Genomic DNA, 114,524 nt, shown 5'->3' on the forward strand with positions numbered 1-114,524 from the left:
CCACCGCCACACCCAAGGACTCCCCGCCACCAGCCTCGCCTGGGGACTCTGGACCGACACCAGCACCATGACCAACACCCTCACCGAAACCGACCACCAACGCCTCAACACCACCGGACTCACCCCCCTCACCACCCCCACCGCCCTCACCCTCTTCGACACCACCCTCCACACCCCCCACCCCCACCTCCTCCTCACCCCCACCGACCGAAACGCCCTACGCCGCCACGCACGCAACGGCACGCTGCCGCCGCTCTTCGACCGGCTGGTCCCCGCCCCGGCCCGGCAGGCGGCGGCATCCGCCGGCAGCGCGGCGCTGGCCGAACGCCTCAGCGGCCTGGACGAGAACAAGCGGGGACAGGTCCTGCTCGACCTGGTGCGCACGCACGTCGCGACGGTACTGGGCCACGAATCGGCCGCCGCCATCGTGCCGGGCCAGGCACTCAAGGACCTCGGCTTCGACTCGCTCACCGCCGTGAGCCTGCGCAACCAGTTGTCCGCCGCGACGGGCCTCCGGCTGCCGACCACGCTGGTCTTCGACCACCCCAGCGCGGCGGCCATCGCGAGCCATCTCGGCGAGCAGTTCGACAACGGCGGTGCGGGTCGGCAGGCGCCGGTCCAGGCGGAACTGGAGCGTCTCGAAGCAGCCGTGGCCGCCACGGACCTGGACGACGCGGGCCGGGACCGACTCGGCGCCCGGCTGCAGGCCCTGCTGCTACGGGTCACCGAGACGCGGGGGGCGGCAACGGCCGCCGCGGACGGCGACGATCTCGCGTCGGTGACCGACAACGAACTCTTCGACGTCCTCGACCAGGAGCTCGGGCTGGCAGGGCTGGAGGACCGATGACCGGAGGACCTGCCCAGATGGACGCGGTGAAGGAACAGAAGGTCGTCGACTACCTCAGGTGGACGACCGCGGAGCTGCAGGACACCCGGCGGCGGCTCGCCGAGGTCGAGGCCGCCCAGCGCGAACCGATCGCCATCGTGGCGATGGGCTGCCGCTACCCCGGCGGAGTGCGGTCGCCCGAGGACCTGTGGCAGCTGGTGGCGGACGGCGTCGACGCGGTCTCGTCCTTCCCGCGCGACCGCGGCTGGGACCTCGACGCCCTCTACGACCCGGACCCGGAGAAGGCCGGCACCTGCTACACCCAGGAGGGCGGGTTCCTCTACGACGCCGCCGACTTCGACCCCGAGTTCTTCGGAATCAGCCCCCGCGAGGCGATGGCCGTCGACCCGCAACAGCGCCTCCTCCTCGAAACCGCCTGGGAGACCCTGGAGAACGCCGGGATCGACCCCGCCACCCTGCGCGGCAGCCGGACCGGTGTCTTCGCCGGCGTCCTGTACGACGACTACGCCGCCCGCCTGATGGAGCGGACGCCGGAGGGCTTCGAGGGCTTCCTCGGGACCGGGAGCGCGAGCAGCGTGGCGTCCGGGCGGATCGCGTACACCCTCGGTCTGGAGGGCCCGGCCGTCACGGTGGACACGGCGTGCTCCTCCTCCCTGGTCGCCCTGCACCTGGCGGCCCGGGCGCTGCGCGCCGGGGACTGCGAGCTGGCGCTGGCGGGCGGGGTGACCGTGATGGCGACGCCCGGCGTCTTCGTGGACTTCAGCCGCCAGCGCGGCCTGTCACCGGACGGGCGCTGCAAGTCGTTCGCGGCCGGTGCCGACGGCACGGGCTGGGGCGAGGGCGTCGGGCTGCTGCTGCTGGAGCGCCTCTCCGACGCCCGCCGCAACGGGCACCCGGTCCTCGCCGTGGTGCGCGGCTCCGCCGTCAACCAGGACGGCGCCTCCAACGGGCTCACCGCGCCCAACGGCCCCGCCCAGCAGCGGGTGATCCGCCAGGCCCTCGCCGACGCGCGGCTGGGCCCGTCGGACGTGGACGTGGTGGAGGGGCACGGCACCGGCACCGTCCTGGGCGACCCGATCGAGGCGCAGGCCCTGCTGGCCACCTACGGGCAGGACCGGCCCGCCGAACGGCCGCTCTGGCTCGGCTCGGTGAAGTCCAACATCGGCCACACCCAGGGCGCCGCCGGCGTCGCCGGGGTGATCAAGATGGTGCAGGCCATCCGGCACGGGGTGCTGCCCAGGACCCTGCACGCCGCCGAGCCGAGCCCGCACGTGGACTGGACGGCCGGCAGCGTCGCGCTGCTGGCCGAGGCCCGCCCCTGGCCGCACGAGCACCGGCCGCACCGCGCCGCCGTCTCCTCCTTCGGGGTCAGCGGCACCAACGCGCACGTCATCGTGGAGGAGGCGCCCGGCCCCGCCGACGTGACGCCGGAGGGCGCCTCGGCGAACGGCACTTCGGCGAACGCCGCCTCGTCGAACGGCACTCCGCTGGACGGCACTTCGCCGAACGGCACTCCGGTGCACGGCACTTCGCCGAACGGCACTCCGGTGCACGGCACTTCGATGCAGGGCACGGCACCGGACGACGCCGCGGCCCGGCCGGTCCCGCTGGTGCTGTCGGCCCGGAACGAACCGGCGCTGCGCGATGCCGCCCGCGAGCTGGCCGCCCGACTCGCCGCCGACCCGGCGCCGCGCCCCGTGGACGTGGCGTTCTCGCTCGCCACCACCCGCACCGCCATGGCGCAGCGCGCGGTGGTCGTCGGCACGGACCGGGCCGAACTGACCCGCGGCCTGGACGCGTTGGCCCGGGGCGACCTGCTGCCCGGCAACGTGGTGGTGGGCCGCGCCGAGCCCGGGCCGGGCGGGCTCGGCTACCTGTTCACCGGCCAGGGCAGCCAGCGCGCCGGGATGGGACGGGCCCTCGCCGCGGCCCACCCGGTGTTCGCCGACGCCCTGGACGAGGTGTGCGCCGAGCTGGACCGGCACCTCGACCGCCCGTTGCGCCCGCTGCTCTTCGGCGCCAAGGACCACCCGGACGCCGCGCTGCTGCACCGGACGCAGTACGCGCAGCCGGCGATCTTCGCCGTGGAGACGGCGCTGTTCCGGCTGCTCGGGCACTGGGGGCTGCGGCCCGACTTCCTGTTGGGCCACTCGGTCGGCGAGCTGGCCGCCGCGCACGTGGCCGGGGTCCTCGGCCTGTCCGACGCGGCCGGGCTGGTCGCCGCACGGGCGCGCGCCATGCAGCGGGCCCGGCCGGACGGCGCGATGGTCGCCGTCGAGGCGGCGGAGGAGGAGGTGCTCGCCACCCTGGTCGGCCGCGAGGCCCAGGTGTCGGTGGCGGCCGTCAACGGGCCGTCGGCGACGGTGGTCTCCGGGGACGAGGAGGCGGTCCTGGAGGTCGCCGCCCACTGGCGCGCCGAGGGCCGACGGGTCCGGCGGCTCGCTGTCAGCCACGCCTTCCACTCCCCGCACATGGACGGTGTCCTGGCCGAGTTCGGGGAGGCCCTGGCCAGGGTGGCGTTCGCCGAGCCGACCATCCCGCTCGTCTCCAACGTCACCGGCGGGCTCGCGGATCCGGCCGAACTACGCTCCACCGGCTACTGGTTGGGGCACGCCCGGCAGCCGGTCCGGTTCGCCGACGGCATCCGCACGCTGCGCGCGGCCGGGGTGACCTGCTTCGTCGAACTCGGGCCGGACGCGGTGCTGACCGCACTGGCGCGCGAGTGCCTGCGCGACCGGGGGGACGGCAGGCCGGCGGACACCGCCGGGACGAGCGGCGGGCCGACGGCCGGTGGGCAGTCGAGCGGCGGGCTTGCGGGCGGCGGCCGGACGCCCACGCTGGTGCCCGTGCTGAGCGCCCGCCGGCCCGAGCCGCAGACCGCGCTGACGGCGCTGGCCGCGGTCCACGTGACGGGCCGCCCGGTCGACTGGGCGACCCTTCTCGCCGGCACGGGAGCCGCGCGCGTCCCGCTACCGACCTACCCGTTCCAGCGCAGGAGCTACTGGCTCAATCCCGTCGCCGACCCGGCCGGGCCAGGCTCCGGGCCGGGGCAGCGATCCCTGGAGTCCCGGTTCTGGGCGGCCGTCGACGAGCAGGACGCCGAGTCGCTCGGCCGGTCCCTGCGGCTGTCGGATGCCCAACTCGCTTCACTGGCCGATGTCCTGCCCCTGCTGGCCGTCCATCGGCGGCGCGCCGGGTGGCATCACCGGACGCTCTGGCAGCCCGTCGCGGAGGGCCCGGCGGCGGCCGCCCGGCGGCTGCTCCTGCTGGTGCCCGACGGTCCGGACGACGACGGCCCGGCGGCCCGGCTGGCCGCCGTGCTCGGCGACGCCGCCGACCGCCTCGTGGTGCCCGCCACGTTCGGGAGCACCGGGGCTGCCGTGGACGCCGACGGCCTCACCGCACTGGTAGGCGCCGGACTCGCCGGACGCCCGGAGGGGACGCCCGGCGCGGTCGTGTCGCTGCTCGCCTTCGCACCGGAGCCCGGCCGGGGCCTGGCGCTGACCGCCGCCCTGCCGCAGGCGCTGGACCGGGCCGGGGTGGACGCTCCGCTGTGGGTGCTGACCACCGGCGCGGTCACGGTCGGCCGGCTCGACCCGCCGGTCTCACCGGACCACGCCGCGGTCCGGGGCCTCGGCGAGGCCCTCGTCGGCGCGCACCCGCACCGTACGATCGGCCTGCTCGACCTGGAGGTGCCGCCGGCACGACCCGAACCGCATGCCCCGGCCGCCCCGCACCGCCCGGACGAGGGAGGATCCGACCGGTCCGCACCGCCGCGGCTGGCCGGCCTGCTCTCCGCTCCTCCGGCCGACCCGCGCCTCGCACTGCGCGGCCCCGGGCTCTTCGCCCGGCGGCTGGCCCGGGTCGCCCCGCCCGAGGACGGCCGCGACCTCCCCCGGTGGCCGGAGGGACCGGTCCTGGTCACCGGAGCCGATCCGGTGCTCGGCGGCCACGCCGTCCGCTGGCTCGCCGAGCACGGCGCCACCCGGTTGGTCCTGGCCGGCCCGGCGGATCCTGCGGCCGGCGCCGCCGGGCCGGCCGATCTCATCGGGACGGCGGAGGCGTCGGGCGCCGAGGTGACGGTGGCGCACTGCCCGGCCGACGACCGCGAGGCGCTCGCCCGGGTGGTCGCGCAGTGGCCGCCCACGGCCGTGGTGCACCTCGCCCACGCCGGCGGCGCCTCCCCGTGGGCGGCGGTCGACGCCGCGCTCGCGGTCGACGACGCGACCGCGCACCTCGACCTGGCGGCGTTCGTGGTGTGCTCCTCGGGGCCGGGCGCGCTCGCCGCCCCCGGCGAGGACGGGCCGGCCCCCGTGCACGCCGCCCTGGCGGCGGTGGCCCGACGACGGCGGGAACGCGGGGGGCGCGCACTGTCCCTCGCGTTCGGACCGCTCGCCGCCGACGCCCCCGGCACCATCGACGCCCCCGATCCCTCCTCCCCGGCCGGCCTCCGGCCGCTGCCGGCGGCGCTCGCCGTCGAGGCGCTCGGCTACGCCGTGCGGCCCGGTGCCGGGGACGTGACGGTGGCCGACCTGGACCGGAGGGCCGAGCCCTGGCCCGGGTCCGACCCGCTCTTCGCCGGCCTGCCCGGCTTCGCCTCCGCCGCGGCCGCACCCGGCTCCGCCGTCGGCTCCCCGGCCCCGGCCGTGGATCCGGCGCTGTCGGCCCGGCTCGCCGCCGCGGACCCCGCCGAACGCGCCGCGATCGTGCTGGAGCTGGTCCGCGCCAAGGCGGCGGAGGTCCTGGGCATCGACGCCGCCGAGGGCGTCGGCCCGGACGCCGATCTGCCCACCCTGGGCCTGTCGTCCCTGGCCGCCCTCGACCTGAGTGCCCAGATGCGCGCCGCAGGACTGGACGTGACACCGCAACAGGTCTTCGACAACCCGACACCCGCCAAGCTCGCCGCGTCCGCGTACCCGGCCCGCTAGAAACCCCGGAGGACACCTCCATGCACCACGACATCGTCATCGCCGGCGCCGGACCGGTCGGGCTCATGCTCGCGTGCGAGCTGCGGCTGGCCGGCGCGGAGGTCGTCGTCCTCGACGGCCGTCCCGGTCCCGAGGCCCACTCGCCGGGCGTGGCCGTCAATCCCGGAGTCATCGAACTCCTGGAGATGCGCGGGCTGATGGAGGCCTGCCGCCCGGACGGCTTCGAGTTCCCGATGGCCCACTTCGCGCACATCTGGCTGGACCCGTCCGCGCTCGCCGACCGCTACCCGTACAACTTCTCGCTGCCGCACGGCAGGCTGGTCCACCACCTGGTGGAGCGGGCGCGGGCGCTGGGCGCGGACCTGCGGTTCGGGCACCGGGTGGTCGGCGTCGAGCAGGACGAGCACCTGGTCGAGACGCGGGTCGAGGGCCCGGCGGGCGGGCAGACCCTGCGCAGCCGCCACCTGGTCGGCTGCGACGGGGTGGACAGCGTGGTGCGCCGGGCGGCCGATATCGCGTTCCCGGGCGACGAAGAGCCCTTCCACGGCACGGTCTCCGACTTCTCGGTGACGTCGGACAGCATCCTGCTCCAGCACCTGGGCGCCCGCGAGTACCCGGCGGGACTGCTGGCGGTCAGCCCGCTGGGGCCGGACACGGTCCGGGTGCTGACGGCCGAGTTCGGCGTGCAGCCGCCCGGCGGGGACGACGCGCCGGGACTGACGGAGGTCCAGGGCGCGGTGAGCCGCCTCGCGGGCATCGCGTTCGCCGGTGAGCCGCCGCTCTGGTCGGCCCGCTGGTCCCATGCGACCCGGCTCGCCGAGCGGTACCGTGCCGGGCGGGTGTTCCTCGCGGGGGACGCCGCGCACCGGCACTTCCCACTCGGCGGGCAGGCGCTCAGTACCGGCCTGGACGACGCGGTGAACCTGGGCTGGAAGCTCGCGGCGGACCTCGCCGGCCGGGCGCCGGACGGCCTGCTCGACAGCTACCACGACGAACGGCACCCGGTGGGGGCCCGGGCCTGTCTGACGACCCGTGCGCAGGCGGCGCTGCTGCACCCGCTGACGCCGTTGCGGGAGGTCTTCGCCGAGCTCATCCGTTTCCCGGACGTCAACGAGTACCTGGTCACCATGGTCGGCGGCACCGACACCCGCTATCCGCTGGGGCAGGCCGGAGCGAACGCCGATCCGCTGCTCGGCCGCCGACTGCCGGGGGTGGCGGCGTCCGCGCGGGCGGTGCCGGGGCTGGCGGCGGCCTGGGAGGCCGGCCATGCGGTACTGCTCGACCTCCGCGACGGAAGCGACGGAAGCGACGGAAGCGGCGCCGCCAGCACCGGTACCGGCAGCGACCTGGCCGGTGAACTCGCGGGCCGGGAGGGCCTGGTGGACCTCGTCACGGCGAAGCCACTGCCCGGCGTGGACGCCGAGGCGGTACTGCTGCGGCCGGACGGCCGGGTCGCCTGGACGCTACGGGCGGAGGGGGACTCCACGGGCCTCGCCGCCGCCCTCACCGCCCTGTTCGGCGAGCCCGCCGCTTCCTAGTCCCGGTCCGGCCGGCCCAGGAAAGCACCACCGGAAGCACCACCGGGAACCAGCACCGAGAAGCACCACCGAAGAGCACCCGGACCGAGCCCCGGGCCGAGCCGCACCGGCGCCGGCCCGTCGGCCCTTAGGACCGATTAAGCGCCACGGCACAGCATGACGGTGGCAGGCGAAAGGACGAACATGGACGTGTACGTGCACTCCGCCGGGACGGTGCTGCCCGGCGCGCCGGTGGACATCCCGGCCCTGGCCCGACGGTTCAAACTGCCCCAGGTCTGGGAGCAGTGGGTCGACACCTTCATCGGCACCCCCCTCCGGCACTACTCGGTGGACCTGGACTCCGGCGAGGTCCGCTTCTCGCTGGCCGATCTCGCGGTGACCGCGGCGCAGCGCGCGCTGACGGCCGCCGGGATCACGGCGGCCGAGGTCGACCTGGTCGTGATGGGCACCTCCTCGCCGGACATGCTGATGCCGGCCACGGTCAACGTGGTCGCCGACCGGCTGGGCATCGACGGGGTGCCCGGCTACCAGCTCCAGTCGGGGTGCGCGGGCGCGGTGCAGGCCCTCGACGTGGCCCGGCACATGCTGGGTTCGGGGGCGTTCCGCACCGCGCTGGTGATCGGCGCCGACTCCTGCGCCAAGCACTTCGACCTGACGTTGGACGTCAGCGCGCTGCCGCCCGGCGAGCAGGTCAACGGTGTGCTGTTCGGGGACGGCGCCGGGGCGGCGGTGCTGAGCACGGAGCCGTCGGCGGAGCCGGTCGCGCTGCGCTGGACGCAGGTGCGGTGCGTGGGCCGGAACCGGCCGCCGGGGCAGACCCTGGACTGGTTCGGCGCGGCGGACCGGCACCTCGACCGGCCCGCGGCGGTCGAGGACTACCAGGCGGTCCGCGATTCCGTTCCCCCGCTGGCGGTGGCCACCCTCGACGAGGTGCTCTCGGAACTCGGCTGGGACCGGGACGAGTTGGACTACATCCTGCCGCCGCAGCTGTCCGGCCGGATGACCGCCGAGATCCATGCCCGGCTGGACGTGCCGGACGCCCGGGAGGTCAGCTGCATCCGCGAGACCGGCAACACCGGCAACGCGCTGCCGTTCTTCCAGCTGGAGCGGCTGCTGCCGCGCATGATCGCCGGTGACCGGGCGGTCGGGGTGGCGATCGAGTCGAGCAAGTGGATCAAGGCCGGGTACGCCCTGGAGAGGGTCGAGCGATGACCTCCGCCCCCGTCGCCCCCTCGGCCCGCGCGGTGGCCGAGCTGCACGCGGCCGGCCGGCTCGCCGACGACTACCCGCGGGTCCGCGGGCTGCTCGCGGACCTGCCGGACGCCGAACTGGCCAGGGCGGGCCAGGTGTTGGCCCGGCTCGACCCCGACGAGGTGCTGCGCGCGCACCCGTCCGCCCCGGTGGTCGGGGTCGCGGTCACCGGGCACCGCACGCTGGGCACCCTGGTCCCCCCGCTGACCGCGGAACTGGCCCGCCACGGCCTGCTGGCACGAACGCACCTGTCCGCTTTCGACGGATGGGTCTTCGACCTCGGCGACCCCGGCAGCGGCCTGTACGCGGCGCGGCCGGACGTCGTGCTGTGCGTGCTGGACCCGGAGGTGGTCTTCGACGAGGTGCCGCTGCCGTGGACGGCCGCGGACGTCGAACGGGTCCTGGACGAGAAGGTCGCGCTGGTGCGCGGCCTGGCGGCCGCGTTCGGCCGCCGGGGCGCCGGCACCCTGGTGCTCAACACGCTGCCGCTGCCGAGGCGCTTCACCGCACAGCTGGTCGACTACCGCTCCCGGGCCCGGTTGGGCGCCGCCTGGCGCACCGCCAACGCCCGGCTGCTGGCGCTGGGTGAGGAACTCCCCTCGGTGGTCACCCTGGACCTGGACCCGCTGCTCGCCGAGGGGATCCCCGCGGAGGACGCCCGGCTGGGCCGCTACGCCGGGGTCGGCCTGTCGCCGGCCCTGCTGGCCCGGTACGCCCGCGAGGTCGGGCACCTGGCGCGGCACCTCACCGGGCGGACCCGGAAGGCGCTGGTGTGCGACCTGGACGGGACGCTGTGGGGCGGGGTGCTCGGGGACGACGGCGCGGAGGGCGTGGAACTGGGCGAGACCCCCCGGGGGGAGGCGTTCGCCGCGTTCCAGCGGGTGGTCCGGCAGCTCGGCTCGCAGGGCGTCCTGCTGGCGGTGGCGAGCAAGAACGATCCGGAGCCGGTCGCCGCGGCGCTGCGCGACCACCCGGGCATGGTCCTGCGGCCGGACGACTTCGTCCGGGTCGCGGCGAACTGGCGGCCGAAGCCGGAGAACCTCGCCGAGCTGGCGAAGGCCCTCAACATCGGTGTGGACTCCTTCGTCTTCGTCGACGACAGCGCCTTCGAGTGCGGGATGGTCCGGCACGCGCTGCCCGACGTCGCGGTGGTCCGGCTGGACGAGGAGCCCGCCCGGCACGTCGAACGCCTGCTGTCCGACGGCTGGTTCGACACCCGCGAGCTGAACGCGGACGACCGCGCCCGGTCCGCACGCTACCGGGAGGAGCTGGACCGGCAGAGCTTCCTGGCCTCGTTCGACTCCGTCGCCGACTACCTGCGCGGGCTCGGGGTGCGGGTGCGGTTCGCGCCCGTGACGGAGGCCGAGGTGGCCCGGGCCTCGCAGCTCACGCTGCGGACCAACCAGTTCAACATGACGGGCCGGCGACTCCAGCCGCCCGAGGTGCGGGCCGCCGCGGACGGCGCCGGGAGCCGGGTGCTCGCCATCCGCTCCGCGGACCGGTTCGGCGACAACGGCATGGTCGGCGTGGTCCTCACCCGGGCCGAGGCCGGCGTCGTGCACATCGACAACTTCGTGCTCAGCTGCCGGGTGTTCTCCCGGGGCATCGAGACGGCCTGTCTGAGTGCCGTGCTGGCGGACGCGAAGGCCGCCGGGGCGCACGCGGTGGAGGCCGTGTTCCGACCGGGCCCGAAGAACGCCGGAGCGCGGGACTTCTACCCGGAGCACGGCTTCACCCGGGCCGGCGAGGCGGACGGCGGTGGCGTGGTCTACCGCCACGACCTGTCCGCCATCGCGGCGCCGCCCGCGCACATCGAGTTCACCGAGTCCCAGGAGGAGAGCAGTTGACGACCATCGAGGACTTCATGGTGCTGGTCCGCGACGAGATCGGGCTGCCGCTCGGGCCCGAGGACGCGGGCCTGCCGCTCGACCGGCTCCCGGGCTGGGACTCGGTGCACCTGCTGACCCTGCTGACCGCCCTGGAGCGGGAGACCGGGCGGCCGGTCTCGCTGCCGGACGTCCTGGCGGCGGGCAGCCTGCGGGAGATCCACCGCGTGGCGGTGGGCGCATGAGCGCCGGGTCGTCCGTGCCGGTCGGGCCGGTCGCCAGGGAGCGGCGCCCCACCCTGTACTTCCTCCGGGAGATCCGGTCGTTCGCGCCGGTGCACCTCGACACCGAGGTCGACATGACCCGGGTCGGGGCGCTCCGGGCGGCCGCGCTCGCCGAGGGCCGCCGCTCGTCGTGGCTGAGCTACGTGCTGTTCGCGGCGGGGCGCGCCCTCGCGGCCCACCCGGCGGCCAACGCCGCGATCGCCGGCCGGGTGCGGCCCAAGGTGGCCCGGTTCGCGTCGGTGAACGGCAAGTTCACGATGGACCACACCACGAACGGGCAGCGGGTGGTGCTGTCGGCGGTCGTCCCCGACCTGCAGACGGCGGGCCTGGAGGAGATCCAGCGGCAGGTCGACCACTACACGGGCGGCGACGCCGAACAGCTGCCGGAGTTCGCCGGCGCCCGACTGCTGCGCCGCCTCCCGTGGGTGCTCGGCGAGGCGGCGTACCGCTCGCGGGTCCGCCCGCTGCGCGGCCGGGCCGCCGCCGTCGGCACCGTCGCGGTGACCTCGCTGTCCCACCGCGCGGTGGACGGGTTCCACTCGGTCGGCGGGACCACGGTCACGATCGGCCTCGGGCGGATCACCGATCGGCCCGTGGTGCGCGACGGCGCGGTGACGGTGGCGCCCGTGATGCGGCTGAACCTCACCTTCGACCACCGGGTGATCGACGGCGCGGAGGCCGCCGACCTGCTGACCGACCTCAAGCGCCTGCTGGAGGAGTTCGAGGACGAGCCGCCCCGGGACGGCGGCACCAACGACGTCGGCGAGTTGAAGCAGTTCGTGCTGGCGCACACCCGGGGGCAGAAGGTCGCGGACCACGAGCAGGTGCTGGCCCGGATCCGCGACGACGCGGACGGCGAGGGCTCGTGGGCCGCCGAGTGGACCCGCTCGGCCAAGCGGCTGGAGCTCGAAGGCCGGCTGCTGGACGCGTGCCGCCACTACTCGATGGCCCGGTTCCCGTTCGTGGACGGGGCCGCACGCCGCCGGGCGCTGGACGAGACGGTGCGGACCTTCGACGAGTGGCGCCGGAAGGACCCGGACATCGAGCGGTTGGAGGTGGAACTGCCGAACGGGCGGGTCGCCGCCTGGGCGACCGGGATGTCCGACGGCGTCCGGCGGCCGCTGCTGATCGTCAGCGGCGGCATCGTCACCGTCAAGGAGCAGTGGGGGCCCACGCTGGCCGCGATCCGGCGCCTGGGCATGGCCGGCATCGTCACCGAGATGCCCGGCGTCGGCGAGAACACCCTGCCCTACGACCGGGACGCCTGGCGGATGCTGCCCGGGCTGCTCGACCACGTGGCCGACCGGGCCGACGTGGCCGACTCGTACGCGCTGGCCCTGAGCTTCAGCGGCCACCTGGCGCTGCGCGCCGCGATGGACGACCGCCGGATCAGGGCGGTGTTGACGGCCGGGGCGCCGGTCAACGGCTTCTTCACCGACCGGGACTGGCAGGCCACCCTGCCGCGGATCACCGTGGACACCCTGGCGCACCTGATGGACCGCAAGCCCGACGCCGCGCTCGACGAGTCGCGGGAGTGGGCGCTGCGGCCCGAGCAGCTCGCCGCGCTGGACATCCCGGTCCGCTACGTCGCCTGCGCGCGCGACGAGATCATCCCGGGCTCGGACGTGGCCCTGCTCCGCACCCACGTGCGGGACTTCCGCAGCCTGGTCCACGACGACGTGCACGGCGCGCCCGCGCACTCGGTGGAGACGCAGCTGTGGCTGATCCGGTCGCTGCTGGGGATCCGCGGCGGGAACGTCCCCGCGGCGCTGACCATCGGCCTGCTCTACCGGTTGGCCCGGCTGCGCGGCGGCGCGGCGCGCTGACGAATCCGGGCCGGGCCGCCGGGACCCCGGCTCGGGGTCCCGGCGGTCGGTGCCGCTATGCGGTGGGCGCGGGGAGCGCGGGGGCGATCCGTTCCAGGGTGGACCGGATCGCCTCCGACAGCGGGACGTTCTGCGGTTCGTCGACCCAGAACTCGATCGCGACCCGGACCGCGTTGACCACCATGGTGGCCAGCAGCCGCGGGTAGACGTCGGCGTGCGGGTCGACGCCGAGCCGCTCGGCGATCCCGGCGGCGAGGGCGGCCTCCCGGGCGGCGTGCGCCTTGAGGTACTCGCCGCCGAGCGGCGAGGTCGCGACGGCCAGCCGCACCTTGGTGACGAGGTCGCGGTCCACGTTGTCGCCGGCCAGGAAGGCGGCGAGCATGGCGTTGACGACCGCTTCGAGCAGCGGTTCGTCGGCCGGCCGGTCCCGCAGGTGCTCGCGGATCGCCGCCGACCGGTCGAGGTCGACCGCGTACAGGGCCTCGTTCTTGCTGCGGAAGTAGTTGCCGAACGAGCGGGTGGACATGCCGGCCCTGGCCGCGATGTCCTCGACCCGGACGTTCTCCCAGCCCCGTTCGACCGCCAGGCCGAGCGAGACCTCGCTGAGCGCGCGGCGGACGGCGGCCACCTTGCTGTCCCGAACCGTTGGCGTCACGGCCCCAGCGTCGCACGCGGGTTCCGGCCGGGCAAGTTCCGACACCGCAGGGAATTGCCGAGTCGGCAAGAAGTGCCGGGCCGGGCCCGGGCCGCCGGGGCCGCCTCCGAGCGCTTTCAGGGCCTCTTTAGGCGGGTCGGATGGACTGGGCCCGTCCGGCCGCACAGACCCCCGGGAGTCCATATGCGCGTCCTGTTCACCCCGCTCCCCGTCGGGAGCCACCTCTACCACCAGGTGTCGCTGGCGTGGGCTTTCCGCGCCGCCGGGCACGAGGTGCGGGTCGCCTCGCAGGCGTCCCTCACCACGACGACCCTCAGCACCGGACTGACCCCGGTCGAGGTGGGCGACGACTACGACTTCATGGCCAGCATGTCGGCCATGCCCGAGGCCCACCGGATCTCGGCGGCCGCCCTGATGGTGCTGTCCGAGGACGAGCGGCGCGCGATGGGACAGCGGCGGTCCGGCCCCCTGGTCGAGCTGAACAAGCGGCTGGCGCCGGACCTGCTGCGGTTCGCCGAGCAGTGGCGGCCCGACCTGCTGGTCACCGACCCGACGCTGTTCGCCTCGTCGCTGGCCAGCGCCGTCCTCGGCATCCCGGTCGTCCGGAACATCTGGGGCCCCGACATCCTCTACGGCCACCCGTTGCAGGGGCAGCCCAACACCGGCTCCGAGCGCGAGCAGTGGCACCCCGAGCTGGTCGAGCTGTTCGACCGGTTCGGGGCGGAGGTCCGCAACGACTACGTCACGCAGACCCTCGACCCCTGGCCGGCCAGCCTGCGCACCTTCGGGCCGGCCAAGCCGATGCCCCGCCGCTACGTGGCCTACAACGGCGCGGGCACGGCACCGGACTGGGTGCTCACGCGCACCGGCCGGCCGCGGGTCTGCGTCACCTGGGGGACGACCACCAGCGCGCTCGGCGGCCGCAGCACCGTCCTCCCGCGCGTCGTCGACGCGCTCGCCGGGCTCGACGTCGAACTCGTGGTCACGGTCAGCAGCATCGACCGGCAGAGCCTCGGGCACCTGCCGGACAACGTGCGGGTCGTCGAGAACCTGCCGCTCCACCTGCTGATGCCCAGCTGCGACGCCATCGTCAACCAGGGCGGCACCGGCTCGGTGCTCACGGCCGCCGCGGCCGGGGTCCCGCAGGTGCTCGTGCCGGAGAACTCCGAGACACCGACCAACTCCATCAGCTTCACCGCCAGTGGCGCGTCCGTCCTGCTGGAGCCGGCCGACCTCACCGCCGAGACCGTCACCGCCGCGGTGACGACCGTGCTGACCGACGAGGCGGTCCGGACCTCGGCCGACCGGATCCGCGAGGAGATCGCCGCCATGCCGTCGCCCGCCTCGGTGGTCTCCTCCATCGAGGCCCTGGTCGCCGCCTGACCGCGGGGCACCGGTGCGCGGTCCGCCTGGCAGCACCCCAACGGGCGGACCCCACCCGCTCCGCGCCGCCCCCCTCTCATCCGTGACACCAGTGACGCCCGCGACGCCCCAGGAGGGCACCTTGCGCATCCTCTTTCTGCCGGTCGCCGCGACGACCACACCGCTGTTCCACATGGTCCCGCTGGCCTGGGCGTTCCGGGCGGCCGGCCACGAGGTGCGGATCGCCGCCCTGCCGGACCTCACCCCGGCCGTCACCGGCGTCGGCCTGCCCGCCGTCGAGGTCGGGCACGGCTACGAGCTGATGGACGGCGTGATCCGTTCGCGCGGCGGCCACCGGGTGATCGAGGCCCCGGCGAAGGACTGGGACCGGACCGGGCTGGCCGCCCCGGGCGGCCCGCACGGCGGACCGCCCGCCCCCGGCGACCCGGAGGCCGCCCGGCTGGCCGCGCTCCGCAACGCCACCATGGCCCCGCTCGTCGAGGCCGCCGTCCGGATGGCACCCGACCTGCTGCGGTTCGCCGAGCGCTGGCGGCCGGACCTGGTGGTGGCCGACACGATGGTGTTCGCCGCGCCGCTGGTCGCCTCGGTCCTCGGGGTCCCGCTGGTCCGCCAGACCTGGGGGCCGGACGTCATGCGGGTGATCAGCCAGCCGCTGCAGGGCCTGCCCGGCGCGGGGGACGAAGTCCGCCCGTTCTGGCCCACCGGGCTCCCCGAACTGTTCGACCGGTACGGGGCGGAGGTCCGCAACGACTACCCGGTCCGCACCGTCGACCCGTGGCCCACCAGCCTCCAGCTGCCGGGCATCCCCGGGCGGCTGCCGATGCGGTTCGTCCCCTACAACGGCTCGGCGGCCGCACCGGACTGGGTGCTCGACCGCCCCGAGCGCCCCCGGATCTGCGTCACCTGGGGCACCTCCACCTCCGCGCTGGCCGGCGACGAGGCGTTCGTCCTGCCGCAGGTGGTGGCCGGGCTCGCCGACCTGGACGTGGAGGTCACGCTGGCGATCAGCGCCGGCGACCGGGCCAAGATCGGGCCGCTGCCCGGCAACGCCCGGATCGCCGAGAACGTGCCGCTCCACCTGTTCCTCCCGAGCTGCACCGCCATCGTCAACCAGGGTGGGACGAGTTCGCTGCTCACGGCGGCCCTGCACGGCCTGCCGCAGGTGATGATGCCGCAGACGGCCGACAACCCGTTCAACGCGGCCAACTTCGCCGCCGGCGGCGCGAGCATCACCCTGGACCCGACCGAGGCGGGCCCGGCGGAGATCGGGGCGGCCGTCGGCCGAGTGCTCACCGAGGACTCCTTCCGGGCGTCGGCACGGAAGGTGCGCGAGGAGATCATGAGCGCGCCGACGCCAGCCGAGATCGTCCACTCCCTCGTGGCGCTGGTCTGACCGCCGAACGCGCCGAACGCGAAACACCCGAGCACCCGAGCACCCGGTACGACCGAGGGGCCCGGCACCGAAGCCCCGGACGAGGGGCCCTGGTGCCGGGCCCCTCGTCCGGGGCGGGTGGCCGCCGGAGCGTCAGCAGCCGATGCTCTGCTCGAAGGAGAAGAACCCGTGCGGGTCGTAGGCGTTCTTCGCCGCCACCAGCCGCGGATAGTTCTCGGCGTAGTACGACTGGCGCCAGTCCGGCAGCGCGGGGTCGATGTAGTTCTGGTAGGTCTCGTGCGCGGAGTACCGGTCGGTGACGGCGAAGCCGTGGTCGATCCACGCCCGGGCGGCCGCCTGCTCCTCGTCGGTGGCCTTGTCGGGCGCCACCACGGTCGCCCAGTCCACCGAGAACCGGGCGTCGCGGTGGACGTAGGCGGTCGCGGTCCGGGAGATGTCGGCGGAGACCCCGCCCAGCGCGAAGACGTGCACCATCCGGGCGTGGCCGGCCCGGCGGTCGGCCTCGAAGGCCCCGAGCACATCGGTCACCCCGGTGACCGGCAGGTTGTCCCGGAACAGCCGTGACCGGCTCAGCTGGAACCCGGTGCGGGGCAGGTCCGCCTGCGGGTTGTTGCCGACCCGGTGGCACTGGGCGACCGAACTGGTCGAGCACTTGAACCAGGACATCATGCCGCCGCGGAAGCCCAGGTCCTGCACGTTCCGGTAGGGCGGCGTGTGGCCGATCGCCGCGGCCAGCGCGTTCAGGTGCGGCGTGAGCTCCTCGGGCGAGCCGAGGAAGGTTCCGTCGGTGAGCAGGAACGGCGCGGCGCCCGGGGAGGCGTCGAGCAGGCCGAGCAGGCAGCGGGCGCCGATCGCGTGGGGGGCCGAGTCGGCCAGCCAGCGCTGCCAGCCGTCCAGCACGTCCGCGGCGATGTCCCAGGGCCACGCGAGCGTGTAGTTGACCATCCGCGGGACGGTGGTGTGGCGCCGCTCGTAGCGGGTGACGATGCCGAAGTTGCCGCCCCCGCCTCCGCGCAGCGCCCAGAACAGGTCGGGCTGCTCCTCTTCGGAGGCGGTCACCACCTTCCCGTCGGCGAGCACGACCTGCGCCGACACCAGCGAGTCGGCCCCGAGGCCGAGTGCCCGGGTCTGCCAGCCGATGCCGCCGCCCTGGAGGTATCCGCCCATGGCCACGGTCGGACAGATCCCGCCCGCGAGTGCCACGCCGTTGGCGGAGGCCTGGTCGACGACGTCCACCAGCTGGGCGCCGGGGCCCAGGACGGCGTTCTGCGGGCCGACCAGGATGCCGTTGAGTTGCGACACGTCGATGATCAGGCCGGTGGTGGTCGAGTAGCCGCCGTAGCTGTGCCCGCCGCTGCGCGGGACGGCCGGTATGCCGTGGTGGTGGGCGAAGGACAGGCAGGTCCGGACGTCCTCGACGTCCGCGCAGTAGGCGATGCCGGCCGGGTTCACGGCGTCGAACGCCATGAAGTTCAGCTGCTTGGCGAGCGCGTAGCCGGGGTCCTGCGGCCGGACCAGGCGGCCCTTCAGCCGGTTCCCCAGCCGGCTCCAGTCGGTCGCCTCGGCCCGGCTGGCCGGGGCGGCGCCCATCGAGCCGAGGCCCGCCGCGGCCAGCGCCACCGCGCCGCCCTTCAGCAGTGATCTACGAGTGGGCACGCGTTCATCTCCTTGGTCGTCGTTCAGCTTGGTCGTCGTTCGGCTTCGTCATCGTTCGGCTTCCGTCGTTCGGCTTCCGTCGTTCAGCGCCGGGCCGTGTGCGCGGCCAGCCGCTCGGTCATCAGGTCCACGATCGGCTGCCGGTGCTCGGCCGGGAAGAAGTGGCCGCCGGGGTAGACGTGCAGGTCGAAGTCGGCCGTCGTGTGCCGTTCCCAGGCGCGGACGTCGTCCAGCGAGGTCTTGGGGTCGGCGTCGCCGGCGAGGGCGGTGATCGGGCAGCCCAACGCCACCTCGCCGACGGGCCGGTAGGACTCGGCGGCCTTGTAGTCGGCCCGGATCGCCGGCAGCGCCGCGCGCATCAGCTCGTCGTCGGCCAGGACGCGGCTGTCGGTGCCGCTGAGCCGGGCCACCTCGGCGAGGAGCCGGTCGTCGTCGAAGGTGTGCACCAGCTCGCCGCCCGCCCGGGAGGGCGCGCGGCGCCCGGAGGCGAACAGCCGCACCAGGGACGCCCCCGGGGCGGCTTCGATCCGGCGCGCCAGCTCGAACCCGAGGGTGGCGCCCATGCTGTGGCCGAACAGCGCCACCGGCCGGTCGAGGAACGGGCGCAGCGCGGCGAAGGCGGCGTCGGCGAGGGCCCCGATGTCGTCGATGCAGGGTTCCTGCCGGCGGTCCTGGCGGCCGGGGTACTGCGCCGCCAGGACGTCCGCACGCTCCCCGACCGCCTGGGCGAACGGGAAGAAGTAGCTGGCCGAGCCGCCCGCGTGCGGCAGGCAGACCAGCCGCACCGGCGCCTCCCGGGCCTCCGGGACGTACCGCCGGAACCAGCGGGCACCCTCGTCCGAGACCGTCGTCATCGGTTCCCCTCCTGTCTCTGCGGCCGTCTCCGCGGCCGTCCCGTCCACCGGCCCGCGGAGTGCCCGGCGCTCCCCTCCGCCATCACCGGAATGATCGTACGACCTTCCTACCAAAGCGAGTTGAGGCAGGCGAGCAGGGTCCGCGCCTGGACGTTGACGCAGTTGCGGTGCTGCACCCAGGTCAACAGTTGACGGACCGTCATCCAGCGGAAGTCGGGGTGGGGCTCCATGGCCTCCGGCAGGTCGTCGCAGTCGACGACCAGGTAGCGGCACTCGGCGTGGTAGAAGCGGCCGCCCTCCTCGGAGAGCACGACGTCGTAGCGGACGTTGTCGGTCGCGCCGACCACGTAGTCGTAGAAGCGGGGCCGCCGCTCCGGCGGAGCGTCCGCGTAACTGGCGGGGCTGCACTGGACGGTGGGGCCGAGCTCCACGACGTCCAGGAAGCCGGGTTCGACCGCGGCGCGCATCAGGACGTGCAGGACCCCGTCGATCCGGCGGGTCAGGAAGGCGACGACACCGACGTCGACGGGGGCCAGCAGGGGCTGGTGCCACGCGTCGACCTCGCGCTGGCCGCGCACCGAGACGCCGATGATGCGGAAGTGCTTGCCCTGCCGGTGCGCGATGTCACCGTCCGACACCCGCCAGTCCCGCAGCTCGGTCAGTTCGACCGGTCCGACCGCGAGATCGGTGTCGACCCGCACGTCGTTGAGCCAGCCGGAGATCTCGGCGTCGGTGTGGCGGCCGTCGGTGTCGGCGGCCCGCAGGGAGCGCCACAGGTCGGCGGCGAACTCCGGGTCGGGCGCGCCCGCCGACGGGCCGCCCGCCTGCTCGCCCACCCGGTCACCGGCCGGCCCGCCCGGACCGTCCGGCGGTCCGTACGGGGCGATCGGCAGGCAGGCGAGGACCGTCCGGGAGTCCATGTTGACCAGGTTCGGCACGGCCAGCAGCCGTCGGATCTGACCGTACGTCAGCCAGCGGAAGTTGTCCCTGACTTCGACCTCGTCGGTGGTCTCCACGACCATGTTGCGGTTGCGCTTGCCCAGGAACCAGGCACCCTGCTCGGACTGGAGCACATCGGCGAGCACCCGGCCCCGGCCGGCCCGCAGGAAGTGGTCCAGGTACGGGATGGCCGCTCCGCCGTGCACCTTGGTGTAGTTGCTCCGGGTGGCCTGCACGGTCGGCGACAACTGGAGCTGTCGGCGGTTTCCCGGCTCGATCTTGGCCTGCACCAGGAAGTGCAGGACGCCCCCGAACTCCTTGGCCAGCAAGCCGAGTATGCCGACCTCGGGCTGGTGGATGAGCGGCTGCTGCCAGGCCTGCCGGTCGGGCCCGGCCGACGTGACGTCCGCCCCCTGGATGCTGAAGAACTTCCCGCTGTCGTGGACGAGCGAGGCCTTGCCCTCGGTGAAGTGCCAGCCCTTGAGCTCGGCCAGTGGGACCCGCTCGACCGTCATCCGGTCGGTCCGCTCGCGCTCGCCGAGCCAGGCCGCGAACTCCTCGTTCGTCGTCAGCACACCCTCGGTGGCCAGCCCCGACCGCGTGACGCGCGGACCGTCGGGCAGGACCTCGGCCGACGCGGACGGCCGACTGAGAATTTCGCTCATTATTCACCCCTCTACAGAAGCGCCGGCACATATTGTCCCGCCCCGCTTTAAATTCACGCTAAAACCGGCCGAATTCCCACCGGATCCCGCCGTTCCGGCGCCCGGATTTAGCATCGACCAAGGCCCCCGTTAGCGTCCGGTGCGATTCTCGGCGGCAATTCCTATTGACCGATGCGAGGCGGGGAAAGCGGATGAATTCCGACTCGGCTGATCTGGGCCCGACGGCCAACGAGGCGAAGCTGCGCGACTATCTGAATCGGACGACCGCCGGTCTCCGCCAGGTGCGCCGACGCCTCGCGGAGGTCGAGGACCGGGAGCACGAGCCCATCGCGGTGGTGTCCATGGGCTGCCGCTTCCCCGGCGGGGTGGACTCGCCGGAGGCGCTCTGGGAGCTGCTGCTGTCCGAGCGGGACGCCGTCGCCCGCGTCCCCGGCGACCGCGGCTGGGACATCGACGACATCTACGACCCCGACCCCGACGCCCCGGGCAAGAGCTACACCCGGGACGGCTCGTTCCTGGAGGGCGCCGACCGGTTCGACGCCGACTTCTTCGGGATCAGCCCCCGCGAGGCCCTCGCGATGGACCCGCAACAGCGCCAGCTGCTGGAGGTCGCGTGGGAGACCTTCGAGCGGGCCGGGATCCCGCCCGCGACGCTGCGCGGGACCCGTACCGGGGTGTTCGTCGGCAGCATCGGCCAGACCTACGACCAGAGCCTGGCGCCGGCCGTCGAGCAGGTCGAGGGCTACGTCCTGACCGGCACCCAGAGCAGCATCATGTCCGGGCGGATCGCCTACGCGTACGGGCTGGAGGGCCCGGCGCTCACGGTGGACACCGCGTGCTCCTCCTCCGCGGCGGCCCTGCACCTGGCGATCCGGGCGCTGCGCGGCGGCGAGTGCGACCGGGCGCTGACCGGCGGGGTCACCGTCATGGCCACCTCCGCCTGGTACACCGAGTTCAGCCGCCAGCGCGGCCTGGCACCGGACGGGCGCTGCAAGCCGTTCGCCGCCGCCGCCGACGGCCTGGGCTGGGGCGAGGGCGTCGGCCTGCTGATGCTGCGGCGGCTGTCGGACGCCCACCGGGACGGCGACCGCGTGCTGGCCGTGCTGCGCGGCTCGGCGGTCAACTCGGACGGCGCCAGCAACGGCCTGACCTCGCCCAACGGGCCGTCCCAGCAGCGGGTGATCGAGCTGGCACTGGCCGATGCCCGGCTGACCGCCGGGGACGTCGACGCCGTCGAGGCGCACGGCACCGGCACCACGCTCGGCGACCCGATCGAGGCCCAGGCGCTGCTCGCCACGTACGGGCAGGACCGGCCCGGCGGCGAGCCGCTCTGGCTCGGCTCCGTGAAGTCCAACATCGGCCACCCGCAGGGCGCCGCCGGGGTGGCGGGCGTCATCAAGATGGTGCTGGCGCTGCAGCACGGGCTGCTCCCGAAGACCCTGCACGTCGACGCCCCGACGCCGCACGTGAACTGGGACGCGGGCAACGTCCGGCTGCTGACCTCCGCGCGGCCGTGGCCGGAGAGCGGGCGGCCGCGCCGCGCCGCCGTCTCCTCGTTCGGCGTCGGCGGGACCAACGCGCACATCGTCCTGGAGGCCGCACCGCCGCGCCCCGAGCGGGCCGCCGACCCAGGCCCGACCGCACCGGGGGCGGCCTCCCCCGGCTCCGCCCCCGACGCGCCCGCCGAGGCCGCCGCCCCGCCCCTGCTGGCCGAGGGCTCCCTCCCCTGGCTGGTGTCGGCCCGCAGCGAACGCTCCCTGCGCGGCCAGGCCCAGCGGCTGCTGGACTTCGCGACCGCCCGCCCCGAGCTCCCGTCCGCCGACGCCGCCCACGCGCTGGCCGTCGAGCGCGAGCACCACGAGCACCGCGCGGCGGTCGTCGCCGGCACCCGTGAGGAGCTGTTGGAGGGCCTGCGGGCGCTGGCCGACGGCAAGCCCGGCGCCCGTGTCGTACGCGGCCGGGGGACCGCCGCCCGAACGGTGTTCGTGTTCCCCGGGCAGGGTTCCCAGTGGGCGCGCATGGCGGTCGACCTGCTCGACGACTCCGCGGTCTTCCGCGAGCACCTGCACGCCTGCGCCGACGCCCTCGCCCCGTACACCGACTGGTCGCTCCTCGACGTGCTGCACGACGCGCCGGGCGCACCGACGCTGGACCGGGTCGACGTGGTGCAGCCAGCGCTGTTCGCCGTGATGGTCTCGCTGGCACGCGTGTGGCAGGCCGCCGGGGTCCGGCCGGACGCGGTGGTGGGCCACTCCCAGGGCGAGATCGCGGCCGCCCACATCGCCGGGGCGCTCTCGCTGGACGCCGCCGCGCGGATCGTGGCGCTGCGCAGCCGCGCCCTGCTCGACCTGGCCGGTACCGGCGGCATGGCCTCCGTGCCGCTGCCGGCGGCGGAGACCGCGCGGCTGCTGGACCGCCCGGACCGGCGGAGCCTGAGTGTCGCCGCGGTCAACGCGCCGGGCACCACGGTGGTGGCGGGCGCGCCGGAGGAGCTGCGGGAGCTGGTCGACACCTGCCGGGCCGACCGGGTCCCGGCCCGGCTGATCCCGGTCGACTACGCCTCGCACACCCCGTTCGTGGAGGCCGTCCGGGAGCGGATCGAGCAGGCGCTGGCCGGGATCGTGCCGCAGCCGGCCGGCATCCCGTTCTACTCCACCGTCACCGCGGCACCGCTCGGCGCGGACGAGGCCCTCGACCCGGCGTACTGGTACCGCAACCTGCGGCAGCCGGTGCGGTTCGAGGAGACCACCCGGGCCCTGCTGGCCGACGGACACACGCTGTTCATCGAGGTGAGCGCGCACCCGGTACTCACCGCTGCGATCCAGGAGACGATCGAGGACGGCGGCGCCGAGGCGGTCGCGCAGGGCACGCTCCGGCGCGACCACGGCGGCCGGGCCCGGCTGCTGGAGTCCTTCGCCGAGGCGCACGTCAACGGCGCCAGCCCGGACTGGGCGCGGATCGCGCCGGGCCGGCCGGCGACGCCCGTCGACCTGCCGACCTACGCCTTCGCCGGGGAGCGCTACTGGCCGGAAGCGGCCGGGGCGGCCGGCGACGTCCGGTCGGCCGGGCTGGGCTCGGCGGACCACCCGCTGCTGGCGGCCGAGACCGTGCTGGCGGACGGCACCGGCCACCTGTTCTCCGGGCGGCTGTCGCTGCGCACCCATCCGTGGCTGGCCGACCACGCGGTGCACGGCTCGGTGATCGTGCCGGCCACCGCGTTCGCCGAACTCGCCCTGCACGCGGCGTTCCGGGTCGGCTGCGGCGAGCTGGCCGAGCTGACCCTGCACGCCCCGCTGGTCCTGCCCGGGCGGGACGCGGTCCGGATCCAGGTGATGGTCGGCGCGCCGGGGCCGGACGGCGAACGCGCCGTCGGCATCCACTCGCGGCCGGAGGACGACGGCCCGGACTCCGAGGACGTCCCGTGGACCCGCCACGCGACCGGGGTCCTGGCCCCGTCGGCACCGCCGGCGGAGCAGCCCGCCGAGGAGTGGCCGCCGCCGGGGGCGACCCGGTTGGAGACGGCGGAGGTGTATCCACGGCTCGGCGCCCTCGGCCTGGAGTACGGCCCGGTCTTCCGGGGGCTGCGGGCCGCCTGGCGGCTGGGTGACGACCTGTTCGCGGAGGTCGAGCTGCCCTCGGGCGCGGACGTCCGGGGGTTCGCCCTGCATCCGGCGCTGTTCGACGCCGCGCTGCACGTGACGGCGCTGAGCGGCGCCGAGCACGACGGCCGGACCAGGTTGCCGTTCGCCTGGCGCGGGGTGGCCGTGCACGCCGTCGGGGCGACGGCGGTGCGGGTGCGGCTCACCCTGTCCGGGCCGGACACCGTCGGGCTGTCGATCACGGACCGGAGCGGCGCTCCGGTGGCCTCGGTGGAGGCGCTGACCGTGCGGCCGCTCGCCGACGGGCAGGGCGCAGCGCCGGTCGTCCGCCGGGACGCGCTGTACCGCCTCTCCTGGCAGCCGGTGACGGCCACCGCCGAGCGGGAGGACCCGGCCGACTGGGCGGTGCTCGGCGCGTTCCCGCACCCCGTCGAGTGGCTCGGGGGGCGGCCGCGGGCGTCCGACGACCTCGCGGCGCTGCTGCGGGAGGCCGACGCGGGTGTGCCGCTCCCGGCGACGGTGGTCGTGTTCGCCGCGGCGGAGGACCGGGCCGGAGCCGGAGCCGGAGCCGGTCCGGACGCCGGCGCCGGGGGCCCGGTCGACGGCGCCCACGCCACCACCCATCGGATCCACCGCCTGGTCCGGCAGTGGCTCGCCGACGAGCGGCTGGAGGAGAGCCGACTGGTCGTGGTCACCGAGCACGCGGTCGCCGTCCGGGCCGGGGAGCACGTCACCGGCCTGGCCACCGCCCCCGCCTGGGGCTTCCTGCGGGTCGCCCAGCTGGAGCGGCCGGACCGGTTCGCCCTGGTGGACCTCGACGGCCGGGAGTCCTCCGTACGGCGGCTGCCCGAGGCCCTCGCCGCGCAGGAGCCACAGCTCGCCCTGCGTGACGGCTCCGCCTTCGCGGCCCGGCTGGTCCACGCCGACACCGAGGCGCTGCTGACCCCGCCCGCGGACGCCGCCGCCTGGCGGCTGTCGACCACCGCGGCGGGCACCGTCGACAATCTCGTCCTGGAGCCCTCCCCCGCCCTCGAACGGCCGCTGGCGGCCGGGGAGGTGCGGGTCGCCGTCCGGGCCGCCGGGGTGAACTTCCGCGACGTGCTCATCGCGCTCGGCCTGTACCCGGGCGAGGCGGCCATCGGCAGCGAGGCCGCCGGCGTGGTGCTGGAGATCGGCCCGGAGGTCACCGGCCTCACGCCCGGCGACGCCGTCATGGGGCTGTTCCCGGAGGGCGCGGTCGGCCCGGTGGCGGTGGCCGACCGGCGCGCGCTGACCCGGGTGCCGTCCGGCTGGACGTTCGTCCAGGCCGCCGCGGCGCCGGTCGCGTTCCTGACCGCCTACTACGCGCTGCACGACCTGGCGGGGCTGCGGCCCGGACAACGGCTGCTCGTGCACGCCGCCACCGGCGGGGTCGGCATGGCCGCCGTCCAGCTGGCCCGGCACTGGGGCGCGGAGGTCTTCGCGACCGCGAGCCGCCCCAAGTGGGACGCGCTCCGCGCGGAGGGCTTCGACGACGCGCACATCGCCGACTCCCGGACGCTCGGCTTCGAGGAGGAGTTCCGGGCCGCGACCGGCGGGGAGGGCGTCGACGTCGTCCTGGACTCGCTGGCCGGCGAGTTCGTGGACGCCTCGCTCCGCCTGCTGCCCCGCGGCGGGTCCTTCCTGGAGATGGGCAAGACCGACGTCCGCGACGCCGACGAGGTGGCGACCAGGCACCCGGGCGTCGCCTACCGGGCGTTCGAGACGGTCGAGGCGGGCCCGGACCACGTCCGGGGGATGCTCGCGGAGCTGGGCCGGCTGTTCGACGAGGGGGTCCTGCACCCCCTCCCGGTCAGTGCCTTCGACGTCCGCCAGGCACCCCAGGCGTTCCGGCTGATGAGCCAGGCCAAGCACACCGGCAAGCTCGTCCTCACCGTCCCCCGGCCGCTCGCCGCCGACGGCACCGTGCTGGTGACCGGCGGCACCGGCACGCTCGGCGCGGCGGTCGCCCGGCACCTGGTCGCCGAGCACGGCGTCCGGCACCTGCTGCTGGTGGGCCGGCGCGGCCCCGAGGCGGCCGGCGCCGCCGAACTCCGGGCCGAACTCGCCGGGGCGGGCGCCGAGGTGACCGTGCTGGCCTGCGACACGGCCGACCGGGAGGCCCTCCGCCGGGTGCTCGGCACGATCCCGCCGGAGCACCCGCTCACCGCCGTCGTGCACTCCGCGGGCGTCACCGACGACGCCGCCGTCACCGTCCTGGAGCCCGGTCAGCTCGACCCGGTGCTCCGCCCCAAGGTCGACGCCGCCTGGCACCTGCACGAGCTCACCCGCGACCTCGACCTCACCGCCTTCGTGCTGTTCTCCTCGCTCGCCGGCACCCTCGGCAACCCGGGGCAGGCCAACTACGCGGCGGGCAACACCTTCCTGGACGCGCTGGCCGCGCACCGGCACGCGCTGGGCCTGCCCGCGGTCTCGCTCGCCTGGGGCCTGTGGGAGAGCGCCAGCGGCATCACCGCCGACCTCTTCGCGGAGAAGCAGCACGCCGTCGCGCACAGCCTGCTCACCACCATGTCCGACGCCGAGGCGCTCGCGCTGTTCGACGCCGGGCTCGCCGGGGGCCGCGCCGACCTCGTCCCGGCCGGCATCAACCTGGCCGCGGTCCGGGCGGCCGCCGAGACCCGGGCGGCGCCCGCGGTGCTGCGCGGCTTCCTGCGCCCCGCCCGCCGCCGGGCCGGCGGCCGGACCGCCACGCAGGGCTCGCTGGCGCGGGAGCTCGCCGGCCGCTCCGAGGCCGAGCAGCGCGGTCTGCTGCTGGACCTGGTGCGCGGCAACGTCGGCGCCGTGCTCGGCCACCCCGCGCCGGAGACGATCGACCCCCGGCGCCCGTTCCAGGAGATCGGGTTCGACTCGCTGACCGCCGTCGAACTCCGCAACCGCCTGAACTCCGAGACCGGCCTGCGACTGCCCGCCACCCTGGTCTTCGACCACCCGAGCGCGGCCGCGCTCGCCGAGTACCTGCACGAACGGCTGGGCGGCCGGACCGAGGGCGCCGCCGTCCGCGTCCGGGCCGCGTCCGGCGGCGCCGACGACCCGGTCGTGATCGTCGCGATGGCCTGCCGCTACCCGGGCGGTGTCCGGTCCCCGGAGGAGCTGTGGGACGTCGTCGACACCGGCCGGGAGACGGTGGCGGGCTTCCCCGAGGACCGCGGCTGGGACCTGGACGGCCTCTTCGACCCCGACCCCGACCACCCCGGCACCTCGTACGTCGACCGGGGCGGCTTCCTGGAGGAGGCCGGGCACTTCGACGCCGAGTTCTTCGGCATGAGCCCGCGTGAGGCGCTGGGCACGGACCCGCAGCAGCGCGTCCTGCTGGAGACCGCCTGGGAGGCCCTGGAGCGGGCCGGCATCCCCGCCGGGACGCTGCGGCGCAGCCGTACCGGCGTCTTCGTCGGCATGACGTCCTACGGGTACCCGGCCAGCGCGTCCCGGGAGGCGGAGGCGGTCGAGGGCTACCTGCTGACCGGTGCGGCCAGCAGCGTCGCGTCCGGCCGGATCGCCTACGCCCTCGGCCTGGAGGGCCCGGCGATGACCGTCGACACGGCCTGCTCGTCGTCGCTGGTGGCGCTGCACCTGGCCGCGCAGTCGCTGCGCAACGGCGAATGCGACCTCGCGCTGGCCGGCGGCGTCACCGTGATGCCCTCGCCGAGCGTCTTCGTCGGCTTCAGCCGCCAGCGCGGCCTGGCGCCGGACGGGCACTGCAAGCCGTTCGGAGCCGACGCCGACGGCACCGTCTTCTCCGAGGGCGTCGGCCTGCTCCTGGTCGAACGGCTGTCGGACGCCCGGCGCAACGGGCACCAGGTGCTCGCGGTGGTGCGCGGCTCGGCCGTGAACTCCGACGGCACCAGCAACGGCCTGACCGCACCCAACGGCCCCTCCCAGCAGCGGGTGATCGAGCAGGCCCTCGCCAATGCGGGCATCACCCCGGCGGACGTGGACGCCGTCGAGGCGCACGGCACCGGCACCACGCTCGGCGACCCGATCGAGGCCCAGGCGCTGCTGGCCACCTACGGGCAGGACCGGCCCGCCGACCGGCCGCTCTGGATCGGCTCGGTCAAGTCCAACATCGGCCACACCCAGCAGGCGGCCGGCGTGGCGAGCGTGATCAAGACGGTCCAGGCGATGCGGCACGGCCGGCTGCCGGCGATCCTGCACGTCGACGAGCCGACGCCGCACGTCGACTGGGAGTCCGGAGCCGTCTCGGTGCTCACCGGGACGGTGCCGTGGCCGGAGACCGGGCGGGCCCGGCGGGCGGGCGTGTCCGCGTTCGGCATCAGCGGCACCAACGCCCACATCATCCTGGAGCAGCCGGCCGCCGCCGACCGCGCCACCGCGCCGGCACCCGCCGCCGCCGGCCCGGCCGTCCTGGTACCGGACCCGCGGGGCGCGGCCGCGCTGCCCTGGCCGGTGTCGGGCAGGACGCCGGCGGCGCTGCGCGGTCAGGCCACCCGGCTCGCCGGGTACGCGGCAGGCGGCACGGCCGAACCGGCCGACACCGCCTGGGCGCTGGCCACCGGCCGGGAGGCGTTCGAGCACCGCGCCGTCGTCCTCGGCCGCGACCGCGACGACCTGGCCGCGGCGCTGGCGGCCCTCGCCGCCGACCGGCCGCATCCGGCACTGGTCCAAGGCCCGGACACCGCCTCCGGGCCGGCCCGGACCGTCCTGGTCTTCCCCGGCCAGGGCTCGCAGTGGGACGGCATGGCGCTCGACCTGCTGGAGCGCTCACCGGTGTTCGCCGCGCACCTGACCGCCTGCGCCGAGGCGATCGACCGCCACACCGACTGGTCGCTGCTGGACACCCTGCGCGGCGGCCCGGGCGCGGCCGACCTGTCCCGGGTGGACGTGGTCCAGCCCGCGCTGTTCGCGGTGATGACCTCGCTGGCCGAGCTCTGGAAGTCCGCCGGTGTCGTCCCGGACGCGGTCGTCGGCCACTCCCAGGGGGAGATCGCCGCGGCCTACGTGGCGGGGGCGCTGTCGCTGGACGACGCGGCGCGCGTGGTCGCGCTCCGCAGCAAGGTCCTGACCAGGCTCGCCGGGACGGGCACCATGGCCTCGGTACCGCTGCCCGCCGAGGAGGTCTCCGCCCGCCTGGCCGAGGCCGACGACGTCCACCTGGCCGCGGTCAACGGGCCGGACAGCACGGTCGTCGCGGGCGGCGCGGACGCCGTCCGGGCGTTCGTCGAGCGGTACCGGGCCGAGGGCGTCCGGGCCCGGCTGATCCCCGTCGACTACGCCTCGCACACCCCGCACATCGACGCGCTGCGCGACGAGTTGCTGGAGGTGCTGGCCCCCGTCAGCCCGCGGACCGGCACCGTGCCCTTCTACTCCACCCTCACCGGCGCGATCATCGACACCGCCGAACTGGACGCCGACTACTGGTACCGCAACCTGCGGCACACCGTCCGGTTCGCCGAGGCCACCGAGGCGCTGCTCGACAGCGGCCACCGGCTGTTCGTCGAGTCCGCGCCGCACCCGGTGCTGACCGTCGGCATGCAGCAGACCATCGAACGCGCCGACGTCCCGGCGCAGGCCCTCGGCACGCTGCGGCGCGACGAGGACGGCGGCCGCGAGCTGCTGGCCGCCCTCGCCCGGGCCTACACGCACGGCGCCCCGGTCGACTGGACGACCGTGCTCGCCCCCGCCGCCGCCCGGCCCGACCTGCCGACGTACGCGTTCCAGCGCGCCCCGTACTGGCTCAAGCCCTCGGCGGTGGCGGGCGACGTCACGTCCGCCGGGCTGGCCGACACCGGGCACCCGCTGGTCTCGGCCGGACTGTCGGTCGCCGCCGACGGCCGGCGGATCCTCAGTGGGCGGGTCTCGCTGCGCACCCACCCGTGGCTGTCCGACCACCGGGTGGAGGACGCCGCCCTGGTGCCCGGCACCGCCTTCGTCGAACTGGCGCTGTACGCGGCGCGCGAGACCGGCTGCGCGGCGGTGGACGAGATCACCCTGCTCGCGCCGCTGGTGCTGCCCGAGCAGGGCGGTGTCCAACTGCAGGTCGTCGTCCTGGCCGAGGAGGACGGCGCGCGCCCCGTCACGGTGCACTCGCGCCCCGAGTCCGACGACCCCGACGCGGAGTGGACGCTCCACGCCACCGGGTCGCTGACCGCGGCCGCGGGCCCGGCGGCGGAGCCGCTGACCGTGTGGCCGCCGGACGGGGCCGAACGGCTCGACGCCGACGCCGCGTACGACCGCTTCACCGCCAAGGGCCAGGTCTACGGGCCGGTGTTCCAGGGGCTGCGGGCGGTCTGGCGGCGGGACGGTGACCTCTACGCCGAGGTCGCCCTCCCCGAGGACGTCGACCCGGAGGGGTTCGGCGTCCACCCCGCACTGCTCGACGCCGCCCTGCACGCCCTGATGGCGGTGCCGCCCGCACCGGACGACGCGGCCGACGGGTCGGCGGTGCTGCTGCCGTTCTCGTGGACCGGTCTCTCGCTGGAGGCGGCCGCCGGCCGCACGCTGCGCGTCCGGGTGCGGTCCGGCGCCGACCGCTCCGTGGGCCTGGACCTGGCCGACGGCGCCGGCCGGCCGCTCGGGCGGATCGGGGCGCTGCGGCTGCGGCCGCTCGTCCAGGGCCCGGGCGGGCTCGGGGCCGGCCGCGGCCGGGGGCCGCTGTTGGCCACCCGGTGGGTCGAGGCCGGCCCGGCCGGAGACGCCGCGCCGTCGCTGGTCCTGGTCGGCGAGACCGGCATCACCGGCGGCCGCGCCCCCCGGTACCCCGATCTGGACGCGCTGCGCGCGGCCGTCGCGGACGGCGCCCCGGCACCGCGCGCCGTCGTGGTGGACTGCGGCGCCGCGCAGGCGGGGTCGGGCGACCCGGCCGAGCGGACGCACCGGGCGACCCACCACGCGCTGGACCTGGTCCAGCGGTGGCCGGCCGAGGAGGCCTTCGCCGGGGCGACGCTGGTCCTGCTCTCGCGCGGCGCGGTCGCCGTCACGGACCAGGACGACACACCCGTCACCGCGCACGAGGACGTGCCGGACCTCGCGGCGGCCTCCGTCTGGGGGCTGGTCCGCAGCGCCCAGTCGGAGAACCCGTTCGGCTTCCAGCTCGTCGACGTGGACGCGGACACCACCGAGGACGCGCTCACCGCGGCGATCGCCGCCGGGGAGCCGCAGGCCGCGGTGCGCGGGGGCAGGGCCTACCTGCCGCGGCTGGCCCGGCCGGCTGCGGCTCCGCCCGTACCCGCGCCCTCGACCGCGCCCGTGCCGGTGTCGGCGCCCTCGTCCTTCGGACCGGGCGGCACGGTCCTGGTGACCGGCGGCACCGGCACCCTGGGCGGCCTCGTTGCCCGGCACCTGGTGACCGCGCACGGCGTCGACCACCTGCTGCTGGTCAGCCGCGGCGGCCCGCTGGCGGACGGCGCCGGCGAACTGGCCGCCGAACTCGGCGGCCTCGGCGCCACCGTCACCATCACCGCCTGCGACACGGCGGACCGCGAGGCACTCGCCGCGGTGCTCGCCGCGATCCCCGGCGAGCACCCGCTGACCGCCGTGGTCCACGCCGCCGGGACACTGGACGACGCGACGGTGGCCGGGCTGACCCCGGAGCGGCTGGACGGCGTGCTGCGCCCGAAGGTCGACGCCGCGTGGCACCTGCACGCCCTGACCGAGCACCTCGGGCTGTCGGCGTTCGTGCTGTTCTCCTCCGCCGCGGGCGTCCTCGGCGCCCCCGGCCAGGCCAACTACGCCGCCGCCAACAGCTTCCTCGACGCGCTCGCCGCCCACCGGCGGGCCCGGGGGCTGCCCGCGGTGTCCCTGGCCTGGGGCCCGTGGGAGCAGACCAGCGCGCTCACCGCGCGGACGGAGGGCGCCCGGGATACCGGCGCGGCCCGCCGCGGCCTCGTCCGGCTCACCACGCCGGACGCGCTCGACCGGTTCGACGCCGCCCTCGACGCGGGCCCCGCGGCCCTGGTCCTGGCCGAACTCGACCTGCGGGCACTGCGCGCCCAAGCGGCCGCGGACGCCTTGCCGCCGGTCCTGCGCGGGCTGGTCCGGGTGCCGCCGCGCCGGGCGGACGACACCGGCCCCGCCCTCGCCGAGCGGCTCATCGGGCGGGACCCGGCCGACCAGCAGGCCCTGGTGGTCGAGGTGGTGCGCGGCCACACGGCCGCCGTCCTGGGCCACGGCTCCCCGGCCGGCCTTGCCACCGACCGCGCCTTCCAGGAGCTGGGCTTCGACTCGCTGACCGCGATCGAGCTGCGCAACCGGCTCAACCGGGCGACCGGGCTCACTCTGCCGGCCACCCTGGTCTTCGACTACCCGACGGTGGGGGCGCTGGCCGCGTACCTGAGGGAGCGCCTCGCCCCGCCGGAGCAGTCGCCGGCCGAGACGGTGCTCGCCTACCTCGACCAACTGGAGGCGGCGTTGGCGGCGTTGCCCCAGGAGGACGCGGACGCGTCGATCGACCAGCGCCTGCGGCTGCTGGCCTTCCGCCCGAGGACGGCGTCCGGCGGTCCGAAGGATGCGGGCGCGGCGAACGGATCCGGGAACGGACCCGCGAACGGGTCCTCGAACGGTGCCGCCGACGGCACGGCGGACGGCACGCCGGGCGGCGCCGGGATCGGCACGGCCTCGGCCGACGAGCTGATGGACCTGATCGACCGCGAGTTCCGCCAGGGGTGACCGTGTCAGGGGGGCGCGGCTCCGGCCGCGCCCCCCTGACACGGAGCCGTCACCGGCCTCACGGGTCGGAACACCAACGGACCCCCCTGGGCGAGGACATGATCCTCGCCCAGGGGGGTCCGTTGGTGCCCGGCCCGGGCCGCCCGGGCGGTGCCGCGTCCTCAGCCCGCCAGTTCGGCCAGGTCCTCGGCGGTCAGCCGCAGGCCGGCCGCGGCGACGTTCTCCTCCAGGTGCCCCAGGACGCTGGTGCCCGGGATAGCCAGCACCGCCGGCGAGTGGGCGAGCAGCCAGGCCAGCGCCACCTGCTGGGTGGTCGCGCCGTGGCGGGCGGCGACGGCCGCCACCCGGGCCGGGTCGATCTTCTCGCCGCCCCCGCCGAGCGGGAAGAACGGCACGTAGGCGATGCCCTCCTTCTCACAGATCGCGAGGAGGTCGGCGTCGGCCCTGCGGTGCACGTGGAACTGGTTCTGCACCGCGGCGACCGGGGCGATGGCCCGGGCCTCGGCGAGCTGGACCGCGTCGACGTTGCTGACGCCCAGGTGCCGGATCAGCCCCTCGGCGCGCAGCTCGGCCAGGGCCTTGAAGCGGTCGCCGACCGACTCGCCGCCCGGCTCGCCCATACCGCCGACCCGCAGGTAGACCAGGTCGAGGCGGTCCACGCCGAGCCGGCGCAGGTCCTCCTCGACCAGGCCGCGCAGCTGCTCGGGGGTGGCCTCGGCGGTGGGCATCACACCGCCCTCCAGCATGGGGCCGACCTTGGTGGCGATCACCAGGTCGTCGCGGTACGGGGAGAGCGCCTGACGGATCGTCTCGTGCGACTGGAGGTCGCCGAAGCCGTAGAAGCCCGCGGTGTCGATGTGGTTCACGCCGAGTTCGACGGCGCGGCGCAGAACGGCGGCGGCCGACTCGGGGTCGCGCACCGAGCCGCCGAGGGCGATCCGCATCGCTCCGAAGCCGAGCCGGTTGACCCGCAGGTCACCGCCGAGCAGGAAGTCTCCGGCGGAGGCGGCCGTGGTGGTGGTCATGTGTGTGCATCCTCGGGTTGTCGGTTGGACGGGTCAGGTCGGAGCAGTCGGAGCAGGTCGGCTCCGAAGAGCCGGGTCGGCTCCGAAGAGCCGGGTCGGTACCGGTCCGGGGACGCCCGCCCGGAGCGCGCCGAGCGGCGCGGACGCGGTCGGCCCGGCGGTGCGGACACCGCCGGGCCGCCGCACGGGCCGGTCAGGCTCCCTGCGGCTGGGCGACCTCGGTCTCCTTCTTCGGCGCCGACGCGGGCGCCAGCACCGTCTTCGGCAGGAACAGGGTCGGCACGACCGCGAGCGCCAGGAAGCCGACGCTCCACCAGAAGGTGGTGCTGTAGGCGTCCGCCAGACCGGCCGGGCCGACGGTGCCGTCGGGCGCCTTGGTCTGGTCGGACAGCTGGATCTGGAGCACCACACTGATCACGGCGGTGCCCGCCGACAGGCCGAGCTGCTGGAAGATCCGCGAGGCACCGGTCGCCCGGGCGATCTGCTGCGGCGGCAGCCCGACGTAGAGCGCGGTCGACATGGTCAGCACCACCATCGCCAGGCCCACACCGGAGACCAGCATGGCGGTGAGGATGAGGACCCGCGAGGTGCCCGCGTCGAACTGCGTGAAGAAGGCGGAGCCCGCGATGGCGATGACGATGCCCACCGCGCCGACGAGCCGGGGGCCGAGCTTGTTGAACACCCGGCCGAGCAGGACGGAGGTGACCACCGAGCCCACCCCGAAGGCGACCAGCAGCAGACCAGTGCTCATCGGGCTCTCGCCGTGAACCTGCTGCAGGAACAGCGGCTGGATGATGCCGGCACCCATGGTGAGCCCGACCAGCAGCAGCAGGGTGCACGACGTCGCGAAGCCCCGGTACTTGAACATCTGCATCGACACCAGCGCGTCGACGTTCGGCCGCGCGGCGTGCACGCCGAACCCGGCGAGCAGCGCTCCGCCGACCGCGAGCAGCGCGATCACCTGGCCGCTGCCGAACCCGACCGTGCCCGCCCGGGAGAAGCCGTAGACGACGGCCACCAGACCGGGGACGAGCAGCAGCACCCCGAGCACGTCCAGCTTGGCGGCGGTCTCCGCCCTCATGTTCGGCAGGTTGCGGCCCGCCACCAGGAAGGCGATCGCGCCGATCGGGATGTTGATGAAGAACATCCACCGCCAGTCGAAGCCGTCGACGATGACCCCGCCGAGGACCGGGCCGAGTGTCGGGCCGATCATGCCGGGGATCGCCATCAGGGCGACCAGCTTCGCCCGGTGCTCCATGCCGGCGAGCCGCATCAGCATCGCCTGGCCGACCGGGACCATCATCCCGCCGCCGAGGCCCTGCACCACGCGGGCCACCACCAGCATCCAGATCGAGCCGGACAGGCCGCACAGGACCGATCCGACCAGGAAGACGGCCATCGAGACGATCCACATCGTCCGGGGCCCGAATCGGTCCGCCGCCCAGCCGGCGAGTGGCATGCCGACCATCAGGGCGAGCAGGTAGGCGGTCACCACCCACTGCAGGGTCGCCACCGAGACCGACAGGTCGTGGGAGAGCGTGTTCAGCGCCACGCTGACCATGGTCCCGTCGAGCTGCATCACCAGCAGGCCGAGCAGGACGACCCCGGCGACCCTCAGCAGCTCGGGTGGTAACCCCTGGCTCTTGCCGGCGGGCTGGACGTCACTCGAACTCTGCGCCATCAGACTCCCTCGCGAACGTCCGCATATCCGGGCCTTTCGATCACGGCAACAGGCTCCCACATGCTTGCGTGCCACGCAACCAATTGCCGATCCTGCAGAAATCTGCTGATCACCTGGAGGTGTCCACCGGGACCCGCCCGCCCGCCCGAACCGCCCGGGACCGCCGCCCGGACCACCGGCCGAGCGGGTCGGGAGGGTTCAGCCCTCCTTTAGCGCGCCGGGCTTCCATGGGCCACCAGCATCCCGAGAGGTGACCCCGTGCGTATCCTTTTCGCCCCGCTCCCCCGAGCTCCCCACCTGTACTTCGTCGCGCCGCTTGCCTGGGCCTGCCGGGCGGCCGGGCACGAGGTGCGGATCGCGGCGCCACCGGACCTCACCGAGGCGGTGGTCCGGGCCGGGCTGACCCCGGCCGAGATCGGCGCCGGGCCGCGCGCGGCGGAGCCCGCGGCGCCCACCGCCCCCGGCGGCCGGCCAACCACCCCCGCCACGCCCGGCCTCCTCGCCGAGGCGTCCGACGACGAGCGGCACAGGCTCCTCGACCTCAGGTTCGCCCCGCTGGTCGACACGGCCGTCCGGACCGCCCCCGACCTGGTGCGGTTCGCCGAACACTGGCGCCCCCAGCTCGTCGTCGCCGATCCGATGGCCTTCGCGGCCCCACTGGCCGCGGCGGCCCTGGACATCCCGCTGCTGCGCCACCTCACCGGGCCCGACATCATGCACCGCACCCACAATCCGATGCACGGGCCGACCACCGGCGACGAGTACACCCCCAACTGGCCCACCGGGCTGGCCGAGCTCTACGCGGAGTTCGGCGCGGCGATCCGCGACGACTACGCGTCGGGCAGCATCGACCCCTGGCCGGGCAGCGTGCAGGTACCGGACGCGCCCGCCCGCATCCCCGTGCGCTTCGTCCCGTACGACGGCGCCGCCACCGCGCCCGACCGGACTCCGGAGCCGAGCGGCCGCCCGCGGGTCTGCGTCAGCTGGGGCGAGCGGGGCGAGCCCGACGGCGGAGCCGGCGAGGCGCCCGTCCTCACCCGGGTCCTCGACGCGCTCGCCGCCCGGGACGTCGACGTCGTCCTCACCGGCAGCGGGATCGACCGGGTCCGGCACCGCCCGCTCCCGGACCGGATCCGCCTCGCCGATGACCTACCCCTGCACGCGGTGGTGCCCGCCTGCGGCGCCGTGATCAGCGAGGGCGGCACCAACACCATCCTCACCGCCGCCTCGCTCGGCGTCCCCCAGGTCCTGCTCCCCCTGGTGGAACGGCCGCCCAACGCGGCCAACTTCTGCGAGAGCGGCGCGGGCATCACCCTGAGCGGCACCGGAGCCGACACCGAGGCCATCGGCGCCGCGGTCGACTCGGTACTCGCCGACGGCGGGTTCCGGGCCGCCGCCCGGAAGATGCGCGACGAGATCGCCGCCGCCCCGTCGCCCGCCGACCTGGTGCGCACCCTGGAGGAGCTGGCCTGACCGCACCTGCCGGCACCGGCCCGGCGGGACGCCTCCCGGCCTCGGAGGCGTCCCGCCCGCCGGTCGCCGTTCACGACCGCCGGGCGGACACGGTCATCTTCTTGACGCCGTAGAACTCCGAGTCGTGGAACACCGCGTCGCCCGTGGGCCGCAGCTCGCTGAAGGCGTCCAGGAGTCCGTTGAGGGCGATCTCGGTCTCCAGCCGGGCCAGCGGGGCACCGAGGCAGAAGTGGATGCCGTGGCCGAACCCGACGTGTCGGTTCGGGTCGCGGTCGATGTCGAACCGCTCCGGCTCCCGGAACTGCCGCTCGTCGTGGTTGGCCGAGAGGATCGACGGCATGACGATCCCGTTGGCCGGGATGACGCCGCCGGCCAACTCCAGCTCCTCGGTGGCGATCCGCAGCGCCCGGGGGAACGGCGGGCGCCACCGGACGACCTCCTCCAGCGCCGCGGGCACCAGGGACCGGTCGGCCCGGATCCGGGCCTCGGCCTCCGGGGTGTCCCCCAGGCAGAGCAGGGTGTTGCCGAGCAGCAGGGTGGTGGTGATGTGGCCGGTGTTGAGCAGCAGGGCCGCGAAGGTGGCCACCTGGAGGTCGGTCAGCCGCTCCCCGTCGAGCTCCGCCGCGGCCAGCGCGCCGAGCACGTCCCCGGTGGACCGCTCCGAGCGCCGGCGCCGGACCTCGGCCACCAGGTACTCGTCGAGCTCCTTGGTGGTGTCCGCGATGGCCTTGGCCGCGGCCTCGTCGGACTCCGAGTCGTCGGCCCGGATGCCGAGCAGCCGGTCGGCGCACTCCCGGAAGAACGCCCGGTCGGCCGGCGAGATGCCGAGCAGTTCGGCGATCACGATGACCGGCAGCGGGTACGCCAGGTACTCGACGAAGTCGAAGGTGTCGTCCGGGGCGGCGGCCAGCAGCTCCCCGACGATCTCCCGGATGCGTGGCCGCAGGGCGGCGACGGTCTTCGGCGTGAACGCCTGGCTGACCAACTGCCGCAGCTTCCGGTGGTCCGGCGGATCCTGCCAGGGCAGGTTCGCGCTGAGCTTCTCCTCGCCGAAGACCGGCATGAGCCGGCCGATGTTCGACGAGAAGCGCGCCGGGTCGGAGAACACCTCTTGGACGTCGGCGTACCGGAAGACGAAATAGTGGCCGCGCTCGTCCTGCCAGAGCGGCTGCTCGTCGCGCATGCGCCGCATCCATTCCAGGAGTTCGGCGCCACCGTCGGTGAACAGCGGCATCCGGACGGTTTCGCCCGTGCTCATCACACCTCCCGTATCGGGCCGCGGGATTCCGGCGAATTCCGTTTCGCGGCCCGCGACAGCGGCCCAATTTAGCAACGAAGCGGCGGCCTGTCTCGGGTCGGAATACCCTGGATCGAATATTAGTGAGATTTTAGATTTCACCGTTAGCCTGGCACCCGCCATGGACGAACGAATTCCGACGCACCCGCGGTACCGGCAGTCCCAGGATGCCGGTATTCCCGCGATGTCGGTAATCCCGCGGCGCCGGAAAACCGACGACTCCGGCCGTGCCGCACCGCCGCCGAAACAGGAGCTGCCATGACCGAGGCCACGTCGGCACCGCACAGTGGCGACCTTCCCCAGGTGCCCGACTTCCCGATGCCGCGCGGCTGCCCGCTCGACCCGGCGCCGATGTACACGCGGCTGCGCACCGAGCGGCCGGTCACCCAGGTCGCGCTGCCGAGCGGGCAGAAGGCCTGGCTGGTCACGAGCTACACGCACGTGCGCGCGCTGGTGACCGATCCGAGGATCAGCTCGGACCACCACCACCCCAACCTGCCGCTGCTCGTCCCGCTCGGCCCCGCCGAGGGAGGCTCCCAGGGCGGGGAGTCCCACGGAATGGGCAACACCCTGGTGGGGCTCGACCCGCCGGAGCACTCCGCGCCGCGGCGGATGGTCATCTCCGAGTTCACCGTCCGGCGCGTCCAGGAACTGCGGCCCCGCATCACGGAGATCGTGGAGAGCTGCATCGACGACCTGATCGCCGCCGGCCCCGGCGCCGACCTGGTGGCCATGGTCGCGGTGCGCGTGCCCTCGATGGTGCTGTCCGAACTGCTCGGCGTCCACCCACCCGAGCGCGAGTTCTTCCACACCCGCACCTCGGCGATGCTCAGCCGCGCGAGCACCCCCGAGGAACGCCGGACCGCCATGGTCGAACTGGCCACCTTCATCGACGGCCTGATCCGGGAGAAGGAGCAGGAGCCGACCGACGACGTGCTCGGCCGGCTCATCGTGAACAACCGGGAGACCGGGGTGTTCACGCACATGGGCCTGCTCCAGATGGCCTACCTGCTGCTGGTCGCCGGCAACGAGACGACGGCGAACATGATCGCGCTGGGCACCACCGGCCTGCTGGAGAACCCGGAGGTCGTGGCCGAGCTGACCGCGGACCCGAGCCGGATCGGCCGGACCGTCGAGGAACTGCTCCGGTACTTCACCATCTCGGACGTGCTGCTCCGGACAGCCCGCGAGGACATCGAGATCGACGGCGTGACGATCCGCAAGGACGACGGCGTCCTGCTCGGGCTGGGCTCGGCCAACCGGGACGAGACGGTCTTCGACAGCCCCGACCGGCTGGACATCCACCGGGGCGCGCGGCACCACATGGCGTTCGGCTACGGCATCCACCAGTGCCTGGGCCAGAACCTCGCCCGGGCGGAGCTGGAGATCGTCTTCACCACGCTGTTCGCGCGGCTGCCGGGCCTGCGGCTGGCCGTACCCGTGTCGGAGCTTCCGTTCAAGCAGGACTCCAACACCTACGGCCTGCACGAGCTGCCCGTCACCTGGTGACCGCCTACCCGGCGCCGGCCCAACCGGGCAGCGCCGGGCAGGCGCCCGACGGTCCCGGCAGCCCCGACCACCCCCACCATCCGACCGGAAAGGACACCCCCGTGCGCATCGTCGTCGACCGCGACGTCTGCATCGGCGCCGGCCAGTGCGTGCTCACCGAGCCCCGCGTCTTCCAGCAGAACGACGAGGACGGCATGGTCGAGCTGCGGACCGACCGTCCGGACACCGGCACGGCCGAGACCGTGCGGACCGCCGTCACCCTGTGCCCGTCCCGGGCGCTGTCGATCGAGGCCTGACCGCCCGCAGCGAGGAGGCCGCCGGTCCCGGCGGCCTCCTCCGACGTCTGCCCCGGCGCTCGCCGGTCGTCGCCGGCCGTGCGCCGGCCTCCCCCGACGGGCCGTCGGACACCGATGACGGGAGAAGCCATGGAGACCGAGCAGCCGTCCCCCCTGGCCGGTACCGGCCTGCGCGGCCTGGTCGGCGACCGGGCCGCCGAACTCGGCGGCCGGCACCGCTGGCACCGGCTGGAGTGCGACCTCACGGACGCCGCCGCGGTGGACCGGGCGGTCGCCGAGAGCCCCGCCGAGGTGGTCGCGCACTTCGCCGCGTTCACCGACCTCGACGCGGCGGCGGCGCAGACCGGCGACCGCGGGGGCCCCTGCTACCGGGTGAACGTCGACGGGACCGCGAACCTCGCCGCCGCGTGCCGCCGGCACGGCCGCTACCTGATCCACGTCTCCACCGACTACGTCTTCAGCGGCGACCAGGAGGAGCCGTACCGGGAGACCGACCCGCCCGACCCGCTGGACTGGTACAGCCGGACCAAGCTCTGGGCCGAACGCGAGGTGCAGGAGTCCGGCTGCGCGTTCTCCGTCCTCCGCCCCTCCTTCCCGTTCCGGGCCCGCTACCGGCGCAAGGGGGACCTGGTCCGCACGCTGGTCGACCGGCTCGCCGCCGGGCGGATCCCGCCGATGTTCGACGACACGCTGGTGACCCCCACCTTCGTCGACGAGTTCGCCGCGGCCGTCGAGCGGGTGGCGGAACTCCGGCCGCCGGACGGGCTGTTCCACTGCGCGGGCGGCAGCTCGCTGTCCCCCTACGAGCTCACGATGGCGGTGGCCCGCACCTTCGGCCTCGACGCCGCCCCCGCCGCCCGCGGCCGCCTCGCGGACTACCTGCGCGACGCCGGACGCCCGTACCCGCGCTGGCTGAACGTGTCCAACGAGCACGCGACCCAGGTGCTCGGGGTGCGGTTCTCCCGCATCGAGGACGCCCTGGCGACCATGCGGGACCAACTCGCCCTCAGCGGGGAGCTCCCACGAACTCCCTGATCGAGCCGACCACGTAGTCGATCATCTCGGGGGTGATCCCGGGGTACACCCCGATCCAGAAGGTGTCCTCGGTGACGATGTCACTGACCGACAGGTCCCCCGACACCCGGAACGTGACGCCCGCGTACGCCGGGTGACGCGTCAGGTTGCCGCCGAAGAGCCGGCGGGTCGCGATCCGCCGCTCCTCCAGGAACGCCACCAACTCGCGGCGGGTGTACGGCGCGTCCCGCTCGACGGTCAGCACGAAACCGAACCAGCTCGGGTCGGAGCCCGGGGTCGGCTCCGGCAGCAGCAGGCCGGGGACCCCGTCCAGCCCCTCCCGCAGCAGCCTCCAGTTGCGGCGCCGCGCCGCGCCGAACTCCTCGATGCGGCGCAGCTGGGTCACGCCCATCGACGCCTGCAGGTCGGTGCTCTTCAGGTTGTAACCGACGTGGGAGAAGATGTACTTGTGGTCGTAGCCCTGCGGGAGGGTGCCGAGCCCCTGGTCGAACCGCTTCAGGCACCGGTCGTCCTCGCCCGGTTCGCACCAGCAGTCCCGGCCCCAGTCGCGGATCGACTCCACCAGTCGCGCGAGCGCCAGGTCGTTGGTGACCACACAGCCGCCCTCGCCGACCGTGATGTGGTGGGCCGGGTAGAAGCTCACCGTCGAAAGGTCACCGAACGTGCCGGTGAGCTTTCCCCGGTAGCGCGAACCGACCGCGTCGCAGTTGTCCTCGATCAGGAACAGGTCGTGCCTTCGGGCCAGTTCGGCGACCTCCTCGGCGGCGAACGGGTTGCCGAGCGCGTGCGCGGTCATGATCGCCCGGGTGCGCGGCCCGATCGCGGCGGCGATGGCCTCCGGCGTCGGGTTGTAGGTGCCGAGTTCGACGTCGACGAAGACCGGCACGAGCCCGTTCTGGAGGACCGGGTTGACGGTGGTGGGGAAGCCCGAGGCGGCGGTGATCACCTCGTCGCCGGGGCGCAGCCGCAGGTCCCCGAGCTGCGGTGAGGTCAGCGCGGTCAGCGCGAGCAGGTTCGCCGACGACCCCGAGTTGGTCAGGTGGGCCTTGCGCCGCTTGAAGTACCTGGCGAGGTCGCGCTCGAAGCGGCGCGCGCTCGGCCCCGCCGCGATCCGCATGTCCAACGCCGCCTCGACCAGCGCCGCCCGGTCCTCCTCGTCCAGGACCGCGCCGGAGGTGAGCACCGGTGTCTTCCCCGGGACGAAGTCTCCGTCGGTCTGGCTGTGGTGGTAGCCCCTCACCAGCTTCAGGATCGCTTCCTTGTCCTCACCCATGTGGTGGTACCTCCGTAGCCGTTGTCGGTGCGGCGCGTTCCCGCCGGGCGGATCGAGGGCGTGGCTCGGGTCTGCCGGGGCTCCCGGCAGACCGGGGGTACAGGTGTTTCGACCGGCCGGGCCGACAGGAGCTCCGGTCCGGGCAGCGGGCACCGGCGGCGCGACCGATCGGCCGGGCGCTCCCCAGTGCAACCGCGCGAGCTAAAGGACGGCTGAAGGACGGTCGCCGGGGCCGCCGGGGCCGATCGCCAGGGCGTGGCGCAGGGCCTCGCGCAGCACCTCGGCGAACGACGGGGCGTTGGTGCTGCTGAGCCAGTACCGGCCGGCCACCCGGACCGCCCCGGCGACCACGGCGGCCGTCACCGCCGGGGCCAGTTCCCAGCGTTCGGCGCCGGTGCGCTCGGCGATCGCGTCGGCCAGCGGCTCCTCGGCCATGCTGAACGCCTTCAGCGCCTCACCCTGCAGGGCGGGCGTGGACATGATCATGGCGAGCCCGGCCCGGTCGGGTTCGGGGTCGGCGAAGACCTCGACCACCACCGCGATGATGGCCTCACCGAGCGGCTCCTCCGCGGGTCTGGCCCGCAGCGCCCCGCCGAGGCGGCGGGACTGGTCGGTCTGGGCGGCACAGATCGCCTCCTCCCGACTGGAGAAGTAGTTGTTGTACGTCCGGGGGGCGACTCCGGCGGCCTCGGCGATGTCGCGCACCCGGACCAGGGCCAGCCCGTCGGGGCCCTTCTCCACCGCCAGCCGCAACGCGGCGGCACCGATCGCCTCGCGGGTGGCCTGCTTGGTGCGGGCCCGCATGTCCAGGGGTTCGTCTGCGGTCATGGCTGGTCAGGGGGCTGGCCGGAACGTGCCGGACGATCAGCCGGCCCCCGTCCTCCTCTCGTCGCCCGAAGCCTACGCACTGGCCCGGCCCGCGCCGACACCCGCTCTCCCTGCGGGCCGGCGCCCGAGCCCCGTCACCAGGACGCCCTCGGGCAGGCTCACGACGGGGCCTCCGCGGCGGCGTCGACCGGCGCCGGGGCGACCGCGGTGAACCGCCCGTAGCCGCCGCGGAACAGCACCAGCGGCCCGGCCTCGGAGGTGTCCCCGGCCTTGGCGAGCCGGTGCACCCGGGCGACCACGATCATGTGGTCACCCGCCGGGTGCTCGGCCTCCACCGAGCACTCCAGCCAGGCCAGCGCACCGTCGAGGACCGGCATCCCCGAGGGCGACGCCGACCAGGCCACCCCGTGGAACTTGGAGTCCCCGCTGGCGGTGGCCAGCCGCCGGGCCTGCCCGTACTGGCCGGCCGCCAGGAAGCAGATGCCGTGCTGCAGCCCGCTCCGCACCCGGGGCCAGCTGGTACTGGTGTGCGCCACGCAGAACGCCACCAGCGGCGGGTCGAGCGAGACGGACGTGAACGAGCTGACCAACAGCCCGACCGGCACCCCGTCGTCCATCCCGGTCACCGCCACCACACCGGTGGCGAAGTGGCCCAGCACCCGCCGGAAGTCGGCCGGGTCGAGCGCGTCGTCCCGGGGCTCGTCCAGCAGGTCGTTCAGTGCTTCGATACGGTTCGCTGCCATCCGGATCCTTCCACGGGTGCTCCCTGAACCGCCGTCCTGGCCGCTGTCCCGGCCATGTTCTCCGGCAGGGCTAATACAGGCCTTGCCTCCGGCTAGGTTCTGTCCGGCTCAGAGCCTGCGCCCGTACGTCCGGGGTGGACGGACGCACTTAGCCCCGACTTAGCGGCCGTTCCGAGAATCGACCTCCACGGGCTGGGAGACCGGCGCCGACGGACGGTGGAGGAATCGCAATGCCGCACCGCGCGAGATGGCGCATCGCCCCCGCAGCTCTGCTCCGCTGGTGGCAGGGGGTCGGAGACCTGGCGTACCTGATGGGCTGGGCATCCCCGCCCCACGACCACCGTCCGGGCGCCGCACCCGTACCCGACGCCGACGGCGCCGCCCCGCACCCCGCGTCACCCCCGGCCATGCCGCCCGGCCACCCCGAACGCCTCGCCACCGACCGCATGAGCTCCCTCGAACGCCGGCTCTGGGAAGAACTCGTCCTCCGCTTCCCCCGCTGATCCCCCGTCGGCCCCCGGCGGCCCGCCACACCCGCCCCACCCGTCCCGGGCCGGCCAAAACCCTTCGTCACGGCCGTCTCGACGCCGTACCGTGGTCCGGTCGATGATCTTGGCGCGGGAAGGGCGGGCACACGGCATGCAGCAGTACCAGGGGTGGGTCGACGAAGGCTACGGCGCCGTCGCGGACGCCTTCGCCGGCAACTTCGCCGAGTTCCCCGAACTCGGCGCCGCCGTCACGGTGTTCGTCGGCGGCCGCAAGGTGGTCGAGCTGTGGGGCGGCACCGCCGACGAGCGGACCGGCCGGGCCTGGGCGCGGGACACCGTCGTCCCCATCTTCTCCTGCGCCAAGGGCGCGGTCAGCATCAGCGCCCTGCTCCTCGCCCAGCAGGGCCGGCTGGACCTGGACGCCCCGATCGCCCGCTACTGGCCCGAGTTCGCGCGCCACGGCAAGCAGGGGATCACCGTCCGGATGATCCTCGGCCACCGGGCGGGGATCCCCGTCCTGGACGCGTCGCCCTCCTTCGAGGAGATCGCCGCATGGACCCCGGTGATCCGCGCGATCGAGCAGCAGCTGCCGCTCTGGGAGCCGGGAGCCACCTACGAGTACCACGGCCATGTGCTCGGCTTCGCGGTCGGCGAGGTGATCCGCCGGATCACCGGACTGACCCCGGGCGCGTTCCTGCGCAAGGAGATCACCGAGCCGCTCGGCGGCCTGCCGCTGTGGATCGGTCTGCCGGAGAGCGAACTCCCTTGCCTGGCAAGGCTGGTGGAGGCCGACGGGCGCCGCCCGATGCCCGGGCCGGAGCACCTGCTCACCCGGATCGTCACCATGAACGGCGCCCTGGTCTTCCCCGGCCTGGACGTGCCGCACGGCTGGAACGACCCGGCCCTGCACGCGATCGAGCTGCCCGGCGCGGGCGCCGTCGCCTCCGCCACCGGTCTGGCCGGCCTGTACGCGGCCGCGGCCACCGGGCTGGACGGCGGGCCCCGGCTGCTATCGCAGGACACCGTGACCGACGCGCTGCGCGAACTCTCCTCCGGCCAGGGATTCCTGGGCTTCGACATGGGCGCCCGCTGGGGCTCCGGCCTGCTGCTCGACTCCCCCGCGTTCCGCCCGCTGCTCGGCGCGCGCAGCTTCGGCAACGACGGCGCGGGCGGCCAGTTCGCCTTCGGGGACGACGAGTTCGGCGTCGGCTTCGCCTACGTGGCGAACCGGATGATCGGCCACGGCGACGCCCGGGCCAACCGGCTGATCGAGGCGGTGCGCGGGTGCCTGGGGTGACGGACTTCCTCGACCGGCTCACCCGGCTCTTCGCCACCGGCGCCCTCGGTGAACTGCGCTACGGCGCCCTGCTGTCCGAACTCTCCGCGCGCTACGGCGACCCGTGGGACGGCGGCCGGATCCACCGCGAGCGCCGTTGGCCGCACGCCTTCGGCTTCGGGGACGCGCTCACGGTGTTCTGCCGCTGCCGGCAGCTCCGCTCGGTGTCCCTGGCGACCTGGCAGGGTGAACTCGACCTCCCCGTGGACGGCGGCGGGACGCGGACCTACCGGACCGCCGTCGTCGAGTCCGAACTGACCGCCGCGCTCACCGCGGCGGGCTGCACCTGGCGGACGGTGGAGTACGAGAACCTGCCCGACCAGCGCACCTTGGAGTTCTCGCCCGTCGAGGACGTCTGGGTGGCCCTGATCCTCACCGACCGCGAGAACCGGGAGGATCCGCCGCTCGCGGACTGGATGCTCTACAAGGTGATGATGTGGGGCTGGGACCACGTCGACTGCCCGGGCCCCGACCCGTCCCTCCCGGACGACGGCTGGGGCGCGTCCGAACGCTGAGCCGGCGCGGGGCCGTTCCGTCCCCTGTGCGGAACGGCCCCGCGCCGACCGGCTACTTGAGCAGGAAGTCGTAGACCGCTCGCCGCCCGGCCGGGTCGGCCGCCCGGGTCTGCACCGAGTGCGCCGCACCCGGGACGATCACGACCTTCGGGTCGTGCGTCAGCTTCGCCTGCTGGTACAGCCACTCGTACGGGGTGGAGAGGTCCCGGTCCCCGCCGAGCAGCAGCACCGGCACGTTCGGCAGCTTGCGGTGCGCCGGCGGCAGCGGCGGCACCTGCTCGCGCGGCCAGTCCAGGCAGACCAGCAGGCTGCCCAGCCCGGTCGCGGTGGCCGGGTCGTACGGCCAGGTCTGCTCGGCCGTCAGGTTCTTCCGGGTCCGCTCCAGCGCGGCCGCCCGGCCCGCCACGGGGGTGTCCGAGGAGCCCCACGGGTAGCGCCCGTCGGCGCACAAGGTGGCGGCGTGCAGGCCCTGGCTGAGCAGTTCGGCCGGGGCGGCGTCGTTCTTGTGGACGTCGTCGATGAAGGCCTGGAGCTTCTGCGGGTTCCCGCCGGCCGCTTCGTGCAGGGCTTCCGGCACCCCGCCGTAGTCGGGGTCGGCGAACTCGTAGCTGGTGAGCGCGTCGAGGATCTGCGCGCCGTTGCCGTACTTCCGCACGGTGGCGGCGAGGTCGGCGGCCGGGTCGGTGGTGCAGCCGGTGGCCTGGCAGGCGGTGCGCAGCACCCGGGCGGTGGCGGGCAGCGCGACCAGGTCCATCGGGTCGTAGCCGCCCTGCGGCACGACCGAGTCGAGCACCAGCCGGTCCACGTGCGCCGGGTGGGCGAGGGCGTAGCGCTCGGCGACGAAGGTGCCGTAGGAGACGCCGTCGAGGGTGAGCCGGCGGTCGCCGAGGGCCTGGCGCAGCAGGTCGATGTCGCCGACGGTGTCGGCGCTGCTGTAGTAGCGGGCGTTCGGGCCGAGGGCGGTGGCGCAGTCGGCGATGGACTGCTTGCGGGGCACGGCGAGGTCGGAGGAGCCCATGTCCTCCTGGAGGCCGGGGCACTGGAGGGCCCGCTGTCCGGTGCCGCGCTGGTCGTACATGACCAGGCGGTAGTCCTTGAGGACGGGTTCCAGCTTGCTCGCGATCTTGCGCATCAGCGGGACGCCGGGCTGGCCGGGGCCGCCGGCGAGGAAGAGCAGGTCGCCCTTGGGGGCGTCGGCGTTGCCGGTCATCGCCACGTCGAGCTGGAGGGTGCCGGGCGTGCGGCCGCTGTGGTCGAGCGGCACGGTGAGGGTGCCGCAGGTGAATTCGGGCGCGCTCTGGCAGGGTGCCTGCCCGGTGACGCCGCCGCCGTGGTGCTGCGGTTCGGCCGGGGCGGCGACGGCGGGGCCGGCCAGGGTGGTGCCGGCGACCACCGCGACGGCTCCCAGCAGGGCGGCGATGCGGCCGCGCGTGCTCGTCATGTTCGTCGGGGTTCCTTCCGCTCGCGCCGCGTCCGTGCTGACGCGGTCACGGGAGAAGCCTGCGCCGGGGCGACTTCGAAGGCGAGCATTCGTGCCAGGATTCGACCAGGGTCGAAGGGTTGACGACCGAAGGGGCGACAAAGCCGACCGTTCCGGCGGGCAGGAAGCCGTCCGGACAGAGGGGTGGACGGCATGATCCGGCTCACGATCGACTCGACCGGGCTCGCCCGCACCCGGTTCGTCGTCTCGCCGTTGCACGAGGCGGTCAACACCCTGATGGCCTCCGGCCTCAACTCCCGCACCGGCCCGTACGCCTGGGTGGGCCGGACCCGCCAGGTGCTGCGGCGGGAGGGGCTGGAGCTGCTGTCCGGGCTGGCACTGGAGCGGTCGGGGGGCTACATCCCCGACTTCCTCTCCCCCCACCCGACCGGCCCCGAGCCGACGGTGGCGGAGCAGTTGGAGGCCGTCCGCCGCACCCCGCCCGAGCGGGTGCGGGCCGAGCTCGACACCGCACTCCACGGCCTGGCCCCGGCGAAGCTGAGCGGTCGCCAGCTGCCCGACGTGGTGCTGCGCACGCTGGCGCGCGGCCCGCGCCACTTCGCCGAGCGGGTCGCGGACGAGCTGGGCCGGTACTGGGAGGCGGCGCTCGCCCCGCACTGGCCGGACGCCCGGGCGGTGCTGGACGCCGAGATCGACCGGCGCGGCCGCCACCTCGCCCGGTACGGCTCCGGCTCGCTGTTCAACTCCCTGACACCCCGGCTCTCCTGGGCGGACGGGCTGCTCCGGCTGGAGAGCCGCTTCGAGGTGAACCTGCCGGCCCGCATGGTGCTGCTGATGCCGACGCTGGTGAGCCAGGAGATCCACGTGATCCTCGACCCGGTCGACGGCGTGGACCGGGCGCCGACCCTGATGTACCCGATCACACCGTCCGTGCCGGTGCCCCGGGCTCCCGCGCCCGCCCTGGCCCAGCTGGTCGGGCCGACCCGGGCGGACCTGCTGGCCGCACTGGTCGACCCGACGACCACCGCCGCCCTGGCCGCCCGGCACTTCCTCAGCGCCGGAACGGTCTCGTACCACCTGGGGGTGCTGCACCGCTCGGGGCTGGTCAGCCGGGTGCGCAGCGGGCGGGAGGTGCTGTACCGGCGGACGCCGCGCGGGGAGGAGCTGGTGACGGCGCACTGAGGAGCGCACCGCGAAGGGCGCATGAGCGGGCGTGTACTCCTGATCTCGCGCCCCTCAGGTCCCTTTCACACCGACGCGCGCGGGAGCACCACCCGCACCCATTCCTCCGGCTGCGACAGGTGCGGAGCGTGACCGGCGCCTCGGTAGAGGTGGCGTTCCGCCTTCTCGAGGGTGAGGTCGATGATGTCCAGCACCTCGCCGTACATCGGCGGACTGTCGTCGCTCTGCGTGAGCAGCACGGCCTCGTTGAAGTCGCCGAGCGCGGTCAGGTCCAGATCCAGCGCGTCCGGGTCCCGCAGCTCGTCCAGGTAGGTCGGGGCGTTGCGGATGAAGGTGTGCCGCACCGGCGCGGGCAGCTGGGCCCACGCTCCCGGCCCGAAGGCGACCGTCTCCACGAACAGCTCCGCCGCCGCGGCCGACTCCGCCTGCTCCAGCAGCTCCCGGACGGCGGCGATCCGGCCGGCGAGTGCGGCGGCGATCGGCCGCAGCTCCGGGTCGGTGAGCAGGACGCCGGTGCCCGGCGGCTCGTGCACGGCGATCCCCCGCAGCAGGTCGGGCCGGACGGAGGCGAGCCGCAGCGCGATCAGCGCGCCGTACGAGTTCCCGCAGACGAAGGCCGGTGCGAGCCCGAGGCCCTCGATCAGCCCGGCCAGGTCGGCGGCGTCCTCGTGCACCGAGCCCTGGGTCAGCGGGTCCTCGCTGCGGCTGTGGCCCCGGCGGTCGTAGGCGACGACGGTGGTGGACTCGGCGAGACCCGGCATCACCCGGGCCCAGGTGTCACCGTCGGTCCACGAGCCGTGCACCAGGACGACGCCGGGGCCTTCGCCTCGGGCCTCGTAGTGCAGCCCGACCCCGTTCACCCTGATCTCGGCCATCACGAGCCTCCCGATGTCGGCGGTGCTCCCTCACCAGCCTGACACAGGCGCGCGGAACGGACAGTCCGGTCAGATCGGGGACTCGAAGAGGTGCGGCTCCCGGTAGCCGAGCCAGGAGGAGGTGGAGGAGGGCTGGTGGCGGCCCTCGGTGGACTCGTCGCAGGGAGGAAGGAGGTGGGCGCGAACCAGCCCTCATCCCGGCGCTCGCCGCAGGGCAGGTTCTGGTGATAGTCGACGTGGAGGCCGGGGCGTCGGCCCGACTCGGGGAGGGCGTGGGTGGTGGACTGCCCGGGCGGTCCTCGGTGTCACCGAGGGTGATCGGGTGCGGGTCGCCGAGGGTCTCGACCATCGCGGCGACGGTGTCGCGGTCGGTGACGGTGTCGGGGAGCCGGAACAGTTCGATCAGACCGGAGGCGGGGGTGAAGCAGCCGGGGGCGAACCGCTCGGGGTAGCCGCCGGGCAGGGGCTCCCAGGCGGCGGGGTCGGGGACGACGGCGCAGGTCTCGTAGTCGGGCTCGAAGTGGCGCCGACGGGGCGGCCGTAGTCGCAACGGGCCTGCAGGGCAGCGGGGTTGCGGAAGGCGATCGCGGCGGGGTGCACGGCGGGTGGACTTCCTTGCGGGGTGCTCGGCCGATGGTCAGGCGAGGAGGACGCGCACCCAGACGCGTTCTGGTCGACAAGGCATCTTGACCTCGGGACTCACCCTGGCGACTGCGTGATCACCGCCCGGTTCGACAACGGCGACGTCCGGCTCGGCGACGACAAGAACCCCGACCGCCCCCACCTCGCCTTCAACCACAGCGAGTGGACCGCCTTCACCCAGGCCATCGAAGCCCGCGACCCCCGCTTCACCGCCTAACTACGCCCCCGGCCCGGCCCGTTCACCAACGGGCCGGGCCGCTGCCGACCGGGACTTCGGCGAGACGTCACCCTGGGGGCGACCAGTCCTGGTCCGCGCAGGTCAGCCACCGGTCAGTGGCCGTGCGTGCCTGGTCCGCCTGTTCCGGGGTCACGACGCCCTCGGCGTCCGGCGCCCGGTCGAGGAGCTCCCGGACCATCCTCATCTGGTCCGCGCTGACGGCCCAGCGCAGCCAGGTGGAGGAGCCGTCCTCGTGCCAGTCCATGATGTTCAGGGTGTGCCGAACGCTCATCATGTCCTCCCGCGTGCCGGCCCGGGCGGGCCCGGGCGCGCCTGGCTCCGGCCCCAGGGCGGGCCCGGGCCGACCGTCACCCGGCGATGCGGACGCGTTCGGCCTGCGGTCCCTTCTGGCCCTGGACGACGTCGAACTCGACCTTCTGGCCTTCCACCAGTTCGCGGAAGCCCGAGCTGTCGATGTTCGAGTAGTGCACGAACACGTCCGGACCACCGCCGTCCTGCTCGATGAACCCGAAGCCCTTCTCGGCGTTGAACCACTTGACTGTCCCAGTAGCCATGACCCCTCCTGGGAGAACGAGGTTGCGCTTCGCCGGGTCGGACGAAGCCGGTGCCGGAAGACTCGCCGACAAGAACCGACGTGGACACTCGTTCGGCAAAGAGCGGCTACCCGGTTCAACCGTAGAGCCGGTGCGCGAGCCTGTCCTGCGGAGGACGAGGAGGCCGGTCACGCCCCCGAGCACGCGGATTCCTTCCGCACACCCCGGCCGTCCCCGGGCCCGCGCGACACGGAGCCCAGGCCCTGCCGGGGTTCCGTGCGACCAACTGCGCTCCCGGCCCGGCCCGTTCACCAACGGGCCGGGCCGCTCCCTCAGCTGATGCCGCGGACCGGCGGCTCGTCCCTGGTGCCGTCCTCGGCGACCACCGTGAACTCCTCCCGGCCCGCCGCCGAGAGGTCCACCGGGTAGAGCGAGGCGGTGTCGTTGACGTCCAGCTCGCGGCTGCGCCGGCCGGTCGCCGCGTCGATCCGGGTCAGCTTGTCGCGGGTCATCGCCCACACCGACGTCCCGTCGACCAGCACGCCCGTCACCTGGTCGTCCAGGCCCGTCGTCCACCGCTTGGTGCCGTCCGCGAGGGAGTACGCGATCAGCCGCCCGGTGGCGGTGCGGCTCGGGCGCGGGCCGCCACTGATGCCGACGTCGCCGGGCTTCTCCCCGGGGACGATGAAGAGGTCGCCGACGACCACACCGCCGTACAGCGGCCGGGCGCTGAACTCGTCGAAGGCGTGGACGCCGCCCAGCATCACGTCCAGGTCGTACTCGGCACCGGAGACCGGTATGGCGGCGCGCTGGCGGCCCGCCCGGTCGAAGCTGAGCACCGCGTGGGTGCCACGCTCGGCCTGGGCGTCGACCCAGACCGCGAGCGGGTCGACGGAGACCACCATGAAGTTCTTGAGCCCGCCCTCGGCCGGCACGGAAGCCCGCGTCCGCCCCTGCCCGTCCCCGGGCGCCAGGGTGCGCACGACTCCCGTCCCGTCAGCGCAATCCGCGGCCGTCACCACGTCCTGGTCCCCGCCCGCGACCTCGATCGGCGTGCACCCGGCGTCGGGCGCGCTGCGCCACAGCTCCCGGCCGTCGGTCAGCCGGACGGCGCGCCAGCCGTCGGTGCCCTGCAGCACCGCCTGGGCGCCCGCGACCGCGACGAGGTCGGAGTCCGCGCTGTCGCCGTCCCGGGCGGGCGCGGCCACGGTGGCGGTCCAGCCCTGCTTGCCGTCCGTGAGGTCCAGCGACGTGACCGTCGCGCAGGGCTTGCCGTGCGGGGAGTGCCCGAGCAGGCCGATGCCGCCCGCGCCGACCCCCCGGCTCATCGTGCACACCGTGTCCTCGCCGGGCGGCGCCCAGCGCCAGGCGACCGCCCCGCCCCCGCTGCGGTAGGCCACCACCTCGTCCGGGCGGACCCGCACCACCAGGTCACCGCTGGTCCAGCTGCCGACCGCGCGAACCGTGGACGGCTGGTCCGGCGCCGCCTTCCAGGAGTCGTTGAGGCCGTCCCCGGCGAAGCAGAGGAAGATCCCCAGCCCGGCCAGGGTGCCGACGGCCACCGCGGGGAGCCCGCGCCGGGGGTGGATCAGCGCCCAGACGAAGCCCGCGCCGCAGGGCAGCATCCCGAGGATGCTGAGGGCACCCATCACCCCGAGGCTGTCGCCGCCGAACCCGTTCGCCGGGCCGAACAGCACCGCCAGGCCGAGGCTCGCGAACATGGCCCCCAGGGCTCCGCCGGCGACCACCATCCAGGTCTCCCCGTCCCTGGCGATCCTGGCGCGCCACCTCATCCTCAGCCGGACGCCGCTGTCCTCGGGCCGCTCGGCCATGCCGGTTTCTCCCCTGCGAAGCGCCGCCCACCACAATCGGGCGGCGATCATCGGATCGTCGCAGAGCAGAGCAAGATCCTGAACAAAGAGCAGGAAAAACCCCTCCCGCCCCTGCACATAGGAGGTCACACCAGCGCGATCGGGACGATTCCCCGCCCCGGCCCGGGTGCCCGGGCACCGCGTCGGAGGGCCGGCCGGGCTGACGCCCCGGGGCGTCAGCCCGTCGCGAACACCGGCCGGTCCGGCACGAACTCGACGTACTCGAAGACCGCCCCGCCGGGGTGCCGGGCGGTGGCGTTGCGCCCGGTCGGCACCTCGTTGGGGCCGTCCAGCAGTTCCCCGCCCCGGCTCCGCAGCAGTTCCCCGAGGCCGTCCAGGTCGTCGACCAGCAGGGTGCCCTGCACCCGGCGGAACGGCGCCCGCGCCTCCTCCGTGCCCGCGACGACCAGCAGGCCGCCGATCCGCGCGACCTCCACCCCGGCGTGCGGGAAGCGCAAACCCTCGCGTTCGCCGGTGAGTTCGCGCAGGGTGGGCAGCGCCTCGTCCAGATCGTCCACGTACACCCGGGCCAGCGTCGCCAGCACCTTCATCCTCCGACCCCACCTCTCCGTACGGTCCGGGGCCGACCCCCGAACAATTCGACTTTCCCGAACTGTCGAAGCGTCATACTAGACAGCGCACCGGGCCCGCCACCAGAGCCGGCCGCAGCCCACCCGAGGAATCCGATGCGGACTCTGCCCCAGCCCCACCCCGACGACTTCGACCTCGCCACCGTCCTGCACGCCCTCGGCGACCCGGTCCGCCTGGAGCTCGTCCGCCGCCTCGCCGAGGACGGCGAGACCACCTGCAGCCCCGAGGGGATGACCGTCCCGCGCTCGACCCTCTCCAACCACTGGCGGCTGCTCCGCGAAGCCGGCGTGGTCGCCGTCCGCACCAGCGGCAAGACCCGCCTGGTCACCCTCCGCCGGACCGAACTCGACACCCGCCTCCCGGGCCTGCTCGGCGCCGTCCTGGCGGAGCTGGCCGCCGACCGCAGCGGGTGACCAACCGCCCGCTCCCCGGGGTAGGTTGAAACGGGCCCGAGCACGGGCACCGGATCGCGGGAAGGGGCGGGGGATGCAGCCGGGCGAGGTACTCGACGGTCGGTACGAACTGGTCGAGCAGATCGGCGAGGGCGCCTTCGGCGCGGTCTGGAAGGCCCGTGACGCACGCATCCAACGCCTCGTCGCCGTCAAGGTGCTGCTCCCCGGCGGCAGCGGATCCCCCAAGGACGCGGCCCGGTTCGCCCGCGAGGTGGCCACGGCCGGCGCGCTCAGCCACCCCTCGATCGTCACCGTGCACGACTTCGGGCAGCACCGGACCGCCGACCGCCCGCTGTTCTTCCTGGTCATGGAGCTGCTCGACGGCGCCCCGCTCAGCCGCCACCTGGCCGACGGCGTACCGGAGTTGGAGCGCTCGCTGGCCTGGGCGGAGCAGATCGCCCGGGCTCTGGCCACCGCGCACCGGGCCGGGGTCGTCCACCGGGACGTCAAGCCGGCCAACGTGATGATCCAGTCCAGCGGCGCGGTCAAGGTGGTCGACTTCGGCATCGCCCGCACCGGCCACGCCGACGACGGCGTCACCAGCACCAACGTGATCGTCGGCACCCCCGCCTACATGGCTCCCGAACGCTTCGAGAACCGCAACCTGGACGCCCGCTCCGACCTCTACGCCTTCGGCTGCCTGCTGTACGAACTCCTCACCGGTCGACCGCCGTTCTGCGGCACCCTGTACGAGCTGATCCGCCAGCACTCCGAGGCCCGGCCGGCCGCCCCCGGGGACCTCCGGCCACCCGTGCCGCCGGAGCTCGACGCCCTCGTCCTGGACCTGCTCGCCAAGGACCCGGCCCGCCGCCCGGCCGACGCCGACGAGGTCGCCGAACGACTGCTCCGGATCGCCGGGACCGCCAGGGCCGTCGGGATCGCCGGGGCCGTCGGGGCCGTCGGGGCCGTCGGGGCCGGTGGAACCGTGCTGCCCGGGGCCGCCGGGGCGCACATCCAGCGGCCCACCGTCCTCGACGCCCTCGCCGCCCACGCCGCCGCCGAACGGGACCCGTACGTCCTGGCCCGCCGCGAGGAGGCCGACACGCTGCTCGCCCGGGCCCGCGAGGAGGTCACCCTGCTCCGGAAGCAGTTCGAGGCCGAGGCGGCACTCCTCCGCCGCCAGGCCGAGCAGGACGTGAACGACATGCGGACCCTCACCGAGTCCGCAGCACAGCAGATCATCGCGGACGCCCGGGCCCGCGGCGAACAGCTCGAACGCGAGTCCGCCGCCCGGGCCGCCGCCAGCCTCAGGCAGCTCAGCGAGACCGAGCAGCGCAACGACCTGCTGAGCCGCCAGGCCGAGAAACTGCGCAGCGACGCGGAGCAGTTGCGGCGCAGCGTGGACAACGCCCGCCGACAGGCCTCGGACTTCCTGGCCGACGCGGTCGCCAAGGCCGGTCTCGGCCCGACGCCGGAACCCCGGTCGCCGTCGGTCGAGCCGCCCCGGTCGCAGTCGATCGAGCCGCCCGCGCAGCGGCGGAAGCTCCCGAGCGTGCAGGAGCTGCTCTCGGGCCGCGCCCGCGCGGGCCAGCGGAACGCACAGGGCCCGGAGGACGAGCAGGGGCGCCGCCGGTAGGCCAACCCGCTGTGGTGCGTGAGCAGTTGGCGTGGCAGCAAGCTTGGCCCGTCGTGACGCCACCCTCCCGCGCTCGCCCGACCGGGTGAGCGTCCACCCCCGACCGTTCGCACACACCCCGACGGCTCGTTCTGCTGTACATGACCCCCGCGCTCTCCACAGCTTCCGCACGCCCCGGACACAGCACGGCCCCGAGGCCGTCGTGGCGGTGATCGGCCGGGCCACGGCGGCGGTGCTCTCCCTCGCCATCCTGCTGGTACCGGCGGCCGTCACCCCCGGCGAGCAGCGGACGCCCGCGGTCGGGGCCGGGTGGTGGGAGGTGTCCGCGAACGCCGCCAATGTCCGGAGCGACCACTTCGGCGGCGCCGTCGTGACCGGGCTGGCCCGGTCCGGCGACCGGGTCGAGGTCGTGGACACCTGGACCTCCCCGCTCGGCGCCCGCTGGGCGAAGGTGCTGGTCACCCGTACCCGCGTCACCGGCTGGGTGCTGTGGGCCCTCCTGACGCACCGTGACCCGCCGCCGGAACCGTAGAATCCGTGTGTCCGGCCCGGCGCCGCCGTGGCCCGACCGTCCCCGACACTCCCCACAGCTCCCCAGGAAGGACCGGCGTGTTCCGAGCCCAGCGCCCGCGCACCGCACAGCTCACCCCGTGGGAGGGCGACGGCCCGGTCTCCGGCGTCGCCCTGCTGCTGCCCGGCGGGTTCATCCGCAGCCGGCGCGGACCGCTGCGGATCGCCGAACTGGGCCTCCAGGGGCTCGCCGCCGAACTCAACGGCCGCGGCCGCCCGCACGGTCTCGCGGTGCACCTGCTGCGCTACCGCTACAGCGGCTGGAACGGCGCCGACGCCGACACCGCGGTCGACACCCGGTGGGCGCTCGACGAGCTCGCCCGCCGCTACCCGGGCGCACCGGTGGTGCTGATCGGCAACTCGCTCGGCGGGCGGGCGGCGTTCTGGTGCGCGGGGCACCCGAGCGTGGCCGGGGTGGCCGGGATCGCCCCCTGGCTGCCCACCGGCGACCGGGTCGACCAGCTCGCCGGACGACGGGTGCTGATCGTGCACGGCACCGCCGACCGCAGCGCGGCCAACGCCGCCCAGTCCCTGGAGTACGCGCTGCGCGCCCGGCAGGTGGTGCCCGAGCTCGCACGCTACGAGGTGCCCGGGGGCAGCCATTACCTGGTCCGGCAGAGCGCCGACATCAACGCGCTGACCACGGACTTCACCCTGGCGACGATGGGCGCCGAGGGCGCCGCACTGGCGACCGGGACGGTCTGCACCCGTCTGCCGGCCCGCGCATAGCCGGAGCCCGGAGCAGCAGCGCCGCCAGCAGGTGCCCGAGCGACGCCCTGGACGAGGCCTCACCCCGGGCCACCGCCTCGGCATGCTCACGCTCCAGGTGCTCGACCCCGGCCTGCGCCAACTCCCGGACGCCCTGCTCCACTTGCCAACAGGAGTGCCCGAAGGCCGCCGCCTCCAGCCCCGCCACGGCCAGCACCTCCTGCGCCCACGTCGTCCTCGCCGTACGGGACACCCAGCGCGGCGAAGCCGCAGCCGTCGAGTCCTTCACTGCCGCCCTCCCCACCCCGGCGAGCCGCCCCTGACCGGACCACCCCGCCCCGCCAGCCCGCCGACCCCACCCGCAGAATCGCATTGGCGATCCGCCACCTCTCCTGCCTATCGTCGGGGCATGACCACCCGAACCTTCCGCATCATGGTGCGCGGCGTCTTCGACGCCCTCAGCGACGAGCAACGCGCCGAACTCCTCGCCGCCGCACCCGAGCACGACGTCCTGCACGCCGCCTTCACCCGCGAGGGCCACCTCAGCTACGACCTCGCCGCACGGGCCGCCTTCACCTTCCGCTTCCTGGACGAGGGCGAGGCCGAGGAGGACATCCTGGAGGCCACCGAGCGGGCCGAGCAGGCAGCGCGGTCCTGGCTGACCGGCCGCGGCTACGGCTACAAGAACCTCCGCTCCCAGGCCGAAGACCTCTCCCAGGCGCCCCTCGGCAAGCGGCAGCGCCGCGCCGCCAACGCCGGCTGACCGACCCCCCTCCCCCGCCACCTCCTTGACGGCTCCACCCATGGCTATACTTGAGTAGTCAAGGAGGTGGCAATGACAAGCCCGACGAACCCAGATCCCGACGCCGCCCTCGGCGCCGGCACCACCCTCAACCCCGACGCAGCCCCCGCCCCCCGACCCGACCCGCTCGACACCGCCCTGCGCCTGGTCCGCGCCCAGGCCGCCGTGGTCAAGCGCTTCGACGCGAGCCTCAGCGGCCTGCACGGCGTGAGCCTGTCCGACTTCACCCTGCTGCTGCACCTCGCCCAGGCCCCCGGTGGACGGATGCGCCGGGTCGACCTCGCCGAGGCCCTCGGCCTGACCGCCTCCGGCGTCACCCGCGGCCTCGCCCCGCTGGAGCGGATCGGCCTGGTGGCCCGCGAGGCCGCCGCCCGCGATGCCCGGGTCGCCTACGCCGCCCTCACCCCGACCGGCCGCGAACGGCTCGCCGAGATGCTGCACACCGCCCGACAGGTCGCCGCCGAGCACTTCGCCCCCGCCCAGTGGAGCAGCGGTGACCTCACCCAGCTGTCCACCCTGCTCACCCGCCTCGGCGGCACCGCCCCCGAGCACCGGCACATCCCGAGGCCGTGACCAAGCCCGAGGCCGAGGCCGAGGCCGGACCCCCACCCAGCCGGCCACCCGGCCACCCCACGCCCTAGGCTGAACCAGAACCACCCGAACCACCCCTACCACCCGCCCCATCCGAACGGCCCACACCACCCGCACCACCCGCACCACGGCGCAACCCCCGCGAAGGGCACCACCATGACCCGCACTCCCGACCCGACGCCCCACCCGTCGCCCCACCGGGAGCCCGCCCTCGCCGAGGCCCAACGCGCGCACTGGCAGCGGACGTACCACGCCCACCCCGGGATGTACGGCGAGCAGCCGTCCGCCCCCGCCGAGTACGCCGCACGGACCTTCGCCGCCGCCGGTGCCCACCAGGTGCTCGAACTCGGCGCCGGCCACGGCCGCGACGCCCTCCACTTCGCCCGCACCGGATTCACCGTGCTGGCCACCGACTTCAGCCCGACCGGGCTGGAGCAGCTGCGCACCGCCGCCGCCGGGCAGGGCCTGGCCGAGCGGGTCCGCACCACCGTGCACGACGTCCGCGACCCGCTGCCCCTCCCGGACGCCTCCATCGACGCGGTGTTCGCCCACATGCTGCTCTGCATGGCGCTCGGCACCGAGGAGATCGCGGCGCTGGTCGCCGAGGTCCGCCGGGTCCTGCGCCCGGACGGCACCTTCGTCTACACCGTCCGCCACACCGGCGACGCCCACTTCGGCGCCGGCACCGGCCACGGGGACGACATCTGGGAGCACGGCGGCTTCGCCGTCCACTTCTTCCCCCGCGAGCTGGTGGACCGGCTCGCGGAGGGCTGGCACCTCACCGAGGTCCACCCCTTCGAGGAGGGCGAACTGCCCCGCCGCCTCTGGCGCATCACCCAGGAGACCCCCCGATGACCACCTCCGACGCCGCCGCCACCAACGCCGCCGCCACCGAAGTCAGCGGCACAGCCGACCTCACCGTCGACGGCACCGGCCTGCTCTGCGTCCAGCTCCTGCTCCGCCTGCGCGCGCAGATCGCCCACCTCCCGGCCGGCGCCGTGGTCCACATCCAGACCACCGACCCCGCCGCCCCGCTCGACCTGCCCGCCTGGTGCCACCTGACCGGTCACGAGTACCTCGGCCCGGTCCCGTCCCCCGCCCCGGACCACGAGGTCTACGCCCTGCGCCTCACCTCGGCCCCCGTCCAGACCCGCCCCGACCGCCCCTGGCACCCCACCACCGCCGGCTAGGCGCGCGAGGCCCCGTCCGCGCGGAAATCCGCGCGCGTTCACCCCTCCCCCCGGGTGAGACTGCTCCCGTGCCCACCACAGCCCGCACAGCCCCCGCCCCGGACGCCCCGCGCGCCAACCAGCTCCTCGGCCACCCGCCCGACGCCCGCCTCCTGCTCCTCAACTGCGACGACCTCGGCCGGGACGAGTCCGTCAACCTCGCCGTCATCGAGGCCGTCCAGCAGGGCATCGCGGCCTCCTGCAGCCTGATGACGCCCTGCCACGCCGCCCCGCACGCGCTCCGACTCCTGCGCCGCCACCCGGAGATCCCCTTCGGCATCCATCTCACCCTGGTCTGCGAGGCGCCGCACCTGCGCTGGGGCCCGCTGGCCGCCCGCGACCAGGTGTCCTCCCTGCTCACCCCGGACGGCGAGCTGTACGCCCCCACCCCGGCCGGCCGCGCCGCACTCGCCGCCGGGGCCCGACTCGACCACGTGGAACGCGAGTTCCGCGCCCAGATCAACGCGGTCGAGGCGACCGGCCTCGGCCTCAGTCCGACCCACCTGGACTTCCACTGCCTGGCCGACGGCGGCCGTGACGACATCCTCGACCTCACCCTCGCCCTCGGCGCCGAGTACGGCCTGGCGGTACGGGTCTGGCTGCCGCCCGCGCTGGCCCGGCTGCGCGAGCGCGGCCTGCCGGTGGTCGACCACGGCTTCCTCGACAGCTTCGCCGTCCCCCTGGACGACAAGCCCGCCCACTACGCCCGACTGCTCGCCGCCCTCCCGCCGGGCCTGACCGAGTGGGCCGTCCACCCGAGCCTCGCCACCGGCCCCCACCGCCACGTCCCCCCGCACCGCGACCAGGCCGACGACGGCTGGCGCGTGCGCCGCTCCGACTACGAGTTCCTGGTCTCCCCCGAGGCCCGACGGCTGCTCACCGACCTCGGCATCACCGTGCTCGACTACCGTCCGCTGCAGGAAGCCTGGCAAGCCGCCCGAGGACCGGTCACGCCGTGGGGGCCTTCGCCCGCCCAGGTGTGCCACGATGAGGAGAAAACGTAACGGTCCGGCACCACAGGGAGGTTGACCACCATGGATCCGATCCTCAGTTGCCGATGGCTGGACCAGCGCGGCGCTTGGGAGCTGGCGATCCGCCACAACGGCACCGACTGGGAGCTGTTGGCGGCCGCACCGTTCTGGTCGGAGTCGCTCCCGTTCGCAGACCCGGACGAGGTCCGCCGGTTCGCCCAGACCCTGCTCGACCTACCCGCCGAACCCGAGCCGTACGAGTTCGAGTGGCAGCTCTCCCGCACGGACGTCACCGACACGGGCACCGGGAAGCAGCACGACCTCCACGCGACCCTCACGGTAGGGCTGGACCCCCTGGACGACCACCGCCCTTACCTCGCCTACCAGTCGTACCACCACCTGAGCCACAGCACCGCCCTGGGCATGGAGGTGATCTGCGAGGACCCGCCGGTCGACCACCTCCGCGCCCAGGCCCACGCCTTCCTCACCAACTGCCCCGGCCCGCCGCGCCGGTGGCCGTGACGGCCCGCCCGCTCAGTCGGCGGACCGCACCGCCCGTGCCGCCCAGTCCAGCACCGCCGACGAACTCTCCGGCGCCGCCCACCCGTTGACCACCGCCAGCAGCTCCAGGTACCGCTCCCGCCGGGGGTCCGCCATCGCCGTGAGTCGCTCCGCCAGCCGGGCCCGCAGCGGGTCCGGCGCCCCCGCCGTACCCACCAGCCCCGCGTACCGCTCCAGCAGCACGGTGACCACCCGCGCCGCCTCCCCCGAACCCGAACCCGAACCCGACACCGAACCCGACACCGACGCCGACGCCGACACCGACTCCGGCGCCACCCCCACCGCCACCAGCGGACCGGCCAACTCCCGTACCAGCAGCGCCAGTCCGGGCCGGGGCACAGACCCCTCGCCGCCCTCCGCGGCCTCGCCCTCCGCCAGCCCGCGCATCAGTGCCCGGAACCCGGCGTCCCCGGCCAGCTGCGCCAGCTCCACCCAGGCCTCGACCTGTTCGGCCGACGGATCCTCCGGCAGCTCCGGCGTCAACGACCGCGCGACCCCGCCGAACCGCCCGCCCCGAACCTCCGCCACACCCGAACGCCCAGAACCCCCCGACCCGAACACCTCTGCCAGGAACTCCCCGACCAGGCGGCCCAGTTCACCCTCCGTCAACTCCGCCAACTGGTGCACGAGCGTCAACTCCTCTGCGGTCGCCCCGCGCACGGCCACCGCCCGCAGCACCGCCTGCCGCAGCCGCAGCACCCGGATCCGCGCCTCCAGTGCCGCAGCGTGCGCCGCAGCGACCTCGGCCAGCGCACGCTCCCGCCCCAGCACCTGCCGGACCTCCGGCAGCCCGAGCCCGAGTTCCCGCAGGGTACGCACCAGTTCCAGGCGGGCGACGGCGTCCGCGCCGTACCGCCGGTGGCCGGCCGGGTTGCGGTCGGCCGGCGGCGCGATCCCCTGGTCCGAGTAGAACCGGACGGTCTTCACCGTCAGCCCGGTCCGTCGGGCCAGCTCACCGATGGTGAGGAACGAGGGGAGCGCATCGCCGTTCATGCCCACCACCCTGCCGCCTCCCCCTACGGGAGGTGCAAGCCGCCGACCGGACCGGGCCCTCCCGTCCGGATCCGACCGAACGCGGTCCGAGCGGGAGGGCCCACGCCTCAGGCAGTCCGCCGCAGCAGCGCCAGGTACATCGCGTCCGTCCCGTGCAGGTGCGGCCACAGCTGCACGTCCGGACCGTCACCGAGCGCCGGGACACCGGGCAGCAGCGGCCGCGCGTCGATCCACTCGACCCGGCCGCCCTCCCCGCGCAGCACGTCGTCGACGACCGCCCGGGTCTCCGCGAGGTGCGGCGAGCAGGTCGCGTAGCCGACCACCCCGCCGATCCGGGTGGCCTCGATCGCCGAGCGCAGCAGGTCCCGCTGGAGCGGGCCGAAGGCGGCGACGTCGGCCGGCCGGCGGCGCCAGCGCGCCTCCGGACGGCGGCGCAGCGCGCCCAGACCGGAGCACGGCACGTCGACCAGGACGCGGTCGAAGCCGCCGGAGCGCCAGGCCGGGCGGGTCCCGTCGGCCGCGATCACCGTGTACGGCCCGGGGTTGCCCTCCAGGGCCCGCGCCACCAGCCGGGCCCGGTGCGGCTGCTTCTCGCTGGCGACCAGCCCGGCGCCCCGCTCCGCGGCGAGCGCGCCGAGCAGTGCGGCCTTGCCGCCGGGGCCGGCACAGCCGTCCAGCCAGAGCCGGTCCGGGCCCTCCAGCGGCGCCGCGGCCAGCGCCAGCGCGACCAGCTGGCTGCCCTCGTCCTGCACACCGGCCCGGTTCTCCCGGACGGCGTCCAGCGCGCCCGGGTCGCCGCCCTCGGCGAGCCGCAGCGCGAACGGGGACCAGCGCCCGGGCTGGGCCTCCGGCAGCACGTCGGCCAGTTCACCGACGGTGGCCCGGCCGGGCCGGGCGACCAGGGTGACCTCGGGCCGCTCGTTGTCGGCCCGCAGCAGTTCCTCGATCGCGGTGCGCCCGGAGGCGCCCGGCTGCCAGCGGCCGAGCGAGTCCCAGAGCGCGGAGACCACCCAGCGCGGGTGCGAGTGCACGACCGCCAGGTGGTCCTCGGCGTCCTTGTCGTACGAGGGCGCGACCCGCTCGATCCAGGCGTCCAGGTCGTGCGCGCTGATCCGGCGCAGCACGGCGTTGACGAACTTGGCCTTGCCGTCGCCGAGCACCACCCGGGCCAGCTCGACGGTCGCCGAGACGGCCGCGTGGCTGGGGATGCGGGTGGTGAGCAGCTGGTGGGCGCCGAGCGAGAGCACGTCGAGGACCGGCGGGTCGACCTTGCTCAGCGGCCGGTCGATGCAGGCCGCGATGACCGCGTCGTAGGTGCCCTGCAGCCGCAGGGTGCCGTAGACGAGCTCGGTGGCAAGGGCGGCGTCGCGCCGGTCCATGCCCTTCTGCTCCGCCTCGCGGAGCAGGGAGGGCAGGATCAGGTTGGCGTACGCGTCCCGCTCGTCGACGGCGCGCAGCGCCCGGAACGCGACGATCCGGGCCGGGTCCTTCTTGGGACGGCGGTGCGGGCGGGGCGCCCGCTTGGCGCCGGACGTGCCGGGGGTGCTGGGGGTGCTCACAGAAACCTCAAAGTGCTGCGATGGTTATCGGAAGATCTTGAACGAACCGAACGAACCGAACGGCTCGAACGAACAGTAACGCCAAACCCGACGGTCAGCCCTCGGAGCCGTCCCCCCGGGTCCCGAACCGCTCCCCCGCCTCCAGCCGCGCCCCGCGCGCCCAGTCGGCCGCCCGCATCTCCTTCTTCCCCTGCGGACGCACCTCCCCCAGCTCGATGTCGTGCGACCCGGTCCCGACCCGCACGCTGTTCTTGCCCGCCATCGCGACCTCGCCCGGCGCCAGCTCGGCCGACTCCGGCAGCAGCTTGACCGGCCCGGTGACCTTCAGCCGCTCGCCCCGGAACTCCGTCCACGCCCCCGGTGCCGGCGCGCAGCCACGCACCACCCGGTCGATCCGAAGTGCCGGGTGGCTCCAGTCGATCCGGGCGTCCTCGACGGTGATCTTCGGCGCGAGCGTGACGCCCTCGGCCGGCTGCGGCACGGCGTGCAGCGAGCCGTCCGCGATGCCGTCCATGGTGGCGGCGAGCAGCCGGGCGCCGGAGAACGACAGCCGGGTGAGCAGTTCACCGCTGGTGTCGGCCGGGCGGATCTCCTCGGTGATCACGCCGTAGACCGGGCCGGAGTCCAGGCCCCGCTCGATCAGGAAGGTGGAGGCGCCGGTCACCTCGTCACCGGCCAGCACCGAGTGTTGGACCGGGGCCGCACCGCGCCAGGCGGGCAGCAGCGAGAAGTGCAGGTTGACCCAGCCGTGCTTGGGGATCTCCAGGGTGCCGGGCCGCAGCAGCGCGCCGTAGGCGACCACCGGGCAGCAGTCGGGGGCGAGTTCGGTGAGCCGGGCGACAAAGTCCGGGTCGCTCGGCTTCGCCGGCTTGAGGACCTCGATCCCGGCCTCCTCGGCGCGCTGGGCGACGGGGCTGGCGACCAGCTTGCGCCCGCGCCCGGCGGGGGCGTCGGGGCGGGTGACCACCGCGACGACCTCGTGCCGGTCGGAGGCGATCAGCGCGTCCAGGGCGGGAACGGCGACCTCGGGGGTGCCGGCGAAGACGAGACGCATCAAGTGCCTTTCTGCATACGGAAATCGAGGAACGGACTCAGCGCGGGACGGACTCGGCGCGGGACGAACTCGGCCCGGGGAGACCTCAGCGCGCCGAGCCGAAGGTGCTGTGCGGCGAGACCTTCACGACGGGCGCCGGTCCGGTGCCCCAGTCGCTCTCCCGGATGGCCTTCAGCGCGGCCTTGCGCTGCTCCCGGTCGAGCCGGTCGATGAAGATGATGCCGTCCAGGTGGTCGGTCTCGTGCTGGATGCACCGGGCGAGCAGTTGGGTGCCCTCCAGCGTGACCGGGTCGCCGTACATGTTGAAGCCCTTGGCCACCACGCCGTACGCGCGCCTGGTGTCGTAGCGCAGTCCGGGCAGCGACAGGCAGCCCTCCGGGCCCTCCTGCTCGTCCTCGCTGAGTGACAGGTCCGGGTTGATCAGGTGCCCGGTGACGCCGTCCACGTGGTACGTGAACACCCTTAGCGATACGCCGAGTTGGGGTGCGGCCAGGCCGGCACCGGGGGCGTCGAGCATGGTGTCGGTGAGATCGGAGACCAGGTTGCGCAGTTCCTTGTCGAAGGTGGTCACCGGCTGGGCGGTGGCCCGCAGGACGGGGTCTCCGAAGAGACGGATCGGCTGGATCGCCACGGGGTACGGGCTCCTGTCCGGGATGGGCGCGGGCTACGGGCAACGGCTGGTTCCCCGCAAGTCTATGCAACCCGCCCGGGCGCCCCGACGGCCGTCCGCGGACGCCCGCATCGGCTACTGGCATATCCCGAACCTGCCGAGCCGCGTTACCCCGGCCCCCGCTTCGGCGTTGGTCAAGAGAGATTGACCGGGGCCGGGCGCACGGGACACCGCGCTCCGGCCGAGCTGAACCGTACGGAAGGTGGCACGTAGGCCATGGCTGAGCAGATCAACCACGACGCCCGGGCACGGGCGAGCCTGCACCTGCTGGTGCGGGACATCGAGCGGGTGAGGCGCCAGGTCGACGCGCTGCGGACGCTCACCGCCCAGCTGGGCAACGTCTACCGACCGCGCCGTCCGAGCACCTCGGCCGGCTTCGTGGTGTACGGACGGGCGCCGGCGCCGACGGTGCGGCTGGCGCAGGAGCTGCGGGAGAGCGTGGAGACCCTGGTGGCGGCGGCGGTCGAGTTCGACCGGGCACTGGGCTTCTCCTGGGACTCGGTGGGCTCCGCCCTCGGGGTCACCAAGCAGGCGGTGCACCGCCGCTACGGCATGCGCCGCCCGACCAGCGAACTCCTCGCCGCCAGCGGCGCCGTCCCGGGCCCCACCCGCCCGGACCGCTCCGAGGAGCTCCCCTCCCCCACCGAACGCGGCGGCCTGGCCGCCACCGTTCCCGCGGCCCGCCAGGGCGGCCTCGACCGCTCCAGCCTGGAACGCAACGCCCACGACCGCAACACCCTTGAGCGCAGCCCCATCGACCGCACCCCGATCGACCGCACCCCCATCGACCGCGACCGCACGCCCGCCGAACGCCCTCAGACCGGCATCCCCCTCCGCGGCTGACCAGCCCCGCCACACCCGGGCCGCCCGGGGCGGGGTGGCCCACTCACCCCGCCCCGCCCCGGCCCGCCCCCGGCGCCCCGGCCCCGAGCCCCCGCCGCTACCCGATGTCCGTCGGATCCACCCGCACCCGCACCGGCTCAGCCGTCCGCAGCGCGATCCGCGCGATCTGCGCCGCCTTGAGCGCCGCCGCCAGCGCGGTCCCCTGCCCGGGCGCCACCCGCAGCAGCGCCCGCTCCTGCTCCTCCCCGCGCAGGGCGGGCACCGGCACCGGTCCGAGCACGTCGGCGCCCTCCGGCAGCCGGATCAGGTTCAGCAGGTCGGCGACGGCGGCCGGGCTCCCGCTCACCGCGGCCATCCGCGACACCGGCGGGAAGTGCAGCTGCGCCCGTTCGTCCCGCTCCAGCCCGGCGTGCCCCAGCGGGTCCCAGCGCACCAGCGCCTGCACCGGCCGGGCCGACGGCTCGGCGACCACGACGACGGTCCCGCCCTCCGTCGAGGGCCGGGCGAGCGCGGCCGCCGCCAGCCAGAGCCGCAGGGTCTCCTCCCCGGCCCGCAGGTCGGGCCGACTGAGCAGTGCCCAGCCGTCGAGCAGCAGCACCGCGCCGTACCCGGTGCCGCCCTCGACCAACGGCTCCGCCCCGGGGGTGGAGATCACCAGCGAGGGCTCGTCCGGTACGGTGTCGAGCACCGCGTCCCGCCCCGAGGTCCGGACCGGGATCCGCGGGAACGCCTTGCCCAGTTCCTCCGCGGTGCGCCGGGCGCCGATCACCTGGGCCCGCAGCCGGAAGGAGCCGCACTCGGGGCAGTGCCAGTCGTTCTCGGCCTCCCCGCACCAGCTGCAGCTCAGCCCGGCGTCCGCGGCGGGCGCCTCCAGCGGCCCCTCGCAGCGTCGGCAGCGGGCGGGGGTGCGGCAGCGTCCGCAGGCCAGCCGGGGCACGTAGCCGCGCCGGGGCACCTGGATGAGCACCGGGTGCCCGGCCGCCAGCGACTCCCGGGCGGCCTCCCAGGCGATCGAGGGCAGCCGGGCGGCCTGGGCGGCGGCGTCCCGGTGCTGGTCCTGGTCGGTGACGGTGCGTACCCGGGGCGCGACCTGCCGGACCATCTCCCGTTCGGCGACCAGCGGCCGCGCCCAACCGGTGCTGACCAGCTGGGCGCCCTCGACGGTCACCGCGTGCCCGCCGAGCAGGACGGCCGCACCCTCCTCGGCGGCGCGCAGCAGCGCGACCTCGCGCACGTGCGGGTGGGGGGCGCGCGGGTCGCTGTGGCTGCCGTCGCCGTCGGACCAGACCACCACCAGCCCGAGGTCGCGCACCGGCGCGAACATGGTGGCCCTGGTGCCGATCGCGGCGTGCACCGAGCCGCGGCTGACCGCGAGCCAGCGCCGGTAGCGCTCGCGCGGGCCGAGTTCGGCCTCCAGCGCCATGTGCATCCCCGGTCCGAGCAGCTCGGTCAGCGCCTGGTCGACCCGGGCCACCGACCGCCGGTCCGGCAGCACCACGAGCGCGCCGCGCCCGCCGGCCAGCGTGGCCGCGACCGCCCGGGCGATCTCGTACGGCCAGCCGGGCCCGGGCAGGGCGGCCCACACGGCGCGCGGCGATCCGCCGCCCGCCAGCGCGGCGAGGAAGTCGGGCCCGGCCGGGTAGCGCTGCCAGCCGCCGGGGGCAGGGACCGGCGGACGCGGCAGCGGCGGTGGGGAGGGTTCGGCCTCGGCCTTGGCGTGCCGGGGCGGCACGGCGAGCTGCAGCACGTCGGCCAGCGTGCCGGCGTACCGGTCGGCGACGGTGCGGCAGAGCCGGAGCAGTTGCGGGGTGAGCACCGGTTCGGGCGAGAGCACCTGGGCGAGCGGGGCGAGCGGGCCGGCGAAGTCGCTCTTCTCCAGCCGGGCGACGATGAACCCGTCGTGGAGTTCCCCGCCCTCGCGCTGCCCCCTGACCACCCGCGCCCCGAAGCGCACCCGCACCCGGACGCCCGGCTGGGCCTCCTCGGCCATGGCGGCCGGCACCTCATAGTCGAAGAGCTTGTCGATGGTGAGCACGCCCTTGTCCACCACGACCCGGGCCACCGGCAGGTGCTCGGCCCGCTTGGCCCCGTGCCACGTCCGGGGCTTGGCCCGCTTGACCGTCTCCCGGATGAACGCCAGCTGCTCCGGCTCGGCGGCCCCATTCTCCCCTGTGCTGCTCATCGCTCCCAACTACTACCAGGTCACACCGACACCGCGCACAAAGCCACCGCGCACGAAGCCACCCCGCACAAATCCCCCCCCGCACGAAGCCGCCGCGCACAAAACGGCGCGGCGCCCACCCCGAGCCGGGGCGGGCGCCGCTGCACGGAGCGCGCGTCAGTCCTGGACGGCAGCCTTCAGCTGCTCCACCCGGTCGGTGCGCTCCCAGGTGAAGTCCGGCAGCTCCCGGCCGAAGTGGCCGTACGCGGCGGTCTGGGAGTAGATCGGCCGCAGCAGGTCCAGGTCGCGGATGATCGCGGCCGGGCGGAGGTCGAAGACCTCGGAGACGGCCTTCTGGATCGAGAGGACCGGCACGGTCTCGGTTCCGAAGGTCTCCACGAACAGGCCGACCGGCTCGGCCTTGCCGATCGCGTACGCGACCTGCACCTCGGCGCGGCTGGCGAGGCCGGCGGCGACGATGTTCTTCGCCACCCAGCGCATCGCGTACGCGGCCGAGCGGTCCACCTTGGACGGGTCCTTGCCGGAGAAGGCGCCGCCACCGTGGCGGGCCATGCCGCCGTAGGTGTCGATGATGATCTTGCGGCCGGTGAGGCCGGCGTCGCCCATCGGGCCGCCGATCTCGAAGCGGCCGGTCGGGTTGACCAGCAGGCGGTAACCGTCGGTGGTCAGCTTGATGCCCTGGTCGGCCAGCGCCTTCAGCTCCGGCTCCACGACGAACTCGCGGATGTCCGGGGTGAGCAGCGACTCCAGGTCGATGTCACTGGCGTGCTGGGTGGAGACGACCACGGTGTCGAGGCGGACGGCCTTGTCGCCGTCGTACTCGATGGTGACCTGGGTCTTGCCGTCGGGGCGCAGGTACGGGATGGTCCCGTTCTTGCGCACCTCGGTGAGGCGGCGGGAGAGGCGGTGCGCCAGGGTGATCGGCAGCGGCATCAGCTCGGGCGTCTCGTCGGACGCGTAGCCGAACATCAGCCCCTGGTCGCCGGCCCCCTGCTTGTCCAGGTCATCCTCGTCACCCTCGACCCGGGCCTCGTACGCGGTGTCGACACCCTGCGCGATGTCGGGCGACTGGGCACCGATGGACACCGACACGCCGCAGGAGGCGCCGTCGAAGCCCTTCTTGGAGCTGTCGTAGCCGATCTCCAGGATCTTGTCCCGGACGAGCTGGGCGATCGGCGCGTACGCCTTGGTGGTCACCTCGCCGGCCACGTGCACCTGGCCGGTGGTGATGAGCGTCTCCACGGCGACCCGGGAGGTCGGGTCCTCCCGCAGGAGAGCGTCAAGGATGGTGTCGCTGATCTGGTCAGCGATCTTGTCGGGGTGTCCCTCGGTCACGGATTCCGAGGTGAACAGGCGGCGAGACACAGCGCTCCCTGGGGTTGCAGCGGCTGCTGACTGAAGGCCCCCGGCGAGACCGGGGACATCCGGAAAGACTTGATTCCTGGATTCTAACGGTCTGCTTCCGTCGAACGTCACCCGCTTCCGGAAATCAAGACCGTTCTCCAGCGGGACCCGATCAGTTCCGACCCGGTTCCAGCCGCTTTGCGACCAGGTCCCAGACGACGTCCGCGAGCGCCTCCTTGGGCCCGACCGGTACGGGGGTCTCGCTGCCGTCCGCCCCCAGCACCACGGCCTCGTTGACGTCCTGCCCGAAGGCCTTTCCGTCGCCCACCTCGTTGACGACCAACAGGTCGCAGCCCTTGCGGGCGAGCTTGGCGCGGCCGTTCGCGAGCACGTCGTCCGTCTCCGCCGCGAAACCCACCACCAGTTGGCCCGAACGGGGCCGGTGCCCCGACAGCTCGGCCAGCACGTCGGGGTTGCGGACCAGCGCGACCGGCGCCGGCTCGACCCCCTCGACCTTCTTGATCTTGCCGGTCGCGTACTCGGCGGGCCGGAAGTCCGCCACCGCGGCGGCCATCACCACGGCGTCCGCGTCCGCGGCCGCCTTCAGCGCCGCCTCGCGCAGCTCCAGCGCGGTCGAGACGTGCACCACGTCCACCCCGGCCGGGTCGGGCAGCTCGGCGTTGGCCGAGACGAGGGTCACCCGCGCCCCGCGCGCCGCGGCGGTCACGGCGAGCGCGTAGCCCTGCTTGCCGGAGGAGCGGTTGCCGAGGAAGCGCACCGGGTCCAGCGGCTCCCGGGTGCCGCCGGCCGAGACCACCACGTGCCGGCCGGCCAGGTCGGTGGGCACCGCCCCGCCGCGGCGCAGCACGGCCCGGCAGGCCTCGAAGATCGCGCCGGGCTCGGGCAGCCGCCCCTTGCCGGTGTCCTTGCCGGTGAGGCGCCCGACGGCCGGCTCCAGCACGATCACACCGCGTCGGCGCAGGGTGGCGACGTTCTCCCGGGTGGCCGGGTGCTCCCACATCTCGGTGTGCATGGCGGGCGCCAGGACGACGGGGCAACGGGCGGTGAGCAGGGTGTTGGTCAGCAGGTCGTCGGCGAGGCCGTGGGCGGCCTTGGCGATCAGGTCGGCGGTGGCGGGGGCGACCACCACCAGGTCGGCCTGCTGCCCGATCCGCACGTGCGGCACCTCGTGCACGCGCTCCCAGGTCTCGGTGGCGGCCGGGCGGCCGGACAGCGCGGCCCAGGTGGCCTCGCCGACGAAGTGCAGCGCCGCCGCGGTCGGCACCACGGTGACCTGGTGGCCGGACTCGGTGAACCGGCGCAGCAGCTCGCACGCCTTGTAGGCGGCGATCCCGCCGCTGACACCCAGAGCCACCCGGGGAGCGTCCACACTCGCGTTCATCTACCGGCCTTTCTCCGCATCGGGAACCCGCCCACCCTACGGCCCCTCGGCCACCCCCCACACCGAGGCCCGGCCCACAACCGGCGACCCCGCCGAAAACGCCGGAGGGCCCGGCGGAGTGATTCCGCCCGGCCCTCCGGGAAACATACGGGGCTGCCTCAGGCAGCGCCCTCGATCGCCTCGGCGGTCAGCATGCCCGCGTTGATCTCGCGCAGCGCGATCGACAGCGGCTTCTCGTGCACGTGGGTGTCGACCAGCGGGCCGACGTACTCCAGCAGGCCCTCGCCGAGCTGGGAGTAGTAAGCGTTGATCTGGCGCGCGCGCTTGGCGGCGTAGATCACGAGGCTGTACTTCGAGTCGGTGGCCTCAAGCAGCTCGTCGATCGGCGGGTTGATGATGCCCTCGGGCGCGGTCATGGAAGAGGACACGCGAAAACCTTCCGAAAGGGTGGAAAAGACTGACAGGTCAGGCTACACCGAGCAAGGCTAGCAGTTCGGCCGCTACCTGCTCGACGGAGGTGTTGACAAGGGTGGTGTCGAACTCGGCCTCGGCCGCGAGCTCGACCTTGGCCGCCTCCAGCCGCCGCGCGATCACGTCCTGCGCCTCGGTGCCCCGCCCGGTCAGCCGGCGGACCAGCTCGTCCCAGCTCGGCGGCGCCAGGAAGACCAGCTGGGCCTCCGGCATCGACTCGCGTACCTGGCGGGCGCCCTGCAGGTCGATCTCCAGCAGGACGGGCTCGCCGCGCTCCAGCTTCTCCAGCACGGCCGCACGGGGGGTGCCGTAGCGGTTGCCCGCGAACTCGGCCCATTCCAGCAACTCGCCGTTGGCGATCAGCTTGTCGAACTCGTCGTTGTCGACGAAGTGGTACTGGACACCGTTCTTCTCGCCGGGCCTCGGGTGCCGGGTGGTGGCCGACACCGAGAGCCAGACCTCGGGGTGCATCTTCCTCATATGAGCGACGACCGTGCTCTTGCCGACCCCCGAGGGGCCGGAGAGCACGGTCAGCCGCGGACGCTCACTCATGCACCGATTATCCCGGATCGCGGACGATCCCGGGACCACGGGGGCACGGTCAGGCGGCGCCACCGCCGAACTCCCGCTCCAGGGAGGCGATCTGGTTCGTTCCGAGACCGCGGACACGGCGGCTCTCGCTGATGCCGAGGCGCTCCATGATCTGCTTGGCGCGAACCTTGCCGACGCCCGGAAGGGACTCCAGCAGGGCCGACACCTTCATCTTGCCGATGACATCGTTGTCGTTCTTGCCGGCCTTGATCACCTCGTGCAGGGAGGCGCCGGAGTGCTTGAGCCGGTTCTTGACCTCGGCGCGCTCCCGGCGAGCCTCGGCGGCCTTGGCGAGCGCGGCGGTGCGCTGTTCAGGGGTAAGGGGCGGAAGAGCCACGCCGTTCACCTCAGGGTGTGGAAGGAAGGGATTGAGCTATGACTGGTTCGGTACTCAGGACACCGTCCGCAAGGGGAGCCCAATGGGGAACCACAGGGCCCTGACCTGCGGGAGCTGCGGGATTCGCAACTCGCCGATGACCTATCGCCGGACACTACCCGGATTGCGGCGCCGCGTCAGGAAAAGAACACGAAAAGTCCTGGTCAGCCAAGGCCGACCAGGACTTTCCAGGGCAAAATGACCGCGATTGCGAAACTTTGACGGGGTCGATGTGACGGCGCTCACGTCAACTCCGGTGCCGCCCCGCCGTCCTGCGGACACTGCGCACGGTCACCGCCCGGCTACCGATCGGCTACCGGCCGGGCCGCCCGCGCTACTTGACGGCGTCCGCGAACTCGCCGACGAAGCGCTCCGCCGCCTCCCGCAGGGCCGGCACCGACGGCCCGTGCTTGAGCACGTCCCGGCTGACGCTCGGCACCACGTTGATCACCGAGGCGCCGAACACCCGCGGCAGGTCCGCCATGGTCGCGCCCTGGGCGCCGATCCCGGGCGCCAGCAGCGGGCCGTTGATGGCCAGGTCCACGCCGGCGTCGGCCAGCGTCGCGCCGACCACCGCACCGTAGGAGCCCAGCGGCGCGGCGTCCGCGTTCTCGGCCGCCAGCTGGCGCAGCACGGACGCGGCGACCGGCTCGCCGTCCGCACCGACCGCTCGCTGCACCTCGGCACCCTCCGGGTTGGAGGTGAGCGCCAGCGCGAACACCCCGCAGCCCTGCTCGCGGGCCAGGTCCAGGGCCGGGCGCAGCGAGCCGAAGCCCAGGTACGGGCTGACCGTGAGGGCGTCCGAGAACAGCGGGCTGCCGGGCGACAGGAAGGCCTCCGCGTAGGCGGCCATGGTGGAGCCGATGTCGCCGCGCTTGGCGTCCATCAGGACCAGCGCACCGGCCGCGCGGGCCTCCTCGACGGTCCTCTCCAGCACCGCGACGCCCTTGCTGCCGAAGCGCTCGAAGAAGGCGGCCTGCGGCTTGAGCACGGCCACCCGGTCGGCCAGCGCCTCCACCACCGTGCGGCTGAAGGTCTCCAGCCCGGCGAGGTCGTCGCCGAGCCCCCAGGCGGAGAGCAGGGAGGCGTGCGGGTCGATGCCGACGCAGAGCTGGCCGCGGGTGTCGAGGGCTCGGCGCAGCCGGGCGCCGAACGGGGCGAGGGTCATGTCGTCCTTTCCGGATTCTGTACGGGATCCTGTACGGAGGTCACGAGCTGCGGACGGCGCTGCCGACGGCCGCCGCCAGGTTGCGGAAGCCCGCGGCGCGGACCCGGGCCGAGAGGCCCCGGTGGATCCGGCGGCACCAGAACGGCCCCTCGTAGATGAAGGCGCTGTAGCCCTGCACGAGGTCTGCGCCGTGGATGATCCGCTGCCAGGCGTCCTCGGCGGTCTCCACGCCGCCGACCGAGACCAGCGTCAGCCGGCCCCCGGTGCGGGCGCGCAGGCGCTGCAGCACTTCCAGGGCGCGGGCCTTCAGCGGGGCGCCGGACAGGCCGCCCATGCCGATCTCCTCGACCCGCTGCGGGTCGGCCCGCAGGCCCTCGCGGCCGATCGTGGTGTTGGTGGCGATGATGCCGTCCAGGCCGAGCTCCAGGGCCAGGTCGGCGACCCCGTCGACGTCCTCGTCGGCCAGGTCGGGGGCGATCTTGACCAGCAGCGGCACGTGGTGCGCGGTGGTGCGGTCGGCGGCCTCGCGGACGGCGGCCAGCAGCGGGCGCAGGTGGTCGACGGCCTGGAGGTTGCGCAGCCCGGGGGTGTTCGGGGAGCTGACGTTGACCACCAGGTAGTCGGCGTACTTCGCCAGCCGCTCGGTCGACTTGACGTAGTCGGCGACGGCGTCGGCCTCCTCGACCACCTTGGTCTTGCCGATGTTGACGCCGATCACCGGGGTGGAGCTGGTGTGCGGGCGGGCGGCCAGCCGGGCGGCGACCCGGGCCGAGCCCTGGTTGTTGAAGCCCATCCGGTTGATCAGCGCGCGGTCCTCGACCAGGCGGAACAGCCGGGGCGCCGGGTTGCCGGGCTGGGGCTCGCCGGTGATGGTGCCGATCTCGACGTAGTCGAAGCCGAGCATCGCCAGGCCGTCGATGCCGACGCCGTTCTTGTCGAAGCCGGCCGCGAGCCCGAACGGGCCGGGCAGGTCCAGGCCGAGGGCCCTGGTGTGCAGCGCCCGGTCGCGCGGGGCGAGCACCAGCCGCACCAGGGTGCGCAGTCCGGGCACCGAGGAGGCGAGCCGGATCCAGAAGAAGGCGAGGTGGTGGGCCTTCTCCGGGTCCATCCTCTTGAAGACGAGGTCGAACAGGAACTTGTACAAAGTGGGGTCAACTCCCGCAGCGGAAACCGTACTCGGGCATACGAGTGGGGGGCACCATTCCGTCTCCGGTGCCCCCCACTACGGTGGTGCTACTTGCGACCGGCGTTGATCAGCTCGGCGTGCTCCTGGAGCGACATCACTCCGACCTCGTCGCGCAGCAGCGCGTCCATGCCCTGGACGGCCGCGCCCATCGCCTGGACGGTGGTCAGGCAGGGCACCCCGCGGGAGACCGCGGCGGTGCGGATCTCGTAGCCGTCGAGGCGGCCGCCGGTGCCGTACGGCGTGTTGATGATCAGGTCGACCTCGCCGTCGTGGATCAGCTGGACGATCGTCTTCTCACCGTTCGGGCCCTCGCCCTCGCTGTGCTTGCGCACCAGGGTGGACGGGATGCCGCCGCGGTGCAGCACCTCGGCGGTGCCGGCGGTGGCGAGCACCTCGAAGCCGAGGCCGACCAGCGCCCGGGCCGGGAAGACCAGGTTGCGCTTGTCCCGGTTGGCGACCGAGACGAAGACCTTGCCCTTGGTCGGCAGCGCGCCGTACGCGCCGGACTGCGCCTTGGCGTAGGCGGTGCCGAAGACCTTGTCGATGCCCATGACCTCACCGGTCGAGCGCATCTCCGGGCCGAGCACGGTGTCCACGCCGCGGCCGTGGATGTCGCGGAAGCGGCTCCACGGCATCACGGCCTCCTTGACCGCGATCGGGGCGTCGGCCGGCAGGGTGCCGCCGTCGCCCTCGGCCGGGAGCAGGCCCTCGGCGCGCAGCTCGGCGATGGTGGCGCCGAGCGAGATCCGGGCGGCGGCCTTGGCCAGCGGCACGGCGGTCGCCTTGGAGGTGAACGGGACGGTGCGGGAGGCGCGCGGGTTGGCCTCCAGCACGTAGAGGATGTCCCCGGCCAGCGCGAACTGGATGTTGATCAGGCCGCGGACGCCGACGCCGCGCGCGATGGCCTCGGTGGAGGTGCGCAGGCGCTTGATGTCGTAGCCGCCCAGGGTGATCGGGGGCAGCGCGCAGGCGGAGTCGCCGGAGTGGATGCCGGCCTCCTCGATGTGCTCCATGACGCCGCCGAGGTAGAGCTCGGTGCCGTCGTAGAGCGCGTCGACGTCGATCTCCACCGCGTCGTCCAGGAAGCGGTCGATCAGCACCGGGTGCTCGGAGATCAGACCGGCGTGCCGCTCCAGGTACGAGGCGAGCGAGGCCTCGTCGTAGACGATCTCCATGCCGCGGCCGCCGAGCACGTAGGACGGGCGGGCCAGGACGGGGTAGCCGATCTCGTCGGCGATCGCCTTGGCCTCCGCGAAGGAGAAGGCGGTGCCGTGCTTGGGGGCGGGCAGCCCGGCGTCGCGCAGCACGCGGCCGAAGGCGCCGCGCTCCTCGGCGAGGTCGATCGCCTCGGGCTGGGTGCCGACGATCGGCACGCCGTTGTCCTTGAGCGCCTGGGCCAGGCCCAGCGGGGTCTGGCCGCCGAGCTGGACGATCACGCCGGCCAGCGGTCCGGCCTGCCGCTCGGCGTGGACGATCTCCAGCACGTCCTCCAGGGTGAGCGGCTCGAAGTAGAGCCGGTCGGAGGTGTCGTAGTCGGTGGAGACGGTCTCCGGGTTGCAGTTGACCATGACGGTCTCGTACCCGGCGTCGGCGAGCGCGAAGGAGGCGTGCACGCAGGAGTAGTCGAACTCGATGCCCTGGCCGATGCGGTTGGGGCCCGAGCCGAGGATGATCACGGCGGGCTTGGTGCGCGGGGCGACCTCGCTCTCCTCGTCGTAGGACGAGTAGAAGTACGGGGTCTTGGCGGCGAACTCGGCGGCGCAGGTGTCGACGGTCTTGAACACCGGACGGATGCCGAGCGCGTGGCGCACCTCGCGGACGACGTCCGGGCGCAGGCCGCGGATCTCGCCGATCTGCTGGTCGGAGAAGCCGTGCCGCTTGGCGTGGCGCAGCAGCTCGGGGGTGAGCTCGGCGGCCTCGGCCAGCTCGCCGGCGATCTCGTCCAGCAGGAAGAGCTGGTCGACGAACCACGGGTCGATCTTCGTGTACTCGAAGACCTCCTCCGGGGTGGCGCCGGCCCGGATGGCGTCCATCACCGTGTTGATCCGGCCGTCGGTCGGCACGGTGGACTTGACCAGCAGCTCGGCCTTGTCGCCGAGGGGCCCGGTCCAGCTGAACTGGGAGCCCTTCTTCTCCAGCGAGCGCAGCGCCTTCTGCAGCGCCTCGGGGAAGTTGCGGCCCATGGCCATGGCCTCGCCGACGGACTTCATGGTGGTGGTCAGCGTCGCGTCGGCGCTCGGGAACTTCTCGAACGCGAACCGCGGGACCTTGACCACGACGTAGTCGAGGGTCGGCTCGAAGGAGGCCGGGGTCTGCTCGGTGATGTCGTTGGGGATCTCGTCCAGGGTGTAGCCGACGGCCAGCTTGGCGGCGATCTTGGCGATCGGGAAGCCGGTGGCCTTGGAGGCGAGCGCCGAGGAGCGGGAGACGCGCGGGTTCATCTCGATGACGATGACCCGGCCGTCGACGGGGTTGACGGCGAACTGGATGTTGCAGCCGCCGGTGTCGACGCCGACCTCGCGGATGACGGCGATGCCGATGTCGCGCAGGATCTGGTACTCGCGGTCGGTGAGGGTCATCGCCGGGGCGACGGTGATCGAGTCACCGGTGTGCACGCCCATCGGGTCGAAGTTCTCGATGGAGCAGACGACCACGACGTTGTCGTTCTTGTCGCGCATCAGCTCCAGCTCGTACTCCTTCCAGCCGAGGATGGACTCCTCCAGGAGCACCTCGGTGGTCGGCGAGAGGGCCAGGCCCTGGCCGGCGATGCGGCGCAGGTCCTCCTCGTTGTGGGCGAAGCCGGAGCCGGCGCCGCCCATGGTGAAGGAGGGGCGGACCACGACCGGGTAGCCGCCGAGGGTGTCGACGCCGGCCAGCACCTCGTCCATGGTGTGGCAGATGACCGAGCGGGCGGACTCGCCGTACCCGATCTTGGCCTTGACGGCCTCGACGACGCCCTTGAAGAGCTCGCGGTCCTCGCCCTTGTTGATCGCCTCGACGTCGGCGCCGATCAGCTCGACGCCGTACTTGTCCAGCGTGCCCGCGCCGTGCAGCGAGATCGCGGTGTTGAGCGCGGTCTGGCCGCCCAGGGTCGGCAGCAGCGCGTCGGGGCGCTCCTTGGCGATGATCTTCTCGACGAACTCCGGGGTGATCGGCTCGACGTAGGTGGCGTCGGCGATCTCCGGGTCGGTCATGATCGTGGCCGGGTTGGAGTTGACCAGCACGACCCGCAGGCCTTCGGCCTTGAGGACGCGGCAGGCCTGGGTGCCCGAGTAGTCGAACTCGGCGGCCTGGCCGATGACGATCGGGCCGGAGCCGATCACCAGGACGGACTTGATGTCAGTGCGCTTAGGCACGCTGGCCCTCCATGAGCTTCACGAAGCGGTCGAACAGGTAGGCGGCGTCGTGCGGGCCGGCGGCCGCTTCGGGGTGGTACTGCACGCTGAAGGCGGGCACGTCGAGCGCCTGCAGGCCCTCGACCACGTCGTCGTTGAGGCAGACGTGGGAGACCTCGACCCGCCCGTAGGGGGTGTCGCTCACCTGGTCCAGCGGCGCGTTCACGGCGAAGCCGTGGTTGTGGGCGGTCACCTCGACCTTGCCGGTGGTGCGGTCCTGCACCGGCTGGTTGATGCCGCGGTGGCCGTACTTGAGCTTGTAGGTGCCGAAGCCCAGGGCGCGGCCCAGGATCTGGTTGCCGAAGCAGATCCCGAAGAACGGGGTCTTCCGCTCCAGCACGCCCTGCGCGACGGCGACCTGGTGGTCGGCGGTGGCCGGGTCGCCCGGGCCGTTGGAGAAGAAGACGCCGTCCGGGTTGACGGCGTAGACCTCCTCCAGGGTGGAGTTGGCCGGCAGCACGTGGACCTCGATGCCGCGCTCGGCCATCCGCTGCGGGGTCATCGCCTTGATGCCGAGGTCCAGCGCGGCGACGGTGAAGCGCTTCGCACCGATCGCGGGCACGACGTACGGCTCGGTGGTGGCCACCTCGGCGCACAGGTCGGCGCCCTTCATCTCGGGCGACTGCTGCACCCGGGTGAGCAACTCGGCCGGGTCGGCCAGCGTCTCGCCGGAGAAGATGCCGCAGCGCATCGCGCCGCGCTCGCGCAGGTGGCGGGTCAGCGCGCGGGTGTCGATGCCGCTGATGCCGACGACGCCCTGGCGGGCGAGCTCCTCGTCCAGCGAGCGGCGGGAGCGCCAGTTGGACGCCACCCGGGCGGGGTCGCGCACCACGTAGCCGGCGACCCAGATCTGCTTGGACTCGTCGTCCTCGTCGTTCCAGCCGGTGTTGCCGATCTGCGGGGCGGTCATCACGACCACCTGGCGGTGGTACGACGGGTCGGTCAGGGTCTCCTGGTAGCCGGACATGCCGGTGTTGAAGACCGCCTCGCCGAAGGTCTCGCCGGTGGCGCCGTAGGCCTGGCCGCGGAAGGTCCGGCCGTCCTCCAGGACGAGCACGGCGGGGACGCGTTCCCGCCGTTGGCGCTGCGTGGTGGGGGCAGGTGCGGTCATTGCGCGGCCTCTTCCGTCTTCTTCGTCTTCGTAGTACGTGTTGCGAGCTGGGTGATCGCCTCGACCCAGGCGGTGTGCTCGTCGGGGTGGTCGGCCCGGAAGCCGGAGTCCAGCTCGGTGTCCTCGTGGGTCCAGGTGACCACCAGCAGCCCTGAGGGGACGACCTTGCCGGCGATCCCGGAGTCCGTCCGGGCGCCGGTGAGGTGCTCGGCCGGGATCCAGAAGTCCACGTCGCCGGGGCGCTGCACCAGCAGGCCGTCCTCGCCGAGGGTGAGGTCGACCCGGCTGCGGGTGCCCAGGCCGTGCGCGACGACCCGGTCGAGCCAGTTCCCGGCGGTGGTGGTGCCGTGGTACCGGCCGCTGGTCTCCAGGATGGTCCGCCCGGGGCGGGCCGGCACGGCGGGCAGCGGCGGGATCCCGGACTGCAGGGTGCGCCGCCAGTTCCAGCCCTGGCGCATCAGCCAGTAGACCAGGCCGATGATGATCAGCAGCCCGATCGTCCAGCCGATGTAGCCGGGCCAGTCGGTGACCTTCGCCTGCTCCCTGGCGAGCGTGGCGTGGTCCATCACTTCAGCCCGCCCTGCTCGACCAGCTCACCGGCCAGCACGGTGGCGCGACCGCGCAGGAAGGTGGCGTGCACCCGTCCGGGCAGGTCCATGCCCTTGTAAGGGGTGTTGCGGCTGCGGGTCGCGAAGCTCTCGGGGTTCACGGCACCACGGTACGCGGGATCGAAGAGCACCAGGTTGGCGGGCTCACCCACCGAGATCGGCCGGCCCTGCCCGGTGAGACGGCCGATCCGGGCCGGGCGGTGCGACATCCGGTCCGCGACGCCCTCCCAGTTCAGCAGGCCGGTGTCGACCATGGTCTGCTGCACGACCGACAGCGCGGTCTCCAGCCCGACCATGCCCATCGCGGCCACGGCCCACTCGCAGTCCTTGTCCTCGGCCGGGTGCGGCGCGTGGTCGGTGGCGACGGCGTCGATGGTGCCGTCGGCGAGCGCCTTGCGCAGCGCCTGGACGTCCTCGGCGGTGCGCAGCGGCGGGTTCACCTTGTACACCGGGTCGTAGGAGCGGACCAGCTCGTCGGTGAGCAGCAGGTGGTGCGGGGTGACCTCGGCGGTGACGTCCCAGCCCTTGGACTTGGCCCAGCGGACGATCTCGACCGAGCCGGCCGTGGAGAGGTGGCAGACGTGCAGCCGGGAGCCGACGTGCGCGGCGAGCAGCACGTCGCGGGCGATGATCGACTCCTCGGCGACGGCCGGCCAGCCGCCCAGTCCGAGCTCCCCGGAGACCTGGCCCTCGTTCATCTGGGCGCCCTCGGTCAGCCGCGGCTCCTGGGCGTGCTGGGCGACGACACCGTCGAAGGCCTTGACGTACTCCAGGGCACGGCGCATCAGCACCGCGTCGTCCACGCACTTGCCGTCGTCGGAGAAGACCCGGACACCGGCCGCGGACTCGTGCATCGCGCCCAGCTCGGCGAGCTTCTTCCCCTCCAGGCCGACGGTGACGGCGCCGACCGGCTGCACGTCGCAGTAGCCGGCCTCCTGGCCGAGCCGCCAGACCTGCTCGACCACGCCGGCGGTGTCGGCCACCGGGGTGGTGTTGGCCATCGCGTGGACGGCGGTGAAACCGCCCATCGCGGCGGCCTGGGTGCCGGTGAGCACGGTCTCGGCGTCCTCGCGGCCGGGCTCGCGCAGGTGGGTGTGCAGGTCGACCAGGCCGGGCAGGGCGATCATGCCGGTGGCGTCGATCTCGATGTCCGCCTCGACGGCCAGTCCGGTGCCGATCGCCTGGACGACGCCGTCGGCGAGGTGGAGGTCCTGCGGGGCGCCGCCCAGGATCTTGGCGTTGCGGATCAGGTAGCTGGTCACTGAGCGGTCTCCACGGAGTCGGTACGGGGGGCGGCGGCGGTGTCGGTGGTGCCGTCGGCGAACACGGCGCCGCCGAGCAGCAGGTAGAGGACGGCCATCCGGACGGAGACGCCGTTGGCGACCTGCTCGACCACGGTGCAGCGCGGCGAGTCGGCGACCTCGGCGGTGATCTCCATGCCGCGGACCATCGGGCCGGGGTGCATCACGATGGCGTGCCCGGGCAGCTGGGCCATCCGGAGGCCGTTCATGCCGTAGCGGCGGCTGTACTCGCGCTCGGTCGGGAAGAACGCGGCGTTCATCCGCTCGCGCTGCACCCGCAGCATCATCAGGGCGTCGGTCTTGGGCAGCACCCGGTCGAGGTCGTAGCTGACCTCGCAGGGCCAGTTCTCGATGCCGATCGGCAGCAGGGTCGGCGGGGCGACGAAGGTCACCTGGGCACCGAGGGTGGTCAGCAGGTGCACGTTGGAGCGGGCGACCCGGCTGTGCAGGATGTCACCGACGATCGTGACCCGGCGGCCCGCGAGGTCGTTGCCCGGGCCGGCATTGAGGTGGCGGCGCATGGTGAAGGCGTCGAGCAGCGCCTGGGTGGGGTGCTCGTGGGTGCCGTCACCGGCGTTGATCACACTGCCGTGCAGCCAGTCGGACTGGGCCAGCCGGGCCGGCGCGCCAGAGGCGTGGTGCCGGATGACGACCGCGTCGGCGCCCATCGCCTGCAGGGTCAGCGCGGTGTCCTTGAGGCTCTCGCCCTTGGAGACGGACGAGCCCTTGGCGGAGAAGTTGATGACGTCCGCGGACAGTCGCTTCTCGGCGGCCTCGAAGGAGGTCTTGGTGCGGGTCGAGTCCTCGAAGAAGAGGTTGACGACGGTGCGGCCGCGCAGCGTGGGCAGCTTCTTGACGGCCCGGCCGGAGAGCTGGGCCAGCTCCTCGGCGGTGTCCAGGATCAGCAGCGCGTCGTCGCGGCTGAGATCGGCGGCGGAGACGAGGTGGCGCTTCACGCGGGTTACTCCGGGAGGTGCGGTTCGGTGGGCTGGGAGGCCAGGGCCTGCGAGCTGCGGGCGGTGTGGTCGCGGTCGCCGACCAGGACGGCGTCCACGCCGTCGGTGTCGGCCAGGCGGACCTGCACGGCCTCGCGCAGCGAGGTGGGGAGGTTCTTGCCCACGTAGTCGGCCCGGATCGGCAGCTCACGGTGGCCGCGGTCGACCAGGACGGCGAGCTGCACGGCGCGCGGGCGGCCGATGTCGCTCAGCGCGTCGAGCGCGGCGCGGATGGTGCGGCCGGAGAACAGCACGTCGTCGACGAGGATGACGAGCTTGCCGTCGATGCCACCGGGCGGGATCTCGGTGTGCTCCAGGGCGCGGGCGGGCTTCAGCCGCAGGTCGTCCCGGTACATGGTGATGTCCAGGGTGCCCAGCGGGATCTCGCGCCCGGTGATCTGGGCCAGCCGGCCGTGCAGGCGGCGGGCGAGGTGGACGCCCCTGGTGTGGATGCCGAGCAGCACGACGTCCTCCGCGCCCTTGGCGCGCTCGACGATCTCGTGCGCTATCCGGGTGACGACCCGGGCGATGTCCGTGGCGTCCAGCACTTGGTGCGGCGGCCGCGGCGTCTGTTCCTGGTGTGTGGTCATGCCGAAGCGGACCTCCTTCCCCGCCTCACTGGACGGGCCTTAAAGGATGTCTGGGATTCCGCCCCCGCCGACCGGGCGTGGGCTTCGGGTCATCCTACCAGCGCGCCGGGAGGCAAATGGACCTCCATCATTCCGCTTCACCGGGTTCACGTACCAGATGCGCCGACGATGCGGGCCATTCGCACGAGTGCCCCATTCGGCTTGACGCAACTACCTTACTCTACGTAACCTCACAGTGAGTTACGAGACGGGCGTCGAACCCACCGGTAACGACGTCGGCGAATCGCCCGTGACCCACTACTGAACGCGAAGCAATCTCGTCCGGGGAGATCAATGTCCAGCGACTACGCGAAGCAGCTCGGAGGCAAGCTCCGAGCGATCCGCACTCAGCAGGGGCTCTCCCTGCACGGTGTCGAGGAGAAGTCCCAGGGGCGCTGGAAGGCAGTCGTCGTCGGCTCGTACGAGCGCGGCGACCGTGCGGTCACCGTGCAGCGGCTGGCCGAGCTCGCCGAGTTCTACGGCGTGCCGGTGCAGGAACTGCTGCCCGGCGGCACCCCCGGCGGCGCGGCAGAGCCGCCGCCGCGCCTGGTCCTCGACCTGGAGAGACTGACCCAGGTCCCGTCCGAAAAGGCCGGACCGCTGCAGCGTTACGCGGCGACCATCCAGAGCCAGCGCGGCGACTACAACGGCAAGGTCCTCTCGATCCGCCAGGACGATCTGCGCACTCTGGCCGTCATCTACGACCAGTCGCCGTCGATCCTCACCGAGCAGCTGATCTCCTGGGGCGTGCTCAACCCCGACGCGCGCCGCGCGGTGCGCGAGGAGGACGCGAGCTGACGCTCGCCGACCCGCCCTCGGCAGGTAGCTCGCTACCGTGCACCGATGTCCTCGGTGGCGGCCAGCAGAAACGTCACGGCGCGGCCCCCGGTCACCGGGGGCCGCGCCGCGGTGTTTGCCGTGACCGCTGCCGGACCTCGGCAGGACCTCAGCGCCTCAGCAGACCGTTCCCAGGCTGTAGCCCGGCTGCGCCGCGACCCCGTCCAGCCGAACCGGGCGGGCGGCCGGCGCCCAGTCCGGCCCGCTGCTCGACCAGGCCCAGGCGGCCGGCAGAAAGCATTCGTCGGCGGCCCCGCCGCGGGCCCCGCCGGAGGCCGCTGAGCCCTGGGAGCCGTGGAGCACGGCGACCGCGGGCAGCTCCAGCGCCAGCCCGGCGCACAGCACCGCGCAGACCAGCTCCAGGTCCTCGTCGTTGATCCGCACCACGCCGTCCTCCCACTGCAGCACCCGGGCCGCCGCGGTCAGCCTGCCGCCCGGCGCGTCCACCCGCAGCCGCAGCTCGTACACCCCGGCGCCCGCTCCGACCAGCATCCGGCGGAACACCTCGCTCCCGCGCTGGTAGGCGGCGCGCACCCAGCGCGTGTGCTCCTCGTCCGTCTCCCCCGCGCCCCCGTACAGCCCGCCGTCGAGCAGTAGGTCGGCGTGGCAGAGCGTCAGCCCGTTCTCCCGGGCCCGGACCAGCCGCGGCACGAAGTCCCCCGCCAGTTCCTCGCCCTGATAGGCCAGCAGCTGGGTCTGCAACGGCGGGTTGACCAGGTAGCGGTCCCGGGCGGCCGGCTCGGCCGGGTCCAGTCCGTGCAGCAGGCAGAACTCCGCGAAGTCCTGCGGGTGGAACATCCGGGCCCGGACGGTCTCGAACCGCTCCAGCGCGTCGGCCAGCAGCTCTGCGGTGTCCGCCAGGTAGCGCTCGTAGTCGGGGGCGTCGCAGACCCCCCAGGCGCGGGCCCGGGCGAAGTCCGCGGCGCTGGTGAGCACCCCGATGACGAACGCCTGCTCGGTCCCCTCGGCCTGCCGCGGCCGGTGCGGCGCCCGCAGCGCGGGGCGCGGGCCGCCGGTGGTGCAGTCGGAGTTGCGGCGGGCGCGTCCCTTGCGGCTGGTCATCGGGGGCTCCTGGCGTCGGCGGGCGGGCGTCGGTCGGTGACGGTCAGCGGCGGGGCTCGCCGCTGACCGTGTTACTCCCCAGTTCCGCGCGCCACACACGTACGGCGTGTCACAGGAATGTAACCACCGGTAATAGCGCGTTCCCCCGACCGCCAGGCCCCAGGACGGGCCCCGGGCAGGGGCCTGTGTCCTGCCCGGAGGATCTTGCCGGGCAGGGCCTAGCGCGGCACCCTGGCCAACTGGCGGGACTGCGCGACCAGGCGGCCGGCCTCGTCCCAGATCTCGGCGTCCTCCTCGAAGTAGCCGCCGGCCATGTTGCGGGTGGAGTGGACCACCCGCAGCCAGCCCGGGGCGGGCTTGGCGCGCAGGTGGACGGTCAGCTCGACGGTCGGGGCCCAGCCGGGCAGGCCGAGGTCGAAGGTGACCGGCGGCAGCGCGTCGGCGACCAGCAGGAGCAGCAGCGGGTCGGGCTCGCGGCCGTCGGCGAGCCGGAACCAGCCCTGGATCCGGCCGTTGCCGGAGGGCTGCCCGAGCGCCCAGCCCACGGTGGCCGGGTCGAGCCGCAGGTCGAAGCGCTCCAGCAAAGCGGCCTGCTCGACCAGTTGGCGGGGCGCGTGCTCGATGCCGACGCACTGGTCCGGCGGCGGCAGCTGCGGCGGGGTGGCACTGGTGCGCACCTCGCCGTCGGCGGTGGCGAGGTCGCCGTGGCTGGCCACCACGCGCAGGCGTTCGACGCCGTCCTGGCTGAGCGAGGCGGTGCCGGTGGACAGGCCGCGGCCGGTGCGCAGCACCTCGGTGCGAACGGTGGCCGGGCCGGGGGTGGAGGCGGACAGGTAGTAACCACTGATCGACACCGGGTCCGGGTGCTGCCCGTGCTCCAGCGACAGCGCGTGTCCGGCCACGGCGAGCAGCAGCCCGCCGTTGACCCCACCGCCGATCTGCCAGCCGTCGCCGAGTTCGGCCTCGTAGCGGCCGGCCTCCTCGGGGTGTCTGCTCAGGGCGATGCCCCGGTCGAACTCGCTGCGGGTGGCGGTGGTCATGGGGCCTGCCCTTCGGTTCACGGACGCGGTCGCCGGCGGTTCCAGCGACGAAGTTACTGGTGAGTAGGACGACCTCACACTACGCCCACCGGGTGAAACGCGGAACGGCCGCCGGCCCCGAAGTTCGGGTCCGGCGGCCGTTCCGCAAGGCGCCACCGACTACCGGCGGATGCTCGGCTTCAGTTCCATGAAGCGGGCGAGCAGACCGTTGACGAAGGCCGGGGAGTCGTCCGTGGAGAACTCCTTGGCGATCTCGACGGCCTCGTCCAGGACGACCGCGTCCGGGACGCCGTCCTCCCAGATCAGCTCGTACGCACCGAGCCGCAGGACGTTGCGGTCCACGATCGGCATCCGGTCGAGGGTCCAGCCCACGGCGTACTGCTCGATCAGGTCGTCGATGCGACGGGCGTACTGGACGTACCCCTCGATCAGCTCCATCGTGTACTCGCCCACCTGCGGGGTGCCCTCGTCGGGCTTGGGCTCGCGGGCGCGGGCCACCCAGTCGGCAAGGACCTGCTGCGGGTCGACCCCGCGGTGGTCGGCCTCGAAGAGGATCTGGAAGGCCCGGGTACGGGCCTTGCTACGTGCGGCCGACACGGACTTACTTCACCCGGCCGAGGTAGCTGCCGTCGCGGGTGTCGACCTTGACCTTCTCGCCGGTGACGACGAAGAGCGGGACCTGGATCTCGGCACCGGTCTCCAGGGTGGCCGGCTTGGTGCCACCGGTGGAGCGGTCGCCCTGGACGCCCGGCTCGGTGTGCTGGATGGTCAGCTCGACGGAGGTCGGGAGCTCGATGTAGAGCACCGCACCCTCGTTGGTGGCGACCAGGGCCTCGAAGCCCTCCAGCAGGTAGTCGGCGGCGTCACCGACGACGGCCGGCTCGATGGTCAGCTGGTCGTAGGTGTCCATGTCCATGAACACGAAGTTCTCGCCGTCCTTGTACGAGAACTGCATGCCGCGCTTGTCGACGTTGGCGGTCTCGACCTTGGTGCCGGCGTTGAAGGTCTTGTCGACGACCTTGCCCGTCAGGACCTCCTTGAGCTTCGTACGCACGAAGGCCGGGCCCTTGCCGGGCTTGACGTGCTGGAACTCGACGACGGACCAGAGCTTGCCGCCCTCCAGCTTGAGGACCATGCCGTTCTTGAGATCGTTCGTGGAAGCCACGGGCGCACTTACTCCTGGATATAGCTGTCAAGGAACCAAGGGTTCGCGTCCTGCCGCCGACGGCCTTCGGGGCCGCCGTCACAGGGCGAGGAGCTCCTTGGTGGTGATGGTGAGCAGCTCGGGCCCGCCCTCCTCGAGGGGGCGCACGACGAGCGTGTCCTCGATCCGGACCCCGCCCTTGCCCGGGAGGTGGACTCCTGGGCCGACGGTGACCGGCACGCGGCTGTCCAGTTTACCCATGTCCGACGGACCGAGGCGCGGCGCCTCCCGGATCTCCAGCCCGATGCCGTGGCCCACGGGGTGCGGCGAGGCCTCGGTGTGCCCGGCCGCCTCCAGGACCTGCCGAGCGGCCCGGTCGGGTACGCACTGCTCCACCCCCGGGCCGAGCGCCTCCCGGCCCGCCCGCTGGGCCCGGAAGACCAGCCGGTGCAGCTCGACCTGCCAGGGCGCGGGGGCGGCCCCGATCACGAAGGTCCGGGCGGTCGAGACCCCGTAGCCGCGGTACTGGGCCCCCATCACCACAGTGAGGAAGTCGCCCTCCTCCACCCGGCGGTCGGTCGGCTGGTGGGCGGGCTGGCCGGAGTGGCTGCCGGTGCCGACCGACACCGGGAAGGCGGCCCGGTCGGCACCGTGGTCGATCATCCGGCGCTCCAGCTCCATCGCCAGGTGCCGCTCGGTCCGGCCGACCAGGATCGACTCCAGCAGCTCACCGAGCGCCTGGTCGGCGATCTCGGCGGCGATCCGCAGATCCGCGATCTCATGCTCGTCCTTCACCACCCGCAGCCGCTCCACCAGCTGGCCGAGGTCGGCCAGCCGGGCCCCCTCCAGCAGGCCCGCCACCGCCCGGTGCCGGGTGACGGTCAGGTCGTGCTCCTCCACCGCCAGCCCCCGCACCCCCAGCCGGCCGGCCGTGACCGCGGCGGCCAGCGCGGTGTCCGCCCCGGCCGGCACCGGCACCTGGGTGACGTCGGGGGTGATCAGGTGCTCCCCCGAGTCGTCCGGCGGCAGGTCGTCCGGCAGCGTCAGCAGCGCCCGGTCCCGGGTCAGCAGCAGGGTCGCCCCGCAGGGCGCGCAGCCCGTCAGATACCGCACGTTCGCCGCCCGGGTGATCAGCGCCGCCTCGGCCCCGGCCGCACCGCAGTGCTCCCTCACCCGCTCCCGCCGCCCCGCGTACGCATCCGCCATGCGTCGAGCCTACGAACCCCCGGCCCGAACCGCCCGCCGAGCGCCCCCGACGGATGCCCCGGCACCCCACTGCGCCCCGCGCGCCCCGGCGCCCCTGGCGCCCGGGAATGGGCAGGGCGGAGGTCACGTTGGAACGGATGAAAATGACTTCCATTTCAATGCAAGGTTCCGACCCGGCCCCCCGAACCCCACACCACCAGACCCCAGGAGGACGCCCGATGGCCCGCAGTGAACTGCGCCCGGTGATCAAGCTCCGTTCCACCGCCGGCACCGGCTACACGTACGTGACCCGCACGAACCGCCGCAACGACCCGGACCGGATGGTCCTGCGCAAGTACGACCCGGCCGTGGGCCGGCACGTCGACTTCCGTGAAGAGCGCTGACCGCACGAACCCCCGGAGGAGCCCAGCCATGAAGCCCGGAATCCACCCCGCCTACCGCCCGGTCGTCTTCCGCGACAAGGTCGGCGGCCTCGCCTTCCTCACCCGCTCGACCGCCACCGGTGACCGCACCGTCGAGTGGGCGGACGGCAACACCTACCCGGTGATCGACGTCGAGATCTCCTCGGCGAGCCACCCCTTCTACACCGGCCAGTCCCGGGTGCTCGACACCGCGGGCCGGGTCGAGCAGTTCCGCCGCCGCTACGGCGACCGGCACTGACCGCAACGCTGGAACGGCGCCTCCCCTGGTCGGGGAGGCGCCGTTCCGGCGTGCACGGACAGGGGCTCAGTACGGCGGCCTGACCACCGGGCCCTAGGACTGCTGCTCGGGCGTCCAGCGCTTCTCGACGCCGGCCAGCTTCCAGTAGCCGATGGCGATCGCCCACACCACCACGAACAGCCCCGCGATCGCGTAGCCGACGTTGTCCAGCGAGACGTCCGCGACGAACCCGGTCACCGGGTCCGTCAGGTCGAGCTTCTCGTGCAGCACGCCGACCAGCTCGATGGTGCCAATGATGAAGGCCACCGCGATCGACAGCCCGGTGATGGTCAGGTTGTAGTACACCTTGCGCACCGGGTTGGAGAAGGCCCACTGGTACGCGAAGTTCATGAACGTCCCGTCCAGGGTGTCGAAGAGACTCATCCCGGCCGCGAACAGCAGCGGCAGGCAGACGATCGCGTACCAGGGCAGTCCGGCTGCCGCGCCCGAACCGGCCATCACCATCAGGGTGACCTCGGTCGCGGTGTCGAAACCCAGGCCCAGCACCATGCCGACCGGGAACATCTGCCCGGGCCGGGTGATCGAACGGGTCGCCCGGTTCAGGATCCGGGCCATGAAGCCGCGCGAGTCGAGGTGCTCCTCCAGCTCCGCCTCGTCGTACTTCCCGGCCCGCATCGAGCGGAACACCTTGAGGATGCCCAGCAGCGCCGCCAGGTTGAGCGCCCCGATCAGATAGAGGAAGGCGCCGGAGGCCGTGGTGCCGACCAGCCCGAGCCACTTGTGGGTGGCCGAGTCGTGGTCCATCAGGGTGTTCGCCAGCTGGGCGCCGCCCGCCACCAGGGCGGCCATCACCACCACCATCGAGGAGTGCCCGAGGGCGAACCAGAAGCCCACCGAGACCGGCCGCTTGCCGTCCGCCATCAGCTTGCGGGTGGTGTTGTCGATCACCGCGATGTGGTCGGCGTCGAAGGCGTGCCGCATGCCCAGGGTGTACGCGGTGATGCCCAGGCCGACCCCGAACACCTGGGTGCCGACCTGGTAGCCGTGGGGCGCGACCAGGAAGACCAGCGTCCCGAAGGCGGCCACGTGCATGGCGAGGATCACCCCCATCAGCCCGGCGGTCCGGAGGGTGTCCTCGCGCTTCCAGCGGAAGGTGGGCAGGACGGAGGGGGGCGCCGCCTCGGCGGGAGAGGCGGTTTCGGGCAGGGTCATCTCGGGATCACGCTCCAGCACCTCGTGGAATGACTTCGTGAGATGCCGTGGCCGGTCTCCTGGCTTACGGGGCTTCCGGACCCGCCTTCCCAGGCGCGCGAGGCGCCCAGTGGCATGTGGGTCCGGACAACTGTCCCCCGATCACAGTGGCGAGGGCCGCTCCGGACTGGGACCTGTTGAGGGTCCGTCACCGGTCTTCCCGAGCACCACGGCGGGGAACACCGTAGGGGTAGCACCACACCCCCGCAAGGCTGCGCACCTGTGCAGGTGTCCAGGATCACAGGTGGTGAGCTGCCAGAATGTCCGCATGCATCTCGTACCGGCCGACCGCGCGGGCCACCGCACCATCGACGGACACCGGGTCTGCGAGGCCATCGCCGCCATCGGGGACACCGCCCACGTCCGGTCCTGGGCCGAGCGGTTCTCCCTGCTCTCCGACCCCGGACGGCTCGCCCTGTTGCTCGCCCTCCACCGGGCCGGCCCGCTCGCCGTCAGCGACCTGGCGGTCGCCACCGGCATGCGCGACCCGGCCGTCTCCCAGGCCCTACGCCTGCTCCGCACCGCGGGCGTCGTCACCGGCGACAAGGACGGACGAGTGGTGCGCTACCGGCTCGTGGACGACGCCATGCGCCCCCTCCTCGACGAGTGCGCCGCAGCCGAGCACGACGAGCCGACCGCGGCGGCGGGCTGACGACCCGACCGACCTCCGACAAACCACGCCGAGACGCGGCCGGATGAGTACGATCACGATGTGCCGTCCCACCCCCACGTCTGGCCCGCCGACCGCTGGAACACCCGCCCGGTCAAGGCCCGCGTGCTGGCGGTCGCCCGCACCCTCACCTCCGCGACCCGGGTCCTGGACGTCCTCGCTCTGCTGAACCCGGACGGCATCGAGCGGTACTTCACCGTCAACCCCGGCTCCGCGTTCGCCGATCGCGCCCTGGACGAGTACCTCCACGGCCTGCCCGGCTACACCGTGCTCGACTGGGAGGACGCCGTCCGGCGCCGCTTCGACCTCGCCGTCGCCTGCGCCGTCCACGCCTCCATGCACCGCCTGGACGCCCGCCTGGTCGTCCTCCCGCACGGCGCCGGCTACAACCGCCTGGTCACCGAGTCCACCGGCGACACCGTCACCGCCGCCGGTCTCTCCCGCAACGAACTCACCCACCGCGGCCGGGTGTTCGTCGACGTCCTCGGCCTCTCCCACCCCGAACAGCTGGACCGGCTGCGGACCTCCTGCCCCGAGGCCCTGGACGTCGCCCGGGTCGTCGGCGACCCGTGCTTCGACCGGATCCTGCGCAGCCAACGCTCCCGCGACGGCTACCGCGCCGCGCTCGGCGCCGTCGACGGCCGTCGGCTCGTCGTCGTCAACTCCACCTGGAGCGAACACTCGTTATTTGGCCGCCACCCCGACCTCCCGCAGCGCCTGGTCCGCCGGCTGCCCGCCGACGAGTACACCGTGGCCGTCGTGCTGCACCCCAACATCTGGAGCCGGCACGACCCCGAGGCCCTGCTCGACGACGCCCGCCGGATGGGCCTGCGCCTCATCCCGCCCCACCAGGGCTGGCAGGCCGCACTCGTCGCCGCCGACTGCCTGATCGGCGACCACGGCTCGGTCTCCGTCTACGGCGCCGCCCTGGCGCGCCGCACCCTGCTCGTCGCCACCGGAGCCGCCGAACTCGACCCGCACTCCCCCAGCTACGCCTTCGGCCAGGCCGCGCCCGCACTCGACCCCGACGGCGACCTCGCCGCCCAGCTCGAACACGCCCTGAAAACCGACCCGGCCGGCCTCACCGACCTCACCGACCTCACCGACCGCTCCCTCGCCCACCGCGGCACCTCCGCCCGGATCCTGCGCCCCCTGCTCTACTCATTCCTCGACGGTCTCGACGAACCCCCCGGCGAACCGGCCCTGCCGCCCTACCCCCGGCCCGTCTCCCAGCCCGGAAGCACCGACCGGCCCACCGCGTACGACGTCGACGGCAGGAGCGAGGGGACGGAGGTCAGCCTGCGGCGTTACCCCTTCCGTCCCGACGACCACACCCCGCGCGGCTTCCACGCCCTCACCGACGACCACCCCGGCGACGCCCTGCGCTACACCGCCGAAGTCCTCGCCCGCACCGAGCCGTACGCGGAACTCCCGGCCACCCACTGGCTCGCCGACACCGCCGCCGAACTCCCCGGCCTCGCCGTCGCGGTGGCCGCCCTCGGCCCGGCCCGCCACGTCCTCCGGCTGCGCACCGGGCTGCTGCTGGAGGCCCGCGCCGAACCGGCCTTCGCGGACCCCGACCCCGTCCTCGACCCGCTGCTGCTCGGCTCCGCCGTGGCCTGCTGGCTCGCCGACGGCGGCGACCCGGGTGACCTGCCCGAGCACGGCCTCACCATCCGCACCGGCGAGCACCGCACCCGGGTGGCCTTCACCACCGGGCCCTAGGAGCCCGGGGACCGCTAGGGCCGCTAGGGCCGCCAGGGCCGCTAGGAGGCCAGTTCCCGCAGCCGCGCCCGGCTGTGCTCGGCCAGCTCCGGGTCGTCCAGCTCCTCGGCGAGCGCGACCAGCAGGACGTGGGCCTGGGCCTCCTTGGGGTACGCCTTCCGCTCCCGGGCCCGGCGCACGCAGTCGCCGGCGTGCTCGACCGCCAAAGCCAGCTGCCCCAGCGCCCGGTGGGCCCCGGCCCGGACCAGCGGCAGCTTCATCAGCATGTCGTCGTCCCCGGTGTCCACCGCCAGATCGGTGGCTCGGGCCAGCACCGCCAACGCCTCCTCCGGCCGCCCGTCGGCGATCAGCGCCTGCGCCAGGTTGTAGCTCTGCACGATCTCGCCGTGGGCGTCGCCCCGGTTCTCGGCCAAGGCCAGCGTGAACCGTTCCACCGCCTCGCCCGGACGGCCGTCGGCCAGGCACAGCAGGCCGTCGGTCTCGTGCAGCACGCCCACCACCCGGCGCTCGGCCACCAGCGGCAGCTGCTCCGCGGCGAGCGCCAACTGCTCGGCGGCCGGCCCGTACTCCCCGCGCTCGTAGTGGGCGCGGGCGAGCTGGTTGCGCATCCGGACCACCGCGTCCGGCTGGTTGTCCCACTGCGCCGATTCGACGCCCAGCCGGTGGGTGGCGATCCAGTCCTGGTAGAGCTTGCGGCCGTGGTAGAGCGGCCACAGCGACTCGCAGAGCCGCCACACCTCGCCGTGCCACCGCTGTTCGGCCGCCGCCTCCACCACCGCGCGCAGATTGGCCCGTTCGGCGTGCAGCCACTCCAGGGCCGCCGCCCCGGAGCCGAAGCCGGGCAGGCCCGCTCCGCCGGGCTCCTGCAGCCGCAGCCGCCGCCCCATCGCCCGGTCGGCCAGCGAGGAGCGGCCCCGGTAGTACGCCACCACCCGGGCCAGCAGGTCCACCCGGCCGGGGAATTCGCGCGTCCGGCCGTAGGCGTGCAGGCGCACCACGTCATGGGCGCGGAAGCGGTCCTCGGTGTCGGCGTCGAGCACCTCGTCCACCAGGTGTACGGCGCGCAGCTCGGCCAGCGCCTTCGCGGGGCTCTCCACGCCCGCCGCGCGGGCCAGTTCGGCCGAGACGAAGGGGCCGGGGTGCACCCCGATCAGCCGGTACAGCGCCCGCCCCTGCGGCGACAGCCGCTCGTACACCGCGTCGTAGGTCGGGCCGAGGCCGTTCTCCTCGTCCTCCAGCACGGCCAACCTGCCCTCCCGGTCGCGCAGTTCGGCCACCACCCGGCCGACCGCCAGGTGTTCCCGGTCCAGCAGCTGGCTCCCGACCGCGTTCAGGGTGAGCGGCAGCCCGCCGCACTCCTCGACCAGCTCCGCCAACTCCGCGTCGGTACCCCGCTCGCCCCCCAGCCACCTGCGCACCAGCTCGGCGCCGGCGGCCGCGCTCAGCGGCCCGAGCTGCCGCACGTCGGCACCGTCCGTCCGCAGCGCGGGCAGCCGGCGCCGGCTCGCGACCACCACCAGCCCGCTGGACGGGAGCAGCGCCCGGACCTCGGCGGCGTGCTCGACGTTGTCCAGGAAGAACAGGCAGCGGCGCTCGGCGGTGACGGTACGGAACTCGGTGAACCGCTCGGCCTCCGCCGCCGGCGGTTCGCTGCCGAGCGCCCGCAGGAAGCCGGCCAGCAGCTCCGGCAGGTCCACCCCGCTCTGGTGCCGGTAGGCCAGCAGGTCCGCGTAGAGGTCACCGTCCGGGAAGCGCGCCCGGTGCTCCTCGGTGAACTTGGCGATCAGCTCGGTCTTCCCGACCCCGCCGAGTCCGGTGAACACCACGATCCCGAGCCCGCCGGCCTCGACCCGGCCCAACGCCTCGACCAGCGCGGCGAGTTCCGGCTCGCGATTGACGAAGGGGCCGTGCGGCGAGCGGACCTGACGGGGCCTGGGCACCGGATCCGACTGGTGGAGGTGCAACGACCCGATGTCGCCTCCCACCTGGACCACGTGTCCGCCCACCGTGGCGCCTGACACGGTGTTCGTCACTTCGCGCCGATCCATCCGCCTGCTCCCTCCGGCCGGTCGGGCCCAGCCTACGGGCTGGGCCCCCGCCCGGCGGGCGGATCGAATGCTCAGGCCGCCTGACAGGTGGGGCACCAGAACAGGTTGCGGGCCGCGTGCTCCTCCGTCCGCACCTCCGTGCCGCAGACCAGGCAGGGCATCGCGGCGCGGCGGTAGACGTACACCTCGCCGCCGTGGTCGTCCACCCGGGGAGGGCGACCCATCGCCTCGGGGGTGTGCTCGGGGCGGACGGTGTCGATCCGGCCGGCCGCGACGCCCTCGCGCATCAGGGTGACCAGGTCGGCCCAGATCGCGTCCCACTCCCGGCGGGTGAGGTCGCGGCCGGCCCGGTGCGGGTCGATGTGGTGGCGGAACAGCACCTCGGCGCGGTACACGTTGCCGACCCCGGCCAGCACCTTCTGGTCCATCAGCAGCGCGGCGACGGTCGTGCGGCTGCCCGATATCCGGCGCCAGGCGGCCTCCGGGTCGGCGTCGGCGCGCAGCGGGTCGGGGCCGAGCCGGGCCGCGACGGCGGCCTTCTCGGCCTCGGTGATCAGCTTGCAGGTGTTGGGACCGCGCAGGTCGGCGTAGCCGTCGTCGTTGGCCAGCCGCAGCCGGACCAGGCCGACGGGCTCGGGCTCGGGACCGGTGCCGAAGGTGAAGCCGCCGTAGAGACCGAGGTGGACGTGCACCCAGGCACCCTCCTCGAAGCCGAGGAAGAGGTGCTTGCCGGTGGCCTCCGCGCCGGTGAGCAACTGCCCGTCGATCGCCTTGGCCTCGTCGGCGAAGCGGCCCTGCGGACTGGAGACCCGCACCGGGCGACCGCCGAAGGCCGTACGGTTCTGGCCGGCGAGGCGGTGGATGATGTGGCCTTCCGGCACGGGCTTCAGCTCCCCGGGTGGTTCTGGCGGGACCGCTCCATCATCGCAGCCGCCACCGACACCCCGGTTCAGCGGACCGGCATGCCCATCAGCCGGGCCAGGATGACGCGGTCCAGCTCGGCGGCCGTGCCGGCGACGTCCAGGTACGAGTTGTCGATGATCGGCAGCCCGGAGTTGTACCAGCCGGCCATCCGCCCGTGGATGCGCGCCACCTCCTCGTCGCCGAGCCGCCGGGTGCCGCCCCGGCGGGCGTTGCGGCGCAGCACCGAGTCCAGGCTGGGCAGCAGGACGACCGGGATCATGCCGGGGCCGATGTGGCGCTTCCAGCCGCCGAGGCCGATCGCCGGACGGTCCGGGAAGACGGCGTCGTCGATGATGCAGGAGATGCCGTTGGCAAGGTAGTTGCGGCAGGCGAAGCCGCAGGTGCGGCGGGCCAGCCGGTACTGGGCCTCGGAGGCGTTGTTCCAGCCGGCCTGCGGGTTGGCGAAGCCGGACTGCACCCACTCGCGGACGTCGTCCAGGCTGATGTGGGCGGTCGGGGTGGTCCGGCGCTCGGCCCAGTACCGGGCGACGGTGGTCTTGCCCGCCCCGGCCGGGCCGATCAGCAGGACGGCGATGGGACCGGCCGGCGTGTGCCGCTGCGGCGGGTGGGCGGGGAGCTGGACGGGCGTGCCGGAGGGCAGCACGAAGTGCCCGGTGCCGCCGGCCGGAACGGGCGCGCTGGGCGCGGGCGGCGGCGCCTGGACAGGAGCCGGAGCCGCAGCGGGCAAGGGGGCCGGCGCTGGACCGGGAGCCCCGGCCGGGGTCCGGGCCGCGGCGGGCGCGGGCACCGCAGCGGGCGCGGGCACCGCAGCGGGCGCGACGGGAGGCGGCGGAACCGGCGCGGCCGCGGGAACCGGCGCCCCCGGAGGAGCCGCCCCCGCCCCGCCCCCCGGTGGCACCGGCGGAGCGACGGGACGCGGCGGGACCTGCCCGCCTCCGGCGTACTGCGTCATGGCACCTCCCGACACCTCTCAGCGGGGACACTACACGGCGGCCCGGCGGCGGGCACAGTCCGCCGCCGGGCCGCTGAGCAGCCGTCAGAGCCGCTGATCGGCGATCCGAGCCGTCACCGCGAGGTGAGCTGCTCCGCCAGCGCCCGCAGCGCCAGCTCGTACGAACCGATCCCGAAGCCCGCGATGGTGCCGGAGGCCACCGCCGCGATCACCGAGGTGTGCCGGAAGGTCTCCCGCGCGTACGGGTTGGAGATGTGCACCTCGATCAGCGGCGCGGTGCGCTGCGCCGCGGCGTCCCGCATCGCGTACGAGTAGTGGGTGAACGCGCCCGGGTTGATCACCACGGGCACCTTCCCGTCGGCCGCCTCGTGCAGCCACTCCACCATCTGCTGCTCGGAGTTGGTCTCGTGGACCTCGACCTCGAAGCCGAACTCCTTCCCCAGCGCGGTGCAGCGCTCGACCAGTCCGGTGTACGAGGTGGCGCCGTAGACGTCCGGCTCGCGGCTGCCCAGTCGGCCCAGGTTTGGGCCGTTGAGCACCATCACCCGCGTCACGCCGAGACCTCCGCGTAGGCGGCGACCAGCAGGGACGGGTCGGGGCCCTCCAGCACGGAGGTCTTGCCGAGGCCGTCCAGGACGATGAAGCGGAGGAGGTCGCCGCGCGACTTCTTGTCGATCTTCATCGCGTCCAGCAGCTTGGGCCAGGCGTCCGCCCGGTAGCTCAGCGGCAGCCCGACCGAGGCCAGCACGGTGCGGTGCCGGTCGGCCGTCTCGTCGTCCAACCGCCCTGCCAGGCGGCCGAGTTCGGCGGCGAAGACCATGCCGATGGAGATCGCCGCGCCGTGCCGCCACTTGTAGCGCTCGTTGCGCTCGATGGCGTGGCCCAGGGTGTGGCCGTAGTTGAGGATCTCGCGCCGGCCGGACTCCTTGAGGTCCCCGGAGACGACGTCGGCCTTGACCTGGATGGCCCGGCGGATCAGCTCGACGGTGTGCGGGCCGGCCGGCGTCCGGGCGCCCTCGGGGTCGGCCTCGATCAGGTCGAGGATGGCCGGGTCGGCGATGAAGCCGCACTTGACGACCTCGGCGAGGCCGGAGACGTAGTCGTGCCTGGGCACGGTCTCCAGGGTGCCGAGGTCGGCCAGCACGCCCACCGGCGGGTGGAAGGCGCCGACCATGTTCTTGCCCTCGGCGATGTTGATGCCGGTCTTGCCGCCGACGGCCGCGTCGACCATGCCGAGCAGCGTGGTGGGCATGGAGATCCAGCGCACCCCGCGCAGCCAGGTGGCCGCGACGAAACCGGCCAGGTCGGTGGTGGCACCACCGCCGAGGCCGACGACGACGTCGCTGCGGGTGAAGCCGGTCTGCCCGAGCACCGACCAGCAGTAGGCGGCGACCTCGGCGCTCTTGGCCTCCTCGGCGTTCGGCACCTGGAGCCCGATCGCCTCGTACCCCTCGCCGGCCAGGTCCTCGCGGATGGCGTCGGCGGTGGCGGCCAGCGCCTCCGGGTGGATGATCGCGACCCGCCTGGCCCGCGTCCCGATCAGCGGCGCCAGTTCACCGAGCAGCTGGTGCCCGATCAGCACGTCGTACGGGTCGTGGCCGGCGCTGCCGCCGACGTGAATCCTGACGGTGGTGTCAGTCATGGGGGGTCTTCAGCTCCAGTGCTTCCAGTACGGCGTCCGCGACCTGCTCGGGGGTGCGGTCGGCGGTGTCGACGACGGCGGTGGCCACCTCCAGGTAGAGGGGGCGGCGGGCCTCCATCAGCTCGCGCCAGCGGGCCCGCGGATTGACGGCCAGCAGCGGCCGCGGGGCGTCCAGGCCGACCCGCTTGACGGCGTCGCCCAGCGGGACCTCCAGGAAGACCACCGGCAGCTCGCGCAGGAGCTCGCGGGTGGCCTCGGCCATCACCGCGCCGCCGCCGAGCGCCAGCACTCCGCGGTGGCCCTCGGCGGCCGCGCGCACGGCGCGGACCTCCAGCTCGCGGAAGTGCGACTCACCCTCGTCGATGAAGATCTCCGGGATGGGCTTGCCGGCCAGCGTCTCGATGTCGGCGTCGGTGTCCCGGAAGCCGACGCCCAGGCGCTCGGCCAGGGCCCGCCCGACGGTGGACTTGCCGCTGCCGGGCGGGCCGACCAGCACGACGACGGGAGAGGTCATCGGATGATCAGGTTGTCGAGGTAGCTCTGCACATTGCGACGGGTCTCCGACACGTTGTCGCCACCGAACTTCTCGTTCACCGCGTCGGCCAGCACCAGCGCGACCATCGCCTCGGCGACGATGCCGGCGGCCGGCACCGCGCAGACGTCCGAACGCTGGTGGTGCGCCTTGGCCGGCTCGCCGGTGCGCACGTCCAGGGTCTGCAGCGCCCGCGGCACGGTGGCGATCGGCTTCATCGCGGCGCGCACCCGCAGCACCTCGCCGGTGGAGAGCCCGCCCTCGGTGCCGCCGGAGCGGCCGGAGGTGCGCTTGACGCCCTCGGCGGTCGGGACGATCTCGTCGTGCGCCTTCGAGCCGGGCACCCGGGCCAGCTCGAAGCCGTCGCCGACCTCGACGCCCTTGATCGCCTGGATGCCCATCAGCGCGGCGGCCAGCCGGGCGTCGAGGCGGCGGTCCCAGTGCACGTGCGAACCGAGGCCCACCGGCACGCCGTACGCGAGCACCTCGACCACGCCGCCGAGGGTGTCGCCGTCCTTGTGGGCCTGGTCGATCTCGGCGACCATCGCCTTCGAGGCGTCCGCGTCCAGGCAGCGCACCGGGTCGGCGTCCAGCCGGGCCTCGTCCGAGGGCAGCGGCACCACGCCGGCCGGCGCCTTGGCGGCGGCCAGCTCGACCACGTGGCTGACGATCTCGATCCCGGCCACCTCGCGCAGGTACGCCCGGGCGACCGCGCCCAGCGCGACCCGGGCGGCCGTCTCCCGGGCGCTGGCGCGCTCCAGGATCGGCCGGGCCTCGTCGATCGAGTACTTCTGCATGCCGGCCAGGTCGGCGTGGCCCGGGCGCGGGCGGGTCAGCGCCTCGTTGCGGGCGAGGCCCGCCAGCACCTCGGGGTCGACCGGGTCGGCCGACATGACCTGCTCCCACTTCGGCCACTCGGTGTTGCCGACCATGATCGCGACCGGGCTGCCCATGGTCAGGCCGTGCCGGACGCCGCCGAGGAAGGTCACCTGGTCCTGTTCGAACTTCATCCGCGCCCCGCGGCCGTAACCGAGCCGGCGGCGCGCCAGCGCGTCGGCCACCACGTCGGTGGTGACCGGTACACCGGCGGGCAGGCCTTCCAGCGTCGCGACGAGTGCGGGGCCGTGCGACTCCCCCGCCGTCAGCCAGCGCAACGTACCCAACGGAGCTCCTTCATCAGCGGGCCGGCCCACGGCACCGCCGCGGCCCGCCCGAGCGTGCCTTCCGTCCGAATCCTTTCATGACCCGGCGGCACCCGGCGGCACAGTCCGGGTGCCGGACGGCAACCGGTCACACGGCGAAACGACCGGACCGGAACCGACGGGCTCAACGCCCGGCCAGCGCCCGCTCCCCGGCCGCGCGCATCGCCGCGAGCGGCCCGGGGGCGCGCCCGGTGAAGGCCTCGCTCTGCAGCACCGCCTGGTGGACCAGCAGGTCCAGACCACCGAGGACGGTCGCCCCGCGCTCGGCGCAGGCGGCCGCCAGCGCCGTCGGCCACGGGTGGTACAGCACGTCGAACAGCGCGCCCGGGGCCCCGGGCAGTGCGCCGGCGAAGGCGTCGGTCGCCCCGACCGGCGTGGTGGAGACGGTCAGCGGCCGCTCCAGCGCCTCGGCGCCGCGCTCCCAGTCGGCGGTGCGCACGGGCACACCGAGCCGCTCGCCCAACTCGGCCATCTCCCGGGCCCGCTCGGCGCTGCGCACGTAGACCGTCACCTCACCGGCGCAGACCTGGGCGAGCGCCGCCAGTGCCGAGGAGGCGGTGGCCCCGGCGCCCAGCACGGCGGCGGCCGACACCTCGGTGATGCCGCGCTCGCGCAGGGCGTTGACCAGCCCGGGGACGTCGGTGTTGTCGCCGGTGCGCCGCCCGTCTGCGGTGAACACCACGGTGTTCACCGCGTCCACCGCGCGGGCCGTCGCGCTGACCTCGTCCAGCAGCGGGATGACCGCCCGCTTCAGCGGCATGGTCAGCGACAGCCCGGCCCACTCGGCCTCGTCCAGTCCGGCCAGGAAGCCGGGCAGGCCGGCCTCGTCGACCTCGAAGCGGTCGTAGCGCCAGCCGTCCAGCCCGAGCGCCGCGAAGGCGGCCCGGTGCAGGTCCGGCGAGAGCGAGTGGGCGATCGGCGAGCCGAGGACGGCCGCCCGGTGCTTGCTGGTCAACGCTGGCTCTCCGTGAACGACGGTGCGGTGGCGGCTACTTGGTGGTGCAGTGCAGGCCGACCTTGTCGAAGCCCTGGCCCGCGGCCTTGCAGTACGCCTCGACGTTGGCCGCGTGCTCCTTGTCCGTCTCGGCGAACAGGGTTTGGGTCGGGGACATCGCGATGAAGTACAGCCACTTGCCGTCCGCGGGGTTGAGCGTCGCGTTGAGCGCCTCGTCGCCGGGGTTGGAGATCGGCGTCGGCGGCAGGCCCGGGTTGATGTACGTGTTGAACTTGTTGGACCCGTCGTTGATGTCCTTCGACGTGAGTTCCTTGCGGCCCAGCGAGTACTGCAGCGTGGTGTCCATGCCGAGCGTGTGGCGCACGGTGTCGCTCGCCAGACGGTTCTGGATGGTCCTGGCCATCTTGGCGAAGTCGCCCGGGTTGTTACCCTCGCGCTGCAGGATGCTCGCCTCGATGACGACCTCGTAGCCGTTCTTGAGGCCCGCCTTGGAGGCCTGGCCGTCCAGGTTGGCGTACTTGTCGGTGGCGGTCTTCACCATCTGCTTGAGCAGGTCCTCGGGCTTCATGCCGTCGGCGATGTTGTAGCGGGTCGGCCAGAGGAAGCCCTCGATGTTGCCGTTCGCGTAGCCCGGCAGACCGAGGTCGTTGACCTGGGCCTTGGCGACACCCGCCGTGGTGCCCTTCTGCAGCTTCAACTTGGTGTCGATGATGGCGTAGATCTCGGAGGAGTTCTTGCCCTCGGGGAACACGATCGCCGCGCCGCCCGCCTGGTCGAGCAGTTCCTTGAGCGCGGCCGCGGCCGGCATCTCCCGCTTCAAGGTGTAGAAGCCGTACTGGATCGTGCTGCACTTGGGTTCGGCGTCACAGGCCTTGGTGAAGGCGTCGACGCTCTTGACCACACCGGCGGCCTTCAGCGTGACGCCGATCTGCCCGCCGACCGCGCCCTGCTTGACCTCGACCTGGACGGAGCCGTTGCCCTCACCGGTGAAGTCCGGCGGCGGACCGAAGTGGTCCTTGTAGAAGCCGTAGCCCCACCAGCCCGCGCCGCCGAGCAGGCCCAGCAGCACCAGCGCGACGACCAGGCAGGCGCCGCCGTTGCGACGGCCCGCCTTCTTGCCGCTCTCCTTGCGCTTCTTCTTCGCCTCGCGGGAGTCGTCCTGCTCCCCTAGGAAGCCGTTCTGCTCCTCCTCGGCGTGCTCGTCGAGGTAGACGTCGCCGTGCTGCTCGTCCTCGCGCGGGCCGTCCCACTCCTCGGCCTCGGGCTCGTGCGCGCCGCCGACCGGATCGGCGCCGGCCTCCAGCGCGGCGGCCTCGGCCTCCCAGTCGATCCCGTCCGGGCCGGGCCCGGTGGCGGGCGCGGGTGCCGGGGCCTGCGGCGCCGCCTGCTGCCGGACGGGCTGCTGCTGGACCTGCTGGGGAGCGGCCTGCTGCTGGGGCATGCCCTGCTGCGGCATCGGCATCTGCTGCGGATAGCCCTGCTGGGCCATGCCCTGCTGCATCGGCATCTGCTGCAGGTGGGCCTGCTGGGCCATGCCCTGCTGCTGGTACCCCTGGTCGAAGCCGTGGTCGAAGCCCTGCTGCGGCACCTGCTGCTGCAGGCCCCCCATCTGCTGCGGATAGCCCTGCTGCTGGTACCCCTCCGGGTATTGCTGCTGCATGCCCGGCTGCATCTGCATCTGCTGCTGCGCGTACCCCTGCTGTACGTCCCCGTACGGCTGCTGACCCTGCTGGGCCTGCTGCGGGTACTGCTGCTGCCACTGGCCGTCCTGCTGGCCGGGGACCGGCTGCTGGCCGCCGTACCCGGGATCACCGGGGTGCCACGGCTCGCCCTGGGGGCCGTAGCCCCGACCCAGATCGGTCATTGATCCCCTTAACCGACGGTGACGACCGGAGGATCGGACCGGCCGTCCGGGACGACCGCCGTCCCGGCTGATTCTCGAACCGGCGTGCTAGCGCAGCGCCTGGGAGGAGACGTTACCGTACCGCAGCCGTACCCCCGCCCGGGCGAACGCACTGTCAGTGAGCGACCTCACGCTCGGCACACGGGCCCGTCACGGGGTGGCCGCCCCCGGTGCGGGAGGCGTGGCGGTGGCCGTATCGGAGGCCGGAGCGCTCGGTTTGGCGGCCCGGGCGGCGTTGAACTCCGCGACGTTCTTCTGCTGCACGTCGAAGCTGTCGGTGAAGCGGGTGTCGCCCGGCTTCACGGTCACGAAGTACAGCCAGTCCCCGGGCGTCGGGTCCAGGGCCGCCATGATCGCCTGCCGTCCGGGATTGGAGATCGGGGACGGCGGGAGCCCCGCGTGCATGTAGGTGTTGTACGGGGAGTCCAGCTTGGTGTCGGTGACGGTGGTGTTCAGGGTCGAGCGGCCGAGCGCGTAGTTGATGGTGGAGTCGAGCTGCAGCGGCATGCCCTTGGCCAGCCGGTTGTAGATGACCCGGGCCACCTTGCCCATGTCCTCGGTGTTGTCGGCCTCGCCCTGGACCATGCTGGCGACGGTGACCAGGCCGTACAGGCTCTGCCCGAGGTTCTGCGCGACGACGTTGGCGTCGTCCCGGCTGAACTCCTTGCCCGCCCGCTCGACCATCTGCTTCAGCAGGTCCAGCGCGGTGGTCCCGTCGGTGACGGCATAGGTCGCGGGGAACAGGTAGCCCTCCGGGCTGCCCTTGGCGAAGTCCGGCAGGCCGAGTTCGGCTCCCTGGTCCTGGGCGGCCTTCTGGGTGGTGCCGGCCGGCAGGTTCAGCTTCTTGTCGATCGCCGCGTAGATCTGGTAGCCGCGCCAACCCTCGGGAATGGTCAGGCCGTTGGCGTTGGCCGGGTCGATCAGGACGGCCAGCGCGGCGGCCGCCGACATCCGCTGCTTCAGGGTGTACGTCCCGGGCTGGATCCGCCCGGCGGCGGCCGCGCTGCCCTTCGCCGCCCGGGTGAAGGCGAGCGAGCTGGCCACCACCCCGTTGCGGACCAGGGCGGAGGCGATCTGGGACAGGCCGGCGCCCTCCGGCACCGAGACCTGGACGCTGCCGTTGCCCTGCCCCGCGTAGTCGGCGGCGGCCGGGGGTTTGCGCTGCTGCTGGAACCAGGTGTAGCCGGTGAGCCCGATCCCGCCGAACACCGCGATCAGGGCGAGGGCGGTGAGCGCGCAGGCCAGTCCGTTACGCCGTCGGTGCGGATCCGGCGCATCGTAGCGCGGCCGGGGCGCACCCGGAGGACGGCCCTCCGGCTCCAGCACCGGCGCACCCAGGTGTCCCGGGGTGAGGCCCGGGTGGAAGTCCTGGTCGGTCATGGCTCGCAGCCCCCTCGGCGGTCCCGAATCGCTGAGAATCGTCCCGAGGCGACTCGGATCGGTCCGAGGCAACCCGGAACGGTCCGAAACGGACACGGGAACGAACGAAAGAGGGGTCCGTGCGGACGCGTCCGCACGGACCCCTCTTCGGGACGTTAGATCAGACCGGTCAGCCGGCCGCCTCGACGCTCTCACCGGGCGGGCGTCCGCTCACCCGTTCGGACTCAAGGGCGGTCTGGAGGATCACCACCGCGGCGGCCTGGTCGACCACCGAGCGGCCCTTCTTCGCCTTGACCCCCGAGGCGCGCAGCCCGTGGGTCGCGGTGACGGTCGACATCCGCTCGTCCACCAGCCGCACCGGCACCGGGTATAGCCGGTTGGCCAGCCGGGAGGCGTACGCCCGGACCTTCTCCGCCGCCGGGCCCTCCTTGCCGCTGAGCGAGCGCGGCAGCCCGACGATCACCTCGACCGCGTCGTACTCCTCGACGATCGCGGCGATCCTGGCCTGCGACTTCACCCCGGCCGGAACGGTCTCCACCGGCGTGGCGAGCACCCCGTCGGGGTCGCAGGACGCGACCCCGATCCGGGCGTCGCCGACGTCGACGGCGATCCGCCGCCCACGCCGGAAGGGCCTCTCCTCGAACTCCATCAGCTGGCGCGCTCCGCGACCAGGCCGCGCACCGCGGCGATGGCCTCGCCGACCGCGGCCGGGTTGGAGCCGCCGCCCTGGGCGACGTCGTCCTTGCCGCCACCGCCGCCGCCGAGGGTCTTGGCCGCGGTGCGGACCAGCTCGCCGGCCTTGATGCCGCGGCCGCGGGCGTCCTCGTTGGTGGCGATCACGGTCAGCGGGCGGTCGTTGGCCACGGTGAACGCGGCGACCACGGCCGGGCGGGCGCCCAGTCGGCCGCGCACGTCCAGGACCAGCTTGCGCAGCTCGTCCGCGCCCACGCCGTCGGCGACCTGAGCGGCGACCACGGCGATGCCGTGCACGTCCTCGGCCGAGTCGGCCAGGCCGGCCGCGGCGGCCAGCACCTTCTCGGCGCGGAAGCGCTCGATCTCCTTCTCGGCGTCCTTGAGCTTGCCGAGCATGCCCGAGATCTTCTCCGGCAGCTCCTCCGGGCGGCCCTTGACCAGCTCGGTGAGCTGGGCCACCACGGTGTGCTCGCGGGCCAGGAACTTGTACGCGTCGACGCCGACCAGCGCCTCCACGCGACGCACGCCGGAGCCGATCGAGGACTCGCCGAGCAGCTTCACCAGGCCCAGCTGCGCGGTGTTGCCGACGTGGGTGCCGCCGCACAGCTCCTTGGAGAAGTCGCCGATGGAGACGACCCGCACCTCGTCGCCGTACTTCTCGCCGAACATCGCGATGGCGCCGGCCTTGCGGGCCTGGTCCATCGTCATGACCTCGGCGGTGACCTCCAGCTCGCGGCCCAGCACGTCGTTGATCTTCTGCTCGACGTCCACCAGCACGCTGCCCGGAACGGCGGCGGGCGAGCCGAAGTCGAAGCGGAAGCGGCCGGGGGCGTTCTCCGAGCCGGCCTGGGCGGCCGTCGGGCCGAGCGCGTCGCGCAGCGCCTGGTGGGTCAGGTGGGTGGCCGAGTGGGCGCGGGCGATCGCCCGGCGGCGGTCGGTGTCGATCGTGGCGTACGCCGAGGCGCCGAGCACGACCTCGCCGAACAGCACGCCACCGGAGTGCACGATGACGCCGGGGACGGGCTGCTGCACGTCGCGGATCTCGACGACCGCGCCGGAATCCAGCCGGATCCGGCCGTGGTCGGCGAGCTGACCGCCGCCCTCGGCGTAGAACGGGGTGCGGTCGAGGATCAGCTCGACCTCGTCGCCCTCCGAGGCGGCCGGCGAGGGAACGCCGTCCACCAGCAGGCCGACCACGGTGGCCTCGCCCTCGATCAGGGTGTAGCCGGTGAAGACGCTCGCGCCGGACCTGTCGGCGACCTCGCGGTACGCGGCGACGTCGGCGTGGCCCATCTTCTTGGCCTTGGCGTCGGCCTTGGCGCGGTCCCGCTGCTCCTGCATCAGGCGGCGGAAGCCGGCCTCGTCCACCTGGAGGCCCTGCTCCTCGGCCATCTCCAGGGTGAGGTCGATCGGGAAGCCGTAGGTGTCGTGCAGCTTGAAGGCCTGGTCGCCGGAGAGCACCGCGCCGCCGGCCTGCTTGGTCTCGGTGACCGCGGTGTCCAGCAGGCTGGTGCCGGCCTTCAGGGTCTGCAGGAAGGCCGCCTCCTCGCCGACGACGACCGTCTCGATGCGCTTGCGGTCGCTCTCCAGCTCCGGGTACTGCGGGGCCATCGCCTTGATCGCGATGTCGGTCAGGTCCTTGGCGACCACACCGGTGGCGCCCAGCAGGCGCATGTTGCGGATGGCGCGGCGCAGGATGCGGCGCAGCACGTAGCCGCGGCCCTCGTTGCCGGGGGTGACACCGTCGCCGATCAGCATCAGCGCGGTGCGGATGTGGTCGGTGACCACGCGCAGCGAGACGTCCGACTTGTGGTCGGCGCCGTAGGTGTGGCCGGTGAGCTCGGCGGCGCGGTCGAGGATCATCCGGCTGGTGTCGATCTCGAAGAGGTTGTCGACGCCCTGCAGGATGGCGGCGAGGCGCTCCAGGCCGAGACCGGTGTCGATGTTCTTGCTCGGCAGGTCGCCGAGGATCTCGAAGCCGTCCTTGCCGTCGCCGTGGCCGCGCTCGTACTGCATGAAGACCAGGTTCCAGATCTCCAGGTAGCGCTCGCCGTTGACCGCCGGGCCGCCCTCCTCGCCGTACGCGGGGCCGCGGTCGTAGTTGATCTCCGAGCACGGGCCGCACGGGCCGGGCACGCCCATCGACCAGAAGTTGTCCTTCATGCCCAGGCGCTGGATGCGCTCGGAGGGCACGCCGATGACGTCACGCCAGATCTGCTCGGCCTCGTCGTCGTCCTTGTAGACGGTGATCCAGAGCTTCTCCTTCTCCAGGCCGTAGCCGCCGTCCGCGACGGGAGTGGTGAGCAGCTCCCAGGCGAACTTGATGGCTCCTTCCTTGAAGTAGTCACCGAAGGAGAAGTTGCCGCACATCTGGAAGAAGGAGCCGTGCCGGGTGGTCTTCCCGACCTCCTCGATGTCCAGGGTGCGCACGCACTTCTGCACGCTGGTGGCGCGCGAGAACTGCGGCTTGACCTCGCCCAGGAAGTAGGGCTTGAACGGCACCATGCCGGCGTTGACGAGCAGCAGGGTGGGGTCGTCGGCGACCAGGGACGCCGACGGAACGACGGTGTGGCCGCGCTCCTCGAAGAAGCGCAGCCAGCGGCGGCGGATCTCAGCCGACTCCATTAGTGGTCCTTCCGGTTCGTTCCGCCCCGCGGCAGGGCTCGGCGGGGCGTTTCTTCAATGGCAATGGTCTGTGGGGTGGTGCGGGCGGGAGCCAGGGCGGCGGCCGGGCGACCGGGCGCCGCCGAGATAGCTCGGTACTGCGGCTCGCCGCGCAGGACCCGGCGGGTACTCCGGGGCTCCGCCACGGCGGTGCCGTGCAGGCCGAGGTCGTCCTTCAGCTGCTCCTCGCGCTCGGCCATGCCGGACCGCACGTCCTGGGCGAACTGCTTCGCGAGGTCGCCCAGGTGCAGTGCGCCGCGCGCGGCGGTGCCGGAGAGACTGTCCGGGGTGAGCCGCTGCACGGCGACGTTGGCCTTGTTCATGGCCCACACCGCGGCGCCGGCGCCGACGGCCATCCAGAAGATCCGTGCCATGCCGTCAGCCCCTCACCGCTCGCCGGACCCTGGAGAGCAGACCGCCCCTGGGCGCGGTCGCGGCGCGCACCTCGGCCCGGATCAGCCGCGCCAGCTCGTCGCGCTCGGAGGGCTGCACCGGCACGTTCGGCAGGGTGCCCTGCTGCTTGGCGACGGCCTTGCGGACTCCGTAGCTGAAGGCGGCGACCTTCATCAGCGGTCCGCCCAGGGTGGCGGCCGCGGTGGAGGAGAGCGCCTTGGCGTTGGCGGCGGCGTCCTGGACGTTGGCGGTGATCTCGTCCACCCGGTCCAGCTGCTCGTTGGCGCTGCGCACCGCGGCACCCGCGTCGGCCAGCAGCGGCACGGCCTGCTCGGTGACGGCGGAGACCAGGACGGTGGCCTCCTTCAGCACCCGGGAGAGGCGGACCAGCACGACCGCGAGCAGGGTGACCAGGACCGCCCAGAACACGGCGACGAGCAACCCGGCCAGCTCTCCCACGGACACCTTTGCGCGCTCCCTCGCCTTGTTGCTCTTCAGGGGGAACCCTATCGCGCCGACGCCCGCTTTCCGGACCGGGTCACGGCCGTGGCCTCGCCCGGGTGTGCGAACCGCGCGCGTAACCTACCGGCCGGTCACCTCGTTCTGCCAGGCGGGCCGTCGCCCGTACGGCCCGACGCACGTCCGGACCGCCGCGGTCCGGGCCGGAACCACGGGAGCAGCGCTTGGCCGGCGACTGGACAGCACAGCCCGCGGCGTGGCCGCGCGAGCCGGAGCCGGGCCGGCTGCCGGCCGAGGTGACGGGCTTCGTCGGGCGGCAGCGGGAACTGGCCGAACTGGCCGGTCTGCTCGCCGGCGCCCGGCTGGTGACGGTGACCGGGCCCGGCGGGGTGGGCAAGAGCCGGCTCGCACTGCGGGCCGCGGCCCGGGCCGCCGGGGCGTTCCCGGACGGCACCTGGCTGGTGGACGTGGCCCCGGTGCAGGATCCGCTGCTGCTCGGCCACGCCGTACTGGAGGCGCTGCGGCTGACCGACGGCACCGCCCGGCCGCCGCTGGACGTCCTGGGCGAGCACCTGGCCGGGCGCCGCCTGCTGCTGGTGCTGGACGGCTGCGAGCACCTGGTGGAGGCCTGCGCCGAGCTGGCCGACGCGCTGCTGCGCGCGCTGCCCGGCCTGCGGCTGCTGACCACCAGCCGGGCCGCGTTGCGGGCCGCGGGCGAGCACCTGCTGACCCTGGCCCCGCTGCCGGTCGACCCGCTGCCGGACGGCCGGGCGGGCCCGGGCGTGCTGCCGGACGCGGTGCGGCTGTTCGCCGACCGGGCCCGGGCGGTGCTGCCGTCCTTCGAGGTGACCGGGGTGAACGCGGAGGCGGTCGGCCTGCTCTGCCGCCGGCTGGACGGCATCCCGCTGGCGGTGGAGCTGGCTGCCGGGCGGCTTCGGGCGCTGTCGGTGGAGCAGATCACCGCCCGGCTGGACGACCGCTTCCGGCTGCTCACCGGCGGCTCCCGGACGGCCCTGCCGAGACACCAGACACTGCGCACCACGATCGGCTGGAGCCATGAGCTCTGCACAGTGCAGGAACGTTTACTCTGGGCCCGCCTGTCGGTCTTCGCCGGCGGTTTCGACCTGGAGGCCGCCGAGTACGTCTGCGCCGGCGGGGGCATCGAGCCCGAGGACGTGCTCGACCTGCTGGACGAACTCGTCGCCAAGTCCGTGGTGCTGCGCGAGGACAGCGCCTTCGGCGTCCGCTTCCGCCTGCTGGACACCCTGCGCGAGTACGGCGGCCACTGGCTGCGCGCCGCCGGCGAGGAGCAGCGGCTGCTGCGCCGCCACCGGGACTGGTACCTGGGCGTCGCCACCTGGGGCGAGGTGGAGTGGTTCGGCCCCCGGCAGGCCGAGACCGCCGAGCGCACCCGGCTCGCCCACACCAACCTGCGCGCCGCGCTGGAGTTCTGCCTCGCCGAGCCCGGCGAGGAGCAGATCGCCCTGCTGCTGGCCGGCACCCTCTGGTTCTACTGGGTCGGCTGCGGCCACCTCGGCGAGGGCCGGCACTGGCTGGACCGCGCGCTCGCCCTGGACCGTGAACCCACCGAGGCCCGGGCCAAGGCCCTCTGGGTGACCGGCTACATGGCCACGCTGCAGGGCGACCTCGGCGCCGCCCGGCCCGCGCTGGAGGAGTGCCGCCGCCAGGCCCTGGACACCGGCGACGACCGGGCCCTCGCCTACGCCGTCCACCGCCAGGGCTGCGCCGCCCTGATCGGCGACGACCCGGAGCGGGCCGCCGAGCTGTTCGAGGAGGCGCTCTGGCACTACCGGACCATCGGCGAGCTCAACAGCAACGTGGTGATGGCCATGGTCGAGCTGGGCCTCGCCTACCTGTTCCAGGGCGACCTGGACAGCGGCGAGCTGTGGTTCGGCCAGGCCCGCGAGGTCTGCGAGGAGCACGGCGAGCAGTGGGCGTACGCCTACGTGCTGTACGCGACGGCGTACTCGCACTACCTGGACGGCGCCGTCCAGCCGGCCCGCACCCTGGCCCGCGAGTGCGTCCGGCTGAACCACCACTTCCATGACCTGCTCGGCATCGTGCTGGGGATCGACCTGCTCGCACTACTGGAGACCGAGCCCGCCGGGCCGGGCGAGCCGACCGACCTGTGCGAGGCCCGGGTGCTGCAGGGCGCCGCACACCGGATCTGGCGCGCGGTCGGCAACCCGTTCCTCGGCTCGCGCTCCTTCTTCGGCACCCACCAGCAGTGCGCCGAGCGGGCCCGCGCCGGGCTGACCGAGCAGGAGTACGAGGACTGCTACCGGGCGGGCGGCCGGCTGGACCTGGACGCCGCCGTCTGCCGGGCGCTCGGCGGCGGCGGCTCGGCGGACGGCCCGGAACCCGGCCCGGGCCCCTGCTCGGTGCCGCCCGCGCCGGCCCCGGCACCGGCGCGGAATAGGTGAAGCTTGCCGATTGCTTGAGCAGGCAAGGATCCACCCGGAAGGAGCACCATGGCCATCCACGACGAGTACCGCCTCGCGAACTTCTACTTCGAGTCCAAGGCGTACACCGATGCCGCCCGCATGCTGGAGGGCGTGCTGGCCGAGGAGCCGGCCAACCTCTCCGTCCGACTGCTGCTCGCCCGCAGCTACTTCCACTCCGCCCAGCTCGGCCGCGCCGAGGCCGAGCTGCGCCGCGTCCTCGACCTCGACCCGGCCGAGGACTACGCCAGGCTGATGCTCGGCCGCACCCTGGAGCGCCAGGGCCGCGCCGAGGAGGCCCGCCCGCATCTGCGGCTGGCCGCCGCGATGACCGGCGAGGAGCTGTAGACCGAACACCGGAAAAGGGGCGAGCCCCCGCCGCCTCGAAAGGCGACGGGGGCTCGCTGCCGGTTCCGCGAAGTGCGAACCGAGCGCGGGTCAGCGCGAGTAGTACTCGACGACCAGCTGCTCGTCACAGATCACCGGAACCTCCTTGCGCTGCGGCGCACGATCCAGGCGGAAGGCCAGGGCCTTCAGGTTGACCTCGAGGTACTTCGGGGTCTGGCCCTCACCCGCGTAGCCACCCTCACGGGCGACCTGGAAGGGGACCTTCTCCTTGGAGCGCTCGCGGACGGTGACCACGAAGCCCGGCTTCATCTGGAACGACGGCTTGTTGACCTTGCCGCCGTTGACCTCGATGTGGCCGTGGACGACCATCTGGCGGGCCTGGTAGATGGTGCGGGCGATGCCCGAACGCAGGACCAGGGAGTCCAGACGGGTCTCCAGGTCGGCGACGAGCGCCTCACCGGTCTTGCCCTCGGCCTTCTTCGCGCGGTCGAACGCGCGCGCCATCTGCTTCTCGCTCAGGTCGTACTGGGCGCGCAGACGCTGCTTCTCGAGCAGACGGACCTTGTAGTCCGAGTTCTGCTTGCGACCACGGCCGTGCTGGCCGGGCGGGTACGGGCGGGCCTCGAAGTACTTGACGGACTTCGGGGTCAGCGGCACGCCGAGCGCACGCGCGATCTTGACCTTGGGACGCTTCTGGTTCGCCATGAACCAAACCTTCCTTGCTTACGAATACGGCTTCCACCAGGTGTTGACGGAGGTCGCATGTCGCGACCCGGAGAAAACCCCGACGCCTGCGCGAAGGGATCAGCCGCTCTCCGGAGCCGGGCACATGAAGTGCTGGTCACACGAAGGGCCCGGATGTCCGGGCCGTCCGCGACACCGAAACGGTGCGCGACGCTCCTGTTGCGGACCTCCCGGAGGAGGCCTACCGCCATCGCCCCGCTGGTGCGGCCGGTCGGTGGGGTCTCCCCCGCCGCCGTCCCGGGACATGGCACTCCGACGAAGTATACCCGTCGATCACTCCTTCTCTTCCCCGGGCTTCTCCTCGGCCTTCTGCTCCACCGGCTCGGCCTTCCTCTCCACCCGGCGCTCCCCGCGCAGCCGCCCGCGGGTCCACTCCACGGTGTCCGCGTACCGCACCTCGCCGCCGCGCCGGTTCGGCCGGTAGTACTCACGGCCGTGCACCGAGTCCGGCGCGTACTGCTGGGCGGCGATGCCCTCCGGCAGGTCGTGCGGGTACTGGTAGCCCTTGCCGTGGCCGAGCTTGCCCGCGCCGCCGTAGTGGGCGTCCCGCAGGTGCGGCGGGACGGCCCCGGCCAGTCCCTGCCGGACGTCGGCCAGCGCCGCGTCGATCGCCAGGTAGGCCGAGTTGGACTTCGGCGCCAGGGCCAGCGCGATCGCCGCCTGGGAGAGGATGATCCGGGCCTCCGGGAAGCCGATCAGCGCCACCGCCTGGGCCGCCGCCACCGCCGTCTGCAGGGCCGTCGGATCGGCCAGGCCGACGTCCTCACTGGCCGAGATCATCAGCCGGCGGGCGATGAACCGCGGGTCCTCCCCCGCCTCGATCATCCGGGCCAGGTAGTGCAGGGTGGCGTCCACGTCGCTGCCGCGGATCGACTTGATCAGCGCGCTGGCCACGTCGTAGTGCTGGTCGCCGTCCTTGTCGTAGCGCACCGCCGCCTGGTTGACGGCGGTCTCGGTGGTGGCCAGCGAGATGCTCGCCTCGCCCTTCTCCAGCGCCGCCCCGGCCGCCGCCTCCAGCGTGGTCAGCGCCCGCCGGGCGTCCCCGCCGGCCAGCCGCACCAGGTGGTCCTCGGCCTCCGCGGTCAGCTCCAGCGCGCCCTCCAGGCCGCGCTCGTCGGCCACCGCGCGGCGCAGCAGCGCCCGGATGTCCTCGTCGGTCAGCGACTCCAGGGTGAGCAGCAGCGAGCGGGACAGCAGCGGGGAGATCACCGAGAAGTACGGGTTCTCGGTGGTCGCCGCGATCAGGGTGACCCAGCGGTTCTCCACCGCGGGGAGCAGCGAGTCCTGCTGGGCCTTGGAGAAGCGGTGGATCTCGTCCAGGAACAGCACGGTCTCCCGGCCGGACATCCCGACCGCCCGCCGGGCCCCGTCGATCACCGCCCGGACCTCCTTGACCCCGGCGGTGATCGCGGACAGCTCGACGAACCGGCCCTCCACGGCCTGGCTGATCACGTGCGCGAGGGTGGTCTTGCCGGTACCGGGCGGCCCCCAGAGGATCACCGAACTGGTGGCCGCCGGCCCGCGCGAGTTGGCGACCAGCCGCCGCAGCGGCGAGCCCGGCTTCAGCAGCTGCCGCTGCCCGGCCACCTCGTCCAAGGTGCTCGGGCGCATCCGTACCGCCAGCGGGGCCCGCCCGGGCTCCCTGGCCTGGCGTTCCTCGGCGGCGGCGGTGAAGAGGTCCGGTTCGTCCACACCGGAAGCCTAGTTCAGCCGACCGACGGCCCCGCCGTCGCGGCGTCCCCGCTACGCCAGTCCGGCGGCGTGGTCCGGAACGTACTTCTGCAGGTCGCGCGGGGGCCGCTGGTAGCCGCGGGGGGCCGGGCGGGGCGGCAGCTCGATGCTGGGCGGGGTGACCTCGTGGTACGGCACCGAGGAGACCAGGTGGGCGATCATGTTGATCCGGGCCCGGCGCTTGTCGTCGCTCTCCACCACGTGCCAGGGCGACTCCGGGATGTCGGTGTAGACGAACATCTCGTCCTTGGCCCGCGAGTAGTCCTCCCAGTGGGTGATCGACTCCACGTCCATCGGGGAGAGCTTCCAGCGCTTCATCGGGTCCTGCAACCGGTCCCGGAAGCGCTGTTGCTGCTCGGTGTCGCTCACCGAGAACCAGTACTTGCGCAGCAGGATGCCCGCCTCGATCAGCATCTGCTCGAAGGTCGGGCACTGGTGCAGGAACTGCCAGTACTCCTCGTCGCTGCAGAAGCCCATCACCCGCTCGACCCCGGCCCGGTTGTACCAGCTGCGGTCGAACAGCACGATCTCCCCGGCCGCCGGCAGGTGTTCGACGTACCGCTGGAAGTACCACTGGGTCTTCTGCCGCTCGGTCGGGGTGGGCAGCGCCACGACCCGGGCGATGCGCGGGTTCAGGTACTCCGTCACCCGCTTGATCGCCCCGCCCTTTCCGGCCGCGTCCCGCCCCTCGAAGACCACCACCAGGCGGGCGCCCTCGACCCGCACCCACTCCTGGAGCTTCACCAGTTCCTGCTGCAGCCGCAGCAGCTCCCGCTCGTACGGCTTCTTGCCCAGTCGTTCCGACTTCGCGGTCCGCTGCTCCCCTGCCACCCTCGGGTCCTCCGTCCGACTGCTGCCGATGACCCTTCACCGTAGGCGCAGAACGGCGGTGCCGCAGGTCGGGGAGGGCTCGGGACTACACCGCGACGAACGGCTCCGGGTAGCGGCAGAGCCCGCGCGGGCCGCCGTCGTAGGCCGGCAGCGGGAGCGCCTGGAAGTACGCCTCCGGCACCTCGAACGGGCCGGAGACCTCGTGCCGCCCGGCCGGGGCGAAGCCGAACCGCCCGTAGTAGCCCGGGTCGCCGAGCACGACCACCAGCTTCTCCCCCGCCGCCTCGGCGGCCGACAGCGCGGCCCGGACGACGAGTTCGCCGACGCCCCGGCGCTGCCACTCGGGCGCCACCGCGACCGGGGCGAGCGCCAGCGCGTCACCGGACCCGCCGCCGTCGCCGACCCGCAGCCGGGTCAGCAGGGCGTGCCCGATCACCAGCCCGGTGTCGTCCACCGCGACCAGCGACAGTCCGGGCAGCCAGGCGGGGTCGCGGCGCAGCGCGTCCACCAGGTCGGCCTCGTCCGGCCCGGGGAACGCGGCCATGTGCACG

General features: G+C 73.8%; 95 protein-coding genes, 1 pseudogene and 1 riboswitch (1 of these 97 running past the window's edge). Of the genes and pseudogenes, 38 read left to right on the plus strand and 58 right to left on the minus strand.

Annotated elements, in window-relative coordinates; translation table 11 throughout:
* The 7 genes and pseudogenes from ACZ7BZ_RS18040 to ACZ7BZ_RS18070 form a co-directional block, all read left to right on the plus strand.
* Window positions 1-847, plus strand: an 847-nt coding sequence (locus ACZ7BZ_RS18040) for an acyl carrier protein (RefSeq protein WP_470359151.1), incomplete at its 5' end; no start/stop codon positions are given.
* Window positions 848-912: 65 nt separating this feature from the next.
* A pseudogene (locus ACZ7BZ_RS18045) lies at window positions 913-5,775 on the plus strand (type I polyketide synthase); the annotation flags it as partial.
* A gap of 20 nt (window positions 5,776-5,795) precedes the next feature.
* Entirely contained in the window at window positions 5,796-7,313 is a 1,518-nt protein-coding gene (locus ACZ7BZ_RS18050) for an FAD-dependent monooxygenase (RefSeq protein ID WP_470359152.1), read from the plus strand.
* Window positions 7,314-7,496: 183 nt separating this feature from the next.
* Window positions 7,497-8,525: a 3-oxoacyl-ACP synthase III family protein gene (locus ACZ7BZ_RS18055; protein WP_380461394.1), complete on the plus strand. Its 1,029-nt coding sequence runs from the start codon at window positions 7,497-7,499 to the stop codon at window positions 8,523-8,525.
* A complete protein-coding gene (locus ACZ7BZ_RS18060) occupies window positions 8,522-10,411 on the plus strand; it encodes an HAD-IIIC family phosphatase (protein ID WP_380461393.1) in 1,890 nt (629 codons plus the stop codon). The genes ACZ7BZ_RS18055 and ACZ7BZ_RS18060 overlap by 4 nt, the downstream gene beginning before the upstream one ends.
* Entirely contained in the window at window positions 10,408-10,635 is a 228-nt protein-coding gene (locus tag ACZ7BZ_RS18065; protein ID WP_380461392.1) for an acyl carrier protein, read from the plus strand. Before ACZ7BZ_RS18060 ends, ACZ7BZ_RS18065 begins: the two co-directional genes overlap by 4 nt.
* Window positions 10,632-12,500, plus strand: a complete 1,869-nt coding sequence (locus ACZ7BZ_RS18070) for a 2-oxo acid dehydrogenase subunit E2 (RefSeq protein WP_470359153.1) — start codon at window positions 10,632-10,634, stop codon at window positions 12,498-12,500. Before ACZ7BZ_RS18065 ends, ACZ7BZ_RS18070 begins: the two co-directional genes overlap by 4 nt.
* Before the next feature lie 55 nt (window positions 12,501-12,555).
* Here ACZ7BZ_RS18070 and ACZ7BZ_RS18075 read toward each other — a convergent pair whose 3' ends face one another.
* Window positions 12,556-13,155, minus strand: a complete 600-nt coding sequence (locus ACZ7BZ_RS18075) for a TetR/AcrR family transcriptional regulator (RefSeq protein ID WP_380461390.1) — start codon at window positions 13,153-13,155, stop codon at window positions 12,556-12,558.
* 183 nt (window positions 13,156-13,338) lie between these two features.
* Here ACZ7BZ_RS18075 and ACZ7BZ_RS18080 point away from each other — a divergent pair, with 183 nt between their 5' ends.
* The gene (locus ACZ7BZ_RS18080; RefSeq protein WP_470359154.1) at window positions 13,339-14,538 is read left to right on the plus strand and encodes a nucleotide disphospho-sugar-binding domain-containing protein; all 1,200 of its coding nucleotides are present in this window, start codon (window positions 13,339-13,341) and stop codon (window positions 14,536-14,538) included.
* Window positions 14,539-14,659: 121 nt separating this feature from the next.
* The gene (locus tag ACZ7BZ_RS18085) at window positions 14,660-15,931 is read left to right on the plus strand and encodes a nucleotide disphospho-sugar-binding domain-containing protein (RefSeq protein ID WP_470359155.1); all 1,272 of its coding nucleotides are present in this window, start codon (window positions 14,660-14,662) and stop codon (window positions 15,929-15,931) included.
* Window positions 15,932-16,063: 132 nt separating this feature from the next.
* Here ACZ7BZ_RS18085 and ACZ7BZ_RS18090 read toward each other — a convergent pair whose 3' ends face one another.
* The 3 genes from ACZ7BZ_RS18090 to ACZ7BZ_RS18100 all read right to left on the minus strand — a co-directional run bounded on the left by ACZ7BZ_RS18090 (window position 16,064) and on the right by ACZ7BZ_RS18100 (window position 20,045).
* The gene (locus ACZ7BZ_RS18090; protein ID WP_470359156.1) at window positions 16,064-17,587 is read right to left on the minus strand and encodes an FAD-binding oxidoreductase; all 1,524 of its coding nucleotides are present in this window, start codon (window positions 17,585-17,587) and stop codon (window positions 16,064-16,066) included.
* A gap of 83 nt (window positions 17,588-17,670) precedes the next feature.
* Window positions 17,671-18,441 (minus strand): thioesterase II family protein, encoded by a 771-nt coding sequence (locus tag ACZ7BZ_RS18095; RefSeq protein WP_380461386.1) that lies wholly within the window; start codon window positions 18,439-18,441, stop codon window positions 17,671-17,673.
* A 107-nt stretch (window positions 18,442-18,548) separates the two neighbouring features.
* Window positions 18,549-20,045 carry an NDP-hexose 2,3-dehydratase family protein gene (locus ACZ7BZ_RS18100; protein WP_470359157.1) on the minus strand — a complete coding sequence of 499 codons (1,497 nt, stop codon included), beginning with the start codon at window positions 20,043-20,045 and terminating at the stop codon, window positions 18,549-18,551.
* A 191-nt stretch (window positions 20,046-20,236) separates the two neighbouring features.
* On the opposite strand from ACZ7BZ_RS18100, the gene ACZ7BZ_RS18105 reads away from it, so the two are divergent.
* Window positions 20,237-32,305 (plus strand): SDR family NAD(P)-dependent oxidoreductase, encoded by a 12,069-nt coding sequence (locus tag ACZ7BZ_RS18105; protein WP_470359158.1) that lies wholly within the window; start codon window positions 20,237-20,239, stop codon window positions 32,303-32,305.
* 161 nt (window positions 32,306-32,466) lie between these two features.
* Here ACZ7BZ_RS18105 and ACZ7BZ_RS18110 read toward each other — a convergent pair whose 3' ends face one another.
* Both ACZ7BZ_RS18110 and ACZ7BZ_RS18115 read right to left on the minus strand, forming a co-directional pair.
* Window positions 32,467-33,330: an aldo/keto reductase gene (locus ACZ7BZ_RS18110; protein WP_380458501.1), complete on the minus strand. Its 864-nt coding sequence runs from the start codon at window positions 33,328-33,330 to the stop codon at window positions 32,467-32,469.
* Between the two features lie 193 nt (window positions 33,331-33,523).
* On the minus strand, window positions 33,524-35,011 hold the full coding sequence (locus tag ACZ7BZ_RS18115; RefSeq protein WP_470359159.1) for an MDR family MFS transporter: 1,488 nt from the start codon (window positions 35,009-35,011) through the stop codon (window positions 33,524-33,526).
* A gap of 258 nt (window positions 35,012-35,269) precedes the next feature.
* Between ACZ7BZ_RS18115 and ACZ7BZ_RS18120 the strand changes: the two genes are divergently transcribed.
* Window positions 35,270-36,484: a nucleotide disphospho-sugar-binding domain-containing protein gene (locus tag ACZ7BZ_RS18120; RefSeq protein ID WP_470359160.1), complete on the plus strand. Its 1,215-nt coding sequence runs from the start codon at window positions 35,270-35,272 to the stop codon at window positions 36,482-36,484.
* A 70-nt stretch (window positions 36,485-36,554) separates the two neighbouring features.
* Here ACZ7BZ_RS18120 and ACZ7BZ_RS18125 read toward each other — a convergent pair whose 3' ends face one another.
* Complete coding sequence (locus tag ACZ7BZ_RS18125; RefSeq protein ID WP_470359161.1) at window positions 36,555-37,742, minus strand: cytochrome P450; 1,188 nt, start codon at window positions 37,740-37,742, stop codon at window positions 36,555-36,557.
* Window positions 37,743-38,039: 297 nt separating this feature from the next.
* On the opposite strand from ACZ7BZ_RS18125, the gene ACZ7BZ_RS18130 reads away from it, so the two are divergent.
* The 3 genes from ACZ7BZ_RS18130 to ACZ7BZ_RS18140 all read left to right on the plus strand — a co-directional run bounded on the left by ACZ7BZ_RS18130 (window position 38,040) and on the right by ACZ7BZ_RS18140 (window position 40,621).
* Window positions 38,040-39,290 carry a cytochrome P450 gene (locus ACZ7BZ_RS18130; RefSeq protein ID WP_470359162.1) on the plus strand — a complete coding sequence of 417 codons (1,251 nt, stop codon included), beginning with the start codon at window positions 38,040-38,042 and terminating at the stop codon, window positions 39,288-39,290.
* A gap of 101 nt (window positions 39,291-39,391) precedes the next feature.
* On the plus strand, window positions 39,392-39,586 hold the full coding sequence (locus tag ACZ7BZ_RS18135; protein ID WP_470359163.1) for a ferredoxin: 195 nt from the start codon (window positions 39,392-39,394) through the stop codon (window positions 39,584-39,586).
* Window positions 39,587-39,715: 129 nt separating this feature from the next.
* Window positions 39,716-40,621, plus strand: a complete 906-nt coding sequence (locus ACZ7BZ_RS18140) for an SDR family oxidoreductase (protein WP_470359164.1) — start codon at window positions 39,716-39,718, stop codon at window positions 40,619-40,621.
* On the opposite strand, the gene rfbH is transcribed toward ACZ7BZ_RS18140, so the two are convergent.
* From rfbH to ACZ7BZ_RS18155, 3 genes are all read right to left on the minus strand, one after another.
* Window positions 40,593-41,894, minus strand: coding sequence for a lipopolysaccharide biosynthesis protein RfbH (gene rfbH / locus ACZ7BZ_RS18145; RefSeq protein WP_470359165.1), 1,302 nt, complete (start codon window positions 41,892-41,894; stop codon window positions 40,593-40,595). The genes ACZ7BZ_RS18140 and rfbH overlap by 29 nt on opposite strands.
* 201 nt (window positions 41,895-42,095) lie before the next feature.
* Window positions 42,096-42,722 (minus strand): TetR/AcrR family transcriptional regulator, encoded by a 627-nt coding sequence (locus ACZ7BZ_RS18150; protein WP_470359166.1) that lies wholly within the window; start codon window positions 42,720-42,722, stop codon window positions 42,096-42,098.
* 158 nt (window positions 42,723-42,880) lie between these two features.
* The gene (locus ACZ7BZ_RS18155; RefSeq protein ID WP_470359167.1) at window positions 42,881-43,465 is read right to left on the minus strand and encodes a flavin reductase family protein; all 585 of its coding nucleotides are present in this window, start codon (window positions 43,463-43,465) and stop codon (window positions 42,881-42,883) included.
* A 230-nt stretch (window positions 43,466-43,695) separates the two neighbouring features.
* Here ACZ7BZ_RS18155 and ACZ7BZ_RS18160 point away from each other — a divergent pair, with 230 nt between their 5' ends.
* From ACZ7BZ_RS18160 to ACZ7BZ_RS18170, 3 genes are all read left to right on the plus strand, one after another.
* Window positions 43,696-43,968 (plus strand): hypothetical protein, encoded by a 273-nt coding sequence (locus tag ACZ7BZ_RS18160; protein WP_470359168.1) that lies wholly within the window; start codon window positions 43,696-43,698, stop codon window positions 43,966-43,968.
* 136 nt (window positions 43,969-44,104) lie between these two features.
* Entirely contained in the window at window positions 44,105-45,250 is a 1,146-nt protein-coding gene (locus tag ACZ7BZ_RS18165; RefSeq protein ID WP_470359169.1) for a serine hydrolase domain-containing protein, read from the plus strand.
* A complete protein-coding gene (locus tag ACZ7BZ_RS18170; protein ID WP_470359170.1) occupies window positions 45,247-45,804 on the plus strand; it encodes a hypothetical protein in 558 nt (185 codons plus the stop codon). The genes ACZ7BZ_RS18165 and ACZ7BZ_RS18170 overlap by 4 nt, the downstream gene beginning before the upstream one ends.
* Before the next feature lie 52 nt (window positions 45,805-45,856).
* Here ACZ7BZ_RS18170 and ACZ7BZ_RS18175 read toward each other — a convergent pair whose 3' ends face one another.
* The gene (locus ACZ7BZ_RS18175) at window positions 45,857-47,245 is read right to left on the minus strand and encodes an alpha/beta fold hydrolase (RefSeq protein ID WP_470359171.1); all 1,389 of its coding nucleotides are present in this window, start codon (window positions 47,243-47,245) and stop codon (window positions 45,857-45,859) included.
* 192 nt (window positions 47,246-47,437) lie between these two features.
* Between ACZ7BZ_RS18175 and ACZ7BZ_RS18180 the strand changes: the two genes are divergently transcribed.
* Window positions 47,438-48,427, plus strand: a complete 990-nt coding sequence (locus tag ACZ7BZ_RS18180) for an ArsR/SmtB family transcription factor (RefSeq protein WP_470359172.1) — start codon at window positions 47,438-47,440, stop codon at window positions 48,425-48,427.
* 65 nt (window positions 48,428-48,492) lie between these two features.
* On the opposite strand, the gene ACZ7BZ_RS18185 is transcribed toward ACZ7BZ_RS18180, so the two are convergent.
* Window positions 48,493-49,302: an alpha/beta fold hydrolase gene (locus ACZ7BZ_RS18185; RefSeq protein ID WP_470359173.1), complete on the minus strand. Its 810-nt coding sequence runs from the start codon at window positions 49,300-49,302 to the stop codon at window positions 48,493-48,495.
* A 715-nt stretch (window positions 49,303-50,017) separates the two neighbouring features.
* Here ACZ7BZ_RS18185 and ACZ7BZ_RS18190 point away from each other — a divergent pair.
* On the plus strand, window positions 50,018-50,161 hold the full coding sequence (locus ACZ7BZ_RS18190) for a DUF397 domain-containing protein (RefSeq protein WP_470359174.1): 144 nt from the start codon (window positions 50,018-50,020) through the stop codon (window positions 50,159-50,161).
* Window positions 50,162-50,228: 67 nt separating this feature from the next.
* Here the strand turns inward: ACZ7BZ_RS18190 and ACZ7BZ_RS18195 are convergent, their stop codons facing one another.
* From ACZ7BZ_RS18195 to ACZ7BZ_RS18210, 4 genes are all read right to left on the minus strand, one after another.
* Complete coding sequence (locus tag ACZ7BZ_RS18195; protein WP_380458539.1) at window positions 50,229-50,453, minus strand: hypothetical protein; 225 nt, start codon at window positions 50,451-50,453, stop codon at window positions 50,229-50,231.
* 76 nt (window positions 50,454-50,529) lie between these two features.
* Complete coding sequence (locus ACZ7BZ_RS18200) at window positions 50,530-50,736, minus strand: cold-shock protein (protein ID WP_380458541.1); 207 nt, start codon at window positions 50,734-50,736, stop codon at window positions 50,530-50,532.
* Window positions 50,737-51,047: 311 nt separating this feature from the next.
* Window positions 51,048-52,547, minus strand: a complete 1,500-nt coding sequence (locus ACZ7BZ_RS18205; RefSeq protein WP_470359175.1) for an outer membrane protein assembly factor BamB family protein — start codon at window positions 52,545-52,547, stop codon at window positions 51,048-51,050.
* Between the two features lie 215 nt (window positions 52,548-52,762).
* Window positions 52,763-53,137: a VOC family protein gene (locus ACZ7BZ_RS18210; RefSeq protein ID WP_470359176.1), complete on the minus strand. Its 375-nt coding sequence runs from the start codon at window positions 53,135-53,137 to the stop codon at window positions 52,763-52,765.
* A gap of 135 nt (window positions 53,138-53,272) precedes the next feature.
* Between ACZ7BZ_RS18210 and ACZ7BZ_RS18215 the strand changes: the two genes are divergently transcribed.
* The 10 genes from ACZ7BZ_RS18215 (at window position 53,273) to ACZ7BZ_RS18260 (ending at window position 60,598) form a co-directional block, all read left to right on the plus strand.
* Complete coding sequence (locus ACZ7BZ_RS18215; protein ID WP_380458547.1) at window positions 53,273-53,590, plus strand: ArsR/SmtB family transcription factor; 318 nt, start codon at window positions 53,273-53,275, stop codon at window positions 53,588-53,590.
* A gap of 73 nt (window positions 53,591-53,663) precedes the next feature.
* Window positions 53,664-55,205: a serine/threonine-protein kinase gene (locus ACZ7BZ_RS18220; RefSeq protein ID WP_470359177.1), complete on the plus strand. Its 1,542-nt coding sequence runs from the start codon at window positions 53,664-53,666 to the stop codon at window positions 55,203-55,205.
* A 202-nt stretch (window positions 55,206-55,407) separates the two neighbouring features.
* On the plus strand, window positions 55,408-55,737 hold the full coding sequence (locus ACZ7BZ_RS18225; RefSeq protein WP_470359178.1) for a hypothetical protein: 330 nt from the start codon (window positions 55,408-55,410) through the stop codon (window positions 55,735-55,737).
* 77 nt (window positions 55,738-55,814) lie between these two features.
* Window positions 55,815-56,504 (plus strand): alpha/beta hydrolase, encoded by a 690-nt coding sequence (locus tag ACZ7BZ_RS18230; RefSeq protein WP_470359179.1) that lies wholly within the window; start codon window positions 55,815-55,817, stop codon window positions 56,502-56,504.
* Window positions 56,505-56,892: 388 nt separating this feature from the next.
* Complete coding sequence (locus ACZ7BZ_RS18235; protein WP_380458600.1) at window positions 56,893-57,246, plus strand: DUF6204 family protein; 354 nt, start codon at window positions 56,893-56,895, stop codon at window positions 57,244-57,246.
* A gap of 72 nt (window positions 57,247-57,318) precedes the next feature.
* Window positions 57,319-57,858, plus strand: a complete 540-nt coding sequence (locus ACZ7BZ_RS18240; protein WP_470359180.1) for a MarR family winged helix-turn-helix transcriptional regulator — start codon at window positions 57,319-57,321, stop codon at window positions 57,856-57,858.
* 174 nt (window positions 57,859-58,032) lie between these two features.
* The gene (locus tag ACZ7BZ_RS18245; RefSeq protein WP_470359181.1) at window positions 58,033-58,731 is read left to right on the plus strand and encodes a class I SAM-dependent methyltransferase; all 699 of its coding nucleotides are present in this window, start codon (window positions 58,033-58,035) and stop codon (window positions 58,729-58,731) included.
* Window positions 58,728-59,066 carry a sulfurtransferase TusA family protein gene (locus ACZ7BZ_RS18250; protein ID WP_470359182.1) on the plus strand — a complete coding sequence of 113 codons (339 nt, stop codon included), beginning with the start codon at window positions 58,728-58,730 and terminating at the stop codon, window positions 59,064-59,066. Before ACZ7BZ_RS18245 ends, ACZ7BZ_RS18250 begins: the two co-directional genes overlap by 4 nt.
* A gap of 68 nt (window positions 59,067-59,134) precedes the next feature.
* Window positions 59,135-60,109: a polysaccharide deacetylase family protein gene (locus tag ACZ7BZ_RS18255; protein ID WP_470359183.1), complete on the plus strand. Its 975-nt coding sequence runs from the start codon at window positions 59,135-59,137 to the stop codon at window positions 60,107-60,109.
* A gap of 30 nt (window positions 60,110-60,139) precedes the next feature.
* Window positions 60,140-60,598 (plus strand): hypothetical protein, encoded by a 459-nt coding sequence (locus tag ACZ7BZ_RS18260; RefSeq protein ID WP_470359184.1) that lies wholly within the window; start codon window positions 60,140-60,142, stop codon window positions 60,596-60,598.
* A gap of 12 nt (window positions 60,599-60,610) precedes the next feature.
* On the opposite strand, the gene ACZ7BZ_RS18265 is transcribed toward ACZ7BZ_RS18260, so the two are convergent.
* The 4 genes from ACZ7BZ_RS18265 to def all read right to left on the minus strand — a co-directional run bounded on the left by ACZ7BZ_RS18265 (window position 60,611) and on the right by def (window position 64,874).
* The gene (locus ACZ7BZ_RS18265; protein WP_470359185.1) at window positions 60,611-61,630 is read right to left on the minus strand and encodes a MerR family transcriptional regulator; all 1,020 of its coding nucleotides are present in this window, start codon (window positions 61,628-61,630) and stop codon (window positions 60,611-60,613) included.
* Between the two features lie 107 nt (window positions 61,631-61,737).
* Window positions 61,738-63,189, minus strand: coding sequence for an RsmB/NOP family class I SAM-dependent RNA methyltransferase (locus tag ACZ7BZ_RS18270; RefSeq protein WP_470359186.1), 1,452 nt, complete (start codon window positions 63,187-63,189; stop codon window positions 61,738-61,740).
* A gap of 94 nt (window positions 63,190-63,283) precedes the next feature.
* A complete protein-coding gene (gene fmt / locus ACZ7BZ_RS18275; RefSeq protein ID WP_470359187.1) occupies window positions 63,284-64,243 on the minus strand; it encodes a methionyl-tRNA formyltransferase in 960 nt (319 codons plus the stop codon).
* A gap of 85 nt (window positions 64,244-64,328) precedes the next feature.
* Window positions 64,329-64,874: a peptide deformylase gene (gene def, locus ACZ7BZ_RS18280; RefSeq protein ID WP_470359188.1), complete on the minus strand. Its 546-nt coding sequence runs from the start codon at window positions 64,872-64,874 to the stop codon at window positions 64,329-64,331.
* Window positions 64,875-65,129: 255 nt separating this feature from the next.
* Between def and ACZ7BZ_RS18285 the strand changes: the two genes are divergently transcribed.
* Window positions 65,130-65,756 (plus strand): hypothetical protein, encoded by a 627-nt coding sequence (locus tag ACZ7BZ_RS18285; protein ID WP_470359189.1) that lies wholly within the window; start codon window positions 65,130-65,132, stop codon window positions 65,754-65,756.
* A gap of 97 nt (window positions 65,757-65,853) precedes the next feature.
* Here the strand turns inward: ACZ7BZ_RS18285 and ACZ7BZ_RS18290 are convergent, their stop codons facing one another.
* The 14 genes from ACZ7BZ_RS18290 to pyrR all read right to left on the minus strand — a co-directional run bounded on the left by ACZ7BZ_RS18290 (window position 65,854) and on the right by pyrR (window position 82,476).
* Entirely contained in the window at window positions 65,854-67,938 is a 2,085-nt protein-coding gene (locus ACZ7BZ_RS18290; RefSeq protein WP_470359190.1) for a primosomal protein N', read from the minus strand.
* A gap of 156 nt (window positions 67,939-68,094) precedes the next feature.
* Window positions 68,095-69,303, minus strand: coding sequence for a methionine adenosyltransferase (metK, locus tag ACZ7BZ_RS18295; protein WP_465744763.1), 1,209 nt, complete (start codon window positions 69,301-69,303; stop codon window positions 68,095-68,097).
* 151 nt (window positions 69,304-69,454) lie between these two features.
* The gene (gene coaBC, locus ACZ7BZ_RS18300) at window positions 69,455-70,684 is read right to left on the minus strand and encodes a bifunctional phosphopantothenoylcysteine decarboxylase/phosphopantothenate--cysteine ligase CoaBC (protein ID WP_470359191.1); all 1,230 of its coding nucleotides are present in this window, start codon (window positions 70,682-70,684) and stop codon (window positions 69,455-69,457) included.
* Between the two features lie 158 nt (window positions 70,685-70,842).
* Window positions 70,843-71,112: a DNA-directed RNA polymerase subunit omega gene (rpoZ, locus tag ACZ7BZ_RS18305; RefSeq protein ID WP_031072480.1), complete on the minus strand. Its 270-nt coding sequence runs from the start codon at window positions 71,110-71,112 to the stop codon at window positions 70,843-70,845.
* A gap of 37 nt (window positions 71,113-71,149) precedes the next feature.
* Window positions 71,150-71,707, minus strand: coding sequence for a guanylate kinase (gmk, locus tag ACZ7BZ_RS18310; RefSeq protein WP_380458579.1), 558 nt, complete (start codon window positions 71,705-71,707; stop codon window positions 71,150-71,152).
* A gap of 49 nt (window positions 71,708-71,756) precedes the next feature.
* Window positions 71,757-72,083 carry an integration host factor, actinobacterial type gene (mihF, locus tag ACZ7BZ_RS18315; protein WP_030290269.1) on the minus strand — a complete coding sequence of 109 codons (327 nt, stop codon included), beginning with the start codon at window positions 72,081-72,083 and terminating at the stop codon, window positions 71,757-71,759.
* Between the two features lie 373 nt (window positions 72,084-72,456).
* Complete coding sequence (gene pyrF, locus ACZ7BZ_RS18320; RefSeq protein ID WP_470359192.1) at window positions 72,457-73,290, minus strand: orotidine-5'-phosphate decarboxylase; 834 nt, start codon at window positions 73,288-73,290, stop codon at window positions 72,457-72,459.
* Window positions 73,291-73,330: 40 nt separating this feature from the next.
* Window positions 73,331-74,434, minus strand: coding sequence for a quinone-dependent dihydroorotate dehydrogenase (locus ACZ7BZ_RS18325; protein WP_470359193.1), 1,104 nt, complete (start codon window positions 74,432-74,434; stop codon window positions 73,331-73,333).
* An 89-nt stretch (window positions 74,435-74,523) separates the two neighbouring features.
* Window positions 74,524-77,832, minus strand: a complete 3,309-nt coding sequence (gene carB / locus ACZ7BZ_RS18330) for a carbamoyl-phosphate synthase large subunit (RefSeq protein WP_380458585.1) — start codon at window positions 77,830-77,832, stop codon at window positions 74,524-74,526.
* Entirely contained in the window at window positions 77,825-78,982 is a 1,158-nt protein-coding gene (carA, locus tag ACZ7BZ_RS18335; RefSeq protein ID WP_380458587.1) for a glutamine-hydrolyzing carbamoyl-phosphate synthase small subunit, read from the minus strand. Before carA ends, carB begins: the two co-directional genes overlap by 8 nt.
* Window positions 78,979-79,548: a PH-like domain-containing protein gene (locus ACZ7BZ_RS18340; protein WP_470359194.1), complete on the minus strand. Its 570-nt coding sequence runs from the start codon at window positions 79,546-79,548 to the stop codon at window positions 78,979-78,981. The genes carA and ACZ7BZ_RS18340 overlap by 4 nt, the downstream gene beginning before the upstream one ends.
* A complete protein-coding gene (locus ACZ7BZ_RS18345; protein WP_380458591.1) occupies window positions 79,548-80,852 on the minus strand; it encodes a dihydroorotase in 1,305 nt (434 codons plus the stop codon). Before ACZ7BZ_RS18345 ends, ACZ7BZ_RS18340 begins: the two co-directional genes overlap by 1 nt.
* Window positions 80,849-81,847 carry an aspartate carbamoyltransferase catalytic subunit gene (locus ACZ7BZ_RS18350; RefSeq protein WP_380458593.1) on the minus strand — a complete coding sequence of 333 codons (999 nt, stop codon included), beginning with the start codon at window positions 81,845-81,847 and terminating at the stop codon, window positions 80,849-80,851. Before ACZ7BZ_RS18350 ends, ACZ7BZ_RS18345 begins: the two co-directional genes overlap by 4 nt.
* A gap of 5 nt (window positions 81,848-81,852) precedes the next feature.
* On the minus strand, window positions 81,853-82,476 hold the full coding sequence (pyrR, locus tag ACZ7BZ_RS18355) for a bifunctional pyr operon transcriptional regulator/uracil phosphoribosyltransferase PyrR (protein ID WP_380458595.1): 624 nt from the start codon (window positions 82,474-82,476) through the stop codon (window positions 81,853-81,855).
* Between the two features lie 333 nt (window positions 82,477-82,809).
* On the opposite strand from pyrR, the gene bldD reads away from it, so the two are divergent.
* Entirely contained in the window at window positions 82,810-83,313 is a 504-nt protein-coding gene (gene bldD, locus ACZ7BZ_RS18360) for a transcriptional regulator BldD (RefSeq protein ID WP_030056198.1), read from the plus strand.
* Between the two features lie 156 nt (window positions 83,314-83,469).
* On the opposite strand, the gene ACZ7BZ_RS18365 is transcribed toward bldD, so the two are convergent.
* The 5 genes from ACZ7BZ_RS18365 to ACZ7BZ_RS18385 form a co-directional block, all read right to left on the minus strand.
* Window positions 83,470-84,414 (minus strand): hypothetical protein, encoded by a 945-nt coding sequence (locus tag ACZ7BZ_RS18365; RefSeq protein ID WP_470359195.1) that lies wholly within the window; start codon window positions 84,412-84,414, stop codon window positions 83,470-83,472.
* Between the two features lie 218 nt (window positions 84,415-84,632).
* Window positions 84,633-85,454, minus strand: a complete 822-nt coding sequence (locus ACZ7BZ_RS18370) for a thioesterase family protein (RefSeq protein ID WP_470359196.1) — start codon at window positions 85,452-85,454, stop codon at window positions 84,633-84,635.
* A 159-nt stretch (window positions 85,455-85,613) separates the two neighbouring features.
* A complete protein-coding gene (nusB, locus tag ACZ7BZ_RS18375) occupies window positions 85,614-86,051 on the minus strand; it encodes a transcription antitermination factor NusB (protein ID WP_380524334.1) in 438 nt (145 codons plus the stop codon).
* Between the two features lie 4 nt (window positions 86,052-86,055).
* Window positions 86,056-86,619 carry an elongation factor P gene (efp, locus tag ACZ7BZ_RS18380; RefSeq protein WP_380464075.1) on the minus strand — a complete coding sequence of 188 codons (564 nt, stop codon included), beginning with the start codon at window positions 86,617-86,619 and terminating at the stop codon, window positions 86,056-86,058.
* Between the two features lie 78 nt (window positions 86,620-86,697).
* Window positions 86,698-87,804 carry a M24 family metallopeptidase gene (locus ACZ7BZ_RS18385; protein ID WP_470359197.1) on the minus strand — a complete coding sequence of 369 codons (1,107 nt, stop codon included), beginning with the start codon at window positions 87,802-87,804 and terminating at the stop codon, window positions 86,698-86,700.
* Between the two features lie 218 nt (window positions 87,805-88,022).
* Here ACZ7BZ_RS18385 and rpmG point away from each other — a divergent pair, with 218 nt between their 5' ends.
* Both rpmG and ACZ7BZ_RS18395 read left to right on the plus strand, forming a co-directional pair.
* The gene (gene rpmG, locus ACZ7BZ_RS18390) at window positions 88,023-88,187 is read left to right on the plus strand and encodes a 50S ribosomal protein L33 (RefSeq protein ID WP_470359198.1); all 165 of its coding nucleotides are present in this window, start codon (window positions 88,023-88,025) and stop codon (window positions 88,185-88,187) included.
* A gap of 28 nt (window positions 88,188-88,215) precedes the next feature.
* Entirely contained in the window at window positions 88,216-88,464 is a 249-nt protein-coding gene (locus tag ACZ7BZ_RS18395) for a type B 50S ribosomal protein L31 (RefSeq protein ID WP_380464069.1), read from the plus strand.
* A gap of 93 nt (window positions 88,465-88,557) precedes the next feature.
* Here the strand turns inward: ACZ7BZ_RS18395 and nicT are convergent, their stop codons facing one another.
* Window positions 88,558-89,676, minus strand: a complete 1,119-nt coding sequence (gene nicT / locus ACZ7BZ_RS18400) for a Nickel transporter NicT (protein WP_470359199.1) — start codon at window positions 89,674-89,676, stop codon at window positions 88,558-88,560.
* A gap of 32 nt (window positions 89,677-89,708) precedes the next feature.
* A riboswitch (cobalamin riboswitch) is annotated at window positions 89,709-89,902 on the minus strand.
* Window positions 89,903-89,983: 81 nt separating this feature from the next.
* Here nicT and ACZ7BZ_RS18405 point away from each other — a divergent pair.
* Both ACZ7BZ_RS18405 and ACZ7BZ_RS18410 read left to right on the plus strand, forming a co-directional pair.
* Window positions 89,984-90,367 (plus strand): ArsR/SmtB family transcription factor, encoded by a 384-nt coding sequence (locus tag ACZ7BZ_RS18405; RefSeq protein WP_470359200.1) that lies wholly within the window; start codon window positions 89,984-89,986, stop codon window positions 90,365-90,367.
* Between the two features lie 60 nt (window positions 90,368-90,427).
* Window positions 90,428-92,110, plus strand: a complete 1,683-nt coding sequence (locus ACZ7BZ_RS18410) for a hypothetical protein (protein ID WP_470359201.1) — start codon at window positions 90,428-90,430, stop codon at window positions 92,108-92,110.
* A gap of 41 nt (window positions 92,111-92,151) precedes the next feature.
* On the opposite strand, the gene ACZ7BZ_RS18415 is transcribed toward ACZ7BZ_RS18410, so the two are convergent.
* The 9 genes from ACZ7BZ_RS18415 to mltG (ACZ7BZ_RS18455) form a co-directional block, all read right to left on the minus strand.
* The gene (locus tag ACZ7BZ_RS18415; RefSeq protein ID WP_470359202.1) at window positions 92,152-94,143 is read right to left on the minus strand and encodes an AAA family ATPase; all 1,992 of its coding nucleotides are present in this window, start codon (window positions 94,141-94,143) and stop codon (window positions 92,152-92,154) included.
* An 86-nt stretch (window positions 94,144-94,229) separates the two neighbouring features.
* The gene (locus ACZ7BZ_RS18420; RefSeq protein WP_470359203.1) at window positions 94,230-95,039 is read right to left on the minus strand and encodes an Fpg/Nei family DNA glycosylase; all 810 of its coding nucleotides are present in this window, start codon (window positions 95,037-95,039) and stop codon (window positions 94,230-94,232) included.
* Window positions 95,040-95,107: 68 nt separating this feature from the next.
* Complete coding sequence (locus tag ACZ7BZ_RS18425; RefSeq protein ID WP_470359204.1) at window positions 95,108-96,034, minus strand: AAA family ATPase; 927 nt, start codon at window positions 96,032-96,034, stop codon at window positions 95,108-95,110.
* Between the two features lie 113 nt (window positions 96,035-96,147).
* Complete coding sequence (gene aroQ / locus ACZ7BZ_RS18430; protein WP_030553681.1) at window positions 96,148-96,576, minus strand: type II 3-dehydroquinate dehydratase; 429 nt, start codon at window positions 96,574-96,576, stop codon at window positions 96,148-96,150.
* Window positions 96,577-96,584: 8 nt separating this feature from the next.
* Window positions 96,585-97,676 (minus strand): 3-dehydroquinate synthase, encoded by a 1,092-nt coding sequence (gene aroB, locus ACZ7BZ_RS18435; protein WP_470359205.1) that lies wholly within the window; start codon window positions 97,674-97,676, stop codon window positions 96,585-96,587.
* Window positions 97,669-98,190: a shikimate kinase gene (locus ACZ7BZ_RS18440; RefSeq protein WP_470359206.1), complete on the minus strand. Its 522-nt coding sequence runs from the start codon at window positions 98,188-98,190 to the stop codon at window positions 97,669-97,671. Before ACZ7BZ_RS18440 ends, aroB begins: the two co-directional genes overlap by 8 nt.
* Window positions 98,187-99,371 (minus strand): chorismate synthase, encoded by a 1,185-nt coding sequence (aroC, locus tag ACZ7BZ_RS18445; RefSeq protein ID WP_470359207.1) that lies wholly within the window; start codon window positions 99,369-99,371, stop codon window positions 98,187-98,189. Before aroC ends, ACZ7BZ_RS18440 begins: the two co-directional genes overlap by 4 nt.
* A 163-nt stretch (window positions 99,372-99,534) precedes the next feature.
* Window positions 99,535-100,365 (minus strand): shikimate dehydrogenase, encoded by an 831-nt coding sequence (locus tag ACZ7BZ_RS18450; RefSeq protein ID WP_470359208.1) that lies wholly within the window; start codon window positions 100,363-100,365, stop codon window positions 99,535-99,537.
* A gap of 34 nt (window positions 100,366-100,399) precedes the next feature.
* Window positions 100,400-102,025: an endolytic transglycosylase MltG gene (mltG, locus tag ACZ7BZ_RS18455; protein ID WP_470359209.1), complete on the minus strand. Its 1,626-nt coding sequence runs from the start codon at window positions 102,023-102,025 to the stop codon at window positions 100,400-100,402.
* Here mltG (ACZ7BZ_RS18455) and ACZ7BZ_RS18460 point away from each other — a divergent pair.
* Entirely contained in the window at window positions 102,014-102,232 is a 219-nt protein-coding gene (locus tag ACZ7BZ_RS18460; RefSeq protein WP_470359210.1) for a hypothetical protein, read from the plus strand. The two genes, mltG (ACZ7BZ_RS18455) and ACZ7BZ_RS18460, sit on opposite strands and share 12 nt — an antisense overlap.
* 186 nt (window positions 102,233-102,418) lie before the next feature.
* On the opposite strand, the gene mltG (ACZ7BZ_RS18465) is transcribed toward ACZ7BZ_RS18460, so the two are convergent.
* The 5 genes from mltG (ACZ7BZ_RS18465) to ACZ7BZ_RS18485 all read right to left on the minus strand — a co-directional run bounded on the left by mltG (ACZ7BZ_RS18465) (window position 102,419) and on the right by ACZ7BZ_RS18485 (window position 107,863).
* Window positions 102,419-103,648 (minus strand): endolytic transglycosylase MltG, encoded by a 1,230-nt coding sequence (gene mltG, locus ACZ7BZ_RS18465; RefSeq protein ID WP_470359211.1) that lies wholly within the window; start codon window positions 103,646-103,648, stop codon window positions 102,419-102,421.
* A 169-nt stretch (window positions 103,649-103,817) separates the two neighbouring features.
* On the minus strand, window positions 103,818-104,297 hold the full coding sequence (ruvX, locus tag ACZ7BZ_RS18470; protein WP_380461179.1) for a Holliday junction resolvase RuvX: 480 nt from the start codon (window positions 104,295-104,297) through the stop codon (window positions 103,818-103,820).
* Complete coding sequence (alaS, locus tag ACZ7BZ_RS18475; protein ID WP_380461177.1) at window positions 104,297-106,966, minus strand: alanine--tRNA ligase; 2,670 nt, start codon at window positions 106,964-106,966, stop codon at window positions 104,297-104,299. The genes ruvX and alaS overlap by 1 nt, the downstream gene beginning before the upstream one ends.
* Window positions 106,966-107,379: a DUF6167 family protein gene (locus tag ACZ7BZ_RS18480; protein WP_470359212.1), complete on the minus strand. Its 414-nt coding sequence runs from the start codon at window positions 107,377-107,379 to the stop codon at window positions 106,966-106,968. The genes alaS and ACZ7BZ_RS18480 overlap by 1 nt, the downstream gene beginning before the upstream one ends.
* 4 nt (window positions 107,380-107,383) lie before the next feature.
* Entirely contained in the window at window positions 107,384-107,863 is a 480-nt protein-coding gene (locus ACZ7BZ_RS18485) for a DUF948 domain-containing protein (RefSeq protein ID WP_470359213.1), read from the minus strand.
* Window positions 107,864-108,081: 218 nt separating this feature from the next.
* On the opposite strand from ACZ7BZ_RS18485, the gene ACZ7BZ_RS18490 reads away from it, so the two are divergent.
* Window positions 108,082-110,301: an ATP-binding protein gene (locus ACZ7BZ_RS18490; protein WP_470359214.1), complete on the plus strand. Its 2,220-nt coding sequence runs from the start codon at window positions 108,082-108,084 to the stop codon at window positions 110,299-110,301.
* A gap of 48 nt (window positions 110,302-110,349) precedes the next feature.
* Window positions 110,350-110,667 (plus strand): tetratricopeptide repeat protein, encoded by a 318-nt coding sequence (locus ACZ7BZ_RS18495; protein ID WP_380461172.1) that lies wholly within the window; start codon window positions 110,350-110,352, stop codon window positions 110,665-110,667.
* A gap of 90 nt (window positions 110,668-110,757) precedes the next feature.
* Here the strand turns inward: ACZ7BZ_RS18495 and rpsD are convergent, their stop codons facing one another.
* The 4 genes from rpsD to ACZ7BZ_RS18515 form a co-directional block, all read right to left on the minus strand.
* Window positions 110,758-111,372: a 30S ribosomal protein S4 gene (rpsD, locus tag ACZ7BZ_RS18500; RefSeq protein WP_030240707.1), complete on the minus strand. Its 615-nt coding sequence runs from the start codon at window positions 111,370-111,372 to the stop codon at window positions 110,758-110,760.
* 312 nt (window positions 111,373-111,684) lie between these two features.
* A complete protein-coding gene (locus tag ACZ7BZ_RS18505) occupies window positions 111,685-113,103 on the minus strand; it encodes a replication-associated recombination protein A (protein WP_470359215.1) in 1,419 nt (472 codons plus the stop codon).
* Between the two features lie 51 nt (window positions 113,104-113,154).
* A complete protein-coding gene (gene ppk2, locus ACZ7BZ_RS18510) occupies window positions 113,155-113,973 on the minus strand; it encodes a polyphosphate kinase 2 (RefSeq protein WP_470359216.1) in 819 nt (272 codons plus the stop codon).
* Window positions 113,974-114,058: 85 nt separating this feature from the next.
* Window positions 114,059-114,524, minus strand: the 3' portion of a protein-coding gene (locus ACZ7BZ_RS18515) for a GNAT family N-acetyltransferase (RefSeq protein WP_470359217.1). 53 nt of this gene lie beyond the right edge of the window; only the last 466 of its 519 coding nucleotides appear in the window; the start codon falls outside the window, past its right edge; it ends in the stop codon at window positions 114,059-114,061.

The organism is Kitasatospora sp. NPDC036934 (assembly GCF_055608425.1).

What these genes read in the sequence shown, in the direction of transcription:
- ACZ7BZ_RS18140 (WP_470359164.1), top strand. Translation starts at nt 39,716, where the DNA reads ATGGAGACCGAGCAGCCGTCCCCCCTGGCCGGTACCGGCCTGCGCGGC.
- ACZ7BZ_RS18340 (WP_470359194.1), bottom strand. Translation starts at nt 79,548, where the DNA reads ATGGACCACGCCACGCTCGCCAGGGAGCAGGCGAAGGTCACCGACTGG.
- ACZ7BZ_RS18205 (WP_470359175.1), bottom strand. Translation starts at nt 52,547, where the DNA reads ATGGCCGAGCGGCCCGAGGACAGCGGCGTCCGGCTGAGGATGAGGTGG.
- ACZ7BZ_RS18365 (WP_470359195.1), bottom strand. Translation starts at nt 84,414, where the DNA reads ATGACCAGCCGCAAGGGACGCGCCCGCCGCAACTCCGACTGCACCACC.
- pyrF (WP_470359192.1), bottom strand. Translation starts at nt 73,290, where the DNA reads ATGACCCTCGCCCCGTTCGGCGCCCGGCTGCGCCGAGCCCTCGACACC.
- bldD (WP_030056198.1), top strand. Translation starts at nt 82,810, where the DNA reads ATGTCCAGCGACTACGCGAAGCAGCTCGGAGGCAAGCTCCGAGCGATC.
- ACZ7BZ_RS18235 (WP_380458600.1), top strand. Translation starts at nt 56,893, where the DNA reads ATGACCACCCGAACCTTCCGCATCATGGTGCGCGGCGTCTTCGACGCC.
- ACZ7BZ_RS18125 (WP_470359161.1), bottom strand. Translation starts at nt 37,742, where the DNA reads ATGAGCACGGGCGAAACCGTCCGGATGCCGCTGTTCACCGACGGTGGC.
- mltG (WP_470359209.1), bottom strand. Translation starts at nt 102,025, where the DNA reads ATGCAGCAGCAATACCCGGAGGGGTACCAGCAGCAGGGCTATCCGCAG.
- ACZ7BZ_RS18240 (WP_470359180.1), top strand. Translation starts at nt 57,319, where the DNA reads ATGACAAGCCCGACGAACCCAGATCCCGACGCCGCCCTCGGCGCCGGC.
- ACZ7BZ_RS18175 (WP_470359171.1), bottom strand. Translation starts at nt 47,245, where the DNA reads ATGACGAGCACGCGCGGCCGCATCGCCGCCCTGCTGGGAGCCGTCGCG.
- ACZ7BZ_RS18370 (WP_470359196.1), bottom strand. Translation starts at nt 85,454, where the DNA reads ATGACCACCGCCACCCGCAGCGAGTTCGACCGGGGCATCGCCCTGAGC.
- ACZ7BZ_RS18070 (WP_470359153.1), top strand. Translation starts at nt 10,632, where the DNA reads ATGAGCGCCGGGTCGTCCGTGCCGGTCGGGCCGGTCGCCAGGGAGCGG.
- ACZ7BZ_RS18110 (WP_380458501.1), bottom strand. Translation starts at nt 33,330, where the DNA reads ATGACCACCACCACGGCCGCCTCCGCCGGAGACTTCCTGCTCGGCGGT.
- carA (WP_380458587.1), bottom strand. Translation starts at nt 78,982, where the DNA reads ATGACCGCACCTGCCCCCACCACGCAGCGCCAACGGCGGGAACGCGTC.
- coaBC (WP_470359191.1), bottom strand. Translation starts at nt 70,684, where the DNA reads ATGAACGCGAGTGTGGACGCTCCCCGGGTGGCTCTGGGTGTCAGCGGC.
- ACZ7BZ_RS18105 (WP_470359158.1), top strand. Translation starts at nt 20,237, where the DNA reads ATGAATTCCGACTCGGCTGATCTGGGCCCGACGGCCAACGAGGCGAAG.
- ACZ7BZ_RS18080 (WP_470359154.1), top strand. Translation starts at nt 13,339, where the DNA reads ATGCGCGTCCTGTTCACCCCGCTCCCCGTCGGGAGCCACCTCTACCAC.
- ACZ7BZ_RS18260 (WP_470359184.1), top strand. Translation starts at nt 60,140, where the DNA reads ATGGATCCGATCCTCAGTTGCCGATGGCTGGACCAGCGCGGCGCTTGG.
- aroQ (WP_030553681.1), bottom strand. Translation starts at nt 96,576, where the DNA reads ATGGTGCTCAACGGCCCAAACCTGGGCCGACTGGGCAGCCGCGAGCCG.
- ACZ7BZ_RS18495 (WP_380461172.1), top strand. Translation starts at nt 110,350, where the DNA reads ATGGCCATCCACGACGAGTACCGCCTCGCGAACTTCTACTTCGAGTCC.
- ACZ7BZ_RS18050 (WP_470359152.1), top strand. Translation starts at nt 5,796, where the DNA reads ATGCACCACGACATCGTCATCGCCGGCGCCGGACCGGTCGGGCTCATG.
- ACZ7BZ_RS18220 (WP_470359177.1), top strand. Translation starts at nt 53,664, where the DNA reads ATGCAGCCGGGCGAGGTACTCGACGGTCGGTACGAACTGGTCGAGCAG.
- ruvX (WP_380461179.1), bottom strand. Translation starts at nt 104,297, where the DNA reads ATGGAGTTCGAGGAGAGGCCCTTCCGGCGTGGGCGGCGGATCGCCGTC.
- ACZ7BZ_RS18165 (WP_470359169.1), top strand. Translation starts at nt 44,105, where the DNA reads ATGCAGCAGTACCAGGGGTGGGTCGACGAAGGCTACGGCGCCGTCGCG.
- rpsD (WP_030240707.1), bottom strand. Translation starts at nt 111,372, where the DNA reads ATGGCGAACCAGAAGCGTCCCAAGGTCAAGATCGCGCGTGCGCTCGGC.
- ACZ7BZ_RS18155 (WP_470359167.1), bottom strand. Translation starts at nt 43,465, where the DNA reads ATGGCAGCGAACCGTATCGAAGCACTGAACGACCTGCTGGACGAGCCC.
- fmt (WP_470359187.1), bottom strand. Translation starts at nt 64,243, where the DNA reads ATGCGTCTCGTCTTCGCCGGCACCCCCGAGGTCGCCGTTCCCGCCCTG.
- ACZ7BZ_RS18200 (WP_380458541.1), bottom strand. Translation starts at nt 50,736, where the DNA reads ATGGCTACTGGGACAGTCAAGTGGTTCAACGCCGAGAAGGGCTTCGGG.
- ACZ7BZ_RS18160 (WP_470359168.1), top strand. Translation starts at nt 43,696, where the DNA reads ATGCCGCACCGCGCGAGATGGCGCATCGCCCCCGCAGCTCTGCTCCGC.
- nicT (WP_470359199.1), bottom strand. Translation starts at nt 89,676, where the DNA reads ATGACCCTGCCCGAAACCGCCTCTCCCGCCGAGGCGGCGCCCCCCTCC.
- ACZ7BZ_RS18150 (WP_470359166.1), bottom strand. Translation starts at nt 42,722, where the DNA reads ATGACCGCAGACGAACCCCTGGACATGCGGGCCCGCACCAAGCAGGCC.
- ACZ7BZ_RS18285 (WP_470359189.1), top strand. Translation starts at nt 65,130, where the DNA reads ATGGCTGAGCAGATCAACCACGACGCCCGGGCACGGGCGAGCCTGCAC.
- rpmG (WP_470359198.1), top strand. Translation starts at nt 88,023, where the DNA reads ATGGCCCGCAGTGAACTGCGCCCGGTGATCAAGCTCCGTTCCACCGCC.
- ACZ7BZ_RS18100 (WP_470359157.1), bottom strand. Translation starts at nt 20,045, where the DNA reads ATGAGCGAAATTCTCAGTCGGCCGTCCGCGTCGGCCGAGGTCCTGCCC.
- ACZ7BZ_RS18395 (WP_380464069.1), top strand. Translation starts at nt 88,216, where the DNA reads ATGAAGCCCGGAATCCACCCCGCCTACCGCCCGGTCGTCTTCCGCGAC.
- ACZ7BZ_RS18185 (WP_470359173.1), bottom strand. Translation starts at nt 49,302, where the DNA reads ATGGCCGAGATCAGGGTGAACGGGGTCGGGCTGCACTACGAGGCCCGA.
- ACZ7BZ_RS18215 (WP_380458547.1), top strand. Translation starts at nt 53,273, where the DNA reads ATGCGGACTCTGCCCCAGCCCCACCCCGACGACTTCGACCTCGCCACC.
- pyrR (WP_380458595.1), bottom strand. Translation starts at nt 82,476, where the DNA reads ATGACCACACACCAGGAACAGACGCCGCGGCCGCCGCACCAAGTGCTG.
- ACZ7BZ_RS18405 (WP_470359200.1), top strand. Translation starts at nt 89,984, where the DNA reads ATGCATCTCGTACCGGCCGACCGCGCGGGCCACCGCACCATCGACGGA.
- ACZ7BZ_RS18385 (WP_470359197.1), bottom strand. Translation starts at nt 87,804, where the DNA reads ATGGCGGATGCGTACGCGGGGCGGCGGGAGCGGGTGAGGGAGCACTGC.
- ACZ7BZ_RS18095 (WP_380461386.1), bottom strand. Translation starts at nt 18,441, where the DNA reads ATGACGACGGTCTCGGACGAGGGTGCCCGCTGGTTCCGGCGGTACGTC.
- gmk (WP_380458579.1), bottom strand. Translation starts at nt 71,707, where the DNA reads ATGAGTGAGCGTCCGCGGCTGACCGTGCTCTCCGGCCCCTCGGGGGTC.
- ACZ7BZ_RS18440 (WP_470359206.1), bottom strand. Translation starts at nt 98,190, where the DNA reads ATGACCTCTCCCGTCGTCGTGCTGGTCGGCCCGCCCGGCAGCGGCAAG.
- ACZ7BZ_RS18480 (WP_470359212.1), bottom strand. Translation starts at nt 107,379, where the DNA reads ATGGCACGGATCTTCTGGATGGCCGTCGGCGCCGGCGCCGCGGTGTGG.
- aroB (WP_470359205.1), bottom strand. Translation starts at nt 97,676, where the DNA reads ATGACTGACACCACCGTCAGGATTCACGTCGGCGGCAGCGCCGGCCAC.
- ACZ7BZ_RS18265 (WP_470359185.1), bottom strand. Translation starts at nt 61,630, where the DNA reads ATGAACGGCGATGCGCTCCCCTCGTTCCTCACCATCGGTGAGCTGGCC.
- ACZ7BZ_RS18055 (WP_380461394.1), top strand. Translation starts at nt 7,497, where the DNA reads ATGGACGTGTACGTGCACTCCGCCGGGACGGTGCTGCCCGGCGCGCCG.
- ACZ7BZ_RS18195 (WP_380458539.1), bottom strand. Translation starts at nt 50,453, where the DNA reads ATGAGCGTTCGGCACACCCTGAACATCATGGACTGGCACGAGGACGGC.
- ACZ7BZ_RS18060 (WP_380461393.1), top strand. Translation starts at nt 8,522, where the DNA reads ATGACCTCCGCCCCCGTCGCCCCCTCGGCCCGCGCGGTGGCCGAGCTG.
- ACZ7BZ_RS18115 (WP_470359159.1), bottom strand. Translation starts at nt 35,011, where the DNA reads ATGGCGCAGAGTTCGAGTGACGTCCAGCCCGCCGGCAAGAGCCAGGGG.
- ACZ7BZ_RS18425 (WP_470359204.1), bottom strand. Translation starts at nt 96,034, where the DNA reads ATGACGCAGTACGCCGGAGGCGGGCAGGTCCCGCCGCGTCCCGTCGCT.
- rfbH (WP_470359165.1), bottom strand. Translation starts at nt 41,894, where the DNA reads ATGGGTGAGGACAAGGAAGCGATCCTGAAGCTGGTGAGGGGCTACCAC.
- ACZ7BZ_RS18210 (WP_470359176.1), bottom strand. Translation starts at nt 53,137, where the DNA reads ATGAAGGTGCTGGCGACGCTGGCCCGGGTGTACGTGGACGATCTGGAC.
- ACZ7BZ_RS18180 (WP_470359172.1), top strand. Translation starts at nt 47,438, where the DNA reads ATGATCCGGCTCACGATCGACTCGACCGGGCTCGCCCGCACCCGGTTC.
- ACZ7BZ_RS18290 (WP_470359190.1), bottom strand. Translation starts at nt 67,938, where the DNA reads ATGAGCAGCACAGGGGAGAATGGGGCCGCCGAGCCGGAGCAGCTGGCG.
- ACZ7BZ_RS18245 (WP_470359181.1), top strand. Translation starts at nt 58,033, where the DNA reads ATGACCCGCACTCCCGACCCGACGCCCCACCCGTCGCCCCACCGGGAG.
- ACZ7BZ_RS18130 (WP_470359162.1), top strand. Translation starts at nt 38,040, where the DNA reads ATGACCGAGGCCACGTCGGCACCGCACAGTGGCGACCTTCCCCAGGTG.
- ACZ7BZ_RS18250 (WP_470359182.1), top strand. Translation starts at nt 58,728, where the DNA reads ATGACCACCTCCGACGCCGCCGCCACCAACGCCGCCGCCACCGAAGTC.
- alaS (WP_380461177.1), bottom strand. Translation starts at nt 106,966, where the DNA reads ATGGAGTCGGCTGAGATCCGCCGCCGCTGGCTGCGCTTCTTCGAGGAG.
- mltG (WP_470359211.1), bottom strand. Translation starts at nt 103,648, where the DNA reads ATGACCGACCAGGACTTCCACCCGGGCCTCACCCCGGGACACCTGGGT.